Genomic DNA, 111,535 nt, shown 5'->3' on the forward strand with positions numbered 1-111,535 from the left:
TTGGAGAGTTCATTCCAGGGCGTTTCGAGGGCGAAATCGAAGTGGCTAGCCAGCGCCTGAAGCTGGGTGAAATAGTAGATATTGCGCCGGTCCCAGCCCTTGATCACGCCTTCGGCCAAGGAGAGCTCGTCGTGGCTGATCAGCTTCTCCGGGTCGAAGTACTGCTGAATGCCGAGACCGTCGCAGGTGGGGCAGGCGCCGGCGGGGTTGTTGAAGGAGAACATGCGTGGCTCGAGCTCGGAGAGCGAGTAGCCGCACACCGGGCAGGCGAAGCGCGAGGAGAACGCCAGGTCTTCCCGGTCGCCGTCCATGAAGTGGATCATCGCCGTGCCGTCGGCCAGGTTCAGCGCGGTCTCGAAGGACTCGGCCAGGCGCTGGGCGATATCGTCGCGCACCTTGAAGCGGTCCACGACCACGCTGATATCGTGTTTTTTGCGCTTGTCGAGCGGTGCGATGTCGTCGAGCTCGAGAATCTGGCCGTCGATCTGCACGCGTACGAAGCCCTGGGCGCGAAGCTCGGCCAGAAGCTGCAGATGCTCGCCCTTGCGGCCCTTCACCACCGGCGCGAGCAGCATCAGTTTGGTGCCTTCCTCCAGGTTCATCACCTGGTCGACCATCTGCGAGATGGTCTGCGCTTCCAGGTCTTCGCCGTGCTCCGGGCAGCGCGGCGTGCCAGCGCGGGCGAACAGCAGGCGCAGATAGTCGTAGATCTCGGTGATCGTGCCGACGGTGGAGCGCGGGTTGTGAGAGGTCGACTTCTGCTCGATGGAAATGGCCGGAGAGAGCCCCTCGATGTGGTCGACATCGGGCTTTTCCATCATGGAAAGAAACTGGCGCGCGTAGGTGGAGAGCGACTCCACGTAGCGGCGCTGCCCTTCGGCGTACAGCGTATCGAATGCAAGCGAGGATTTTCCCGAGCCGGAAAGGCCGGTAATCACGATCAGCTTGTCGCGCGGCAGCTCCACATCGATCTGCTTGAGGTTGTGAGTGCGTGCACCTCTGACCAGAATGCTGTCCATCAACACCTCGAATCGCGTGGCAAAAGCGTAATTATACGTTTGCCTGGCCCATTACAGCAAAGCGGGCGAGGCGGTTTGTCGCAAGGCGAGCGTTTCCAGCGCCGGCGCGAAGCGCTAGAATGGAGGGCTTTTCAAAACCGGCATTTCGCCGCCGGTCGTCTCGAAGGCGCGCGCTTTCAAGGCGCCTCGCCGGGCACGCCTCGTTCACCTGGTACTACTTCAAAGGGCACTATGCGCAACCTCTCCACACTGCTGCTGGCTTCCGAGCGCCGCGCAATCAGTGGGCTGGCCGGGCTCTATGCGTCCCGTATGCTCGGGCTTTTCATGGTGCTGCCGGTGCTGGCGCTCTACGCCGACACGCTGTCCGGCGCCACGCCGTTTCTGGTCGGCGTGGCGCTGGGGGTCTACGGGCTCACCCAGGCCACGCTGCAAATCCCCTTCGGCCTGCTGTCGGACCGCTTCGGGCGCAAGCGTATCATCGCCCTCGGGCTTTTGATTTTCGCACTCGGCAGTATGGTGGCGGCCAGTGCCGACTCCATTGGTGGCATCATTGCCGGCCGGGCGCTGCAGGGTGCCGGCGCCGTGGCGGCGGCAATCATGGCGCTGTTGGCGGATCAAACCCGCGAGCAGGTGCGCACCGCCGCCATGGCCACGATCGGGCTGTCGATCGGGGTGTCGTTTGCCATCGCCATGGTGCTCGGCCCTTGGCTTGCAAGCCAGGCCGGGCTTGCCGGGGTGTTCTGGGTCACGGCGGCGCTGACGCTGCTCGGGCTATTCGTGCTATGGCGCTGGGTGCCGCCGGCGCCGCGCCGGCTGCGCCACAAGGACGTGGGCATGGACCGCGCCCAGTTCAAGAGCGTGGCGACCCGGTGGGATCTGTGGCGCTTGAACGCGTCGATCTTCTCGCTGCACCTGATCCTGATGGCAATTTTCGTCGCGGTCCCGTTTCGCCTCGTCGAGGCGGGCGTGGCCATCGAGTACCACGGGCTGGCTTACCTGTCGATCATGGCGCTGTCGTTCGTGGCCATGGTGCCGCTGATGATCCTGGCCGAGAAGCGCCAGCAGATCAAAGCGGTGTGCCTGGTGGCGATCGGCGCGATCGGACTGAGCCTAGTGGCACTTGCGCTACCGGTCTCCCACGGTCACGCGCTGTTCGCCGGGCTTTTCGTCTATTTCACTGGCTTCAATTTGCTCGAGGCAACGCTGCCGTCGATGTTAAGCAAGCTCGCCCCGGCCGGCGCCAAGGGCACCGCCATGGGCGTGTACTCCACCAGCCAGTTTCTCGGCGCCTTTTTGGGCGGCACCCTAGGCGGGGCGCTCTCCAGCGCCTTTGGTCTGGACGCGGTGTTCGTTGGCTGCGCGGTGCTGGCGCTTGGCTGGTGGCTGTTCATGTGGCGCCTGCCCTCGCCGCCGCCGCTTTCAAGCGAAGTGGTGGCGCTGGGCGACACCCATCCGGACACGCTGGAGCTTTTGATGCAGCGCCTCGCCGATGTGGTCGGCGTAGAGGACGTGATGGTGGTACCGGAGGAGCGATTGATGTATCTCAAGGTCAACCGCAAGGCGCTCGATCGCGGGGCGCTGGACAAGCTGATTCCCACGGACAAACCCTGATCGGCACGCACAAACAGTGACATCGTCGCGGCGGGATTGGTGATACCCTTAACGCCTGCGAGTACAACGCGCGATCGCCGATGGGCGGTCGACGGATACGAGAATCGACTTACCAGTACGGACTTGTCAGTACGAACTTATCAGTACGAACTTATTAGATAGGAGCGAGCCATGGCGCGCGGGATTAACAAAGTCATTTTGATCGGTAACCTGGGTCAGGACCCGGAAGTACGTTTCACGCCGTCGGGCACGGCGGTGGCGAACCTGAATCTGGCGACCTCGGACACCTGGACCGACCGTCAAAGCGGCCAGCGCCAGGAGCGCACCGAATGGCACCGCATCGTGCTGTTCAACAAGACCGCCGAGATCGCTCAGCAGTACCTGAAAAAAGGCTCCAAGGTCTACGTCGAAGGGCGCCTGCAAACCCGCAAGTGGCAGGACCAGAACGGCCAGGACCGCTACAGCACCGAGATCGTGGCCAACGACATGCAGATGCTCGATAGCCGCGGCGGCGATTTCCAAGGCGGCGGTGCGCCGCAGCAGAACTATCAAAATAGCGCCCCGCAGGGTGGCCAGAACTATCCCGGCAATCAGCCCAACAACCAGCCCAGCCATCAGAGCGCGCCGCCCCAGGGCAACCAGTATGGCGGCGGTCAGCAGAGTGCTCCCCAGCAGGGTGGGCAGGGCGCCCCGAATCGCGGCGGCCAAAGCGCGCCGAACGATCAAAACGGCCGTTTCGGCGCGCCGGACCCGGGTAACTTCGACGATTTCGACGACGAAATCCCGTTCTGAACCCCGGCGATCGGATGATCCGCGTTTGGCGCAGTGAGAGAGGAGAGCGTCTGCCTTGAAGCTTTTGATACTGGATGCCGGGCACTGCTTGAGCTTGGCGCTGGCCCGTGAGGCCAGCCGCCGGGCGGATACCGAGCTGGTCATCGAGCAGGGCATGGGCGTCGACGCCCAGGAGCTTGGGGCGATTGCGCCCCATGCGGTGATCATTCCGCCGCTGGCCGAGCCTCACACCATGCCACCGGCCGATGTGAAGGCCTACGCCGATGCGGTCGATGCGTGTATGGAGGCGTGCAAGGCGCACGGCGTGGCGCTGGTCTGGTGCGTCTCGGATCAGCTCTACGACGAGGGCTTCGAGATTCCGATCGACGAGCACGTGGTGCCCGCGCCACGCGACGAAAGTCTGCGTCGGCTGGTCGCCACCGGCAATCGGATTCGCGCCGAGTACCACCGCCACTTGATCGTGCGGCTGGGGCCGCTGTTCGCGCTCGACGGCAGCCACGCTTGGCTTGGCGACATCATCGATAGCCTGGTGGCGGGCCAAAGCGTGCGCGCCGCCGAAGACGTGATTTGCTGCCCGACCTCGGCGGACTCCGTCGCCATGGCGCTAATCGGCATGCTCGCTCAGCAGGGCTGCGGCGCCGAGGCCTGGGGGGCGTACCACCTGGCGGGAATCGAGCCGGTCAGCGCGTTCACCTTTACCTCGATGGTGCGCACGCAACTCGTCACGCACCTGGAAGGGCGCGGCGAGGCGGTGGCGTTGGGCGAGGTCACGGCGCTGAATCATCACCACGACGCCAAGCTCAGAAGGGTGTTGAACTGCCGTCGGGTGCTGGACGTGTTCGGCGTTCATCAAAAGCCCTGGCGGCTGGAAGTCGGTCGAATGCTGGACGCCTGGTGTCTAACCCGAGACCAGAGCCGCCCGGAGCAGGGCGCTGAACAAGGCCCCGAACAAGGAGAGTCGGCTTGACCAACGTGTTGCGCAGCCTGGTCTTTTATCTGGGCTACTTTACGGTGATGCTCGCCTGCGGCGTGCTGTTTTTACCGCTCACGCCGTTTCTACCGCTGGCCTGGCGCTACCGGCTGCTCAATCTGTACAACTACTTCGTCATCTTCTGGTTCCAGTTTGTGTGCGATGTGCGCTACGACATCCAGGGGCGCCAAAATATTCCCGACGGGCCCTGCGTCATTCAGGCCAACCACCAGAGCGAATGGGAAACCGTGTTTCTGCAGGTGATGAAGCCGCCGGTCTGCACCGTGCTCAAGCAGGAGCTTTTGCGCATTCCGGTGTTTGGCTGGGCGCTGCGCCTGTTACGCCCGATCGGGCTCGACCGCTCCAAACCCGCGCGGGCGATGAAGCAGGTGCTGACCCAGGGCGTGGCGCGGCTGCAAGGCGGGCTGTCGGTATTGATCTTCCCCGAGGGCACCCGAGTCGACCCGGGACGGCGCAAGCGCTATAACAAAAGCGGCACGGTGGTGGCGTGTCGGGCCGGCGTGCCGGTGCTGCCGGTGGCGCACAACGCCGGCGAGCGCTGGCCCGGGCGGCACTGGGTCAAACAGCCCGGCGAGCTGCGGGTACGCATCGGCGAGCCGATCGAAACCGCTGGCCGCACCCCGGACGAGGTGCTCGTCGAGGTGGAGCGCTGGATCGAGTCCACCCTCGAGGAAATTTCTGACGTGCCCCGCGGCGAACCCGTGGCCATGAGCGTCGCGCCTCGGGCTCGGTAATACACTCGAGCCGAGCTTTTGCGCGGCCCTGGGGCGCTTTAAGTGAGCGGCGGCTGAGGCTGGCGCTGCCGGGTAACCCGTAGCGAGGATCTTTCGCCAGGGAGGGCGAAAGTAGCGTACAGGGAGGTATTCACAGCGCCCTCGCGTAGGGTTGCCCGGCATCCCACAGAACAGACCAACAAAAACGGCGCCCGAAGGCGCCGTTTTTTCATTACTGCGTATCACTAGTCGGCGTAGCGCTGGAACACCAAGCAGGCGTTGGTGCCGCCAAAGCCGAAGCTGTTGGAGAGCGCCCGCTCGATGGCGACGTTATCGCGCCGCTCGGTGACGATGTCGAAGCCGTCGGCCTGCTCGTCGAGCTTGGTGACGTTGGCCGAGGCGGCGACGAAGCCGTGCTGCATCATCAAAAGCGAATAGATCGCTTCCTGCACGCCGGTCGCGCCCAGGGAATGACCGGTCAGCGACTTGGTCGAGCTCATCGCCGGCGTCGAGTCGCCGAAAACTTCGCGAATCGCTTTCAGCTCGGCCACATCGCCGACCGGCGTCGAGGTGCCGTGGGTATTGATGTAGTCGATGTCACCATCCACCGTGGCCATCGCCTGGCGCATGCAGCGCGTGGCGCCTTCGCCGGAGGGCGCGACCATGTCGACGCCATCGGACGTGGCGCCGTAGCCCACGACTTCCCCGTAGATCTTCGCACCGCGCGCCTTGGCGTGCTCAAGCTCCTCGAGCACCACCATGCCGCCGCCGCCGGCGATGACGAAACCGTCGCGGGTCTGGTCATAAGGCCGCGAGGCGGTTTCCGGGGTGTCGTTGTAGTGGGTCGAGAGCGCTCCCATGGCGTCGAACAGGCACGAGAGCGTCCAGTGCTCCTCTTCACCACCGCCGGCGAACACGACATCCTGCTTGCCCAACTGGATCTGCTCCATGGCGCTGCCGATGCAGTGCGCCGAGGTCGCGCAGGCCGAGGAGATCGAGTAGTTCACGCCCTTGATTTGAAAGGGCGTGGCCAGGCACGCGGAGACGGTGCTGCCCATGGTGCGGGTGACGCGGTACGGCCCGACGCGGCGCAGCCCCTTGTCGCGCAGTACATCGGCGGCTTCGACCTGGTTAGCGCTGGAGGCGCCGCCGGAGCCGGCGATCAGCCCGGTACGCTCGTTGGAGACCTGCTCCGGCGTGAGCCCCGCGTCCTCGATGGCCTGCGCCATCGACACGTAGGCGTAGGCCGCGGCATCGCCCATGAAGCGTAGAAGCTTACGGTCGATCAGCGCTTCGAGATCGATATGTACGCTTCCGGCCACGTGGCTACGAAAACCGCGCTCGGCATACTCCTCTTTAAAGCGAATGCCGCTGCGCCCGTTTTTTAGCGCGTCCAGAACCTGGTGCTGGTCATTGCCCAAACAAGATACGATGCCCAGGCCGGTGACTACCACTCGTCGCATGGGAGCCTCCTGTTAAAAATTCGCAGTGGAGGTGAATAGGCCAACGCGCAAGTCGTTCGCCTGATAGATGTCGCGTCCGTCCACGGACACCGTGCCATCGGCGATGCCGAGAATCAGCCGGCGCGTGATGACCCGCTTGATATTGATACGGTACGTGACCAGTTTCGCATCGGGCAGGATCTGCCCGCTGAACTTCACTTCGCCGCAGCCCAGCGCCCGACCGCGCCCGGGATGACCCAGCCAGCCCAGATGAAAGCCGACCAGCTGCCACATGGCGTCGAGCCCCAGACAGCCCGGCATGACCGGATCACCCGGGAAGTGGCAGTCGAAAAACCAGAGATCCGGGGTGATGTCGAGCTCGGCGATCAGCTCGCCCTTGCCATGCTCACCGCCTTCTTCGTGAATGTGCGTGATGCGGTCGAGCATCAGCATGTTGGGTGCCGGCAGCTGCGCATTGCCGGGGCCGAACAGCTCGCCGCGCGAGCACGCCAGCAGTTCTTCGCGATCAAAGGAATGTTGCTTGGTCACTGAATCGTTCCGAGGTTCAAGGTGGACGTTGGCCGTCCGTCGCACCGGCGTTACGCGCCGGGGTCGCCACGAACGGCGGGCAAGGCCACGCCTAGTCTACTTCCGGAAACCGCTGAATGCACGCCATCGTCGATCTATCGTTGAGTTGGCGCGGGGTTAGTGCGCGCTCAAAGCGCCTTGAACGCCTCCAGTGCCCGCTGGCGCGCCGCCTTGTGATCGACGATCGGCTCGGGGTAGTCGAGCTTCGTCAGCATGTCGTTTGGCGGGGCGTGACGCGCCTTGGCGGGCAGCTCGGAAAGTTCCGGTAGCCACTCGGCGATGAACTCGCCGTCCGGGTCGAAGCGTGTGGATTGGGTGGTGGGGTTGAAGATACGAAAGTAGGGCGCGGCGTCGGTGCCGGTGGAGGCCGCCCACTGCCAGCCGCCGTTGTTGGAGCAGAACTCGCCATCCACCAGGTGTTCGAGGAAAAACCGCTCGCCCCGGCGCCAGTCAATCAATAGATGCTTGCTCAGAAACATCGCGGTGACCATGCGCAGGCGGTTGTGCATCCAGCCGGTATTGACCAGTTGGCGCATGGCGGCATCGACGATCGGGTAGCCGGTGCGCCCTTCACACCAGGCCTTGAAGCCCTCGTCATCGTCACGCCACTCAAGTGCTTTGGTGTGTTCCTGAAACGGCTCGTGGCGCGACACCCGGGGGAAGCCGAAGACCACGTGCTGGTAGAACTCGCGCCACACCAGCTCGTTGACCCAAGTGGTCAGGCCCTTGTCGCCGTCGGCGAGGTGGCCGCTGTTGTGGCTCATGACCGCCTGCATGCACTGGCGGTACGACAGCACACCGAGGGCGAGGTAGGGCGAGAGCTCGCTGGTGCCGGCGACGGCGGGGAAGTCGCGCTGCTCGTTGTAGCGCTTGGCGCGCTTTTGCAAAAAGCGCGCGAGCGCGTCGCTCGCCGCGTCCTCGCCGGCAGGCCACGCCTTCTGGTTCACCGGCGTTTGGTCGAGCTCGGGCAGCGCCGCAATGGAGTTGTTGCCAATCGAAAGTTCGGCCTGCTTTTTCGGCGCGTCCAGCACGTGCAGCTGCGAATCCTTTAAATTCTTGTGCCAGGCCTTCGAGAACGGTGTGAACACGCTGTAGTACTCGTTCTTGCCGGTCAACAGCGTGCCCGGCGCAAACGCGACGGCGTCGTGATAGCCGTGAGCGGGAATGCCTTCGTGCTTGAACGCCTCGAGCACTTGGGCGTCGCGGCGATGCTCGTTGAGCGGGTACTGGCGATTGAAGTGCAGCCGCTCGATACCGTGCTCGCGCGCGATCTCCAAAAGCGCCTCGGCCGCCTGGTCGTAGCGGCCGATATCGCGGTGCAGAAGCGGAATGTTGAGTGCGTTCAGGCTCTCTTTCAGCGCGCGAACGCTTCTGTGCCAAAAGTCGATCTTGTTGGCGCCGTGGCCGTGTTCACGCCACTGCTCGACGCTGCGCAAAAACACGGCCACCACCGGGCCCTTTTCGGCGGCGGCCGCTAGTGCCGAGTGATCGAAGGTGCGAAGGTCGGTTCGAAACCAGACTAGCTGAAGCGCCATGACTCCCTCCCTGGAGTGTCAAAAACGCCGGCGATAAGAAGCCGGCGTCGGTAGAGTAGTGAACCCCTTAAATGAGTGAATCCGGCGCCGGCGCGTTACAGGATGCCGGATTCGCGCAGCAACGGGCGCAGCCTGGCGATCGCCTGGGGCAGGTCGTCACCGAGCATGTGGACATCGCTGTCGCGCAGATCGGCATCGCGCTGGCGGGCGACTTCGCCGCACACGCCGATCGGCACGCCAAGCGCCGTCGCGGCGCGCGGCAGTGCCTGGCGAATGAAGTCATCGCTTTCGCGCTGGCCGCTGGTCAGAAGCACCATCGAACAGTGCAACCGTGCCACTGCCTGGGGCAGGTCCTCGAGCGCAAGCGAGTGGTCGAGAAGCTGGACACGGTAGCCCTGTTCGCTCGCCATCAGGGCCGTCATCAGCACCCACAGCGGGCCCGGGTCGTCGGGCATGGCGTTGAGCAGAATCAGCGGGCCGCGGGTGGCCTGGTTGGCGTAGTGCAGGCGAATGCCAACCTGGCTGCGCAAAAACGCCTCCAGCGAGCGGCGCACCAGATCATCGGGTTCGATTGCCCACTTCGCTTCCAGCGTCGAGATCACCGGCTGCCACAGCTCGTTGACCGCGGTGCTCAGCGGATAGAGCGCCAGGCTTTGCTGATAGAGCGACTCGAGCTTGGTCAGGTCAATCGCCTCAATGGTGGCCAGAAGCTGCTGACGTTGACTCGCCCAGTCGCCGGCGTCCGGCGCCGGGGCCTCGACGGTTTCCGGCTGGTCGAGCAGATCCGCCACTTGGCTGACCGGCACCCCGCGATTGAGCCACTGCAAGATCCGCTCGATGCGGATGATGTCATCCTGGGCGTAAAGCCTGTGGCCCTTGGGCGTGCGCTGCGGGCAGATCAGCCCGTAGCGGCGCTCCCAGGCGCGCAGGGTGACCGAGTTCACCCCCGTCAATCGGGAAACTTCCCGAATCGGGTAAAGTGGCGTATCGGGTGGGTGGGTCGCCTTCTTGCTCATGGGCGCCATTGCCTCTTGGTTGCCTCGGGCCAGTGCCCCAGGGATCTTTCATGAATGGCGGCGGCGCGCAGCCATCATTACGCTGCTCGCCGTCTGGTATAACGTTCAAAGCCTTTTTTTGGTAGCGTACTTTGTACAACTTTTTGACGTTGGGTACAACCTTGCGCAGGCTAACGTTATACGGCCGTTTGATTTTGGTAACTCTCTGGTAGCTCTAACAATGCATTTCCAAGCTCCCGCCCGGAGAGCCAGGCATCCTCGACGCGGCTGCCGCGAAAGCTTTCGCCACACAGGGCAAGGCCCTGTTCGCTGTACAAGTATGACTCGCTGCCGGGTGCGCTTGCCTGGGCGTAGCGCCAGCGGTGGGCGCCTAGCTCGACTATGTCGGGCAGCACGACATTACGCGGCAGCAGCGAACGAAAGGCGGCGTAAAGCGCACAGGCGACTTCGTCCGCCGGGCGCTCGAGCATCTGCTCGCTCCAGTCGAGCTGGGCGAGCAGGCTAAGGCTTTCCGGCTGGTGCCCGCGGCCGGGCTTGGTGTGATTGCGCGATACCAGCCGAAGCGCCGGATGGCGCGCGTGCAGCGTGTCCCAGCGGGTAACGTTTTCGATTGGCGGCAGCGGCGTTTCAAATACCACGTAACCGGCCCAGCAGCTTCGCTGGGCGCGCGCGCTGCACGCCCTGGCAAGCGTCAAATCCCACTCGCCCATCAGCGCCTCGGCCTGGGGCGGCGGGGCGGTGATCACGACCGTATCGAAGGCGCCAAGCGGCTGATGTTGATCGCCGCAAAGCGCCCAGTCGCGCTCGCCGCCGGTTAGCTTTGTCAGCGTCTGAACGCGGGTGTCGAAGTGGGTCTTTACGTGGTCAAAGCGAGTAAGGCGATTGGCGAGTTCGCGGGTGATCGCGCTCATGCGGGGGGCGCCTGCGTAGCGGCGCTGGTCGTCATCGAGCTTCGCCCAGCCGGCGTCGCTGACCTCGAAACTGGCGCCGGGCCAGCAGGCGACCACGCCCTGGTTTTCGAGTGATTCGATCAACTGCGAAAACCGCGCGTCGCGCACGGTGAAGCTCTGAGCGCCGAGATCCAGCGTGGCGGTGGGGCGGCGTTTGCTAGCCATGCGCCCGCCCGGGCCGCGTGCCTTATCGAACAGGGTCACGTGAATACCCTGTTCGGCCAGCGTTTGAGCGCAGGCTAGGCCTGACATGCCGGCGCCGATTACGGCAACGCGTTCAGGGCGAGCAGCTCGGCGCGCTTTTTCGGGCATAAGTCCTCGCGTGAATGGATGACACTCAATATACTTATCGTACCATTTTAGTACAGCATTTGTGCAACTAATCGCCTGCGGGCTGAAGGAGGTTCTCGATGCGAATACTCGTAACCGGCGGCACGGGCTTTGTCGGCAAGCGTCTGTGTGAAAAGCTGATCGACGGTGGCCACCAGGTCGACGTCGTTTCACGCTCGCCCTCCCAGGCGGCTCGCGGGCTGCCCCGGGCGTGCAACACTGGAAAGAGCGCCATGGCGTTCATCGACACCCCGCCGGACGCCATCGTCAATCTGGCCGGCGAGCCGATTGCCGGTAAGCGCTGGAGCGATGCGCAGAAAAAACGCCTGATCAGCTCGCGGGTCGAGGCCACTACGGCGCTGGTCGAGTTCTGCAAGGCGCTGAAAAAAGCCGGCAAGCCGCTGCCCGCGGTGATGGTCAGCGGCTCGGCCATGGGGTATTACGGCGATCAGGGCCATAAAAAGGTAGACGAAGAGACCCCGCCTCACCCCGAGTTCGCCCATCGACTGTGCGCCCAGTGGGAGGCCGCCGCCGAGCCCATCAAGGCGCTCGGCGTGCGGCTGGCGATTGTGCGAATCGGTTTGGTGCTCGGTGAAGGCGGCGGTACGCTCGCTAAAATGCTGCCGCCGTTCAAGCTGGGTCTGGGCGGGCGCTTTGGCGACGGGCGCCAGTTCATGCCCTGGGTGCACCGGGAAGACCTCGTCGAGGCGATTCTGTACCTGATCAACAAGTCCGGGCTCGAAGGGCCGTTCAACGCTGGCGCCCCACACCCGGTCACCAATAGGGAGTTCACCCAAACCTTGGCGCGCCACCTCAACCGCCCGGCGATCTTCCCGGTGCCCGCCTTCGTGCTGAAAGCGGGGCTCGGCGAGATGTCGCGGCTCTTGCTGACCGGGGCCGACATGCGCCCGGAGCGCCTGCACGCGGCGGGCTTCAACTTCGGCTACCCGACCCTCGACAAGGCGCTTGACGACATTCTCGGCGACGACTGACCCACCTCACCTTCATCTTTCACGCCTTACCCTGGCGCCGGCATAAGCGTCAGGCGTTGGGGTCGACGGTAATCACCACCCGCACCGCGTCCAGACGCAGGCGAGTGGCGTTGATCGCCTCCAGCAGCGCGCCGCGCTCGCGTTCGAGCGCCGCTAGCTCCTCGTCGCGCACCGCCGGGTTGTGCTTTGCAAGCGAGCGCAGTCGGTCGAGCTCACCGTCGAGCTGAGCGCGCATCTTCTCGCGCGCCTGCTCTAGTAGCCCCGGTAACGCTTTTTCCGCTTCCTCCTCGCCTTGACTCAACAGCGTGCGCAGCTCGCTCACCCGGCTCTTGATCAGGTCGCGGGCCATCGACTTGTTGACCTTCTGGACGTTTTTTGAGAGCCCGGTGAAGGAGATGTTGGCGGTCAGATTGGCGCCGGATTCGTCCATCAGCACGCGCACCGCCGTGGGCGGCAAAAAGCGGTTGAGGTGCAGCGCTTTAGGCGCCGGGCAGTGGGTGCAGAACACCAGCTCCGCCATCAGCCGCCCGCTCGGAATAGACGGGTGGCGCAGCAGCGCAAGCGCGGTGTTGCCCATGGTGCCGTCGATCACCCGGCCCATCATTTCGCGCACCAGCGGGTGCTCCCAGCCAAGCCGGTGCACGTCGTCGCGGGCCAGCGCCACGTCGCGGCGGTAGGTGGCGGTAAAGCCCTCTTCGCCTTTCACCAGCCCCGGCAGGCCGTCGAGCATGTGTGAACCCGGCGCGAGATAGATCAGGTCGTTACCGACCTCCTGGCTGTCGACACCGAACACGTCCAGCGCCCGCTCGACATAGCGCGGCAGGGCGGTATCCTCGTCGAGCTCGCGCACCGCCTCGACCACCTGCTCGGCGCGCTCACTCCGGCAGGCGTTGAGCTCCAGCAAGCGGTTACGCCCGGCTTCGCGCTCGGCCATTTTCTCGGTGAAGAAGGCGCGCGTGTCAGCGATGATCTCGTCGAGCGCTTCGTCGTCCAAAAGCGCGTCGGCCAGCGCGTCGCCGAAGGTCTCGAACAGCTCGCTTCCGACGCCGTGGGGGGCAGCGAAGGCGCTCATGCCTTCGTGGTACCAGCGCAAAAGCCGCTCGCCGGGCGAGGCGCTAAAGGCGGGTACGTGCAGCTCGATGGCGTGGCGCTGGCCGATCCGGTCGAGGCGCCCGATACGCTGTTCGAGCTGGTCCGGGTGCTGGGGCATGTCGAACATCACCAGATGCCGGCAGAACTGGAAGTTGCGCCCCTCGGAGCCGATCTCCGAGCACACCAGCACCTGGCAGCCCTCTTCTTCATCGGCGAAGGCCGCTGCGGCGCGGTCGCGCTCGATCAGCGAGAGATCCTCGTGGAACACTGGGGCCTGGTAGCCGCCAAGCACGCGCAGCGCCTCGGAAAGGCCTTCGGCGGTTTCGCGGTGGTGCGCGATCACCAGCACCTTGTCGCCGGCAAGGCCTTCCTCGCTGGTATCGGCGAGCTTCTCGAGTAGCCAGTTCACCCGCGGGTCGATCTGCCACCAGGGCTCGCCGTTGAGCGGGTCATCCGAGAGCGCGCGGTAGGTGGCGTCCGGGTAGATCAGCACGTCCGGGTGATCCATGCCGGTTTCGATCAAAAGCTCGTCGAAGTAGTCCTCGTCGCGCTCGACCCGGCGCAGCACGCGTCGATAGGCTGAGGGCAGCTCCAGCGTGCTCTGGTGCAGGCGCCGCTCGGGAAAGCCGCCCACGTGGCGGCGGCTGTTGCGAAACATCACCCGGCCGGTGCCGTGACGATCGAGTAGCGCGTCGCGAAGCCGAGTTTTGGCCTTCGCCTTATCGTCGTCGCTGGCGCTTTCGCTGCACAGCGTGTCCAGCAGCGCTTGGCCGTCGGCGTCATCGACCACCGCCGCCACCCGCTCGCGATCAGACGGCAGCGCGTCGAGCGCTTCGATGGCACAGGCCACCTCGACGTAGTGCGCCTCCTCCTGCTTGAAGCGCGCGATATCATGATAGCGCTCCGGGTCCAACAGGCGCAGGCGGGCGAAGTGGCTCTCCAGACCCATCTGCTCGGGCGTTGCGGTCAACAGTAGAAGGCCGGGGATTTGGCCGGCGAGTTGCTCGACGCAGCGATAACCCGGGCCGCTTTCACCGTCGGCGTGCCAATCCAGGTGGTGCGCTTCGTCGACGATCAACAGATCGAAGTCGCTCTCAAGCGCCTGGGCCTGGCGCGCTTCGTTGGCGAATAGCCACCCCTGACTTGCCAGAATCAACTGGGCGCTCTCGAACGGGTTGGCGCCGGCCTGGGCCTGGCTTTGGGTTTCGTCGAGCAGCGTGACGCTTAACGAGAAGCGGCGCAGAAGCTCCACCAGCCACTGGTGGGTGAGGCTATCGGGCACCAGCACCAGTGCGCGGGAAACGCGCCCGGCCAATAGTAGTCGGTGCAGAATCAACCCGGCCTCGATGGTCTTGCCAAGGCCCACCTCGTCGGCGAGCAGTACCCGCGGGGCGTGGCGGCGCGCGACTTCGTCGGCGATATAGAGCTGGTGAGGGATCAGGTCGATGCGCGGGCCGCTAAAGCCGAGCGCTTCGTGCTGCTCGATGCGCTGGTGGTGGTGCAGCGTGCGAAAGCGCAGGTCGAACCAGTCGTTGCGATCCACCTGGCCGGTCAAAAGACGGTCGCGGGCCTGGTTGAACTGCATGGTGTCGGCCAGGCGCGTTTCGGGAAGCTCGCGGGCGACGCCGTCGTCGTCCAGGCCTTGGTAGATGATCAACCCCTGACGCTCGCTGCTTTCGCTGACGGTGATCTGCCAGCCGTCGGCGGCGATCACCCGGTCACCGCTGCCGAACACCACGCGGGTCAGCGGCGCCTGACGGGTGTTGTAGGTGCGGGTTTCCTGACTGGCACTGAACAAGATGGTCACGCTGCGGGCGTCGCAGTTGAGTACGGTGCCCAGCCCAAGCTCGGCCTCACCGTCGCTGATAAAGCGCTGGCCGGGGGTAAAATCGCTCATGATGCCTCAAGGAAGTTCAAAACGGGGCGAGCCGCCTGCGTTCAGGCGGCGATAGGGCGGGGGATTCTAACGCAAAGGCGGGGCGGTATTAAGCGCCGAGTCGCTTAATTATCGAGCCAGCGGTCGAGCTGCGAGCGGGTCAGCTCGCCGACGTGGACTTCCTGAGTGCGGCCATCGGCGTCGAACAGCACGGTGGTGGGTAGGCCCGGGGCGTCAAAACGCGCCATCAGGGTCTGGCTCGGGTCGCGCAGCGCCACCTCGAAGGAGAGCGCCTGATCATCGAGATAGCGCACCACCGGCAGCAGGTCCTCGCCCTGATTGACGATGACGACGCTCACTCCCTCCAGGCCGTCGGCCTGCTCGAGTAGCGGCATTTCGCGCCGGCACGGCGGGCACCAGGTCGCCCACAGGTTGACGATCAGCCGGTCGCCGCGCGCGGCCAGGTCCGGCAGGTAAACCGGTTCGCCGTCGAGGTTTTCAAGCGTCACCTCCGGCAGCGCGCTCACCGCAAAGCGCTGCTCGTCCACGCTCACCATGACTGCGACCAGCCAAAGCGCCGAGCTGAGAATCAGCAGGATAACGGCGATGCCTAGCGCCTTCAGGTTTTTACGCAGCGACCAGGCGCACCACAAAAGCCCCGCCATCAAACCGCCCAGCGGATGATAGCCCGGCTGCCAGAGCTTCAGCGCTTCGAGTGGGGCATCGGCGAAGCTTCCCATATTGAGCAGCACGTAGCCCACCCGCGCGCCTACCAGCCAGCAAAGGATTAGCCCGCTGAACCAGCGGCTTTTTTGCCGCGCATTAAGCGGCAGGCAGTAGTGGCTCGTTAGCAGCAGCAGAAGCGCGGCGCCCAGGGCGAACAGGCGAGGCAGCGAAAGAAGGAGCGGGCCTAGGGCAATCGCGTTCATGGTTTTTCCGTTGAGCAGTTACACTGGGGCACCATATCATGCACGCCACTGTTTACGGAGAACTCCATGACCTCGTCCGGCATCGACGTACTGCGAGCGCTGGCGATCGGCTCCCAGGCGCTGGGGCTTGCGCTGATCATCGCGCTGGAAACCGTGATGGGCAACGCCGCCCGTCCTTGGCAGGGCGTGGTGCTCGCCATCATGCTCGTCACCGCGCTGCTGATCGCGCTGGCCAGGCTCTACCGGCGCAACCGCCAGCGCAAGGAGGCGGATGCGCGCCGCGCGCACCTAAAGACGGGCGCCGACGATGGCTAGCCGCCGGCCGTGGCTGGCCGCGCTGTTGGTGGCGGCGCTGGCGCTTGCCGGCTGCGTCGACGAGGACGCTCCCCGCGAGGCGCAGGTGGCGATCGACCGCGCCCAGGCCGAGGATACCTGGCTTGGTGAGCGGGTCGCCCGCGCGCTGGAGAGGCAGAGCGCGCCGGACGGCTTTGCGCTTTTGGCCAACGGCCAGCAGGCGTTCGAGACCCGGGTGGAACTCATCCACCGCGCCGAGCGCTCGCTGGATATCCAGACCTACCTGTTCGGCGACGGCCAGACCACGCGGCTGGTCATGGAGGAGTTGATCGAGGCCGCCGAGCGCGGCGTGCGGGTGCGCCTGCTGCTCGACGACATGGGCGCCATCGGCCAGGGCGAGCGGCTGGCGGCGCTGTCGAGCCACCCTGGTATCGAGGTGCGGGTATTCAACCCGGTGGCCTTCGGCCGCGGCCATCTCGCCACCCGCGTGCTGGCCTCGTTCACCGCGCCCAAAACCCAGCACCGGCGCATGCACAACAAGCTCTGGATCGCCGACAACACCGTTGGCATCGTCGGCGGGCGCAACCTGGGCGATGAATACTTCGATGCCAACGAGTCGCTCAATTTCGCCGACCTGGACCTGGTCACGATCGGTGAGGTCGTGCCCGAGCTTTCGCAAAGCTTCGACGACTACTGGAATCACGATCTCGCCCAGCCGATCGCCCGCTACCATTCGGTCGAGGCGAGCGCCTGGCAGCCCTTCGCCGATGAGCTCGACTGCTGGCTCGACGATAACGCCGAGGCCGACTACCTCGTTCGGCTGCGCGAGTCGCCCTCCGAGGCGCCGCCCTGGCGTACGCTTTTCTGGGGCAGCGCCCAAACGTTCTGGGACAGTCCGGACAAGATCCACTCCGACGGCGCACCCCACTGGCAGGCCACGCTTCTAGGCGAGCTTTTACGCAACGCCGAGAGCCGAGAGCGGCTGGTGATGATCTCGGCCTACTTCGTCCCCACTCAAGCCGGCGTCGAGCGGCTGGAGGCGCTGGCAGCCCAGGGCGTGGCCATCGACATCATCACCAACTCGCTCGAATCCACCGACGCGGCGGTGGTGCACGGCGCCTATATGCCTTGGCGGGCGCGGCTCATCGAGAGTGGCGTGCGCCTTTATGAGCTGCGCCCGGAGCAGGAGGCGAGCGATGACGACGCCATCGAGGAGATGCGCGTACCCGGCGCCTCCACCTCGGCGCTGCACATCAAGGCGCTGGGCTTCGATGATCAGGTGTTCATCGGCTCGTTCAACGTCGACCCGCGCTCGGTGTTCTGGAATACCGAGGTGGGCGTGCTGGTCGAAAGCGACGGGCTACGCGAGGCGTTTGAGGCGCTGGTCGAAGTCGGCCAGCGGCCAACGATCAGCTACCACGTTACCCTCGAAGACGGCGTGCTGGGGTGGGAGTACGAGCACGAAAGCGAACGCCGGCGCGTGGTCGAGGAGCCCGGCAGCTGGTGGCGTCATGTCAACGCCTGGTTTAGCCAAACCGTTCATCTGGAACCCTTGCTGTAGCGCGCGCTGCGTTAAGAAGCGTTAGAAAAGAGGCTTGTATTTTCGTCCCGGCAGTTTCAAATTGATACCAGCGCTAGCGACAGCCTGCGCGACTCAAATACCGGGAGCGACGAATAACATGATCAAAAAACGCACACTCGTGGCCGCCATCGCGGCTTCCTCTCTTGCCTTGACCGCCACCGCCCAGGCTGAAGTTAAAATCGGCTTTCTGGGGGGCTTTACCGGCGGTATCGAAAGCCTGACGCCGCCGATCTTCGAAGGCGCACAGCTGGCCGTGGCCCAGATCAACGAGCAGGGCGGCATTCTGGACGGTGAAACGCTCTCCATGCCGTCTGGCGACACCACCTGTTCTGACGCCTCGGCGGCCTCCAACGCCGCCGACCGCATGGTCAACTCCGAAAACGTCACGGCGATCGTCGGCGCGCTTTGCACCGGCGCGACCATTGCCGCGGCCAACAACGCCGCGATTCCCGGCGGCGTGGTGATGGTGTCACCGGCCTCCACCGCGCCGGCGGTCACCGAGCTCGACGACAACGACCTGGTCTTCCGCACCGTGCCCTCGGACGCCTTCCAGGGCGAAATGCTCGCCAAGCTGCTGCTCGACAAGGGCATCGACGTCGTGGCGGTCACCTTCGTCAACAACGACTACGGCCAGGGACTGTCCGACGCTTTCAGCGCGGCGTTCGAAGCCGGCGGCGGCGAGATCACCGACAACCTCGCCCACGAGGACAACCGCGCCGACTACCGCTCGGAACTCGGTTCACTCTCCGCCGGCGGCGCCGATACGCTGGTGGTGCTGGCCTACGCCGACACCTCGGGGCAAACCGTGCTGCGTCAGGCTTACGAGAGCGGCATGTTCACCCAGTACGTGGGCGCCGACGGCATGGTCGGCGATAGCCTGGTCGAGGCGATCGGCGCCGACGTGCTCGACGGCATGATCGCCACCCGCCCGGGAAGCCCGGATCTCCCCGGCACCGACATTTTCGAAAGCGCCGCGAATGATGCCGGCTTCGACCCCAGCGCCGTGTTTGCCGCTCAAGCCTATGACGCCGCCTTCCTGCTGGCGCTGGCCATCGAGCAAAACGGCAGTGCCGAGCGCGAAGGCCTGGCTGAGGCGCTGCGCAGCGTGTCGAGCGAGCCCGGCGAGGTGATTCTGCCCGGCGAGTGGGAAAAGGCCGTGGGGCTGATTGCCGAGGGCACCGAGATCAACTACGAAGGCGCCTCCGGCTCGCATGAGTTCGACGACAACGGCGACGTGCCCGGCGTGGTCGTCGAGATGGCGGTGGAAGACGGCAGCTTCGTAACCAAGGGCCAGCTCGATTTGTAAGCCGTAAAGCGTAGAACCCGCGTAAAAAAACGCCCCGGGCCGAAAGCCCGGGGCGTTTTTCGTAGCGACCGGCGTTTAGCCGTGGGTCTTGATGTTCTCCGGCAACAGCCCCTTGGGCGCGAAGCGCAGCACGATCGTAATCAGCATGCCGATCACCAGTACACGGGCCTGCAGCGCGCGGCTGTCCAGGTTGTTGGGCATCTCCCAGCCGGCGCCTTCGCCGATGCTCGTCACCAGATCCATGACGTAAAGCGCCAGTGGCTCGGACATGATCCAGATAATGTACACCGCCACGGCGCCGAAGATCGTGCCCAGGTTGTTGCCGGGCCCGCCGAGAATCACCATCACCAGCACCAGAAAGGTGTGATTGAGCGGCAGATACCCCTGGGGGTCGAAGAGACTGTTGAAGGTGCCCAGCACGCCGCCGCCCAGGCCCATCAAAATGCAGCCCAGCACGAAAATCTCGAGGCGTCGCCGGTTGATGTCCTTGCCCATGGCCGCCGCCGAGACTTCGTTGTCGCGAATGGCGCGGATCATCCGCCCCCAAGGGGCGTGGTAGGCGCGGTGCAGCAAAAAGAAGATCGCCGCGATGATTACCGCGGTCAGCGACAGGTAGATCGCCCGCGACAGCGTAAAGCCGAGCTCGGCAGGCCCGGGCGTCGGCCAGGGCAGCGGCGACACCGTGGCGGTACCGCGGGTCAGCCAGTCGGAGTTTTTCAGAAACGCCTTGATGATCTCGGCGATACCGAGGGTGGCGATCGCCAGGTAGTCGCTTCGAAGCCCCAAGCAAATATGGCCGATGAAGTAGCCCACGCCGCCGGCCAGCGCCCCGCCGACGATCCAGCCGACCCAGGGCGGCAGCCCAAAGCCGCCGACGAAGCCCGCGCGGCTTTGAATCTCGCCGGTCACCTCGCGAAGCAGGCTAATCACGGTGAGATAGAGCACCACCGCCAGCACCACGGTGACCACGGTGCGCAGCCGTTTGGGCATGCCCAAGCGGTCGAGCCGGCTCACGCCGACCACCACCAGCACCGCGGCGATGCCATAAAGCAGCACGCGGCCGAGCTCGAAGGGAAGCTCTGTGCCCCAGAAGGCGTCGTTGACTGGCACGCTAAAGAGCATGGCGCTAAAGCCGCCAAGGGCCACGAAGCCCATGACGCCGGCGTTGAACTGCCCGGCGTAGCCCCACTGAATGGTCAGGCCGAGAGCCAGAATGGCGTAGCAGGCCGCCTCGACCAGCATGCGCGTGCTGTAGGCCGCGCCCATCAGCGCGTAGACGCCGAGCACCGCAATCAAAAGCGCGGCGAACAGCACCATCTCGCGCAGCGGGAAGCGCCGCGTGACGGTGGCATCGCGGGGCGTATAGGATGAGGTTTTATCGTTCATTAGATCACCTTGCCCTTGAAGAGCCCCGTGGGGCGCCAGATCAGAATTGCCACGAGAATGAAAAACGGCACCACGATCTTGTATTCGGTACCCACGAAGGCCAGATTCGACGGAAGCTCGAGCCACTCGGGCAAGCGCTCCTGGAACGGGCGCAGCAGCACGTTCCAGTTGAACACTGCCAGGGTCTCGGCAAAGCCCACCACGAAGCCACCGGCGATCGCCCCGTAGGGGTGGCCGACGCCGCCGACGATGGCCGCGGCAAAGATCGGCAGCAGCAGAAAGAAGCTCAGATCCGGCTTGAAGGTGACGTCAAGCGACAACAGCGTGCCGGCAATGGCGGCGAGCCCGCCGGCGATCACCCAGGTGACGGCGACGATGGTGTTGGTGTTGATGCCCGAGGCCTGGGCGAGCTCCGGGTTGTCCGACATGGCGCGCATCGCCTTGCCCAGCCGCGAGCGGTTCAGGAACACCGCCAGCGCCACGACCGCCACCACCGTAATCACGAACAGGTAGAGCTGCGGCTCGGTCACCACGATTGGCGCTCGGGCGCCCTCGAAAGGTAGCCCCAGGCGGAAGATCTCCTTGCGGTCATCGACGTAGAGACTCTGGCCGCCGGTGCCGGCGAACAGGCGAATCAACCCTTGCAGCATCAGCGTCACCCCGAGTGAGCCGATCACCATGACGATGGGCTTGACCCCGTGAGCGCGCAGCGGCTTGTAGAACGCCTTGTCGATACCGACGGCGAGCAGGGCGGTCAACGCCATGGCCAGCGGCAGCATGATCAGCGCGGTAGGCACGCCGATGCTGGCGCCCGCGGCGGGAAAGGCCGACGCGAGCAGCAGCACCATGAAGGCGCCGAAGGTCATCATGTCGGCGTGGGCGAAATGGGCGAAGCGCATGATGCTGAAAATCAGCGTCACGCCGATCGCCCCGATGGCGTAGATCGAGCCGGTAACGCTGCCGGCGATCAGGACGTTATTGATGAAAAAGACCAGTTCGTTCACGAGTATCTCCCCCGGGCTAGCCGCCCAAAAAGCTCTTGGCGACATCCGGGTCGGCGAGCAGCGCCGCTCCCGTATCGGTAAAGCGGTTCTGGCCGGCGGCCAGCACGAAGCCCTTGTCGGCGATGGCTAGCGCCTGCTTGGCGTTCTGCTCGACCATCAAAATGCCGACGCCGGCGGCGTTGATCTTCTTCACCCGGTCGAAGATCTCGTTCATGTAAAGCGGCGAGAGCCCGGCGGTGGGTTCATCGAGCAGCAAAAGCGTCGGCTCGGCCATCAGCGCGCGGCCCATGGCGACCATCTGGCGCTGACCGCCGGAGAGCTCGCCGGCACTCTGGCGGCGCTTCTCCTTGAGCGGCGGAAAGAACTCATACACCTGCTCGAGCATGCGCTTGACGTTGTGCGGCTTCAAATACGCGCCCATCTCCAGGTTCTCCTGCACCGAGAGGCTCGGGAAGACGTTCTTCTCCTGGGGGACGAAGCCCATGCCGCGCTTGACCAGCTGGTTCGGTGCAAGGTTCTGAATCGGCTCGCCGTCGAGCAAGATCTCGCCCTGATTGACGTTCAAAAGGCCGAACACCGCCTTCAACATGGTGGACTTGCCGGCGCCGTTGGGGCCGACGATCACGCCGACCTCATCGGCGTAGAGGGTCATGTCGACCCCGTTCAAAATGTTCATGCTGCCGTAGCCGCCGTGCACGTCGCGCGCGTCCAGAAGCGGCGCGGCGCTGACGGCCGGCGAGGGGGGTGACGCATCGTTGGACATGATCGAAAAGTCTCGAAAGAGTGTGTTGTTGTTGGCACCGCGCTAAGCGGCATCGCTGCCGAAATAGGCCTCGATCACCTCGGGGTTTTGCTGGATCTCCTCGATCGACCCCTCGACCATGACGCTGCCCTGGGCCAGCACGATGACCGGGTCGCACAGGCGGCTGATCATTTCCATGTCGTGCTCGATGACCAAAAAGGTGTAGCCCATTTCGCGATTCAGCCGCTCGATATTGCCCATCAGATCGCCCAGCAGCGTGCGGTTGACCCCGGCGGCGATTTCGTCGAGCAGCACCACTTTCGCGTCGGTCATCATGGTGCGACCAAGCTCTAAAAGCTTCTTCTGCCCGCCGGAAAGGTTGCCCGCCAGCTCGTTTCGCACGTGGTGCAGGCCCACGAACTCGATCACCTCCAGCGCCCGGCGGCGCACCTCGTCCTCCTCGCGGCGTACGAGCCCCGGCTTGAACCAGGTATTGAACAGGCGCTCGCCGGCCTGGTGCGGTGGCACCATCATCAGGTTCTCGAGCGCGCTCATCTGGCTGAACTCGTGGGCGATCTGGAAGGTGCGCAGTAATCCCTTGTGAAAGCGGGCGTCGGCGGGAAGCCGGGTGATCTCTTCGCCGTCGAGCAGGATATGGCCGCTGTCCGGGACGAGAGAGCCGGCGATCAGGTTGAAAAGCGTCGATTTGCCTGCCCCGTTGGGGCCGATCATGCCGGTGATGGAGCCTTTCTCGACCTTGATCGAACAGTCGTTAATGACGTGTAGCCCGCCGAAGGCCTTGTTGACGTGTTGTACTTCGATAATCGGGGTCATGGTGTCCTCTTGCCAGGGAAGGCAGCTGCCCGGCCATCGCCTGGCCCTTAAAAGGGCGGCGCCGGCGCGGCGACACGGCTCATGTGCGGGAGCGTCCCTGTGGGTGTCGGCTCGGATCGCGATCCAAACACCTGTATGAATTGTAGGATAGCCGCGTTCTTGGGCGCGGTTCGAGATCTACTTTGCGACAGAACGGAGCCGCTTTCCAGCCCCCTTGCGTTTAGGCTGCGTTAACCAGCGCGTTAAATGCGCGCGAGCCTAAACGCCGGGCACAAAAAAGCCCGCGCGGTGGCGGGCTTTCGGGGCGAGCGGCGGGCTTATTTCTTGCCGGCGCGCTTACGCTCGTTTTCGGTCAGGTGCTTCTTGCGCAGACGGATGTGCGACGGGGTCACTTCCACCAGCTCGTCGGAGTCGAGGAACTCGATCGCCTGCTCCAGAGTGAACTTGATCGGCGGCGTCAGCACGATGTTTTCATCGTTACCGGTGGAGCGCATGTTGTCGAGCTTCTTACCCTTGGTCGGGTTCACGACCATGTCGTTGGCACGGTTGTTGATACCGATCAGCATGCCTTCGTACACTTCGGTGGCGTGATCGATGATCAACTTGCCGCGCTCCTGCAGGGTGTAAAGCGCGTAGGAGAGCGCCTTACCGCCGACCATGGAGACCAGCACGCCGTTGCGACGCTCGATAGAGGCGTCGGGCTTGAGCGGGCCGTAGTGATCGAAGCGGCTGGTCAGGATGCCGGTGCCGGAAGTCAGCGTGAGGAACTGACCACGGAAACCGATCAAGCCGCGCGCCGGGATGATGAAGTCCAGGCGCACGCGGCCCTTGCCATCCGGGTTCATGTTGGAGAGCTCGCCCTTGCGGTAGCCGAGCTCTTCCATGATCGCGCCCTGGTGCTGCTCTTCGCAGTCGATGATGACTTCTTCGTAGGGCTCCTGCTTCTCGCCGTCGATCTCCTTGATGATGACCTCGGGGCGGCCAACGGCAAGCTCGAAGCCTTCACGGCGCATGGACTCGATCAGTACCGACAGGTGCAGCTCACCACGACCGGAGACCTTGAACTTCTCCGGGGTTTCGCCCTGCTCGACACGCAGCGCCACGTTGTGGATCAGCTCCTGCTCGAGGCGGTCACGAATGTTGCGGCTGGTAACGTACTTGCCATCTTTACCCGCAAACGGCGAGTCGTTGACCTGGAAGGTCATGGAAACGGTCGGCTCGTCGACGGTCAGCGGCGGCAGCGCTTCGACAGTGTTGACGTCGCACAGCGTATCGGAGATCGCCAGATTTTCGATACCGGTGACACAAACGATGTCGCCGGCGGTGGCTTCGTCGGTCTGCACACGCTCGAGACCCATGTGGGTCATCACCTGGCCGATCTTGCCCTTACGGGTATTGCCTTCCTTGGTGATCACGCTGATCTGCTGGCCGGGCTTGACGCTACCACGCTTGATGCGGCCAAGACCGATGACGCCGACGTAGCTGTTGTAGTCGAGCGCGGAGATCTGCATCTGGAACGGACCGTCGATTTCGACTTTGGGCGGCTCGACGATGTTGACGATCGACTTGAACATCGGGTCCATGCTCTCTTCGAGCGCGTCCGGTTCCATGCCAGCGATGCCGTTGAGCGCCGAGCAGTAGATGATCGGGAAGTCGAGCTGCTCGTCAGAAGCGCCGAGGTTGTCGAACAGATCGAAGATCTGGTCGATGACCCAGTCCGGGCGCGCGCCGGGGCGGTCGATCTTGTTGACCACGACGATCGGCTTCAGGCCCTGGGCGAACGCCTTCTGGGTGACGAAGCGGGTTTGCGGCATCGGGCCGTCGACGGCGTCGACCAGCAGCAGGACCGAGTCCACCATCGACATGACGCGCTCGACTTCGCCACCGAAGTCGGCGTGCCCGGGGGTGTCGACGATGTTGATGTGGTAGTCCGTACCCTTGTCATCCTGCCACTTGATAGCGGTGTTCTTGGCCAGGATGGTGATACCGCGCTCCTTCTCCTGGTCGTTCGAATCCATGATGCGCTCCTGGCCTTCGGCCTTACGATCAAGCGTACCGGATTGACTCAACAGCTTGTCGACCAGGGTAGTCTTACCGTGGTCAACGTGGGCGATAATGGCAATGTTACGAAGATTCTCGATCACGACGCGATCCTGCTGGAAAAATAGGGCGGCATTATAGGGTCTGGGGTGGGGCGACTACCAGCGCTGTCTTAAATAAAGAGGCAAGTCAATAACCCAATGGCGGCAGTTTTCGCCGCTTGGGCGCATCCGGTAAGATAGGCGTTTTCCCAACTGGGGCAAGGACATGACCATCGGCAACCTGATGCGTTTGTTAAGCGATGGCGACGTCCATTCCGGCGAGGCGCTCGGCCAGGCGCTGGGCGTTTCCCGCGCCGCGGTGTGGAAACAGCTCAAGAAGCTCGATGCCATGGGTGTGGAGCTGGTCGCGGTGAAAGGCCGCGGGTACCGCCTGGCCCAGCCGCTTGAGCCGCTGGACGGCAAGCGGGTCGTATCGGAGCTTCCCGCCGAGGCGCGCCATCTGCTGACGCGGCTGTTCGTGGAGGACCAGCTCCCCTCGAGCAACGAGTATCTGCGCGCGCGCTTCGATCAGGGCGCCGGCCACGGCGAAGTGTGCCTGGTCGAGCTGCAAACCGCCGGGCGCGGGCGGCGTGGGCGGGTGTGGTCCACGCCCTGGGGGCAGAGCCTGATGCTCTCGCTCGGCTGGCGCTTCGAGGCCGGGGTGGCCTCGCTTGAAGGGCTGAGTCTGGCGGTGGGCGTGGTGGTGGCTCAGGTGCTTGAGCGCCACGGGGTGGCGCCAAAGCTTAAGTGGCCCAACGACGTGTTGCTTTCTGACAAGAACGGCGAGCTCGGTAAGCTCGCCGGTATCCTGATCGAGGTGACCGGCGACGCCGCCGGCCCCTGCGAGGCAGTGATCGGTATGGGCATGAATCTCTTTTTGCCCCAGAGCCTGCGTGAGACGATCGACCAGCCGGTGGCCGCCCTTTTCGATGAGGTGCCGGCGCTTTCGCGCAATCAGCTCGCCGCCGAGGTGATCGCAGAGCTTCTGGCCATGCTCGCCGGCTTCGAGGAGCGCGGCTTTGGCGTCTGGCGCGACGAGTGGAACGCGCGCCACGCCTACAAGGGGCTCAATGTGCGCGTCATTCAGGGCGCCCGGGAAAGCGAAGCAGTCGCCGGCGACGTCAACGACAGCGGCAATCTCTGGGTGAGCGAAAACGGCCAGACGCGACGTTTGTCCGGCGGTGAGATCAGCGTACGCAGGCGCTTATGATTCTGGATCTTGATATCGGTAATACGCTTTCCAAGTGGCGCCTGAAGGACGCCGCGAGCAGCGAGATTCGCTCGCGCGGGGCGGTATGGACGCGGGAAGAGTGGCGCCCTGGCGCTGACATCCCGGATCTCGACGTGGTCGAGGCGGTGCGTATTTCAAGCGTCGCCCGCGCCGCGGTGCTCGACGACACGGTCAAGCTGTTGCGCCGCCAGGTGCGCCACGTCTTCGTCGCCAAATCGCTGCCCGAATCGCTTGGGGTGATCAACGGCTACGACGAGCCGGGCAAGCTCGGGGTGGATCGCTGGATGGGGGCGCTGGCGGGCTACCAACTCGCCGGCGGCTGCTGCGCGGTGGACTGCGGTAGCGCCATCACCGTCGACTTCGTGCTTCCCGGCGGCACACACCTGGGTGGCTTCATCATTCCCGGGCTCAGGCTGATGAAGGAGAGCCTGCAGCTTGGCACGCGCAACGTGGCGATCGACCCGGACAGCGAAGCCGAGGCGCTGCTGGAGCCTGGTCGGCGCACGGTGGACGCGGTCAATCACGGCATCTATATGGCGGCGGTCAGCGCGATCAATCGGGTGTACAGCGAGGTGTGCGACCAGCAGGGCGTCACGCTGCCGATGCTGTTGACCGGTGGCGACGCGCGGGTAATCTCCCGCGGAGTGCGTGTACCCCACGCGGTGTGGCCGGATATGGTGTATGGCGGGCTGGAGGCGAGTTTTCCGCTCACCTTCGCCGAGCGCGCCGGGCGCATGGCAGGCGCCCCGCGAGTGCCCGAGCCGGTGGCGCTGGAAAAAATTCGCGCAGCGCTTGCTTTTTCCATGCTGCTTTGACAGAATGCAGCGCGTTCCAAGGCAGTGCGGCCCGTGAAAGCGGTGTGCGCTGAGTCAAAAGCTTTGATAAATTAAGTAGCTATCTGGCTTGACACTGTTTTGGAGGCTGGCATAATGTGCCGCCACAGCTGGAGAGGTTCCCGAGTGGCCAAAGGGAGCAGACTGTAAATCTGCCGCGAAAGCTTCGAAGGTTCGAATCCTTCCCTCTCCACCAGTTTTACGGCAGCGTTGGTTTTTGCTGCTGGAGTTGAAAGCCGCAAGGCGTGTTTTTCGGTTGAGCTTGCCGGTTTTTGATTCATGTTTGATCAAGCGGGCGTAGTTCAATGGTAGAACCTCAGCCTTCCAAGCTGATGGTGCGGGTTCGATTCCCGCCGCCCGCTCCAGTCAAGCGTTTGTCGATTTGTAGCGTAAGTTAAGCTCATGTAGCTCAGGGGTAGAGCACACCCTTGGTAAGGGTGAGGTCGACGGTTCAATTCCGTCCATGAGCTCCATATTTCGAAAAAAGCGGGCATTGCTCGCTTTTTTTGTCTTGTCGCCGCGCGATGCGGTAGACGATGTGTAAGGGTTGTCAAGATGGCGGTTCTTCGCTATCATGTCGCCCGCTGTAGCGCAGGTGTGCAAACGCACACGATGATACAGGCCAGTGGCTCAATTGGCAGAGCAGCGGTCTCCAAAACCGCAGGTTGGGGGTTCGAGTCCCTCCTGGCCTGCCAACCTTCCCCAGGTTGGTATGTCTTTTTCAAGAATTCCAAGTCGCTTGCTGCACCCTGAGGAGTCTCGTTTTCATGAAGCCTAGTTCCGTAAAACCTGGCGCCGAGGTGCAACAATCACGTCACGATGGCCTCAAGTGGGTAGCCGTCGCGGCGCTGCTTGTCGTTGCCGTTGTGGGTAACACGTATTTTGCCGATGTCGCCTTGCTCTACCGGGTGTTAGGCGTTGTGCTTTTGTGTGTCGGTGCCGGTCTCATTGCGCTGACCACGACCAAGGGTCGCGCTCTGGTCGAGCTTGCGGTTAGCGCCAAGAAAGAGATTCAACGGGTCGTTTGGCCCACGCGCGCCGAAACCATTCAGACCACCGCCATCGTGCTGGTGGCCGTCATGGTGGTCGGCCTGATGCTCTGGTTGATCGACACGCTTCTTGGCTGGGCAATGTCCGGCGTCATTGGTTAGGAGTTTTCATGTCCAAACGTTGGTATGTCGTCCACGCCTATTCCGGCTTTGAAAAGCACGTGATGCGCTCGCTCATCGAGCGGGTAAAGATGTATGGCATGGAAGACCGCTTCGGCGAAATTTTAGTGCCAACGGAAGAGGTGGTCGAAATGCGCGACGGCAAGCGCCGCAAGAGTGAGCGCAAATTCTATCCGGGCTACGTGCTGGTCGAGATGGAAATGGTCGACGAAACCTGGCACCTGGTCAACGAGACGCCCCGCGTAATGGGATTCATCGGTGGCACCAAGGAGAAGCCGGCGCCGATCACTACCCGCGAAGCGGACGCTATTCTTCATCGCGTCAAGGATGGCACCGACAAGCCGCGGCCGAAGACCATGTTCGAGCCGGGCCAGTCAGTGCGCGTCACCGACGGGCCGTTCGCCGACTTCAACGGTGTCGTCGAAGAAGTGAACTACGAAAAGAGCCGTCTGCAGGTCAGCGTGCTGATCTTTGGTCGCGCCACGCCGGTAGAGCTCGAGTTCTCCCAGGTCGAGAAGGACTAGGTCGAGAAAGAGCGAGCCGGAAAAGAGCAGGGCAGGATAGGCCGGTCGAACGAGACCGCGCAATAAAACGATTTTCATGTAAAGCGGCACTGGCCGTTTTACGTACACCGGGGAGCCGTCAGGCGTTATCACCCAACTGGAGTAATCACCATGGCCAAGAAAGTACAGGCTTATATCAAACTGCAGGTCGCTGCAGGTAAAGCCAATCCGAGTCCGCCCGTCGGCCCCGCGCTGGGTCAGCACGGCGTCAACATCATGGAGTTCTGCAAGGCGTTCAACGCTGCAACCCAGGATATTGAAGCCGGTCTGCCGACGCCTGTCGTGATCACCGTTTATTCCGACCGTAGCTTCACGTTCGTCACCAAAACCGCGCCTGCTGCCGTGCTGCTGAAAAAAGCCGCTGGCATCAAGTCCGGTTCTGGCGTACCGAACAAGCAAAAAGTCGGTACCGTGACCCGCGAGCAGCTCGAAGAGATCGCCCGCACTAAAGAGCCGGACATGACGGCCGCCGATCTTGACGCCGCCGTACGCACGATCGCTGGTAGCGCTCGTAGCATGGGCCTAAACGTGGAGGGTCTCTGATCATGGCTAAACTGTCCAAGCGCGCGCAGAACATTCGCGCCAAAGTAGACACCAAGAAAGCGTACTCTCTGGAAGAAGCGGTCAACCTGCTCTCCGAGCTCTCCACCGTGAAGTTCAAGGAGTCCGTGGACGTGGCGATCAACCTGGGCGTTGATCCGCGTAAATCCGACCAGGTCGTTCGTGGCGCTACCGTCATGCCTAACGGTACTGGCAAGGACGTACGCGTTGCCGTGTTCACCCAGGGTGCCAACGCCGACGCCGCTAAAGAAGCCGGCGCCGATATCGTGGGCATGGACGAGCTGGCCGAGCAGGTCAAAAAGGGCGTGATGGACTTTGACGTCGTCATCGCCTCGCCGGACGCCATGCGCGTTGTGGGCCAGCTGGGTCAGATCCTCGGCCCGCGCGGCCTGATGCCGAACCCGAAAGTTGGTACCGTGACGCCGGACGTCGCCACCGCGGTGAAAAACGCCAAGGCCGGTCAGGTACGTTTCCGCACCGACAAAAACGGTATTATCCACACCACGCTGGGTAAAATCGATTTTGAAGCGAGCGCCGTTGCCGGCAACCTGGAAGCGCTGGTCGCTGACCTGAAGCGTCTCAAGCCGAGCACGTCCAAGGGTATCTACTTTAAGAAAATGACCCTGTCCACTACCATGGGCCCGGGTATCACCATCGACCACTCCGCTTACGTCTAAACGTCGTCGGAACTCGATGGAGGCGCGCCGGGCACTGCCCGGCGCGCCTGACAGAAGTAAGGCAAGAACTTTGCGGTCCTCCACGCATGCGTGGAGCGCCGTCAAAGACCGCAGGTGCCAGCCGAGGCAACGTCTCGATGGCTTAATCGCTCAAAGCGCCTGCGCAGATGGTGTGGCCGCCAGTTGGTTGATGCTTTTAAGCAGCGCTTGTCTGGTGAGCACCATCCCTACGGCTTTCGGGGAGCGGTTGGCTCCGAAAGAGATGGTAACCACCGGGCCTTGAAGGTCCGGCACGAAGGAGTGATCACTGTGCCACTAGCACTTGAAGGCAAGAAAGCGATTGTTGCCGAGGTGAGTGAAGCGGCCAAGGACGCACTCTCCGTCGTAGTTGCCGATTCTCGCGGCGTGACGGTTGGCAAAATGACCGACCTGCGCAAGCAAGCGCGCGAGAATGGCGTCCAGATTCGTGTTGTCCGCAACACCCTGGCACGCCGCGCCCTCGAGGGCACTCAGTGGGAGTGTCTGACCGAGAGCTTCGTTGGCCCGACTCTGTTGGCCTTCTCCACCGATCATCCGGGCGCTGCCGCTCGTTTGTTCAAGGAGTTCGCCAAGACCGAGCAGAACTTCGAAGTAAAAGCGCTGGCCTACGAAGGTGAGCTGATTCCGGCTGCCGACATCGACCGTCTGGCAACCCTGCCGACTTACGACGAGGCTATCGCCAAGTTGATGTCGGTCATGAAAGAAGCCTCCGCTGGCAAGCTGGTTCGTACCCTGGCCGCCCTGCGCGACCAGAAGCAGGAAGCCGAAGCGGCGTAAACCGCTTCCCCTGCTGGCGGCGTGAAAACGCTGCCTGAACCGAGCAACGAATCCCGAGTCGTAAGACTCCCGCAAAGTTAGGAATGAAACAATGGCACTGTCCAAAGACGATATCATCAATGCTGTAGCCGACATGTCCGTAATGGAAGTTGTCGAGCTGATCGAAGCAATGGAAGAGAAATTCGGCGTATCTGCAGCCGCCGCTGTTGTCGCTGGCCCGGGCGCTGGTGGCGACGCCGCTGCCGCTGAAGAGCAGACCGAGTTCGACCTGGTTCTGACCTCTGCTGGCGACAAGAAAGTCAACGTCATCAAGGCCGTTCGCGAAATCACCGGTCTTGGCCTGAAAGAAGCCAAGGGTGCCGTCGACGGCGCGCCGGCGACGCTGAAAGAAGGCATGTCCAAGGACGACGCAGAAGCTGCGAAGACCAAGCTGGAAGAAGCAGGCGCATCCGTCGAGCTCAAGTAATTCTTGTGCCGGTGGCTTTACGCGCGGCGTAAGCTTCCACGGCTGGCGGCGGGCCCTCCCGCTGCCGGCCTTTTTCTGTTGTAGCTGGCATCAAACGCGCTGCCGTGTTATGCAGAAAGGCTGCCAATAGGGCAGCCACACAGTAAGACCGGTGTTTGGTATCGTCGTTAAAGGGTTTTATACCCGAATGAGCGTCGGATAACACTGTTATCTATCAAGATTTTTGACGGCGAGCTACCGATTTAGGAGCTTGCTGTCTGCGTCTGAAACGCCCGCGGGGCAGATGACCACGCATCGGCCACCCATGGTGAACAAGCTGGGGAATACAGATGGCTTACTCATATACTGAGAAAAAACGCATCCGCAAGGATTTCGGCAAACTGCCCCAAGTGATGGATGTGCCTTACTTGCTGGCGATCCAGCTTGATTCCTACTACGACTTTCTCCAGCAGGACCGTTCGCCTGACGAGCGTCACGAGGTCGGTCTGCATGCGGCGTTTAAGTCCGTCTTTCCGATCGAGAGCTTTTCCGGCAACGCCGCGCTCGAGTATGTCAGCTACCGCTTCGGCACGCCGGCGTTCGACGTAAAAGAGTGCCAGCTGCGCGGTGTCACCTACTCGGCACCGCTGCGCGTGAAGGTTCGCTTGATCATTTATGATCGCGACTCTTCCAATAAAGCCATTAAAGATATCAAAGAGCAAGAAGTCTACATGGGGGAAATCCCCCTGATGACCGAGAACGGTACCTTCGTCATCAACGGTACCGAGCGGGTAATCGTTTCCCAGCTCCACCGCTCACCCGGTGTGTTCTTCGATCACGACAAGGGCAAGAGCCACTCGTCCGGCAAGCTTTTGTACTCTGCTCGCGTGATTCCTTACCGCGGCTCCTGGCTCGACTTCGAATTCGACCCGAAAGACAACGTGTTCGTGCGTATCGACCGTCGCCGCAAACTGCCGGCCTCGGTACTGATGCGTGCGCTGGGTATGAGCACCGAAGAGATCCTCGACGAATTCTTCGAGACCAGCAAGTTCCACATCGAGAAGTCCGGCTTCTCTGTGGAGCTCGTGCCGTCGCGCCTGCGCGGTGACACCGCCACCTTCGATATCAAGGATGGTAACGGCGAGCTGATCGTCGAGGAAGGCCGTCGTATCACCCAGAAGCACATCCGCCAGCTGGAAAAGGCCGGACTCGAGCGTCTGGAAGTGCCGATGGAGTACCTCTACGGCAAGACTCTGGCCAAGGATCAGATCGACGCCAAGACCGGCGAGCTGATCGTCAACTGCAACACCGAGATCACCCCGGAAGTGCTCGAGCGCATGGCCCAGGGCGGCATCACGCAAATCGAGACGCTTTACACCAACGATCTCGACTGCGGTTCGTTCATCTCCGACACCCTAAAGCTCGACACCACCGGGTCGCAGCTCGAGGCGCTCGTCGAGATCTATCGTATGATGCGCCCCGGCGAGCCGCCCACCAAGGAAGCCGCCGAGACGCTGTTCCACAACCTGTTCTTCACCGAAGATCGCTACGATCTGTCCGGTGTGGGCCGAATGAAGTTCAACCGTCGCCTGCGTCGTGAATCCGACACCGGCTCCGGCGTGCTGGATCGCACCGACATCCTCGACGTGCTGCGCGAGCTGATCAACATCCGTAACGGCTTCGGCGACGTCGATGACATCGATCACTTGGGTAACCGCCGTATTCGCTGCGTCGGCGAAATGGCCGAGAACCAGTTCCGTGTAGGCCTGGTGCGCGTCGAGCGCGCGGTGAAAGAGCGTCTGTCCATGGCCGAAAGCGAAGGCCTGATGCCGCAGGATCTCATCAACGCCAAGCCGGTCGCGGCGGCGGTGAAAGAGTTCTTCGGTTCCAGCCAGCTTTCCCAGTTCATGGACCAGAACAACCCGCTGTCCGAGGTCACGCACAAGCGTCGTGTCTCCGCGCTCGGCCCGGGCGGTCTGACCCGCGAGCGCGCCGGCTTCGAGGTGCGCGACGTACACGCCACGCACTACGGCCGTCTGTGCCCGATCGAAACGCCGGAAGGCCCGAACATCGGTCTGATCAACTCGCTGGCGACCTACAGCCATACCAACAGCTACGGTTTCCTCGAGACGCCGTACCGCAAGGTGAACGCGGGTCAGGTCACCGACGATATCGTTCACCTCTCGGCGATCGAAGAGGGTGACTTCGTCATCGCTCAGGCCTCGGCGGCGGTCAACGAAGCCGGCCAGCTCTCTGATGATCTGGTGCAGGTGCGTCACCGTGGCGAGACCACGTTCATGCGTCCCGAGCAGGTCACGCTGATGGACGTGTCGCCGCGTCAGGTCGTCTCCGTGGCTGCGGCGCTGATTCCGTTCCTCGAGCACGATGACGCCAACCGCGCATTGATGGGCGCGAACATGCAGCGTCAGGCGGTGCCGACGCTGCGCGCCGACAAGCCGCTCGTGGGTACCGGTATGGAGCGCTTCGTGGCGCGCGACTCCGGCGTGTGCGCCGTGGCGCGCCGCGGCGGCGTAATCGACTCCGTCGACGCGCGTCGCGTGGTAGTACGGGTCAACGAAGATGAGATCATCGGCGGTGAAGCCGGGGTCGACATCTACAACCTGACCAAGTACACCCGTTCGAACCAGAACACCTGCATGAACCAGCGCCCGATCGTGCGCCCCGGCGACAACGTCGCCCGCGGCGACATCCTCGCCGATGGCCCGTCCGTCGACATGGGTGATCTGGCACTCGGTCAGAACATGCGCATCGCGTTCATGCCCTGGAACGGTTACAACTTCGAGGACTCCATCCTGCTCTCCGAGCGGGCGGTCCAGGAAGACCGTTTCACTACGATCCACATCCAGGAGCTGACCTGCGTGTCCCGCGACACCAAGCTCGGCCCGGAAGAGATCACCTCGGACATTCCCAACGTTGGCGAGTCGGCGCTGGGCAAGCTGGACGAGGCGGGTGTCGTCTACATCGGTGCCGAAGTCGGCCCCGGCGACATTCTGGTCGGTAAGGTCACGCCGAAGGGCGAAACCCAGCTGACGCCGGAAGAAAAGCTGCTGCGTGCCATCTTCGGTGAGAAGGCAAGCGACGTTAAAGATACGTCGCTGCGTGCGCCGACCGGCATGAAGGGCACCGTCATCGACGTGCAGGTCTTCACCCGCGACGGCGTCGAGAAGGACTCCCGCGCGCTCTCCATCGAGCAGATGCAGCTCGACGAAGTTCGCAAGGATCTTCAGGAGACCTACCGGATCGCCGAAGACGCCACGTTCGAGCGTCTCAAGCGTACCCTGGACGGTCAGGCGGTCAACGGCGGCCCGCAGCTCAAGAAGGGCGATGTGCTCGACGAAGCCTACCTGGAAGAACTTCCGCGTCAGCAGTGGTTCAAGCTGCGCATGCAGGACGAGTCGTTCAACGAACTCCTCGCCCAGGCCGACGAACAGCTCGAAAACCGTCGTAAAGAGATGGACGAGCGTTTCGAAGACAAGAAGCGCAAGCTCACCCAGGGCGACGACCTCGCACCGGGCGTGCTTAAGATCGTCAAGGTCTACATGGCGGTCAAGCGTCGCATCCAGCCGGGCGACAAGATGGCCGGCCGTCACGGTAACAAGGGTGTCATCTCGGCGATCATGCCGATCGAGGACATGCCGTTCGACGATAAGGGCGAGCCGGTCGACGTGGTGCTGAACCCCTTGGGTGTTCCGTCGCGTATGAACGTGGGTCAGATTCTCGAAACCCACCTGGGCATGGCCGCTCGTGGTTTGGGCGTGAAGATCGATGCCATGCTGCGCGACGCCCGTGGCCAGCAGCTGGCGGAAATCCGCGACTTCCTCGGTCAGGTATACAACACCCCGGGTACGCGCCTTGAAGACATCGATTCGCTCAGTGACGACGAAGTCATTGCGCTGGCGAAGAACCTCAAGGGCGGTGTGCCGATGGCAACGCCGGTGTTCGACGGTGCCAAGGAGCACGAGATCAAGCACCTGCTGAAGCTTGCGGACATTCCCGAGTCCGGCCAGATGAAGCTGTACGACGGGCGTACCGGCGACATGTTCGATCGCCCGGTGACCGTTGGCTACATGTACATGCTGAAGCTCAACCACCTGGTCGACGACAAGATGCACGCCCGTTCTACCGGCTCGTACTCGCTGGTGACCCAGCAGCCGCTGGGCGGTAAAGCGCAGTTCGGTGGCCAGCGCTTCGGTGAAATGGAAGTGTGGGCGCTGGAAGCCTACGGCGCGGCGTACACGCTACAAGAGATGCTCACCGTCAAGTCGGACGACGTCGAAGGCCGCACCAAGATGTACAAGAACATCGTGGATGGCGACCACACCATGCAGGCAGGCATGCCGGAGTCCTTCAACGTACTGGTGAAGGAAATCCGCTCGCTGGGCATCGATATCGAGTTAGAGAGCTAGGAGCTGTCCAATGAAAGATTTGGTGAAAGTACTCAAATCGCAGTCTCAGTCCGAAGAGTTTGATGCGATCAAGATTACCCTTGCGTCGCCGGACATGATTCGCTCCTGGTCGTTTGGCGAGGTGAAAAAGCCCGAGACCATCAACTACCGGACGTTCAAGCCCGAGCGTGATGGTCTGTTCTGCGCCAAGATCTTTGGCCCAGTGAAGGACTACGAGTGCCTGTGCGGCAAGTACAAGCGCATGAAGCACCGCGGCATCATCTGTGAGAAGTGCGGCGTCGAAGTGACCAAGGCCGCCGTGCGCCGCGAGCGCATGGGCCACATCGAGCTTGCGAGCCCGGTTGCCCACATCTGGTTCTTGAAGTCGCTGCCCTCGCGCATCGGCATGTTCCTGGACATGACCCTGCGTGACATCGAGCGCGTGCTCTACTTCGAATCGTTTGTGGTGATCGACCCGGGCATGACCACGCTCGAGCGTGGTCAGCTGTTGAACGACGAGCAGTACTTTGAGGCCCTCGAAGAGTTCGGCGACGACTTCGATGCCCGTATGGGCGCCGAAGCGGTGCAGGAGCTTCTGAAAGACATTGATCTGGAAGAAGAGATCAACACGCTGCGCGAAGAGATTCCGCAGACCAACTCCGAAACCAAGATCAAGAAGCTCTCCAAGCGCTTGAAGCTTCTGGAAGCGTTCTACCACTCCGGCAACGCGCCGGCGTGGATGGTTATGGAAGTGCTGCCGGTGCTGCCGCCGGATCTGCGCCCGCTCGTCCCGCTGGACGGCGGCCGCTTCGCGACGTCGGATTTGAACGACCTGTATCGCCGCGTGATCAACCGCAACAACCGTCTGAAGCGTCTGCTCGATCTGAACGCGCCGGACATCATCGTGCGCAACGAAAAGCGTATGCTTCAGGAGGCGGTCGACGCGCTGCTGGATAACGGCCGCCGCGGCCGTGCGATCACCGGCTCCAACAAGCGCCCGCTGAAATCCCTGGCCGACATGATCAAGGGTAAGCAGGGTCGTTTCCGTCAGAACCTGCTGGGCAAACGCGTCGACTACTCCGGTCGTTCGGTCATCACCGTCGGCCCGACCCTGCGTCTGCACCAGTGCGGTCTGCCGAAGAAAATGGCGCTCGAACTGTTCAAGCCGTTCATCTACTCCAAGCTTCAGTCGCTGGGGCACGCCTCCACGATCAAGGCCGCGAAGAAGATGGTCGAGCGCGAGCTGCCGGAAGTATGGGATATCCTCGCTGACGTCATCCGCGAGCACCCGGTACTCTTGAACCGCGCACCGACCCTGCACCGTCTCGGTATCCAGGCGTTCGAGCCGCTTCTGATCGAAGGTAAGGCGATCCAGCTGCACCCGCTGGTGTGTGCGGCCTACAACGCCGACTTCGACGGCGACCAGATGGCGGTCCACGTACCGCTGACCCTGGAAGCCCAGCTCGAAGCCCGTGCGCTGATGATGGCTACCAACAACGTGCTGTCACCGGCCAACGGCGAGCCGATCATCGTACCGTCTCAGGACGTGGTACTGGGTCTTTACTACATGACCCGCGAGAAGATCAACGCCAAGGGCGAGGGCATGGTGTTCTCTGGCCTGAACGAGGTCGAGCGCGCCTTCGGTACGCAAACCGTCTCGCTGCACGCCCGCATCAAGGTACGCCTTGACGAAGTCGTGATCGACGAAGAGACCGGCGAGCGTAGCGACAAGCGCTCCATTTACGACACCACCGTCGGTCGTGCGCTGCTGTTCCGCATTCTGCCGGAAGGCGTGCCCTTCGAGCTCATCGACAAGCCGATGAAGAAGAAGGCGATCTCCGGGCTGATCAACGAGGTGTACCGCCGCTCCGGGCTCAAGCCCACGGTCATCTTCGCTGACCAGCTGATGTACACCGGTTTCCGCCTGGCGACCTGGTCGGGTGCGTCCATCGGCGTCAACGACTTCGTCATTCCGGACGCCAAGACCGAGATCGTCGACGCGGCGGAAGCCGAAGTCAAAGAGATCGAAGACCAGTTCTCCTCCGGTCTTGTGACCGCGGGTGAGAAGTACAACAAGGTCATCGACATCTGGTCCAAGGCCAACGATAAAGTGGCCAAGGCGATGATGACCGGTATCTCGAAAGAGACCGTGATCGACCGTGATGGCAACGAAGTCGAGCAGGACTCGTTCAACAGCGTCTTCATCATGGCCGACTCCGGCGCCCGGGGTAGCGCGGCTCAGATCCGTCAGCTGGCCGGTATGCGTGGTCTGATGGCCAAGCCGGATGGCTCGATCATCGAAACGCCGATCGTCGCCAACTTCCGTGAAGGCCTGAACGTACTGCAGTACTTCATCTCGACGCACGGTGCGCGTAAAGGTCTGGCGGATACGGCCCTGAAAACGGCCAACTCCGGTTACCTGACGCGTCGTTTGGTCGACGTGGCCCAGGATCTGGTCATCACCGAGACCGATTGCGGCACCGAAAACGGCTTGACGCTGCACCCGATCATCGAGGGTGGCGACATCATCGTACCGCTGTCCCAGCGTGTACTCGGCCGCGTCGTGGCGCTCGACGTCATCGACCCGAGCACCGAGGAAGTGCTGATCGCGCGCAACACGCTGCTCGACGAGAAGTGGTGCGCCGCCCTCGACACCATGGGTGTCGACGAAATCGTGGTGCGCTCGACCATTACCTGTGACACGCCGCACGGTGTGTGCTCGTCCTGCTACGGGCGCGATCTGGCCCGCGGTCACCAGGTCAACATCGGTGAGTCCGTGGGCGTCATCGCCGCGCAGTCCATCGGTGAGCCGGGTACCCAGCTGACCATGCGTACGTTCCACATCGGCGGCGCGGCCTCGCGTTCTTCGGCGGTGGACAGCGTGCAGGTCAAGCACGGCGGTAAGGTCCGCCTGCACAACATCAAGCACGTCGAGCGCGCCGACGGCAAACTGGTCGTGGTGTCACGCTCCAGCGCCCTGGCCGTCGCCGACGACCACGGCCGTGAGCGCGAGTACTACAAGCTGCCCTACGGTGCCGAACTGTCGGTACGCGACGGCGACGTCGTCGATGCCGGTGCGACCGTGGCCAAGTGGGACCCGCACACGCATCCGATCGTGGCCGAGGTGGAAGGTAAAGCGCAGTTCATCGACCTTGACGAGGGTGTCACCATGCACCGCTCCGTCGATGAGATGACCGGCCTCTCTTCCATCGAGGTAATCGAGTCCGCGGCGCGCCCGATGGCTGGCCGCGACAAGCGCCCGATGGTCATGCTGCAGGACGCTGCCGGCGAGTACGTGTCGGTCTCCGGTTCCAACACGCCGGTACAGTACCTGCTGCCGGGTAACTCGATCATCTCCGTCGACGATGGTACCGCCATCGGCGTGGGTGAAGTCGTCGCCCGTATTCCGGTCGAGGCGTCCGGTAACAAGGACATCACCGGTGGTCTGCCGCGCGTGGCGGATCTGTTCGAGGCGCGCAAGCCCAAGGAATCGTCGATTCTTGCCGAGATCAGCGGCGTGGTGAGCTTCGGTAAGGAGACCAAGGGCAAGCGTCGTCTGACGATCACCCCGGAATCCGGCGATCCCTTCGAGGCGCTGATTCCCAAGTGGCGCCAGATCGCCGTGTTCGAAGGCGAGACCGTCGAGAAGGGTGAGGTCATCTCCGATGGCCCGAGCAACCCGCACGACATTCTGCGTCTTCTGGGCGTGGCGGAGCTGGCCAAGTACATCACCGCCGAGGTGCAGGACGTTTACCGTCTGCAGGGCGTAGGCATCAACGACAAGCACATCGAAGTCATCGTGCGTCAGATGCTGCGCAAGGTCGAAATCACCGATTCCGGTGACTCCGACTTCATCACCGGTGACCAGGCAGAGCTTGTGCGCGTACTCGAGCAGAACGAGCGTCTCGAGAAAGAAGGCAAGTTCCCGGCCAAGTACACGCGTCTGCTGTTGGGTATCACCAAGGCGAGCCTGGCGACCGAGTCGTTCATTTCGGCGGCCTCGTTCCAGGAGACCACGCGGGTACTGACCGAAGCGGCAGTCACCGGCAAGCGTGACTACTTGCGCGGTTTGAAAGAAAACGTCGTGGTGGGACGTCTTATTCCGGCTGGTACCGGTTTGACTCACCACGCCGAGCGTCGTCGCAAGCGCGAAGACGTCGAGCGTCTGTTCAATCCCTCGGCGACCGAGGTCGAACAGGAGCTGGGTGCTCAGCTCACCGCTCTCGACACCGACGACGAGCTGTAATCAGCTCGAAGGTGTCGAGTCACGCGGTCGAGTGATTCACCAGGCGGCTGGCCCCAGGGGCGCGGTTCCGCCGGCAAAACGCCGGCGGGGCTTGACGAAACCCGGGGTGAGCCATTAGAATGCGCAGCCTTTAACAGTGGGGTGGGTGCGCCCGCACCGCTAAAAAGGCCAAGGCAACCATTGGAGTCAGCTAAACACCATGGCAACGATTAATCAGCTAGTGCGCAAGCCGCGCAAGCGCCCCGTCACGAAAAGTGACGTGCCCGCGCTTCAGGCCTGCCCGCAAAAGCGCGGCGTTTGTACCCGCGTTTACACCACCACCCCGAAGAAGCCGAACTCGGCCCTGCGTAAGGTTTGCCGTGTGCGCCTGACCAACGGGTTCGAAGTCTCTTCCTACATCGGTGGTGAAGGTCACAACCTGCAGGAACACTCCGTTGTTCTGATCCGTGGCGGTCGTGTAAAAGACTTGCCCGGTGTGCGTTATCACACCGTTCGCGGCGCGCTCGACACCTCCGGCGTACAGAACCGTCGTCAGGGTCGTTCCAAGTACGGTACCAAGAAGCCGAAGTCCTAAGACTCGCGGTCTCTTTAATACGAATTTGCTGGTCTGATAAGAGTAAGGTCGGGCAACGCCATAAGGCGACCGTAAGCCCCGGGTTTACCTGAAGGATCCTTAATTGAGGGCTTATCATGCCTAGAAGAAGAGTTGTAGCCAAACGCGAAATCCTGCCGGATCCGAAGTTCGGAAGTGACCGCCTGGCGAAGTTCATGAACCACCTGATGGTCAGCGGCAAAAAGTCCGTAGCTGAGCGCATCGTATACGGTGCGTTGGACAGGGTTGCCGAGCGTAGTAATGAAGAGCCGCTGGAAATCTTCGACAAAGCGCTGGAAACCATTCAGCCGATGGTCGAAGTGAAATCGCGCCGCGTTGGCGGTGCGACCTATCAGGTGCCGGTTGAAGTTCGTCCGTCTCGCCGCCAGGCGCTGGCTATGCGCTGGCTGGTAGACGCTGCGCGTCGCCGCGGTGAAAAAACGATGGTTCAGCGCCTTGCAGGCGAAATGCTGGACGCCGCCGAAGGCAAGGGCTCCGCTGTCAAGAAGCGTGAAGACGTGCATCGTATGGCTGAAGCCAACAAGGCCTTCTCTCACTATCGTTTCTAAGCTCGGCGTTGCTGAGTGGGTTTCTTTTAACCCGTTGCGTGCGTCGCGCTCGAGCCTCGCCGCAACCCACCGCCGCTATCCGCTGATGGCGGCGGTGGCATAAAAGAAGTCGCAGGATCCAATAGCATCGCCAACTAACGGGAGTTTCACCGTGGCACGCAAGACTCCACTAAAGCGTTATCGCAATATCGGCATCGTCGCTCACGTTGACGCGGGTAAAACCACGACAACTGAGCGCGTACTGTTTTACACCGGCCTTTCCCACAAAGTGGGCGAAGTGCACGACGGTGCGGCGACCATGGACTGGATGGAGCAGGAGCAGGAGCGTGGTATCACTATCACCTCAGCTGCGACCACCTGTTTCTGGCAGGGCATGAACAAGCAGTTCGACGAGCACCGCATTAACATCATCGATACCCCCGGACACGTTGACTTCACCATCGAAGTCGAGCGTTCTCTGCGTGTTCTCGATGGTGCGGTCGTCGTTCTGTGTGGCTCCTCCGGTGTTCAGCCGCAGACCGAAACCGTATGGCGTCAGGCCAACAAGTACGAAGTTCCGCGCATGGTGTTCGTCAACAAGATGGACCGTACCGGCGCTGACTTCTTCATGGTCGTCGACCAGCTGAAAGATCGTCTAGGCGCCAACGCCGTGCCGATCCAGATCAACTGGGGCACCGAGGAAGACTTCAAGGGCGTTATCGACCTGCTGCAGATGAAAGCGATTCTGTGGGACGAGGCGAGCCTTGGCATGAACTACGACCTCGTGGACATTCCGGACGAGCTCAAAGAGACCGCCGAGAAGTACCGCGAAGAGATGGTCGAGTGTGCTGCGGAAGCGTCTGAAGAGCTGATGGACAAGTACCTCGAAGAGGGTGACTTGACCATCGAAGAGATCAAGGCCGGCCTTCGTGCGCGTACCCTCGCCAACGAAGTCGTCCTGGTCACCTGTGGCTCCGCGTTCAAGAACAAGGGCGTACAGGCGGTTCTCGACGGCGTTATCGAGTACATGCCGTCTCCGACCGAAGTTAAAGCGATCGAAGGTGAGCTGGACGATAAAGACGGTACCATCGCCACCCGCGAAGCCGACGACAACCAGCCCTTCGCGGCGCTGGCGTTCAAGATCGCGACCGACCCCTTCGTCGGTACCCTGACCTTCATCCGCGTCTACTCGGGCGTTCTGAAGTCTGGCGACGGTGTGTACAACTCCGTCAAGGGCAAGAAAGAGCGTGTGGGTCGTATCGTACAGATGCACTCCAACTCGCGTGAAGAGATCAAAGAAATCCTGGCCGGCGATATCGCCGCCTGTATCGGTCTGAAGGACGTCACCACCGGTGACACCCTGTGCGACATCGATAACAAGATTATCCTTGAGCGCATGGAGTTCCCGGATCCGGTTATCTCGGTCGCGGTCGAGCCGAAGTCGAAAGCCGACCAGGAAAAAATGGGCGTGGCACTGGGCAAACTGGCCCAGGAAGATCCCTCTTTCCAAGTGAAAACCGACGAAGAGACCGGCCAGACCATCATTTCCGGTATGGGTGAGCTTCACCTGGACATCATCGTTGACCGCATGCGTCGCGAGTTCAAGGTTGATGCCAATATCGGTAAGCCGCAGGTCGCCTACCGCGAAACCATTCGCGGCAGCGTCGAGCAGGAAGGCAAGTTCGTACGTCAGTCCGGTGGTCGTGGTCAGTTCGGTCACGTTTACCTGCGTATCGAGCCGCTGACCGCTGAAGAGAAGGGTGAAGGCGAAGACGAAATCTTCTTCAAGTTCAACTCTGAAATCGTGGGCGGCGTGGTTCCGAAGGAATACGTGCCGGCGGTAGAAAAGGGTGCTTACGAGCAGCTGAAAAACGGTGTCATCGCGGGTTACCCGATGATCGACGTTAAAGTAACGCTGTACGATGGTTCCTACCACGACGTGGACTCGAACGAGACCGCGTTCAAGATTGCTTCTTCCATGGCCGTGAAAGAAGGTGCCAGGAAGGCCAAGGCCGTGCTGCTGGAGCCGGTGATGAAGGTCGAGGTCGTGACTCCCGAAGACTTTATGGGTGACGTCATGGGCGACCTGAACCGTCGTCGCGGCTTGGTGCAGGGCATGGATGACTCCTCTGCAGGTAAGGTCATCCGTGCAACGGTGCCGCTGGGTGAGATGTTCGGTTATGCAACCGATCTACGCTCTCAGACCCAGGGCCGTGCGAGCTACTCCATGGAGTTCGCGAAGTACGATGAGGCGCCCTCCAGCGTCGTTGAAGCCGTCATCAACCAAAACGGTTAACCGTTAGCTAACGTAAAGAGGTTATAGCAGTGGCTAAGGAAAAATTCGAACGTTCCAAACCGCATATCAACGTCGGCACCATCGGTCACGTCGACCACGGTAAAACGACTCTGACTGCGGCCCTGACTCGCGTGTCTGCCGAAGTATTCGGTGGCGACTGGCGTGAATTCGATACCATCGATAACGCTCCGGAAGAGCGCGAGCGCGGTATCACCATCGCAACGTCTCACGTTGAGTACCAGTCTGAAGTGCGTCACTACGCACACGTTGACTGCCCGGGACACGCTGACTACGTCAAGAACATGATCACCGGTGCTGCGCAGATGGACGGCGCGATCCTGGTATGTTCTGCCGCTGACGGCCCGATGCCGCAGACCCGCGAGCACATCCTGCTGTCTCGTCAGGTTGGCGTACCGTTCATCGTTGTCTTCCTGAACAAGGCGGACATGGTCGATGACGAAGAGCTCCTCGAGCTGGTCGAAATGGAAGTTCGTGAACTTCTGTCTCAGTACGACTTCCCGGGCGACGACACACCGATCATCACTGGCTCCGCTCTGATGGCGCTGGAAGGCAAGGACGACAACGGCATGGGTACTACCGCCGTTGCCAACCTGATCAAGGCGCTGGATGACTACATCCCTGAGCCGGAGCGTGCGATCGACCAGCCGTTCCTGATGCCGATCGAAGACGTATTCTCTATCTCTGGCCGCGGTACTGTTGTTACCGGTCGTGTAGAGCGCGGTATCGTTAAAGCTGGCGAAGAAGTTGAAATCGTCGGTATGAAGGACACCACCAAGACCACCGTTACCGGTGTCGAAATGTTCCGTAAGCTGCTCGACGAAGGTCGTGCCGGTGAGAACGTTGGTGCCCTTCTGCGTGGTACCAAGCGTGATGACGTCGAGCGTGGTCAGGTTCTGGCCAAGCCGGGTACCATCAAGCCGCACACTGTCTTCGAAGCCGAAGTCTACGTTCTGTCCAAGGAAGAGGGTGGTCGTCACACGCCGTTCTTCAAGGGCTACCGTCCGCAGTTCTACTTCCGTACCACCGACGTAACCGGTACTTGTGAACTGCCGGAAGGCGTTGAAATGGTTATGCCGGGCGACAACATCCAAATGGTTGTTACCCTGATCGCGCCGATCGCCATGGAAGACGGCCTACGCTTCGCGATTCGCGAAGGCGGCCGTACCGTTGGTGCTGGCGTCGTAGCCAAAATCGTTCAGTAAGTTAGTCGCTGAATGACGAAGGGGGCTCCAAGGAGCCCCCTTTTCTGCGCATCATGAGCAAATGTTTGACACGTGCTTTTGACGTGCATATAATGCGCATCCTTTGAATGCGTGGGTAGACGGCTCGCGCCGTCGACATCCATTGGAGTTTAGGGCAAATGCAGAACCAAAAGATTCGCATTCGGTTGAAAGCGTTCGACCATCGCCTGATCGATCAGTCCACAGCGGAAATCGTTGAAACCGCTAAGCGTACTGGTGCTCAGGTTCGTGGACCGATCCCGCTGCCGACCAACCGCGAGCGCTACACCATCCTGATTTCTCCGCACGTCAATAAGGACGCGCGCGATCAGTATGAGATTCGTACGCACAAGCGTGTGCTCGATATCGTCGAGCCGACCGAGAAAACCGTTGATGCGCTGATGAAGCTCGACCTCGCCGCTGGCGTAGACGTGCAAATCAAGCTCGACTAATCACACTAGACACTTGCGGCCCAGCGTTCATTAACGTTTTTTGATCAGCAGCCGCCGCGTCGTGAGACGCCACACAATGTGCTAGTGGAATGCTCTGGAAAGGGCAGCCATAGCGGGTGATAGCCCCGTACACTATAGGAGACTGAGTATGACTATCGGTTTAGTCGGTAAAAAGGCCGGGATGACCCGTGTCTTTACCGAAGACGGCTCGTCCGTTCCCGTAACCGTTATTGAAGTGGATCCTAACCGTGTCACGCGCGTTAAAACCGTCGAATCCGACGGCTACGCAGCGGTACAGGTCACCACAGGCTCTCGCAAAGCCAAGCACCTCACCAAAGCGCAAGCTGGACAGTTTGCCAAGGCGGGTGTTGAGGCTGGTCGTTCACTGATGGAATTCCGTCTTGCAGAAGGCGAAGAAGCTCCTGAAGTGGGTGGCGAACTCACCGTATCCCTCTTCGAAGCTGGTCAAATGATCGACGTGACCGGCACCTCCAAGGGTAAAGGCTTCCAGGGTGCTGTTAAGCGCTGGAACTTCCGTACCCAAGACAACAGCCATGGTAACTCCCTGTCGCACCGCGCGCCGGGTTCTATCGGCATGTGTCAGACCCCGGGTCGCGTATTCAAAGGCAAGAAAATGGCCGGTCAGATGGGCAACGTCCGCTGCACCGTGCAAAGCCTTGAAATCGTCCGTGTCGATGCCGAGCGTAACCTGCTGCTAATCAAGGGTGCTGTTCCGGGTGCAACCGGTAGCGACGTCATCGTTCGCAGCGCCGTGAAAGCTGGCTGAAGGGGATAATTACCAATGAATCTGAATCTTGCTGCAGGCACGGGTACCGTTGAAGTAGCCGACGCCACTTTTGGCAAAGAATTCAACGAAGCGCTCGTTCACCAGGTCGTCACCGCCTATTTGGCCGGTGCGCGTCAGGGTACTCGCGCTCAAAAGAACCGTTCTGAAGTTCGCGGTGGTGGTAAGAAGCCGTGGCGTCAGAAGGGCACTGGTCGCGCACGTGCCGGCACCATCCGCTCGCCGCTATGGCGCAGCGGCGGCGTAACCTTCGCGGCTCGCCCGCAGGATCACTCCCAGAAGGTTAACCGCAAGATGTACCGTGCGGCGATGCGCTCCATTCTGTCCGAGCTCGTTCGCCAGGAACGTCTGGTGGCGGTTGAAGAGTTCACCGTGGACGCGCCCAAGACCAAGCAGGTCGCTGCCAAGCTGAAAGAGCTCAACCTTGAGAAAGTGTTGATCGTCACCGAAGAGATCGACGAGACGCTCTATCTAGCCGCTCGCAACCTTCCCCACGTCAACGTGGTGGATGTCACGGCAGCCGATCCGGTGAGCCTGGTGGCCTTCGATAAGGTCCTGATCACCGTCTCCGCCCTGCGTAAATTCGAGGAGAAGCTGGCATGAACCAGGAACGCGTATTTAAGGTTCTGCTTGGACCGCACGTGACCGAAAAGGCCGCGATGGCCGCCGAGCGCAACCAGTACGTCTTCAAGGTAGCGAGTGACGCTACCAAGCCCGAGATCAAGAAAGCCGTCGAAGCACTGTTCGGCAAGAAGGTCGGCAGCGTTCAGACACTGAACGTCAAGGGCAAGACCAAGCGTACTGCTCATGGCGTTGGCCTGCGTAAGGGTTACCGCAAAGCGTATGTGACCCTGGCTGCGGGTGAAACGCTCGAAGACTTCTCTGGCGCCGAATAAGGGCAGGAGTACGGATAATGGCAATCGTCAAGACCAAACCCACATCCGCCGGTCGTCGCCACGTCGTCAAGATCGTTGGTGAGGAACTGTACAAGGGCCGTGCTTACGCGCCGCTTTTGGAAAAACAGTCCAAGTCCGGTGGCCGTAACAACTACGGTCGCATCACCACCCGCCACGTGGGCGGTGGTCACCGTCAGCACTACCGTCTGATCGACTTCAAGCGCACCAAGGATGGCATTCCGGCCACCGTTGAGCGCCTCGAGCACGATCCGAACCGCAGCGCGCACATTGCGCTGCTGAAGTACGCCGATGGCGAACGTCGTTACATCATCGCACCGAAAGGTGTCAGCGCGGGTGACGTGCTGGAATCCGGTGTCAACGCCGCCATCAAGAAAGGCAATGCCTTGCCGCTGCGCAACATCCCGCTGGGTTCGACCGTTCACGCGATCGAGCTGAAGCCGGGTAAAGGCGCGCAGATTGCTCGCAGTGCCGGTACTAGCGCACAGCTGGTTGCGCGTGAAGGCAACTACGCCACCTTGCGTCTTCGCTCTGGCGAAATGCGCAAGATCCTGGCCGAGTGCCGCGCGACTCTGGGCGAAGTGAGCAACTCCGAGCACAGCCTGCGTCAACTTGGCAAGGCCGGTGCGAAGCGCTGGAGAGGCGTGCGCCCGACTGTTCGCGGTGTCGCGATGAACCCGGTGGATCACCCGCACGGTGGTGGTGAAGGCCGCACCAGCGGTGGCCGTCATCCGGTATCCCCGTGGGGTATGCCGACCAAGGGTCATAAGACGCGTAAGAACAAGCGCACCGACAAGCTGATCATCCGTCGTCGTAACAAGACGCGTTGATCGAAATTGCCAAGACATTAAGAGGTAACGGCTGTGCCACGTTCACTAAAGAAAGGTCCCTTCATTGACCTTCATCTTTTGAAGAAGGTTGAGGCTGCAGTGGAAAAGAACGACCGCAAACCGATCAAGACCTGGTCGCGTCGTTCGATGATTCTGCCCAACATGGTAGGTCTCACCATCGCAGTCCATAACGGACGCCAGCATGTCCCGGTGCACGTCTCCGAGGAAATGGTGGGTCATAAACTGGGCGAATTCGCTGCCACTCGCACGTATCGCGGGCATGTGGCGGACAAGAAAGCCAAACGGTAAGCCAGAGAGGATTGAGAGATGGAAGTCACAGCTAAGCTGCGTGGCGCTCGTTTATCCGCCCAGAAGGCCCGTTTGGTGGCTGACCAGGTGCGCGGTAAACCGGTCGCCGAAGCTATTGACCTGCTGACCTTCTCACCGAAGAAGGCTGCCAAACTGGTCAAGAAAACGCTTCAGTCCGCCATCGCGAATGCGGAAGAAAATAACGGCATGGACATCGACGAGCTGCGTGTCTCGACCATCTGCGTCGATGAGGGCATGACGCTCAAGCGTATCAAGCCGCGCGCCAAAGGCCGCGCAGATCGTATCTTGAAGCGCACCTGCCACATCACCGTCAAGGTAGCCGAGAAGTAGGAGTCGACCAGATGGGTCAGAAAGTCAATCCAATAGGCATTCGACTGGGCATTGTCAAAGACCATGCTTCTGTCTGGTATGCCGAGCGCGGCGCTTACGCCGATAAGCTCAACAACGATCTCGCAGTGCGCAGCTTCCTGGAAGAGCGCCTGAAAAACGCCTCCGTGAGCCATATTCACATCGAGCGCCCTGCGAACAATGCCCGCATCACCATTCACACTGCCCGTCCGGGTATCGTGATTGGCAAGAAAGGTGAAGACGTCGACCGCCTGCGTCGCGACCTCACCGAGATGATGGGCGTTCCGGTTCACGTGAACATCGAAGAAGTTCGCAAGCCGGAACTCGACGCCAAGCTCGTCGCCGCGAACGTTGCGGGTCAGCTGGAGCGTCGCGTGATGTTCCGTCGTGCGATGAAGCGCGCGGTACAAAACGCAATGCGTTTGGGCGCTGGCGGTATCAAGATCCAGCTGTCCGGTCGTCTGGGTGGCGCCGAAATCGCCCGTACCGAATGGTACCGTGAAGGTCGCGTTCCGCTGCATACCCTGCGTGCGGACATTGACTACGCCACCTTCGAAGCTCACACCACCTACGGCGTCATCGGCGTCAAAGTGTGGATCTTCAAGGGCGAAATCCTCGGCGGTATCGAGGAAGTACGTGCCAAGGCGAAGCAGCAACAGCCTTCCGGCAACGCGCCCAAGAAGAAAGGTTCCAGGTAAGGGGAGAGCGAGTCGATGTTACAGCCCAAGCGTATGAAATTCCGCAAGATGCAGAAAGGCCGCAACCGTGGTCTGGCGCATCGCGGAAGCAAGATCAGCTTCGGGGAGTACGGCCTGAAAGCTACCGGTCGCGGCCGCATCACGGCCCGTCAGATCGAAGCTGGCCGTCGTGCGATCACACGTCACGTCAAGCGTGGCGGTAAGATCTGGATCCGCGTATTCCCGGACAAGCCGATCTCCAAGAAACCACTCGAAGTTCGTATGGGTAAAGGTAAGGGTTCCGTTGAGTACTGGGTAGCCCAGATCCAGCCGGGTCGGGTCCTGTATGAAATTGAAGGCGTATCTGAAGAGCTGGCCCGTGAAGCGTTTGACCTGGCCGCACAGAAGATGCCCTTGTCCACCACCTTTGCAAAACGGACGGTGATGTGATGAAAGCCCAAGAAATTCGTGAAAAGTCCGCAGGAGAGCTCCAAGAGCAGCTCCTCGAGCTCCTCCGCGAGCAGTTTAACCTGCGCATGCAGAAGGCCTCCGGCCAACTGAGCCAGACTCATCTGCTCAAGCAGGTCCGTCGGGATATCGCCCGCGTGAAGACTTTGCTCAACGAGAAGGCAGGTGATTGAGATGGCCGAAGAGAAAAAAGCCCGTACGCTCACCGGTAAGGTGGTGAGCGACAAGATGGAGAAATCCATCGTCGTCATGATCGAGCGTCGTGAGCGTCACCCGATCTACGGAAAATACGTTAAGCGCTCCACCAAGCTGCACGCCCATGATGAGGCGAACCAGGCGAAGGCAGGCGACACGGTTTCCATTCAGGAGTGCCGTCCGCTTTCCAAGAAGAAAGCCTGGACGCTGGTCGAGGTGGTCGAGCAGGCCAAGGGTTAATTCCCTCGGTCTTCCAACCAGTGCAGTCAGATTAGGTTTGGAGAAAACCGATGATTCAGACTCAGACAATGCTGGATGTCGCCGACAACAGCGGAGCGCGCCGGGTGCAGTGCATCAAGGTGCTAGGCGGTTCACACCGTCGCTACGCTCGCGTAGGTGATGTCATCAAGGTAACGGTGAAAGAAGCCATTCCGCGGGGCAAGGTCAAAAAAGGCCAGGTCCTGAAAGCGGTGGTCGTTCGCACCCGTAGCGGTGTCCGTCGTAACGACGGGTCGCTTATTCGTTTCGATGGAAATGCGGCGGTTTTGTTGAACAACACCAACGAACAGCCGATCGGCACCCGTATTTTCGGTCCGGTCACTCGTGAACTGCGTAATGAGCGGTTCATGAAGATCATTTCCTTAGCGCCTGAAGTGCTGTAAGGAGCGAGGCGAATATGCAAAAGATCAAACGTGACGATGAAGTCATCGTCATCGCCGGGAAGGATAAAGGCAAGCGCGGCACTGTTAAGCGGGTAATGGAAAACCGCTTCGTGGTGTCCGGTGTGAACATGATCAAGCGTCACACCAAAGCCAATCCCATGGCGGGAAATCAGGGCGGTATCGTCGAGCGTGAGGCTCCGATTCACGCGTCCAACGTAGCCATCTTCAATTCGGAGACCGGTAAGGCGGATCGCGTCGGCTTCCAGGTGAAGGAAGACGGTACCAAGGTACGTATCTACAAGTCGACGCAGACGCAGATCGACGCCTAACGCGAGTCGGGTAGCACAATGGCGAACTTGAAAGAACGTTATCAAAACGAGGTGGTGGCTCAACTCAAAGAGCAGTTTAGCTACGCCAACGTAATGCAGGTACCCCGGATCACGAAAGTGACTCTGAACATGGGTATCGGCGAAGCGGTCAGCGATAAAAAGCTGATCGACAATGCCGTCGGCGACCTGGAGAAGCTTTCCGGTCAAAAGCCGCTGGTGACCAAGGCACGTAAGTCCATCGCGGGCTTCAAGGTGCGCGAAGGCTGGCCAATCGGTATCAAGGTAACGCTGCGCGCTGAGCGCATGTGGGACTTTTTGGACCGTCTGGTGAACATCGCGATTCCTCGCGTGCGTGACTTCCGTGGTCTCAACCCGAAGTCCTTCGACGGTCGTGGCAACTACTCCATGGGTGTGCGTGAGCAGATCATCTTCCCGGAGATCGAGTATGATAAAATCGATCGTATCCGCGGGTTGGACGTCACCATCACCACTACCGCCAACACCGACGAGGAAGGTCGTGCGCTGCTAGCTGCACTGAACTTCCCGTTCAAGAAATAAGGGTTGGATCATGGCTAAGAAAAGCATGGTAGAGCGTGAACAAAAGCGTGCAGAGCTGGTCGAGAAGTACGCGGCCAAGCGCGCTGAGCTCAAGAAGATCATCTCGGACGTGAACACGACCGATGAAGACCGCTTCGAGGCGACGCTGAAACTGCAGCAACTGCCGCGTGACTCGAGCCCGGTGCGTCGGACTAACCGCTGCCGCATCACTGGCCGTCCGCACGGTTTTTACAACAAGTTCGGCCTTGGCCGTAACAAGCTGCGTGAAGCCGCCATGCGTGGCGACGTCCCTGGGCTCAAAAAGTCCAGCTGGTAACGCCACGTAGATTCATCAGGAGCGCACATTAAATGAGCATGCAAGATACTCTGGCGGATATGTTTACCCGTATCCGTAATGCGCAGATGGCCACCAAGGAGACGGCAGTCATGCCGTCTTCCAAGTTGAAAGTGGAAGTGGCCCGCGTGCTAAAAGAAGAAGGCTATATCGCCGACTTCACGGTTGCTGAAGGCGTCAAGCCCGAGCTCACCGTTACCCTGAAATACTTCGAGGGTAAGCCGGTCATCGAGCACATTCAGCGGGTTTCCAAGCCGTCTCTGCGTCAATACAAGGGCAAGAGCAATCTGCCCAAGGTCGCCGATGGTCTGGGTATCGCGATTGTCACCACCTCTAATGGTGTCATGACCGATCGTGCCGCGCGCCAGGCTGGCGTCGGTGGCGAAGTCATCTGCACCGTATTCTAGGAGGCTGGAATGTCCCGCATAGCGAAATATCCGGTTAAAGTGCCTGCCGGCGTTGACGTTAAAATCAACGACGATCAGCTGACCGCCAAAGGTGGTTTGGGCACGCTGTCCATGCCGATTCACCAGGACGTGGTGGTCGGTCAGGAAGACGGCCAGCTGACCTTCGCCCCGAGCGAATCTGCCAAGAGCTGGGCAATGGCCGGTACTACCCGCGCCCTGGTTCAGAACCTGGTCACGGGCGTATCCGAGGGTTTTACACGAACTCTCGAAATTGTTGGCGTCGGTTATCGCGCGCAAGCGAAAGGCCAGACGCTCAATCTTTCACTGGGCTTCTCGCACCCGGTCGACTACGAACTGCCTGAAGGTGTTACAGCGGAAACGCCGAAAAACACCACTATCGTGCTGAAAAGCGCGGACAAGCAGAAGCTCGGTCAGTGCGCCGCGGAAATCCGCGCCTTCCGTCCGCCCGAGCCGTACAAAGGCAAGGGTGTTCGTTATGGCGACGAGCAGGTCCGCCGTAAAGAAGCCAAGAAGAAGTAAGGCAGGGTTATGAACGCGAAGAAAGAATCTCGTCTCCGTCGTGCCCGCCGCGCTCGCGCCAAGATCCGCGAGCTGGGCGTGTATCGCCTGTGCGTCAACCGTACCCCGCGTCACATCTATGCGCAGATTATCTCGCCGGATGGTGGCAAAGTGTTGGCCAGCGCTTCCACGCTGGACAAGGCACTGCGCGAGGGTGCGACCGGTAACTCGGACGCCGCCTCCAAGGTGGGCGCTCTGATCGCCGAACGCGCTAAAGAAGCAGGCATCACCCAGGTGGCCTTCGATCGTGCTGGCTTTAAATATCACGGTCGCGTCAAGGCTCTGGCCGACGCCGCTCGTGAAGGCGGCCTGGAATTCTAAAGGGTTTTTACGATGGCGAAGAACGAACAGCAAAGCGGTGATCTGCAAGAGAAATTGGTGCAGGTCAACCGCGTCGCCAAGGTGGTCAAGGGTGGTCGTATTTTCGGCTTCACCGCGCTGACCGTCGTTGGTGATGGTAAAGGTCGTGTCGGTTTCGGTCGTGGCAAGGCGCGTGAAGTGCCGGTCGCGATCCAGAAGGCGATGGATCAGGCGCGTCGCAACATGGTCAAGGTCAACCTGGCAGGCCAAACGCTGCAGTACCCGGTCAAGGCCCGTCACGGTGCCTCCAAGGTGTACATGCAGCCGGCTTCCGAAGGTACCGGCATCATCGCCGGTGGCGCCATGCGCTCCGTACTGGAGCTTGCCGGTGTCCACGACGTACTGGCCAAGTGCTACGGTTCCACCAACCCGGTAAACGTGGTGCGTGCGACCGTTAACGGTCTCGCCTCCATGCAATCACCGGACGACGTGGCCGCCAAGCGCGGTCTGTCTGTCGAAGCGATTACGGGGTAAGACACCATGGCAGCTTTGATCAAGGTTACCCAGGTCCGCAGCACCATCGGCGTTTTGCCCAAGCATAAGGCGACCATGAAAGGTCTGGGCCTGCGTCGCATCGGTCATACGGTTGAACTGGAAGACACCCCGGCCGTACGCGGCATGATCCACAAGGTGACCTACCTTGTGCGCGTTGAGGGAGAGTAATCCATGAAACTTAATACCTTAAGCCCGGCTCCGGGCTCAAAACACGCTGAAAAGCGCGTGGGTCGTGGTATCGGTTCCGGTCTGGGTAAGACCGGTGGCCGTGGCCACAAAGGTCAGAAATCGCGCAGTGGCGGCAGCGTCAAGCCCGGTTTCGAAGGCGGTCAGATGCCGCTGCAACGCCGTCTGCCGAAGTTCGGCTTCACGTCGGCGAAGTCGCTGGTCTCTGAAGAAGTACGCCTGGCCGAGCTTGCCAAGGTCGCGGGTGACGAAGTCACTCTCGAGACCTTGAAGCAGGCCAACGTGCTGAAGGACTCGACGCAGTTTGCGAAGATCATCCTTTCCGGCGATTTGAACAAGGCGGTTACCGTTCGCGGTCTCAAGGTCACCAAGGGTGCCCGTGACGCGATCGCAGCCGCTGGCGGCAAGGTAGAGGACTAAATGGCCAAGTCAGGAAACATGCCGGCGACGGGCAGCGGTCTGAGTGAACTGTGGGCGCGTTTGCGCTTCGTGCTCCTCGCCATCGTGGTGTACCGTATCGGTGCCCATATCCCCGTTCCCGGTATCAATCCTGACCAGCTTGCTGCCTTGTTTAGGGAGCAGCAGGGCACCATCCTGGGCATGTTCAACATGTTCTCGGGTGGTGCGCTGGAGCGCATGAGTGTTCTCGCCTTGGGCATCATGCCCTACATCTCGGCGTCGATCATCATGCAGCTCATGACCGCGGTCTCCCCTCAGCTTGAGCAGCTCAAGAAAGAGGGCGAGTCCGGCCGCCGAAAGATCAGTCAGTACACCCGCTACGGCACGGTGATACTGGCGTTTGTCCAGGCCACCGGTATGTCCGTGGGCCTGGCTAGCCAAGGCATCGCTTACAGCGCTGACTTTAGCTTCTACTTCACCGCCGTGGTGACCTTCGTCTCCGGTGCGGTGTTTATGATGTGGCTAGGTGAGCAGATCACCGAGAAGGGGATCGGCAACGGTATTTCGCTGCTGATCTTCGCCGGGATCGTCGCCGGGCTACCCAGCGCCGTGGGTCAGGCTTTCGAGCTTGCCCGCAACGAAGGGGCCTGGAATGTTCTTCCGCTGTTAGCGCTGTCAGTGCTAGGGATCGCCACCGTGGCGTTCGTGGTGTTCATCGAGCGCGGCCAACGCCGCCTCAAGGTGAACTACCCGCGGCGTCAGGTTGGTAACAAGATGTATGCGGGTCAAAGCAGCTATCTGCCCCTGAAGGTGAATATGGCCGGGGTCATCCCGGCGATCTTCGCCTCCAGTATCCTCCTCTTTCCGGCGTCGATCGGTCAGTGGGTGGGTGCCGGAGAAGGGATGGAGTGGCTGCAGCGAGCCTCGCAGGCGCTCGGCCCCGGCCAGCCGCTCTACATCTTGCTTTTTGCGGCGGCAGTGGTATTCTTCTGCTTCTTTTACACAGCGCTGGTCTTCAACCCCAAGGATGTGGCTGACAATCTGAAAAAGTCAGGCGCGTTTTTGCCGGGTATTCGCCCCGGCGAGCAGACCGCTCGCTATATCGACAAGGTGATGACACGTCTCACGTTGTTCGGTGCCCTGTATATCACTGCAGTTTCCCTGATGCCCCAGTTCCTGATCGTTGCATGGAACGTTCCGTTCTTCTTTGGCGGCACGTCCCTTCTGATCGTGGTAGTGGTCATCATGGACTTCATGGCCCAGGTGCAGTCGCATCTCATGTCGCATCAATATGACTCGGTGATGAAGAAGTCCAACCTGAAAGGCTACGGTAGCGGCGGTATAGCGCGTTAAGCGCTGCCTCCCAAATGTCTGGCCAACACGTGTGTGCCAGGCGCCGGGCGTGCCGCGAGCCGTTTTTGGAGAAAGAACGATGAAAGTTCGAGCTTCCGTAAAGAAGATGTGCCGTAACTGCAAAATCATTCGTCGCAATGGCGCCGTGCGCGTTATTTGCACCGAACCGCGGCACAAGCAGCGTCAGGGCTAATACCCCGCGCTGTATTAAAGCGGGCGCCGGCATACCCCTTGTCTTCGGGCAATGAAAGGGGTATGCTGTTGCGCCTTTTAAAGATGAACAAACGAGCAAGCCGCTCAAATTTCGGAGTAAGCTGATGGCCCGTATTGCAGGCGTCAATATCCCGGACAACAAGCATGCGGCGATCTCGCTGACCTATATCTTCGGGATTGGCCGTACCCGCGCCGCTCACATCTGTGACGCTGCCGGCATCGCCCATAATGCCAAGATCCAGGACCTGTCTGCTGAAGAAGTCGACACCCTGCGTTCTGAAGTTGGCAAATACACCGTAGAAGGCGACCTTCGTCGTGATGTCACGCTTAACATTAAGCGTCTCATGGACTTGGGTTGCTACCGTGGTCTGCGTCATCGTCGTAGTCTTCCGCTGCGTGGTCAGCGGACCAAGACTAATGCGCGTACCCGTAAGGGCCCGCGTAAGCCGATCCGCAAATAACACGCAGGCTCTCTTATAGATAGAGAGTCAGCGTTAAGACAGGAATAGACATCAACATGGCTAACCCGCGTAGTAACCGTAAAAAGGTTAAAAAGCAGGTAGTGGACGCCGTTGCGCATATCCACGCTTCTTTTAACAACACGATCGTGACGATCACAGACCGCCAGGGCAATGCTCTTTCCTGGGCAACTGCCGGTGGTTCGGGTTTTCGTGGTTCTCGCAAGAGCACCCCGTTCGCTGCTCAAGTGGCAAGTGAACGTGCAGCAACTGCTGCAGCCGAGTATGGTGTGAAAAACGTAGACGTGCTGGTCAAGGGCCCCGGTCCCGGCCGTGAATCCGCCGTGCGTGCACTCAACGCCGCCGGCTTCCGCGTGCAAAGCATCGTAGACGCGACGCCCATTCCCCATAATGGCTGCCGTCCGCCTAAGAAACGCCGCGTTTAAGGAGAAAGATTCATGGCTCGTTATATTGGACCGAAGTGCAAACTTTCTCGTCGTGAAGGTACCGACCTCTTTTTGAAGAGCGGCGTTACCCCCTTCGAGAAAAAGTGTAAATCCGAGCAGATCCCGGGTGTACACGGCCAGCGTCGTCAGCGTCTTTCCGACTACGGCTTGCAGCTTCGCGAGAAGCAGAAAGTACGCCGTATGTATGGCGTACTCGAAAAGCAGTTCCGCAACTACTACAAGGAAGCCGCTCGCCTGAAAGGCGCGACCGGCGAAGTCCTTCTGCAGTTGCTCGAATCCCGACTGGACAACGTCGTCTACCGCATGGGCTTTGGCTCGACTCGCTCTGAAGCGCGTCAGCTGGTGAGCCACAAGGCGATCGCCGTTAACGGTCGTAGCGTCAACGTGGCTTCCTATAAAGTGAAGCCGGGTGACGTCATCACCGTCCGTGAAAAGGCGAAGAACCAGGCGCGTATTCAACACTCGTTGACCATTGCGGCCAACCGTGGCGACATCGCCTGGATCGATATCGACGCCAAGAAGATGGAAGGCACTTTCAAGGCTCTGCCTGAACGCGGTGACCTGACTGCCGACATCAACGAAAACCTGATCGTCGAGCTGTACTCCAAGTAAGCCGTTTGCTTGGCAAATCTGCTTCTTGAAGCCCGGGCGGGCGGTCATCCGCTTCGCCCGGATGCTCTTGAGTACACGCTCTAGAGTACTCAGTATCCGTTTGGCAGCCTGAAAGGTGTTCATATGCAGCGTTCAGTGACAGAGTTTCTTCGCCCGCGCGACATCAAGGTCGAAGAAATCAGCGCACATCATGCCAGAATCGTTCTCGAACCGTTCGAGCGCGGCTTTGGCCACACCCTGGGGAATGCACTGCGTCGCATTCTGCTTTCGTCCATGCCCGGCGCCGCCGTGGTAGAGGCCGAGATCGCAGGTGTCGAGCACGAATACAGTGCCCTCGAAGGGGTGCAGGAAGATGTCATTGAGATCCTCCTGAACTTGAAAGATGTTGCGATCAAGATGCACAGCCGCGATGAGGCGGTGCTCTCGCTGAACAAGCAGGGCCCGGCCGTCGTCACCGCTGGCGACATTGCGCTTGATCATAGCGTCGAAATCGTCAACCCGGATCACGTCATTGCTCACGTCAATGAAGGTGCCGAGCTGAAAATTCAGCTCAAGGTGGCGCTGGGTCGTGGTTACGAACCGGCTGACGCTCGTGGCTCCGATGAAGAGACCCGCGCGATCGGTCGCCTGCAGCTGGATGCCACCTTCAGCCCTGTCCGCCGCGTTTCCTACTCGGTCGAAGCCGCTCGTGTCGAGCAGCGCACCGACCTCGATAAGCTGATTATCGATCTGGAAACCGACGGTACTCTGGATCCGGAAGAGGCTATCCGCCGCAGTGCGACCATCCTGCAAGAGCAGCTGGCCGCCTTCGTCGACCTGGAAGCCGATAAGGAACAGGAAGTCGAAGAGGAAGAGGATCATATCGATCCGATCCTGTTGCGCCCCGTAGACGATCTTGAGTTGACCGTTCGCAGCGCGAACTGCCTGAAAGCCGAGAATATTTACTATATCGGTGATCTGATCCAGCGCACGGAAGTGGAGCTGTTGAAGACCCCGAACCTCGGTAAAAAGTCCTTGAATGAAATCAAGGATGTTTTGGCAGCGCGCGGTCTTTCCCTTGGCATGCGGCTGGAGAACTGGCCACCCGCGAGCCTGAAGGACGACAAGGCCTCCGCGTAAGCGTCGACTTGAGTCCCAGTTTGGTAAGGAATCACAACCATGCGTCATCGTAAGAGTGGTCGTCAATTAAACCGCAATAGCTCGCACCGCCATGCCATGTTCAAGAACATGTCCGTGTCGCTGGTCGAGCACGAAGTAATCAAGACAACCCTGCCCAAAGCCAAAGAGCTGCGTCGCGTCATCGAGCCGCTGATCACTCTGGCCAAGCAGGACAGCGTCGCGAACCGTCGTCTGGCGTTTGCCCGCACCCGTTCCAAAGACGCGGTCGGCAAACTGTTCAACGAACTGGGTCCGCGTTACGCCGAGCGTCCGGGTGGCTACATCCGTATTCTCAAGTGTGGCTTCCGTCCCGGTGACAACGCGCCCATGGCGTACGTTGAGCTGGTCGACCGCCCGGCGATCGAAGACGCCGCCGCGGAAGAGTAAGACGCCCATACAGGCTACGCCGCGTTTGAAAGCCAGACGTCAAGGCAATCCTTGGCGCACTGGCTCTCAAGACACAGCGAAAACCGACCCTCCGGGGTCGGTTTTTTTATATTTGAACCTGGGAAAACGCGTTTTTCCGGTTTTAGAAGTCGTTTACTGCGGCCCTCGACGTGCTAACCTGAGCGCTTGGGGCGAAGGCCGCGTAAGGTGGTTTCTGGACAACTCAAGGCGATTGAAAGGGGCAAGTATGGCAGCGAGGGACGTGACTTCACACACCGCCCTGCGGTGGTGGCTTGTGTGCGCCGTGACCATCATGGTGCTGGTACTGGGAAGCAGTGCACAGGCCGACGGCAATCCCCGCTACGCGGGCATCGTGGTCGACCTGGAAAACGGCGAAGTGCTTTACTCGGAAAATGCCGATGCCCCGCGCTATCCCGCCTCACTCACCAAGATGATGACCATTTACCTCGCGCTGGAAGCGGTCGAGCGCGGTGAGCTGAGCTTCAACCAGCCGCTGGCGGTTTCCGCCCAGGCCTCCGCCATGCCCGCCACCAAGCTTTGGCTCTCGGCAGGTAGCACCATCGACCTGGATACGGCCATTCGTGCATTGACCGTGCGTTCGGCTAACGACGTGGCCGTGGTGGTGGCCGAAGCGCTCGGCGGCAGCGAGCAGCGCTTTGCCAGCCTGATGACGGCCAAGGCGCGCGAGCTGGGCATGAACAACACCACCTTTCGCAACGCCTCGGGCCTGCCGGACAGCGGCCAGATCACGACCGCCCGCGACATGTTGATCCTGTCGACCCGCGTGATGCAGGATTTTCCCCAGTACTATCACTATTTCGGCCTACAGGAGTTCAGCTACAAGGGGACACGCCATACCAGCCATAACCGACTGGTGCGCGACTACCCCGGCGCCGACGGTCTGAAAACCGGCTTCATTCGCGCTTCCGGCTTTAACGTAGCGACCACCGCGGTGCACGACGGCCGTCGGATGATCGCCGTAGTGATGGGCGGTTTCAGCTCCTCGTCTCGCGATGAGCACATGGCGGATCTGCTTGATCGCAGCTTCGCCCGCGCCCGGCTGCGCGACAATACCAGCTGGATGGCTGATACCAACTTCTCTCGCGAGTTCATGACCTTTGGCCAGGCGCCGGTGCCCTTGAGTTCCCCGCCGCCGAGCACGCCGCCTTCGCCGATTCTGGCCAATATCGATACCACCACGATGTCACCTTCGGCTACCGCTGGGGCCAACAGGGCGCCTACCGCGGCACCGGTTGCCCAACCCGCCCGTCCCTCGCCGGAAGCCGCACCGCGCGACCCGCTACGCGCGCTGATCAACGAGCAACAAGGCATTAGCGCCCCGGCACTGGCCGTGGCAGGAAGCGGCGGCTGGGGTATCCAGGTCGGCGCGTTCAGCCAGGCAAGCCATGCCGAGCAGCTTGCCCGTCAGGCCGCCCAGCATCTGCCCAATAACGTCGGCGGTCGCGTTGCGGTGGATACCATCGACGGCCAAACGCCAGTGTTTCGCGCCCGCGTGGTCGCGCTCGACGAAGCGCGCGCCATCGCTGCCTGTCAGACGCTCCATGCCCGCGGCATGGACTGCATGGTGGTCAACGCGAGCCTTTAGAACGGTTAGAAAAGTGGCCCCGCTGACGTCGGTCGGCGGGGCCTTTTTTGTTTGCGCGGCCAGAACCGCGTGGGAGGGCAAATTGCCGTGTCGACGTCGCTGAAAGGGATATTGAGCATGTGTATCGGGGTGCTATTTCTGGCACTCGGCGACGCCGTCTCCAAATGGCTGGGCGAAACCCACTCACCGTTTCAGATCATCTTTTTTCGCACGCTGGTGTCACTGCCGCTCATCGCGCTGCTCGCCCATTTCGCCGGCGGGCTGAGAAAGCTCGCCACGCGTCGCCCGGGGGTGCATCTGCTGCGCGGGCTGTTCCACACCGCCACCATGACCTGTTTCATCATCGGCCTGATTCTCATGCCATTGGCGGAAGCCACGGCGATTGCTTTTATCGCGCCGCTGTTCGTCACGCTCTTGTCGGTGCCACTGTTGGGCGAGCGCATCGACCGCCCGGTGCTCGCCGCATCGCTACTGGGCTTTGCCGGCGTGCTGGTCGTGGTGCGTCCTGGCGGCGATGCCTTCCACCTCGGCGCGTTGGTATTGATCGGTGCCGCGCTGTTCTACGCTCTGACGATGATCACCGCGCGGCGCTATGGCTCGCGGGAGTCCTTTTGGGCGCTGGTGTTCTACATGACGCTGGTACCGATGGTGCTCACCGGCGCCACGGTGCCCTTTGTGTGGACGACGCCAGAGCCGCTTCACTGGCTGGGCTTTTTGGCCTCCGGCGTGCTGGGGGTCGCGGCGACCGCGTTCATTACGCTGGCGTTTCGAAGTGCCCCGGCGGCGATTGCCGCCCCCTTCGACTATACGGCGCTTTTGTGGGCGGTGCTGTTGGGGTGGTGGTTCTGGGGCGAGCTTCCGGATCGCTGGGTATGGATCGGCAGCGCGCTGATCATGGCGAGCGGGCTCTGGATCGCTTATCACGACCGCCGCACGACGCTTAAGCGCCGTCCGACGGCGTGAGCCCTATCATGAAATGGGACGAAGAAGGTTTGCTCAAAACCTGACGGCGATTGGGGCGAGCGTTTAGTCGAAGGCGTAAACGTCCATCGCCAGCACGCCGTGCTCCACGCTGTGGTGAAGCTGCTTGGCATCGCCGCCGGCCCCCATGGCCACCAGCAGGGGAAGGAAATGTTCCGGTGTAGGGTGATTGCGCTGCGCTTGCGGGGCGCTTTGCCACGCCAGCAGCGCGTCGCGATTGTTCGCTTCGAACTGGGTGTTCACCCAGTCGGAAAACTCGCCAACCCAAGGCGGCATTTTGCTGCCCATCGGCAGGGTTTCGTAAAGATTGTGAGTCAGACTGCCCGAGCCCACGATCAATACGCCCTCTTCGCGCAGCGGGGCGAGCTGTTCACCCAGCGCTGTCAGCTTTTCGCTCGACCAGCGAAGCGGCAGCGACATCGAGACGACCGGAACGTCGGCGTTTGGGAACATCAGTGACAGCGGCACCCAAGCGCCGTGATCCAAGCCCCGATCGACGATATCCGCACCCAGTAGGGCACCCAGCCGCTTGGCCAGTGCCGGCTCGCCTGGGGCAGGATACTGGCAATCGAACAGCTCGCGGGGAAAGCCGCCGAAGTCGTGAATGGTTTCCGGCCAGGCACTCTGGCTGACCTTGAGCGTTAGACTCTCCCAGTGGGCGGAGATGACGATGACCGCTTTGGGCGTCAGCGTTTGCCCGAGCCCGCGCAGAAAGCGGTGCGCGGGCGTGGCGTTAAGCGCAAGCATCGGAGAGCCGTGGGAAATAAACAGGCTAGGTAGCATGGTCGATCTCCTTTCAAAGGCCCCACCAATGAGGGGCCGGCAGGAACGCTGTGAAATGAAATGGATGTCGTGACGTAATCAGCGAGTGCGTTCGGTCAGGCTGAAACGTCCGCCGCCCAGCCCTGCCTGTACCAGCAGCGCGACGGCCCAGAAGACCGGGAATTCCCAGCCGCCGCCAGCGTTGGAGAACATCCAGCCGTTACCCAGGTGAACCGAGGCCGCTCCCAGCAGCAGCGGAATCATTGCCAGGCTCACCCAGCGGGTATAAGCGCCCAGGATCAGCGCCAGGCCGCCGCCGATTTCACCGGCGATGGTGAGGTAGGCCAGAAAGCCGGGCAGCCCCAGCGATTCGAAGTAGGCCACCGTGCCGGGAAGGGTGAATACCAGCACTTTCAAAAGGCCGTGGGCCAGCGCCATGACGCCGAGCGATACGCGCAGCAGCGTTGTGGCGTGGGGTTGGAAGGTATTGGTGGCTGTCGGTTGAGCGGTGTTCATGAGTGTCTCTCCAAAGGGGCAGGAAGTTGCCGATGGAGATACTTTAGCGCGGTCGAAATAGAAGATAATCTGCGCGTTTTTCACTTCACTGTTGCGTCACTCGCGACAATCCCATGGCCTCTTCCCAGCAGGGCGGGTCGCCCCAGGCCTGCTGCAGCCGGGCGACGAAGCGCTCGACCTTGGCCGGAAGATAGCGCCTTGCCATATAAAGGGCGTGAATATCGAGCGTGACCGGCGGCTGGTCGGTCAGAAGCGGCACCAGCCGGCCCGCCAGAATGCTCTCGGTGACCAGAAAGCTTGGCTGCTGGGCGATACCGAGCCCGGCCTCTGCCATGTGGGTCAGGACGTCGCCGTTGTTGCTTTCAAGCGGGCCCTGTGGGGTCAGCGTGGTCGCGTTACCCAGCACCCAGTCGGCGCTGGCCTGGCCGCTTCGATAGCGAAGGCAGTGATGATTTGCCAGGTCTGCCAGGCTTTCAGGCGTGCCCCAGCGCTCGAGATAGTCCGGCGAGGCGCAAAACAGCATCCGACACCGAGTGAGGCGCCGCGCGATCAGGTTCGAATCCGCCAGCTGGCCGATGCGGATCGCCACGTCGTACCCCTCTTCGATGAGATCCACCCGGCGGTCGTTGAGATCCAGACGCACCTCGAGCTCGGGATGCTCGGTCATGAAGTTCGCCACCAGCGGCGCCAGATAGCGCACGCCGAAGCTCATCGGCGCGTTGATGCGCATTTCACCGCGCACTGCTTGGGTGGTGCTGCCCACGTCGCTTGCCGCATCATCCAGCGCGCGCAGTATCGATTGGGCGTGGGCCAGGTAGCGCTCGCCTTCCGGCGTCAGGTGAATGCGGCGGGTGGTGCGCTGTAGAAGCCGTACGCCGAGCGTCTCTTCCAGCGCCATCACCTGACGCGAGAGCCGGGTACGGGAGAGATCCAGCGCCTCGGCGGCGCGGGTGTAGCTGCCAAGCTCCGCCACCTTCACAAAGGCGCTGATATGCTCGAGCTGATGCTTCACCGCTTGAACACCTTCGCGGCAAGGCAAGGGTCCGGCGTGCCGCAAATCGCGGATATCACCGCCAATCCGTTGGCGCCGGCGGCGAGCACGTCGTCAACGTGTTCCGCCTTGAGCCCGCCGATCGCCACCGTCGGCAGGCGGCTGGCGCGGGCAAGTTCTGCCAGCCCATTCCAGCCCAACGGGGCGGCGTGATCGCTCTTGCTGGCGGTGGCAAACACCGGGCCGAGGCCGAAGTAGCTTAGCGCTTCGAGCGGCGCGCGCTCGAGCTCCGTGAGGGTATTGATCGAAAGCCCGATGATCGCCTCAGGGCCCAGCATCTGGCGGGCCTCTAGCGCGGCGGCGTCGCTTTGGCCCACGTGCAGGCCGTCGGCACCGCTTTCGAGCGCTACGGTAAGTCGGTCGTTGATGATCAGCGGCACGCCGGTGCCGGCCAGCAGCGCCTTCAGGCGCTTGGCTTCGTCGATCATGGCGGCGTCACTGGCGTGCTTGTCGCGAAGCTGCACCACGCTCACCCCGCCGCGCACCGCGGCCTCGACGGTACGCTCGAGCCCGTAGTCACGACAAAGCACGGCGTCGGTCACCAGATAAAGCGAAAGATCGAGCGTCACGGTTGGCCTCCTTCGCTGCCCTTGAGCGTCACGCACGTCGATGCCGCCCGGGAGAGCGCCTCTGGCGTGAGCCGGTAGAGCGCGTCGATCAGCTCAACCTGAAAGCTGCCCGGGCCTCGAGCCCGCTCGCCGGCCTCCCGCCCGGCCTCGGCGAAGGCGGCAAGGGCTGCCGTGCTCGCCTCAAGCGCGGCGTTTGGGCTGGTCGCGAGGAAGCCTGCCACGATGGCGCTAAGCCCGCAGCCCAGGGTGGTAACGCGCGGCATCAGGGCGTGGCCGCCATCGATATGGAGCAGGCGCGTCCCGTCGGTGACGACATCGCGCTCGCCGGTCATCGCCACCACGCAGCGCTGGCGTTGGGCGAGCGCCACGGCAGCCGCCTCAGCGTCGTGAGCAGTGACGGCGGCGTCCACGCCGCGCCCTTGGCTTTCAAGCCCGGCAAGCGCCAGTACTTCCGAGGCGTTGGCACGAATCACCGTGGGCTCGAGCGCCAGCAGCTGTTCGCAAAGCGCGCGGCGGTAGGCGGTCGCGCCCACCGCCACCGGGTCCAGCACCCAAGGGATCGAACGGCGTTTCGCTACGTCGGCGCAGGCCAGCATCGCCTCGGCCCAGCTCGGTGAAATGGTGCCGATGTTGATCGACAGTGCCCCGGCAAGTTCGGTGAACGCCGGCGCCTCTTCGATCGCGTGAATCATCGCCGGCGACGCGCCAACGGCCAGTACCAGGTTCGCGCTGGAGTTCATGGCGACAAAGTTGGTCATGCAGTGAACGAGCGGGGTACTTTCGCGCAGCGCGCCAAGGTAGTTACCAAGAGGGGGTAGGGTCATCACATCCTCCCGGCGAGAGAGGTGGTGCGGGCACCACGACTCCCTACGCCGGTACTATCCGGTTCAGGTTCAAAGGGTGCATCTCAGCCCAATCGGGCGCCCCTGTCGTAAGTGTTACTATCCGGATACGGCGGCGGCTTGTAAAGCCGCCGAGCCTGATCGAATCGGTTAGTGGACCGCGTCCATGGCGTGCTGCTGGAGTGTGACCAGCGGAATGATATCGAGCGTTTTCTGGTTGGTGCCGGAAAGTATCACCGGCGGCGCCAGGCCCACTTCTGATGCCTCCAGCCAGCGCTTGGCGCACAAACACCAGCGATCACCGGGAGCGAGTCCTGGAAAGCCGAACTCCGGGCGCGGCGTCACCAGGTCGTTACCCTGGGCCTGGGAGAAAGCGAGAAACTCTTCGGTGACGATGGCGCACACGGAGTGCACACTGGCATCGTCAGGGCCGACACGGCAAAAACCGTCGCGATAGAAACCGGTTTTAGGGCTGTGGCAGCAGGGCGTCAAGGGCTCACCTAAAACGTTACGGTCACGAGACATGATGCCTCCGGAAGCCGGGGCTGGAATTATCAAACCACCGACCTCATTGTTAAGTATGGATGTGGTTGATAGGGGTAAATGCGCGTCATACCTGTATCAAGTAGAGTACATACTTGTACACGGCATCGGTTTCGTCAAAGTTTATCGGCCCTAAAGGAGCATTTCATGAGTTTTAAAGGTGAGCAGCATCCCGGCGTAGTCGCCCCCCCGGCCAACACCCAAGGGTTTCGTTTGAACCACACCATGCTGCGCGTTAAGGACCCGGAAACGGCGCTGGCGTTCTACTCACGCGTGTTCGGCATGCGCGTGCTGCGCCGGCTCGATTTCGAGGAGATGCAGTTTTCGCTCTACTTTCTCGCCAACGTCGAGCAGGGCGAGCAAGTCCCGGAGGATACCCGCGAGCGCACCGCCTGGACCTTCGCTCAGAAAGGGCTGTTGGAGCTGACCCACAACTGGGGCACAGAAGAGCAGGCGGATTTCGCCTACCACGACGGCAACGCCGAGCCCCAGGGGTTCGGGCATATCTGCTTTAGCGTGCCGGATCTCAACGCCGCCCAAGCCTGGTTTGATGTGTGCGAGGTCACCTTCGTCAAGCGCGCCGATCAGGGCAAAATGAAGGACGTCATCTTCGTCAAGGACCCGGACGGCTACTGGATCGAGGTGGTGCAGGCCGATCTGTTGGCCGGTATGGGCGACTAGGGTGGCGCACCTGCTGTTTCGCCTGCGCCACGTCACCGATGAAGAGGCGCTGGAGGTGCGAGAGCTGCTACAAGAGCACGGCTTCGACGTTTACGAGACCAATGCCGGCTTTTTCCGTCTTGGGGTCGATGCGATCTGGCTGCGCGATGCGAGCCAGCGCGAGGCCGCCGAGGCGACACTGGCCGAGTATCAGCAACGGCGCCAGCAGCGCGAACGCGCGGCGTTCGAGAGTGCCAAAGCCCGGGGCGAGGCGCCCACGCTCTGGCGGCGCTTTCTGGCCCACCCGATTCAGGTGGTGCTGACTATCGTCGCAGTGCTGCTGATTGCGCTGCTGACCCTGCTGCCGTTTGCAGGGCTTGGCGCGCCTTGAGCGCTACGCCGCCGAGAGATGCCCGCGCTTGAGATAGAGCCGAACGCCGCTGGCGCCGGCTTCGAGCGTGGGCAGGGCGCCATAAGGATAGCGACACCAGCTCCCCGTCGGGTACTCGGTGTCGCCTTCCCACAGCGAGCCTTCCAGCACGAAAATCTCCAGCCCCTTGCTGAGCTGCGGGTAGCGGGAGACGACGCCCGCGTCCCACTTCTCCAGGCTCACCCGCTCCTGGCCGTGGGTGTGCAGCATCTTGTAGACCACGCCTTCGCGCTGGTCCGGCTGCCAAGGCAGGCGGTGAGCGGGCACCGCGATCTTGAGCGTATCGGTATGCTCGAACTGGTGGAGCTTGACCAGAATCAGCGCGCCCTCTTCGCCGATTTGCGGCGCGTGGTCGGTACCGATCGGGTTGCGCAGATAGCTGCCCGCCGGGTAGCGGCCGTGTTCGTCGCCAAATACCCCCTCCAGCACCAGAATCTCCTCACCGCCGCCGTGCACGTGGCGCTCGAACTGGCTATGAGGCGCGTAGCGCACCAGGCTCGTGGCCCGGGCGACCTCGTCACCGATACGATCCAGCATCATGCGCTGTACCCCGGCGCTGGGGGAGTCGACCCAGGCATACGCCGTAGGTGTCACACAGGCAAATTGAGAGAAATCGGCGTTCAGACGCATGGAAAAACTCTTTACAGGGGCAGGAGGCGTCAGTCTCCTCATACCCCGGCCAAAATGCAACGCCCCAGCGCATGGACGAGCGTGCAGGGGGCGACAATCCGGTTGCTGGGAGGGGATCACGAAAAGACCGCCATAAGGCGGTCGAAAGGGGGCAACTGGCGCGAGAGATTAAGCGATGGCTTTTTCTTCATGGTTTTGCAAACGGTAGGTGCATGCATTGAAGTGCACCATCGGCTCTTTTTCCTTCACGGTCGATTTGCGAATCTTGCCAACGAATAGGCGATGGGTGCCCAAAATCGTTGTGTTGACGATGTCGCACTCGATACTGGCCAGGGCGTCGGTCAGCACCGGCGGGCGTTCGCTTCCCAACTGCCAGTCGCCGTGTTTAAAGCGCGCCGGACCCTGCTGTTCGGACAGGAAGGAGGCCATCAATGAGGTGTGACAAGACCCCAATACATTAGCAACGAAGGTGCCGTTGGCCAGCAGGTGCTCCATCATCGAGGAGTTCTCGTGGACGAAGAAACCGATCAGCGGGGGCTCGGCAGAGATCGACGTCAGACTCGAGACGATCATGCCTGCTACGTCGTCACCACGGCCGGTCGAGATGGCGCTAACGCCGGCCGGCAGCGCACGCATGGCCGCCTTGAACTCGTCCTGGGTCACGACCTCGTCAGAGTCGCTGTAAACCAGGTGGGCGCGGACGTTGCCTTCCGCGTTGACCCAGTCGTGCTCGTCGGCGTAGGCCAGCATTTTAGCAAAGCCGGCTTCCCAAGCGGGTTCGCCCCCGTGGTCGGACATAAACCGCATGACGGAAGGGGAGAGCCAGATGTGATCGTCTTCCCCCCAAGTGCCGATTCGAGCCACCGCCTGATGGAGCTGCTCTTCTGGCTGCGGGTCGATGAGCACGTCGAGCTGGCGAAAATTATTAGGCTCCAGCAGGGTAACGGCACCGAGATTGGTCAGGTGAATACGCATGATCTAGCCCTCCGCAAGGATGCTTAAGCGACGGTTGTCTGTTCGTTTCGTTCCAGCTCTTTACGCACTGCGGGAATGATGTGCTCGCCCCACACCTCGATCTGCTTGAGCATGGTCTTCTGATCGCAGTCACCCAGCTGGGTCTGCAGCGCGAAGTGCTTGGGCTTGAGGATGGTCACTTCTTCGAGCAGTTTGTCGATGACCTGATTGACCGAGCCGACGGGCAGGTTTTTGCGCATCTGATCGAAGCTCAGATCGGTTTCCGACGGTACTTCCTTGATCATGTAGCCGTCATCGGATTGGGCGCGGCGGTATTTCAGGCTCTCGGAAATACGGCGCTGGAAACGCGCGTTGCTCAGGTAGGCCTCGATGTCGGCGTTGTTGTCGGAGGCGAAGCCGCAGCGCAGAAAGCCGAACTTGACGTCGTCGTCCAGATCCTTGTTCTCTTTTTCGGCGATGCCCTCGAGCTTGCTGCGCAATCCCTGGATGGCGTCGGTGCCGTTGAGCAGCGACGTCGTGAACAGGTTATGACCTTCTCGTACCGCGCGGCCCAGGGTGTTGGGGTTGCCCGAGGTGATCCAAAGCGGCGGCATCGGATCCTGCTTACAGCGTACTGCAATCGAGCTCGGCGGAATCTTTAAAAATTCGCCTTCGTACTCGAAGATATCCTGCGTCAGACCCTTGGGAATGATGTCCAGGAATTCGTTGTAGATCTTGCCGGCATCCTCGAGCTCGACATCGAAACGCTCGAACTCGAACTGCTGATACCCGGAGCCGATGCCCAGTTCCAGCCGGCCGTTGGAAACCGAGTCAACGAAGCCTACCTCGGCCAGAAAGCGCGACGGATGATAAAGCGGCAGGATGCAGACGGCAGAGCCCAGCCGAATCCGCTCGGTCTTCGCCGCGCAGTGGGCGATAGTCATCAGCGGCGAGGGTGAAAGTGAGTAGTTGTTGAAATGGTGCTCTGCATACCAGGCCGTGTTGAAGCCGGCCTGTTCCGCGGCGACCGTCTGCTCAACGGAGTTCTGAATCACCTCATGGGAGGTCTGGTGATAGCCACGCTGTTGTGCGAGTAGAAAAACGCCAAATTCCATGGTGTGTTAACCTATTTGTTATATGCATGAACCTGGAATCGTAAGGGCTCTCGCCGGTACTTTAGAATATCGATAAAGATTGTTTCTGTTTTGCGTTTTTTGGAGTAATCATGGATCGTTTGCGAGCGATGGAGCTTTTCCTTTCAATTTCTCGAACGCACAGCTTCACAGAAACTGCCCGTCTTTTCGGGGTGTCGGCCACCTCGGTCTCGCGCATGATCACCAATTTCGAGAGCAGTCTGGGCGTGACGCTTCTGCAGCGCTCTACTCGGCAAGTCGTGCTGACGGAAGCCGGCAAGGAGTACGCTCAGCAGCTCGACGGACTGCTCTGGATGCTGGAGGAGGCGCAAAACAGTATCACCGCCATCAGCTCGTCACCTCGCGGGGTACTGAAGGTGCATTCCCGCACGATGTTCGGCATCGGCGTACTGACGCCATTGATCGCCAGGTTTCGAAGTGAATACCCGGACATCACGGTCGAGCTGACGTTGGGCGAGGCTAAAATCGATCTTCGCGAGCAGCAGATCGATATCGATTTTCGGGTCTCGCCGCCAGCGGAGGCCAGCGTCAAGCGGCGAATCCTGTTCATCAGTCAGCAGCATCTGGTGGCCTCACCCGCCTATCTCGAAAGCCGCCATCTCGACCACAAGGCGCCTCTGGAAAGGCCCGAGCAGATAACGGACCATCAGTGTCTGGTCTATCGTTTGCCTGGGCATCGCCACACTTGGCACTTCAAAAAAGGCGATTACAACGAAGAGATCGAGATATCGCCGCGCTACCTGATCAACAACGGTATCGCCCTGCGCGAGCTGGCGGTGAGAGGAGAGGGGGTGGCGCTACTCGAGGACTATACGGTTTATAACGATATCGAGAGCGGCAGGCTCGTGCGCCTGCTGCCCGATTATCAGGTCACGAACACGGATTTCGACAAGGGCATCTATGCCACGATTCTGGATACGCCGGTCATTCCCAAGAAAACACGTTTGTTTCTCGATTTCGTCGCTTCGAAGGTTTCCACCAAGGATGGCCGCTTTTCGCTGATCCGCCGCGAGAAGCAGTAGCGCATCAAATATCGATGCGACACCTCGGGCGGGGAAGGCCGGTAAAACCTACTCCTTTTATCTGCAGTACCTTGCCATCCAACGGGCCATCGCCCGTTATACGTTCGCTGTTACGGATGGAGGTCACGAACAGATCATCGCCATCGGGCCCGCCGAAACAGAGTGAAGAGGGGTGTGATACGGGCAGGTCGATTCGGTGGCTGACGTCGCCTCTTTGATCGAAGCGCACGACCGCCCCGGCACGTACTAGGGCGCTCCAGAGCCCGCCTTGGCTGTCGAAGCAGCAGCCGTCGGGCGCTGAGCCCAGCGTATCGGTGTCAACGAACAGGCGCTGATCAGTCAATTCAAACCGGTCGCTGACGGCAAAGCTATCGATGCGTCGACAGGCGCTGTCAGCGATGTAAAGACGCTGATCGAACGGGCCAAGGTTCGGGCCGTTGGCAACGCCACAGGCGGGACCGACCTTCGAGAACGTGCCATCGCAGTCAAGACGGAAGATCCCGCCTTTGGGAGGTTCGTGTTCTTTACGATGAATGTGCATCGTGCCCACCAGAAAACCGCCGTCGTCCAAGGCAACGCCATCGTTGAACCGCAGGTGTTTATGGCTTTCGGGTAGCTTTGCCAACGTTTTCAAACCACCCGACGTTCGTTCGAGAAGCACAAGTTGCTCCTTCAGCGCCACCAGAAGCTTGCCGTCTTCATTGATCGCGAAGGCGCCCGCGGGTGCGGGAACCGACCAGGACATGCACGTGTCCGCGCATGTGTCGATTTCGAAGATGCGCCCCTTTCGGCAGTCCATCATCCACAGATGCTGCGATCGGGCGTCCCAGATTGGGCATTCGCCCAGATCCGCCGATACACATTCGAAAGCTTTAATCTCAAGCGTGTGGGTCATGTTGTTCATCTGGCAATAAAGTGGCGCCCCTCTGAGTCGTGGCGCCACACCCCCGATCGCTTGGCTTAATTGAGAACGATGTTGTTCGTTTCGATGATGCTGCCCCAGGTCTGACGATCCGTTTCCAGCTGATTCGCCATGCCTTCCGAGCCCTCGGCGCTAAGGTTATTGCCCTGGTTTTCGATGAGCGTTGCGAACTCTTCGGAATGGGCCGCCTCGACGGCCGCCTCGGCCAGCTCGTCGACGACATCCTGCGGCGTGCCGCTGGGTGCTAAAAAGCCGCCCCAGTAAGAGAGCACTAGCTCAGGATAGCCAAGCTCCACAACGCTTGGCGTATCCGGAAAACGCTCGTCGCGCTCGCTGGTGCTCAACGCCAACATTTTCACCTCACCGCTCTTTTCGTACTCCTGAATACCTTGAGGCGCCGAGAACGTCAGCTCGGCCTGGCCTGCGATCAGATCGATGATCGAAGCAGGCATACCGTTATAGGCCACTCCTACTCCTTCGATACCGAGTTCTTCCATCAGCAGGCGCCCGTACAGGTCGGTCGCACTACCCGGCCCCATCGTGCCGTAGCGAATGGGCGAATTTGATGCATTGGCGAACTCCACTAGCTCATCAATGCTCTCGATACCCGCAACGGTCGGCACCGTGATACTCATGGGGCCACTGAAGAGCAGCGATACGGGTTCGAAACTATCGAAGCTGTAGGGCAGCGCAGGGCGCAGCATGATGTTGAGCGATATCGGGCCCGTGCCGCCCATCAGTAGGGTGGTGCCGTCAGGGTCGGCGTTGGCGACGTAAGTGGCGGCAATGATGCCGTTGCCACCGGGCTTGTTCTCGACGAGCACTTGGCGATCAAGGCTTTCGGACATCCCGGTGGCCAGTGTGCGGGCGTACGCATCATAAGATCCGCCGGCTGTGTAGGGCACGATGATGCGAATGGAGTCGTCGTCGGCGTGAGCGGTAGATACGAATAGGGCTGGCAGTGTGGCGATCGTCATCGTGGCGGCGATGCTACCCAAAAACGTTTTGCCGATGGTTTTTATCATGAAAATTCTCCTGGCATTGGCGTCTTGTTTTTTTTGGAAAAGGGGGCCACCGCGCCCGGTCGAGGCGGTGACGTTTGCAGTGTAACGTACTGAATCGAGCTGGATTGCTGGCGCCGCATGCAGAACTGTATTAACCAAATCGTTCACTATCAGGCGCTTAGTGCACTATTTTGATGCCCAGCCAATATTTAAAAAATAATTTTAATATCAACATCTTGATATTTGTAACTTAATTTTAACTCGCGCACTTTTCGAAAAATCGATCACTTCCACGACGGTCGTGCACGCTGCTGGTGCGGTTGTACCGGTACCAAAGAAACGTACTAGTATCCGGAGCTATTAGAGACGGGTAAGCAGCCTCTATCCGACAAATATAAAAAGCTGGCCTCTGTCAAAGCTGTGTAGCCCTTACCGTCACGATGCGATATCTGACCCGCGGTTTATCCAGCGCTTTGACCTCAGGTGGCCAGTGTCATCAGGAGGAAATGCCATGGTGGAAGAAGTAGTTAAATTACAGGTGGTTGATCGCGTCGCAGTGGTGACGATGGACCGTCAACCGGTCAATGCCCTCAGCCGCGAAATGCGCCGACAGATCGTTGCCACCTTCGATGAAATATCGGCTCGTGACGACATTCGGTGTGCGGTTCTCACCGGCGCCGGCCGCGTATTCTGTGCCGGCGCCGACCTCAAGGAGCGTCCGGACCAGGACATTCCCGGCGACTTTCTCGAGCACAACCGCATCACTCGCGAAACGACCAATGCCATCCGCGAATGCTCAAAGCCCGTCGTTGCTGCCGTCAACGGCACCGCCTTGGGTGCTGGCATGGGGTTGATGGCGGCCTGCGATATCCTTTACGCCTCCGATAACGCCACCTTCGGTATGCCCGAGATCAACGTTGGGCTTGCCGGCGGCGCGGCCATGCTGCGCACGCTGTTCGGACGCTCGACCATGCGACGTATGTTCTTTACCGGCCAGCGACTGACCGCTCAAGAGCTGCTGCGTAAGGGTGTCATCGAAGACGCTCTGCCCGCCGAAGAGCTGTTACCAGTGGTCATGGAACTTGCCAAAGAGATCGCCTCCAAGGCGCCGCTGGCCACTATCTACGCCAAGCGCGCCGCCAATATGGTGGAGCTCATGCCGCAACGGGATGCGTATCGCTTCGAGCAGGACTTCACCATGGCGCTGGCCAGGACCGACGATGCCCGTGAAGCGCGCATGGCCTTTCTGGAAAAGCGTGAACCCGTCTTCAAAGGACGCTGATCGCCATGTCGAATACTTCCATGCAAACGCCCGGCATGGGCATCGAATCGTTTTTCAACGCGCGCGGCATCGCCATCGTCGGTGCCAGCAACGATATCAACAAGATCGGCGGGCGCCCCGTCCATCTGCTCAGCAAGTACGGCTATGACGGGGCTATTTACCCGGTCAACCCCGGGCGCAGCCAGGTTCAGGGGCTGCCCGCCTATCCCTCTTTAAAAGAACTGCCCGGTGTGCCGGAGCTTGCCGTGCTCGCCGTTTCCTCGGAGCACACGCTGGCGGCGCTCGAGGAGTGTGCCGCTGTCGGCGTGCGCGCCGTCGTGGTGCTGTCCGCGGGGTTCGCGGAAAAGGACGACGCAGGGGCGGCGCTGCAGGAAAGGCTCACTACCCTTGCTCGTGAAAACGGCATCCGTTTGCTGGGGCCTAACTGTCTGGGGGTGGTCAACGTGGTCGACCGGGTCATCGGCTCGTTCACCATCGTACTGGAAGAGAACATGCCGCTGCCGGGCAATGTGGGCATCGTTTCCCAATCCGGAAATGTCGGCAGCTTTCTCATGCAGAACGTGTCGCGCCGGGGGTTGGGCATCAGCCGCTTCATGGCCACCGGTAACGAAGCGGACGTGGATGTAGCCGACGGCATCGCGGCGCTTGCCCAGGACGACGTCACTCAGATCATCCTCTGCTGCATGGAGACCTGCCGCGATGCCGGCCGGCTAACCGAGGCGCTGGACATGGCTCGCCGTCAAGGCAAGCCCGTCATCGTCTTGAAGATCGGCTCGACCGATGTCGGCCAAGCCGCCGCCGCCTCGCATACCGGAGCGCTGGCCGGCTCGGACAGCGTCATCGACGCCGTTTTTCGCCGTCACGGCGTCGTCCGGGTGCACTCGATCGAGGCGCTGCTCGACATGGGCCAATCGGCGTCGCTGCTGGGTACCGCGCGCTTGCCCAAGGGGCCGAGAGTAACGCTGGTCGCTGCCTCGGGCGGCTTTGGCATCATGATGGCGGATGCGGCGACGAAGGCGGGCTTGGTCTTGCCAGCGCTGAGCGAGACCACTCGGGCGCGCATTCAGGAGGCCGTACCCATGGCCGGCACCCATAACCCCGTGGATGCTTCGGCCCAGATGTCGAGCGACCCCGCCATTCTCTTCAAGATGCTCTCAGCGCTGCTGGAAGAACCCAATACCGACGCCACGCTGCTGTTTTTATCGCTGTCGCTCTATAACAGCCGGCTACGTGGCATCTACATGGACGCGCTCAAGCAGATCCGCGAGGCCCACCCCGACAAGCTGCTGATGGTGGTAAGTGAAGGTCCGAGCGACGCGGTGGCCGAGGTCAACGCGCTGGGCATTCCGGTCTTTGGCACGATCGATGCGGCGGCAAGCGGCATCGACGGCCTGGTGCGCTTGGCTCGGGTGGCCGAACTGTCGGCGCCGCCGGTCTATGACGGTCCCATCGAGCCTGTCGATCCGGCCGTGTTCAGAAACGAGGCAGAAGCGAAGAAAGCGCTGAGCCAGCTGGGTATCCCGGTGCTCGAGGAGAAGATAGCGAACTCCAGCGAGCAAGCGGTGGAGCTTGCCCGGGGTATGGGCCTGCCCGTGGTGCTCAAGATCATATCGCCGGACATTACCCACAAGACCGAGGCAGGCGGCGTGGCGCTCGATCTTGCCTCCGAGCAGGCGGTACGCGATGCGTATGCCCAGATGCTCGAGAGCGCGCGCGCTTACGCCCCTTCCGCGCAGATCGACGGCGTGCTGGTGACACCCATGGCCAAACCGGGCACGGAGTTGATCATGGGCGTATCGAAGGACCCAGTCTTCGGCCCGGTGGTGATGGTCGGAACCGGCGGCGTGTTCGCTGAAATCCTCCAGGATGTCGCGGTTCAGGTGGCCCCGGTCTCGTTCGATGAGGCCCGGAGCATGATTCGCTCTCTCAAGCTCTATCCCATCCTGGATGGAGCGCGCGGCAAGCCCAAGGCCGATGTCGATGCTGTCGCCCAAGCGCTTGTGGTGTTGTCGGAGTTTGCCTGCCGGCACGAAGAAACGGTTGCCGAAATCGATATCAATCCTGTCCTCGTGTATCCCCAGGGCGCCGGCATCATCGCGCTGGATACGCTGATGGTACCGGCACAATCACAACGTTAGCCATCTGGAGTCAGTGATGAGTTTCAATACGGATGTGGTCATTCCCGACCCCGCTACCGGGCAGGGAGTCTATCGCCAGCACGCCCGCGAATGGTTGCAGGCGAACCTGCCCGATCACATGCGCAGCGATAGCCTGAACTATCGCACGCCGACCCTTCAGGAAAGTGTCGATTGGGAAACCGCGCTCTACAAGGCAGGGCTTGCAGGCATGACCTGGCCCAAGGAATACGGTGGCTACGGCTTGAGCCTGCGCGAGCATCTAGCCGTCAACAAGGAGATCGGGGCGCTGCCCATGCCCGAAAGCGTTGGGTCGATCGGCAAGGAACTGGCCGGCCCGATCATCATGGCGGTAGGCACCGAAGAGCAGAAGCGCGAGTTTTTGCCGGCAATACTCTCCATGCGTGAACACTGGTGCCAAGGGTTCTCGGAGCCTGAAGCGGGATCGGACCTTGCCAGCCTTCGTACCCGCGCGGTTCAGGAGGGCGATCGCTGGGTCATCAACGGTCAGAAGATATGGACCAGCGGCGCCGCCAAGGCACGCTACTGCCTGCTGCTGACGCGTACCGGCACCGTCGCCGATCGGCATCGCGGTCTGTTGATGTTTGCCGTACCGATGGATACGCCGGGAATCCGGGTCGTGCCGATCAAGTCGATCGACGGTAAGGAATCCTTTGCCGAAGTGTTTTTCGACAACGTCACCGTGCCCGACACCGCCCGGCTCGGAGCGCCGAATGAAGGCTGGAACGCGGCGATCCGCGTGCTCTCCATCGAGCGGGCCACCAACCGCATGTACCGGCCCTGGCGTTTCGAAGGCGAGCTCAAGCAACTGGTTCGCGCCTGCAAGTCGGATCCCGAACTTTCGAAGCTTCTCCAGGAGAGCTACTACCAAAGGCGGATTGGCCAAATCGCCTGCGAAGTTGATGGTTTAAAAGGACTTATTGAAAAAGTCGTCGATCAACTGATGGCCGGCGAGACCATCGGGGCGCAAGGGTCGCTTAATAAACTGTACTGGTCGGAATGCCACCAGGCATTCGCCGGCCTGGCGATGGAGATGGTCTCCCACGTGCACGAAGGATCCAGCGAGCTTGCAAAAAGAGCCAAGGCACATTTCACCAACGCTTATCTCTTCGCCCGGGCGGAAACACTCTACGCCGGCGTTACCGAAGTGCAGTTGGACATCATCGCGCAGCGAATCATGAACTTGCCCAAGGAGTCCCAGTCATGAGTATGGACGAGGATCTACGCCCGGAAGAGTTTGCTGAAGCGGCTTCTGCCGCCGTGGGCGATGTTATCGGCCGCGAGTTTGCCGAGGTGGCCAGCACGCTTGGTGGGGCGGGTTTGCTGGGCGTTTGCGCCGCTGAAGAGGATGGCGGCATGGGGCTGCCCATCGCCTTCGCTGTGCCCATCTGCCAGGTCGCGGGCCGTTTGCGCCTGCGCTTTCCCGTCGTCGAGCAGGCGCTGGTGGCCAAGGCACTGGCCGGCACCCCGCAGGCGGCAGAGCTGATCAATGGCGAGCGCACGGCCACCATCGCGTGGCACGCGGAGCACCAGGGCACGGCTGGTCACGCGCCTTACGCGGCAGACTGTGATTGGATCCTGGTGCCGGATGGCGACGGCGCGGCCCTGGTGGCGTGTGACGCGGTAACGCTGACACCGCACGCCGAACTCGACCCGGAATCGCCCTATTACAGCGTGTCGCTCGAGAGCGCACCGATTCTCCAGCGCATCTCGGTGCAGCGCTATCAGGCGCTTCGCGAAGAGGCTTATCTGCTGACCGGCGCTTATCTCAACGGCGCCGCCCAAGGGGCGCTCGAGTATACCGCCGACTACCTGGCCGGGCGGGTCCAGTTCGGCCGACCGCTGACCGCGAAACAGGCGGTACGCCACCATCTGGCGCGGATGAAGCTGCTCAACGAAGTCTCGCTGTGCGCCATTGCCCGAACGGTCGAGACCGATGAGTTCGACGCGACTCGCAGCTACAAGACGGCCTGGGCCGGGGCGCTTACCAATGCCCTGTTCGTCATCGAAAAGGCGATTCATCTCAACGGCGGCATGGGCTTCACTTGGGAGGTGCCGCTGCATTATGCCCTGCGTGACGCGCGGCGCATCGAGGCGGCGTTGCAAGGTAGCGCCACCATCAATGCGATCGGCCAGAATTTCATCGACGCCGCTTGAAGGAGAACAACATGGACATGAACATGGATAACCGCGCAGTGCTGGTAACCGGCGCCGGCAACGGTATCGGTCGCGAAACCGCGCTGCAGATGGCGGCGCTGGGGGCGGTCGTAGGTGTTAACGACCTGAAGGAAGAGTTTGTCGAAGCCACCGTCAAAGCGATCACCGAGGCCGGCGGTCGCGCCTTTGGCGTTGTCGAGAACGTTTCGACCCAGGAGGGTATCCAAGCCGCCGTGCAGCGGGTCAAGGCGCATTGCGGGCGCTTCGACGTGCTGGTCAATAACGCCGCGTGGGTGCGCTATCAGGCCATTCCCGACATTCGCCCGGACACCGTCGATCGCATGGTCGATGTGGGTTTCAAGGGGGTGATTTGGGGCATCCAGGCCGCCTCCGAGGCCATGGACACTGAACGAGGCGGTGCCATCATCAACGTCGCCTCCACTGCGGCGCTGCGCTCGACCCTCAACTCGGTGGTTTACTCGGGCATCAAATCGGGGGTGCTCGGTATCACGCGCGCGGCCGCAGCGGAGCTCGGCAGTCAGAACATTCGCGTTAATGCCGTCTGCCCCTCGGCGGTGCCCACGGAAGGTACTCAGCGCAACCGCAATGCCGAGCGCGATGCCGCGCGTGCCGCTAAAACCCCTCTCGGCCGGCTAGGGACGGTGACCGACATCGCCAACACGATCTGCTTTCTGGCCAGCGACCGGGCGGGCTTCATGTCCGCACAGGCGCTGGTTGTGGACGGCGGCGTGACCTTCACCAACCTTTGACGTCTACGGGGACTTCGATGACGACTGTCTTGATCACAGGCGCCGCGGCGGGTATCGGTGAAGCGACTGCCCGCCTTTTCGCGGCGAAGGGCTGGCGCTGCTTGCTGGTCGATCGGGCGTGTGATCGGCTCGAGCAACTAATCCGTGAGCTGCCTGCAGGCAGCACGGGTGCGCACCAGGCCCTCGTCATCGATCTCACCGATAAGGCCGACATCGGGCGTCTGGCCGGCCTCGATCTTACTCTCGACGTGGTCATCAACAACGCTGGGATATCAAGCGACCGACCAGATGCCCTGGTCCACCAGCCGTGGGAGGCGCTGCGCCCAGTCGAGGAGTTGAACCTGCTCGCTCCGATGAGCGTCGTCGAGGCGCTGGATGCCTCGCTGGCCGCCGATGCCCGCGTTATTCACATCGCCTCGGGGGCCGGGCTTCGGGCGCTGCCCCAGCGTGGCCTCTACAGCGCCAGCAAGGCGGGCGTCATTGCGCTAGCCAACGCTCAGGCACACGAGGCGCCAGGACGGTCAACCTACGCGCTGTGCCCCGGCTTCGTGCGTACGGCACTGGTAGAGGGGCTGCTCGAGCAGGGACGTCTCAAGCTTGAGGACGCCATCGGCAAAATCCCCATGGCTTACATGGGGCGCCCCGAAGATATCGCACAGGGGCTGTTTTTTCTGGCCACGCTGACGAAAGCTCGTCTGGAAGCGCCGGCGCTGGTGATCGACGGAGGCTCGTCGGTGTTTGGTGGCGGCCAACGCCTCAACGACACGGCGGCCACGCCGGTGGACATGGATGCCGAGTGCGATTTTCGGCTCGTCGGCGAGAGCGAGACGAGCCTCGAGGCGACGGGGGCGCTCGGGCCCACCCCGTTGGCGCCGGTGGGCTACACCGCGGTGATCGACTTCACCGCCCGGCACGTTGCTGCAGAGCACCTGCTGGAAAGCCTTCACCGCATTGCGCGGGCGTTCACCGCCGCGCACACGGCGCCTGCCAGCCTCACGGTGGTCCTGCCGTTCGTCGACGCCGAGCGCTCCGCCCCCGAGCAGGCCTTCGCGGCGGCGGCATCGATGCTCGTTGCCACGCTCGCCTGCGAGCTGGGGCCTGTCGGCTATCGGGTCAATGCCGTGGCATGGGCACCGGATATGGCCCCGGACGCTCTTTGTCAGATCTTGCGCTATGTCTCGGGCCCCACAGGACGGTTTCTCGCCGGCCAGACCCTGCGCTTCACGAACCGATACTAGATCCAAAATGACTTCATACAACGACAATAAGGCCCCCGCTGACATCAAGGCGATGTTTATCCAGCGACGTGGCTACTGGCGCCCCTGGACCCAGACCCTGCTGGAAGAGCATCCAGCGTTTCTGGAGGCCTATGCACGCTATGCAAGCTATCCCGCCAGTGCTGGCCCGCTCGACGCGCGCATGGTCGAGCTGATCTACGTCGCGCTGGACGCCTCGGCGACCCATCTGTTCGAAGCTGGCGTCCAGACGCACCTCGAACTGGCTCGCCAAGCTGGTGCCACTACCGGCGACGTTCTGGATGTGCTGCATCTGGTGGCACTTCAAGGCGTGAACCGCGTCTATGAAGCCATCGCGATTCTGGAAAGCGAACTCGGTCAAGGGGCATCGTTTGAGCGCGGCGCGACGAGCCGTGATGCCGAATTGCCCGAGGCATTGAGACGTGAAGTGGAACGGCATTTTCCCGGGAGTGCCGAGGAGCTTGGCGCGCTGGCGCGCTTCGATGCCGAGTACTTGCGCCAGGTAATGGCGTTCATGGATGTTAGCGCGCCAGGCAGCCGGCTGGTTGAAAAAGAAAAGCGTCTTGTCGAGGCCGCCTTGCACTCGAGTTTCACGGGCTTCGACGAAAAGGCATTGCGGCGCTCCATCCGCGCGGCAGTGAGGGCCGACGCCACGGCCGATGAAATCGCCCAAGCTATCCAGCTCGGGTCTCACCTGTCCGTCCATGGAACAGCACTAGGGGTGAAGTGCCTTGGTGCCGACAAGAACAATCGAACGCACGCCACTTGATGAGGTGTAAAATGCTATCAAGAGCTTTAACCAAAAACGTCCCCGACATGATAGGCGCCTTGTTCACGATCGCCGTGGGTGTCTTTGTGCTGTCCGAATCATCGAGCTATCGATTTGGCAGTCTCAGCAGCATGGGGCCTGGCTACTTTCCCCAGATTCTCGCGTGGCTACTGGTGGCGATGGGTGTCTTCCTGTTCGTCATCACCTTTATAAGTAAACCTTCGGAGTCCAGGCTTCATCTTCCTGACGTCATCCCCGTTTTGGTCATCGGCGCCTCGATTCTATCCTTCGGGCTTTTGATCGAAGCGGCAGGCATGGGGCCGGCCATTTTTGCATCGGTCTTCATCTCGACCTTCGCCTCGACGAACATCAATATTCTTCGTTCGCTGCTGCTGGCGTTACTGACCACGCTCGCCTGTGTAGTGGTCTTTGTTTATCTGCTGGGGCTGCCCGTTGAGGTGTTAGCACTATGAATACGTCACAACTGGATAACATTCTGCTGGGGTTTTCTGTTGCCCTCTCCGTAGAGGGAATTTTCTACTGTGCGGCCGGTGTGCTGCTTGGCACGATCGTAGGCGTGCTTCCGGGCTTGGGTACCATGGCGACGCTCGCCGTGCTGATGCCGATCACGTTTCATATCGAGCCCTCCTACTCCATCATCATGCTCGCGGGCATCTACTACGGCGCCGCCTATGGCGGCTCGACCGCGTCGATTCTCATGAATCTGCCGGGTACCGTCACGAGCGTGGTGACCGGGCTCGACGGCTTCCCCATGGCGCAGAACGGCAAGGCGGGGCTGGCGCTGTTCATCACCGCGATCGCCTCCTTCATGGGCTCCATGATCGGCGCCTTGCTGCTGGCGCTGTTTACCATTCCGCTGGCGGCGGTGGCGAAGAGTTTCGGCCCGCAAGAGTATTTCATGCTTATGGTATTCGGTCTGATCGCCGCGTCCCTGTTCTCGACCGGGCGTCCCGTCAAGTCGTTGATCACCGTAACGCTCGGCGTGGCGTTTGGTCTGGTCGGGTTGGATTTGAATAGTGGGGCGGCCAGGTTCACGTTTGGTATGCCGGAGCTTTACGACGGCCTTTCTCTAGTGGCCGTAGCGCTGGGGCTGTTCGGTTTGCCGGAGATCATCGCTACCGCAAAACGCGGGCCACTGGGCAACATGCGTGACAACGATGTCTCGTTCAAGGCGATGATGCCGACGCGTTCGGAGCTCAAGGAAGCGACCTTCCCCTCGCTTAGGGGGACCGGGGTCGGCGCCTTTTTCGGCGCGCTTCCCGGCACCGGCGGCACCATTGCCACCTTCCTCTCTTACGCGCTCGAAAAGCGCCTTTCCAAAACGCCGGAGAAGTTCGGAAAAGGGGCGATCGCGGGCGTTGCCGCGCCGGAAAGCGCTAACAACGCGGCGATCCAGACCGCCTTCATTCCCACCATGAGCTTAGGCATTCCGGGGGATGCGGTGATGGCGCTGATGCTGGGGGTACTGATGGTGCACGGCATCATTCCAGGGCCTGGCGTGATCAACGATCACCCCGACATCTTCTGGGGGCTGGTGGCCTCGTTCATCGTGGGTAATATCCTGCTGGTGATCCTCAATATCCCGCTGGTCGGGCTGTGGGTTCGGCTGCTGCGTATACCGTACCACTTGCTCTTTCCCGTTATGGTGGCTTGCGTATGCATCGGTGTGTACTCGGTCCAGAACTCGGTGTTCGATATTTATGTCCTGATGGGCTTCGGTGCGCTGGGCATCATCCTGAAGTCGCTGAAGTTCGACAGTGCACCGCTGCTGCTGGGCTTCATTCTGGGGCCGATGATGGAAGAGCACTTCCGGCGCGCGATGGTGATAACCCAGGGCGATTTCTCGACGTTTATCAACCGTCCAGTATCAGCCTCCTTAATGGCCATTTTGATGCTACTGCTGGTCGGGGCAGCCCTGAAGCTTGCCTATCTCAGCGCAAAGAGAAAAGGGTTCTTCAAAGCGGCAACAGGCAAGGCACGTAGTTGATACGTATGCGGTGCTGTAGACGCGATGTTTGAACAATCGCGGCCTTGTTCTTTGGTCCTGCCATAAAGTATCTGGATTTTGGCCGCCGTGTTATGGGTTTTAACCGTGAGCTGGACAGGATCATCCTCCAGCTCACCGGGCTCATGCCAACGTTCGCGTTGATGATAAATAACGAGAGGTAGGTGCGCTGTCATTGACAAGTCACCATGACGCTACCATGACGCGCACACCGTTTTGGATTTACGTTAAATAAAAAAAAAGGCTCATAAGCAACGTATGCTTAATTACATCTCATTAAATAATAGTGTCTTTATAAAGCATATGAAGATCGCTGCGAATGAATGTGTAGAACGATTCTTGAATGCCTGGTTTGAGTTTTCAAGATATGAGTTCGTTAAAAGACATCATATTGCTGCACGGTGGCAATCTAAATATCTTGGTTCATAACTTTAAGTATAAAGATATTCCTTAATCAAATATTTGTTTGAACGTTCTGGTTAGAATCAGGGCCTGTTGGCGCCTGCAATAAATTCAACTGCCTAATAACAACGGACCAATGTGTCCTGCAAGTTTCAGCGCACGCTGGAAATGAGTGCCACTCATTAGTGGCGAATGTAGATCTAATGCAAACGGCATGAGTCAAGACGAGCTTTTAACGTCCGGGCTATAGGTCAACCGTGCATTAAACAAGGGTGCTACTTCGGAGCATAAAAACGACAATGAAAAATAGTCTTAAAACTGCAGTGCTGGTTTCAGCGACGGCTCTCTCCTCTTATTCCGCCAGTCAGACTTACGCGTATGAATTCGAAGTGGGTGAAACGACAGCCAGCATATATGGTTATGCCAAGCTGGATATCATCTATGACGTAGACGATGAGTTGGGGCTTACCTCTTTAAGAGGCAAAGCCGCGCGCCTGGATATCGACAAGGATGAAGGCTCGGACGGCCATTTCTCCATGCAGGCTATCGAAAGCCGGATCGGTTTCAAGACGTCGTCTCCGGTACAAGGCAGCGATTTGATTACGGTGGTTGAAGGCGATTTTTATGGGGACAATGGTAATGGAGGGTTCAGGCTCCGGCACGCTTACGGTGAATGGAACGATATTCTGGCAGGCCAAACCTGGACGAACTTTGGTAGTGGATTATCGGCCACTCCTCTTATCGATTTTGCAGGTACCTCGGGCCGTGCGCTTACACACCGCCAGCCTCAGTTGAGATATACGCAGGATAATTTTTCCTTTTCCATCGAAGACCCTGATGACAAGGGGGGAGTGGTAGATGACGCTGGAGCAAAAAGCAGCCTCCCTGACATGATCGTTCGATATACAGATCGCTCGGAGTTCTTCAACTATTCATTGGCGGCCGTTGGACGTTACCTCGAGTACGATAACGCTGGTTTAACAACGCCTGCTTCAAGCGACAGTGCTTTTGGCTGGGGAACCACCTTTGAAACGGCCGTGAATTTTACGCCAGATTTGACGGTCAGGGCGGGTGTCACCTATGGCGATGGTATCGGTGGTTATACCAGTGGAAACACCTCGCCTATCCCCGGCTATGTCGACGAAAATGGCTCTCTCCAGACGGTTCGCACGGTAGGCGCAAGCCTTGGGGCGAGTCTGACAGTCGGCCCGGGCGCCATCAATGCGGCCTATTCGCGCGTGGAAAACGACTTCGAAGACAACCCGGACTATGTCGTAACCAACGAAAATACGACCGAGGCTTGGCTCAACTATATTTGGGCGCCGGCTGGGCGTATTCAATACGGTGTCGAAGCCGGTTGGCACCAGCGTGAGCAGGTGGATGGCAATAAGGGAGACGCGTTACGCCTTCAGGGCATGGTCAAATATAGCTTTTGATTCATAGTCACGCCTATTACGACAAGGTCTTAACAGCCTGATAAACATGACCTGATGAAACTCGATCATTGCCTTGTTCATTAACAAGGCTTTTTTATTTTTAGGCGTGAGAACAACAAGACTGGGAATGTCGGCGTATCGATCCGGGGGTGTAAACGTTACAAGACGCGGTAGAAAACACATCCGTTTCATGTATCTCACGAGCTCGCAACCATCGACTCTTGTATGAAGCAGCTGTGTAGAGGCGTCAGAAAAAAGCGATACCCTCATCACCTGGCGGTAAAGGTCATGAGGGTATTTTCGAATCGGGCTTAAGCCAGTGCCGTTGGTTTAACCGGCGAGCTTAATGGCTCGCCGGTTTGCGTTTTCAAAACACGGGTATGGTCAGCGGCATTCGTTTTTAGTGGCTGTGCTCGTGCTCGTGCTCGTGCTCGTGCTCATGAGCATGGTCGTGGCTGTGATCATGGGCCAGCTCGGCATCGCCCGCTTGAGCCAAAGCGTCGTGCAGCAGCTCGGCGTTGTGGCGCATCATGCCAAGGTAGGTGCTGGCGGGGCCCTCGCTTGCGAGAGCATCGGCGTAAAGCGTGCCCTTGATCTCAAGGCCAGTCTCTTCGGCGAGCTGCTCGATGACCGAGGGGTTGGTCATGTTCTCGTGAAACAGCGCCTGCACGTTTTCGTCGTTGATCACGTCGACCAGTGACGCCATGCTGGCGCCGCTCGGTTCGACTTCCGTCGACAGCCCATAGGGTGACAAAAAGCGCACGCCGTAGGCGTTGGCGAAGTAGCCAAAGGAGTCGTGGCCAGTGATCACGGTGGCTGAGGCCGGCACGTCCTCGAGCAGCGTACGAAGCTCACCGTCGAGCTCGGCCATCTCTGCCAGGTAGCGCTCGGCGTTGGCGCGGTAGTCATCGGCGTTCGCTTCGTCGGCGTCGATCAGGCCATCACGAATGTTGGTTATATAGACTTCGGCCTGGGCCATGTCCTGCCATGCGTGCGGGTCCTGGTCGCCGTGTACGTGGTCATGCTCATGGGCCTCGTCGCTGTCGCTATCGTGGGCGTGTTCGTGGCTATGATCGTGAGCTTCGCCGCTGTCGTGGGCGTGCTCGTGGCTGTGATCGTGGGCCTCGTCGCTGCCGTGAGCGTGTTCGTGGCTGTGATCGTGAGCCTCGTCGCTGTCGTGAGCGTGCTCGCCGCTATGATCGTGCGGGTGGTAATCCAGCGCTTCGATACCGTCGGTGGCGGTGACCAGTTGGCCCTGGTAGTCGCTGGCGTCCAGCAGGCGATCCATCCAGCCTTCGAGCAGCAGGCCGTTGAACACGACCAGATCCGCCTCGGCCAGCGCGCGAGCGTCGCCCGGGCGCGGCGAGTAAACGTGGGTGTCGCCGTCGGGGCCGACCAGCGAGTTCACCTCGACGTGCTCGCCGCCGACGTTTTCGACCATGTCGGCCAGAATGGAGAAGCTCGTGACCACCTGAACGCGCTCGGCGGCCATGGCGGCGGGCAGTGCCAGCAGCGTGGATACGCCGACCAGTAGCGGGGTGAAACGTAGTGACATGACGACTCCAGATGCGTGGTTGATGAGTGACGAATCCCGGCTAAGGCAGCTCGGACGCCGCCTCGAGCGGCGCCGTTTTACGCCGTAGCCTAGCGGCCAGGCTGTGGTAGCGGCCAAACAGCGCCGAGAAAAAGTACGCTGAGCCTGCCAGCAAAATGATGCTCGGCCCCGATGGAATATCCAGGTGATAGGAGAGCAAAAGCCCGCCGGTACTGGCGAGCATGGCCAGCACCACCGCGATACCCATCAGCCCTTCCAGGCGCTTACTCCAAAAGCGTGCGGCGGTGGCGGGCAGCATCATCAGGCCTACCGCCATCAGCGTGCCCAATGTTTGGAAACCGGCGGTGAGGTTGAGCACCAAAAGCCCCAGAAACACGCTGTGCACCCAGCCGTTTCGCCGGCTTTGGCCGCGCAGAAAGAGCGGGTCCAGGCACTCGACCACCAGCGCGCGGAAAATCCAGGCAAGCGTTACAACGATCAGCGTGCTGATGCCGGCGATCAGCAGAAGGGCCGTCGAGTTGATCGCCAGAATCGAGCCGAACAGCACGTGGGTGAGATCCACGCTGCTGCCGCCAATCGAGATCAGCATGACCCCGGCGGCCAGTGAAATGATGAAGAAGCTCGCCATGGCGGCGTCTTCGCGCTGGCCGCCCATCTTCGATACCGCCCCGGCCAACAGCGCCACCATCAGCCCGAACAGCACGCCGCCGATACTCATCACCGGCAGCGAAAAACCGGCCAGCAGAAAGCCGAGCGCCACGCCCGGCAGGATGGCGTGGGCCATGGCGTCGCCGATCAGGCTCATGCCGCGCAGCACCAGAAAGACCCCCAGCGGCGGCGCGGCGATCGAAAGTGCCAGCCCGCCCACCACCGCGCGGCGCATGAAACCGTAGTCGAACGGGGCGATCAGCCAGGCATTAAGCAGTTCCAGCATGCTGACCTCCTGCAACGAAGGGCACGATATGAGCGGGCAGGGGCGGCTCGGCAAGCGCTTCCGGCGCCACCCAGCGGCCATGCCCCTGGCTTATGATCAGCACTTCATCGGCCAGGCGCTTGAGGTGATCCATATCGTGCAGCACAACGATCAGCGTCACGCCGCTTTCTGCCATCTGACGAAAAATCGTGATCAGAATATCGACCGTTTCGCGGTCCACGTTGGCAAACGGCTCGTCAAGCAGCAAAAGCTCCGCTTCCTGCATCAGCGTGCGGCCGATCAACGCGCGCTGGCGCTGGCCGCCGGAAAGCTCGCCAAGCGGCCGGTGAGCCAGGTGTGAAATACCGAGCCGCCTCATGATGTCGCGCCCCTTGCGGTAGTGGGCCGCGCAGTAGCCCTTGAGCGCACCGTGGCTCGGCCAGGTGCCGGTCATCACCAGCTCCTCGACGCTCATCGGAAAGGTCAAGTCCAGCGCCAGCTGCTGAGGGAGCCAGGCGCGCCGCTCGGGAGCGATATCGCACTGCACGTGGCCGGACACCGGGCGCAGCTCGCCCATGATGGCCTGAATCAGCGTGCTCTTGCCCGCCCCGTTAGCGCCGACCAGCGCGGTGATCGCGCCGGGCAGAAAATCGCCGTGTAAATTCTCGAGCACCATGCGCCGGCCCTGGGCCAGGTGCAGGTCGTCAAGCTTTAACCGCGTGTGATCGCGATGGCTCATTGCGCCCACCCGCCGGCCCAGAAAACCAGCAGCCACAGCGCCAACAGCGGTACGGCGACCAGCAGCAGGCGTTTAGTGGCGGATAACGACATCAGTGAGAAGTGGCAGGGCCCTTCGCGATTGTGGCGGTGCGGATGGTGGCTCAACGTCTCTCTCCTCGGCGACCAATTAGGTTATAACATAACATTAAAAAATGCCAAAAAATTGCCGAGTATTTTACTCGCTTGCCGGGGCGTGGCAATCACTGCGTGCTTCAAACGATAGTCGAGCGACGGTGCGTTATAAACCTCACAGATGGGGGCTAGCGGGGGCGCGTCAGACGAACGAGACAATAGCGCTTTAGGACCCTCACCATCGAAAAGCCGATCGGCACTGCGCCACAGACGCTTTACAGGCAGTGGCGCTGCGCTAATAGCAACAAGTGCAGATCCTGGGCGTCCCCTTCAAGCGAGGCGACAGTGGATGAGGTGGGGCGACGCCGTTTATCCAGGCGCTCGAACATCTAGTAGCGCCAGGTCGCGCCGACCTGATTCGGCGCCAGCGTAATGGCGTACTCGCCTTCCAACGTGACCGGGCCCATCGACACCCGCGCCGGCTGAAAGCGGTTGATGGCGGAAGACGCCTGGTTCGGCTGGGTCCAGATCTGCAGCTCGTTGACCAGCATGCCGGTGGCAAAGTTGAGCGCCGCATCGTCACCGCGCCCATCGGCGGCAATGACCCCGGCCGCTATCCCGTTGACCACCAGCGACCCTACCCGTGCCCCCCAGCCACGCCGCTCGCGCTCGGCCTGCGCAAGCTCGAGGCCCAACGCCTGCACGCCGCTCAAGTCACCGCTCGCCTTCAAGCGCTCGTAGCGCGCCAGCGCCGCCGGGTGCGGCTGGCGGTCGGTGAACATGCCGCCCAGCGCCAGCGCGGATTTCACCGCCCCCACCCGCGCATCGAACCGGTCGTCGGAATCGCTCGCCTCGCTCGACTGGTAGACGTTCACCGCCAGGCTCGTGGCGTAGATGCCGCTCCACCCCCACTGCCACAGGTTGGCCTGGCGCGCGCCGTTTTCGAACACGTCGTCATAGGCCGCCCAGTCACCGGAAGACTGCGCAAAAGCGGGAAGAGTGAACGCGCACGCAAACGCGCAGAGCCAGAGACGTAGCCGCATGATCGAAAACCTTTAGGAAGGAAAAGTCACGCTAAGCGTAGCACGCCCTACCCAGCGCGAAGGTTGAAACGCTTCTTTTCCAGGCTTAAGTATGACGAGGATTGATGGCGTTCACGCATCGCGGATGGTTAGATGATCAAAAAGACTTAGGGGGCGCCCCATGGATGACGTTTCGTCGAGTGACCTAAAGACCATCCTGCACTCGAAGCGGGCTAATCTTTACTACCTGCAGCACTGCCGCGTACTAGTCAACGGCGGCCGGGTCGAATACGTCACCGATGAAGGTACCAGGTCGCGCTACTGGAACATTCCCATCGCCAATACCACCTCGCTTTTGCTAGGTACGGGCACCTCGATCACCCAAGCGGCAATGCGCGAGCTGGCCAAGGCCGGCGTGCTGGTGGGGTTCTGCGGCGGGGGCGGCACGCCCTTGTTCGCCGCCAATGAGGTCGATGTCGACGTCGCCTGGCTCACCCCACAAAGCGAATATCGACCCACCGAGTACCTGCAGTACTGGGTGCGCTTTTGGTTCGACGATGCCAGGCGCCTCGAGGCGGCTCGCGCCTTTCAACTCGCAAGGCTTGCGCGCATCGACGTGCTCTGGACCAGCCGAGCGATGCGAGAGGCCGGTTTCGACATCGACAAGGCGCGCTTGCAAGGCGCTCTGACTCATCATGTTGAAGCGATTCGTCACGCGCCCAGCACCGTCGAGCTGCTGACTTTGGAAGCGCGGCTCACCAAAACACTCTTCAAGCTGGCCGTGGAGGCCACCGGCTATGGCGAGTTTACCCGCGCCAAACGCGGCGCAGGCGCTGATCCCGCCAACCGCTTTCTCGACCACGGCAACTACCTGGCCTACGGGCTGGGGGCTACCGCCACGTGGGTGCTGGGTATTCCGCACGGGTTGGCCGTGCTGCACGGCAAGACGCGCCGCGGCGGTCTGGTGTTCGACGTGGCGGATCTGGTCAAGGACGCTGTGATTCTACCCCAGGCGTTTATTTCCGCCATGCGCGGCGACGAAGAGCAGGAGTTTCGCCAAGCGTGTATCGAACGATTAACGCGCACCGAATCCCTCGATTTTATGATTGATACGCTCAAGGACGTCGCCCAGATGCTGGGGAGCGGCGAGCCATGAACGTGCTGCTGATCTCTCAGTGCAACAAGAATGCGCTGAAAGAAACCCGGCGGATTCTCGATCAGTTTGCCGAGCGCCGAGGGAACCGCACTTGGCAAACCCCGATCACCCAGGCCGGGCTTGATACCTTGCGCAAATTGCTGCGCAAAACCGCCCGTAAAAACACCGCCGTGGCCTGCCACTGGATACGTGGCCACGACCACAGCGAGCTTGTGTGGATCGTTGGCGACGCTTCGCAGTTCAACATGAAGGGCGCCACGCCGACCAATACCACCCGGCGCAATATTCTGCGTCGTGAGGACGAGAACGACTGGCACAGCGGGCGGCTGATTCATCTGCTCGCTTCCATGGCTGCCCTTATGCATGACCTGGGCAAGGCCAGCGACGCGTTTCAGCGCCGCCTGCAGGGCACCCTCGAAGGGCGTAATCGCTACCGTCATGAGTGGGTATCGCTGCGTTTATTCGAAGCCTTCGTGGGCGAGGATAGCGACGCGGGCTGGCTCGCGCGGCTTGCAAACCTGGAGGAGTGCGATCACGCCGCTTGGCTCGACAGGCTCAAACGCGATGGTCTGGATGACGCCGCGCGGGCGCGGCCCTTCGATCACTTGCCGCCGTTGGCGGCCGCCATCGGCTGGCTAATCGTCAGCCATCACCGCTTGCCTGCCTTGCCCGCGTTCGATGACAGTGGCCAACAGAAATGGCTCGGTGCCAGGGCGCACCTCAACGCCGACACCGTGCCTGTGTTGCCTCACGCCATCACCGCCGCCTGGAACGAACGCGTCGAGCCAGCCGAGGAAAAAGACATTGCGCCTTACTGGCACTTTCCCCATGGACTGCCAGTGACGGAAAAAGCCTGGCGCGAGCGGGCTCAGCGACTGGCGCGCCAGCTGGGAGAGGTGCGCATCGACTGGCCGCCCGGCGAATCGCCCTACGTGATGCATCTGGCACGGCTTTCGCTGATGCTGGCGGATCACCACTACTCCAGCCTGACCGGCCCCGGGCGGCTGGACGGGGCATGGAGCAAGACGCTCTACGCCAACACCGCCAAACTCAACGGCAAGCGGCAGATGAGCCAGCCGCTGGTCGAGCACCTGCTGGGCGTGACACGGGCCACCGGCGAGATTACTCACCGCCTGCCGGACATGCTTGGGGCGATGGGCGGTATCACCCACCACAAGGGCTTCAAGGCGCGCAGCAAACACCCGCGTTTTCGTTGGCAGGACAAGGCGTATGACCTGGCGGTCGGCCTGCGCGACAAAAGCCGCGCCCAGGGGTTTTTCGGCATCAACATGGCCTCCACCGGCTGCGGCAAGACGATTGCCAACGGACGCATCTGCTACGGGCTGAGCGAACCGGAAAAGGGCGCGCGCTTTTCGATTGCGCTGGGGTTGCGCACCCTGACGCTGCAGACCGGGCAGGCCTACCGTGAACGGCTGGGCCTGGGTAGCGACGACCTTGCCGTGCGCGTGGGCGGAGCGGCCAGCAGTGAGCTTTACGAGCATCAGCAGGCGCAGGGTGGCTCGGATTCGCGCGCCGAACTGCTCGACGAGCAGAGCCATGTTCATTTCGAGGGCAGCCTCGACGACCACCCGGTGCTGTCCCGCGTCATCACCGACCCGCGCGCTCGCGCCCTGATCGGTGCGCCGATTCTCGTTACCACCATCGACCACCTGATGCCCGCCACCGAGAGCCTGCGCGGCGGCCATCAGATCGCGCCCATGCTGCGCCTGATGAGCAGCGATCTGGTGCTCGACGAGCCCGACGACTTCGATATCGATGACCTGCCCGCGCTCACCCGGCTGGTGTACTGGGCGGGCCTGCTGGGCCCGCGGGTGCTGCTCTCCTCCGCCACCTTGCCGCCCGCGCTGGTGCGCGGCCTGTTCGACGCCTACCGGCAAGGCCGTGCCGAGTATCAGCGCCACCGCGGCGTGCCCGGCGCGCCCATCGAGCCGGTGTGCGCCTGGTTCGACGAGCACGGCTGCACCCACGCAAACTGCGCCGACGGTGAGCGCTTCGACGCCGCGCACGCCGCCTTCGCCCACAAGCGTGCGGCCAAGCTCGCCACCCTCGAACCGCTGCGGCGCGGCTATATCGTGCCGTTCACTGCGCCTTCAACGCTTGAGGCAATCAGCGAGACGCTGGCGCAGACGATTCTCGAACAGGCACGTGCGCTGCACGACACGCATCACACCAAAGACCCGCAAAGCGGCAAGCGGGTGAGCTTTGGGCTGGTGCGCATGGCCAACATTGCGCCCTTGGTGGCCGTGGCGCAGGCGCTTTACCGCGCTGATGTGCCTGACGGCACGCATGTGCATCTGTGCGTCTACCACTCCCAGTTTCCCTTGATTCTGCGCTCGCGGCTGGAGGCGCGGCTCGACCAAACGCTTGACCGCCGCGAGGAATTTGCCGTGTTCGATCTGCCGGATATCCGCGCGCGCTTGAAGAATGAGGCGAAGGATCATCTGTTTATCGTGCTCGGCTCGCCGGTGACCGAAGTGGGGCGCGATCACGATTACGACTGGGCAATTGTGGAACCTTCCTCCATGCGCTCGATCATCCAGCTTGCCGGGCGAGTGCGCCGCCACCGCGACGCGCCCGTCAGCGCTCCCAATATCGCGCTGCTCGATACCAACGTAAAACACCTGGAAGGCAAACGGTCCGCGTTCAGTCACCCTGGTTTTGAAACCGAACAGTTCTGGCCGTTGACGACGCACCGACTCACGACACTCCTGCGCGACGACGATCTCAATCCCATTGACTCCCGCCCACGCCTGACGCCCGTTGAACCGCTTGCGCCAAACGCCAGGCTGGTCGATCTGGAACACGCGCGGCTGGCCTCGTTGATGGTCGAGGGTAGCGAGCCACCCATACCCGCAAGAAGGCGCAGGCGCCGAGGCGAGGCGCCAAAGCGCGACCTGGGCGCTTACCTGTTCTACCGGCCCGCGACGCTGACGCTAGCCGCCGTTGCCCTGCAGTACGCACCGTTTCGCGAGGACAACGCGCAGGAAAGCGAATTTGTGCTGATGCCGGACGAGGCCGAAGAGGATTACTGCTTTTACCGCGTGGAAAGGGAGCGGCGTGAAGAGCGCTGGGTCGCGGTGGAGCGCGAGCTGGATCGGCTGCCGGATGCGCTGCTTGCCAACCCGCGCATCACGCCCTGGAACGAACCCGACTACATGGCCGCGCTTGGCGAGCAGGCCGACGCCATGGACATGAGCCTGGAACGCTGCGCACGCCGCTTCGGCCGCATCCGACTCAAGACCGACTACGCCCCGTACGGCTGGCATTTTCATCCGGCGTTGGGGTTTGTGAGGAAGAAATAACTGAAGGCGACATCACAGGCAATAAAAAGGGAGCGCTATGACTGAACCACCTAATCCGCCGTTGTCACTCAGCGGTCTGATTCATGAATTTATCCACAACCGCTTTGCCACCAAAACCGAAAAGCTGGCGGAGGACGATCCCGCCTACCTCAAGTTGCAGGCGCAGTTCGACCCGCCAACGTGGCTGGCCGATGCCGCGCGGCGCGTCAGTCAGTTGCAAGTCGTCACCCACTCGCTCAAGGCGGTCCACCCGGATGCCAAAGGCACCAATCTCTACGTCGACCCCGGTCAGCTTGATCGCGGAACCCTGGTGGGCAGCCACTGCCTGCCGAACGATTTTCAGGGCGATGTGGTCGGCAATGCCGCCGCTCTCGATGTTTACAAGTTCCTGAAGCTCGAATGGCGAGGGCGTTCACTTCTGGAACGGGCGCTGGCAAACGATGATGAGTTGATCGAAGCGCTCAGCAAGGATCGCAATGAGGCAGTAGCGTGGGTCAGCGCCTTTGCGCAGATCGTCGAGCCAAAAGGTGAGCCCAGTTCCCACGCGCGCGGCAAGCAGGTGTACTGGCTGACCGGTGATGAGCCGACCAGCAACGATAGTTATCGATTGCTGGCGCCGCTTTACGCTACCGCCCTGACGCATCCGCTTCATGCCCGGCTTAGTGAGGCGCGCTTTGGCGAGCACGCCAAGGCCGGCCGCAAGGCGCGCCGGGACGGTGCGGCGTTTGACGGCGAGTACAGTGATTATCTCAATCTGGCCGTACAAAAGCTTGGCGGCACCAAACCGCAGAATATTTCCCAGCTCAATAGTGAACGCGGCGGGCAGAATTATCTGCTGGCCTCGCTGCCGCCACACTGGCAGTCGCGTGAAATCTATCCACCCATGCGTGAGGCATTTCGCACCTTCAAACGTCGCCCCGAGGTGTGGAAAACGCTTGCCGAGTTAAAGCGTTTTCTGGAAACCGATCCCGACCGAAACATGCACACCCGTGACCTGCGTGACGACTTCACCGCCATGCTGGTCGATGAGCTGATGCTGTTCTCCTTCGACATGTATACGCTTGCCCCCGGCTGGACGGCCGATGAAAAGTGCGAGCTGGTGGTAGAGGAGCAGTTCTGGCTCGACCCTGGGCGAGCCCACCGAGACGCCGACTTCGATCAGGCGCGGCGGCACTCGGACTGGCATGAGGTCATCGCGGATCGCGCGGCGGGCTGGCTCAACCGTGAGCTGAGTTATAAAAGCTCGCTGAGCATGGGCGACCCCGAGCACGCCTACTGGGAACAGCAGATCGGCAAGGTCGTTCAGGCATTCAAGCGCCAAATGGATGACCTGCAAGACGCCCTGCGCGACGATGAGCAGTTGGAAGGAGAACCCGCATGATCGATCACCTTCTTTTGCTTCCCCGGCTGCGCATCCAGAACGCCAACGCCATTTCCAGCCCGATGACTTGGGGCTTTCCCGCCATGAGCGCCTTTGTGGGCGTGCAGCAGGTGCTCGAACGCAACCTGCCCGACGACATCAAGCTGGTGTTCAATGAGATCGGCGTGGTGTGCCATCACATCGAGCCGCAGGTGACCGAGGGCGGCTTCATCAAGGCGTTTCATCTGACACGTAACCCGGTGGACAAGAGCGGCAACACCGCCGCCATCGTCGAGGAAGGCCGAGCGCATCTGGAGATCAGCCTGCTGATTGGCGTCGAATCGGATGGCGAGGAGCTGGGCAGCCCCGAGCGCCGCCGGGAAATCGCCGACCGTTTGTTCGAGCAGGTGCAGGGCATGCGAATTGCCGGCGGTAGCGTTATGCCTTCGCTCGACACGCACACGCGGGGCCGTCCCGAGCTGATCAGCTTCGATGCCAACGAAGACAAGCGCGCCGGGCAGTGGCGACGCCTCAAACGCCGCCTGCTCCCGGGCTTTGCGTTGGTGTTGCGCGACGACCTGCTCACCGCGCATACCGCCACCCTCAAGGCGCAGAACGAGCACGCCACCGCGCTGGACGCTTGGCTCGATTTTTCCCGGCTCAATCACGCCTGCCACGTCGAGCAGGTAGAGGATGAACAGAGCGGCACGATCAAAGAGGTCGCCCACTGGCACGTGCGCCGCCCTTATCCCGGCTGGCTGGTGCCGATTCCGGTCGGTTATGGCGCCATCTCCGAGCTGTATTCGCCCGGCGAGGTCGCCAACGCCCGCGATCCCGAGGTGCCGTTTCAGTTCGTGGAAAGCCTCTATTCGCTCGGCGAGTGGGTCAGCCCGCACCGCTTCCAAACGCCCGACGATCTGATGTGGTTCGTGGAAAACGATCTGGGTTGCGGGATTTACCGCCTTCAAAACGACTACGCCAAGACGCTGCTACAAGACTAATTCAAGGGGAAATGACATGGCCAAGAACGATACTCTCAAAACCGCTTCCGTCCTCGCCTTCGAGCGCAAACTCGACCCGTCCGACGCGCTATTCAGCGCCGGAAGCTGGGACGCGCGCAGCGATAGCGCACAATGGGCGGCGGTCCCCGTTCGCGAAAAATCGGTGCGCGGCACCATCTCCAACCGCCTTAAAGCCAAGGATCAGGATCCACTCAAGCTCGATGCCGCCATCGAGAACCCCAACCTACAGACCGTCGATGTAGCCGCGCTGCCCCATGATACCGATACGCTCGCCGTGCGCTTCACGCTACGCGTGCTGGCGGGCGCCGGTGTGCCCTCGGCCTGCAACAACGCCGAGTACCAGCAAAAGCTCAAGCAGACGGTCCAGGGCTACGTTAGCGAGCACGGCTTTCATGAGCTGGCCCACCGCTACGCCTGCAACCTGGCCAACGGTCGCTTTTTGTGGCGCAACCGCATGGGTGCCGAAACGGTCGAGGTGGTCGTCAGCCAGATGAAAGCCGGGCAGCCGGACAAGAGCTGGACGTTCGATGCGCTTGCCCAGCCCACCCGCGATTTCCAAGGCGACGCCCAGACAAAAGAGCTGGGCACAGCCATTGCCCAGGCGCTGGCCGGCGAGCAGTATCTGCTGCTCGATGTGGTCGCTTTTGCGCGCATTGGCGCCGGGCAAGAGGTGTTCCCCTCGCAGGAGCTGATTCTGGATCGCGCCCGCGGCGACAAGAGCAAGACGCTTTATAGCGTCGAGATTAACGACAAAAAAAATGACGTCAAAAAGCAGGCGGCGATCCACTCACAAAAGCTGGGTAACGCCCTGCGTACCATCGATACCTGGTACCCGGCGCCGGAGAACGGTAGTGACCTTGGCCCCATCGCCGTCGAACCTTACGGCTCGGTTACCACCCAAGGCACGGCCTATCGCCAGCCCAAACAGAAAGTGGATTTCTACAACCTGCTGGATAACTGGCTGCTGAAAGACCAGGTGCCGAGCGTCGAAAATCAACACTTCGTGATGGCCACCCTGATCCGCGGCGGCGTCTTCGGCGATGCGGGGTAAGCCATGGACCACTACATCGACCTCCGGCTAAGGCCGGACCCGGACTTTCCCGAGCCGATGCTGATGGGCGCGCTTTACAGCAAGCTGCACCGGGCGCTTTGCGACCTGGACGCCAACGATATCGGCGTGAGCTTTCCCCAATACAAGGTGGGCGTGAAAGCGCGCACATTGGGCGACCACCTTCGCCTGCACGGTGGCCAGGAGCGGCTCGAGCGGCTGATGGCCTTGGGCTGGCTGACCGGCATGCGCGATCATGTAAGCGTTAGCGACGTTTGCGAGGTGCCTGCCGACGCGACGCATCTCATGGTGACGCGCAGGCAATTCAATACCGGCAGCCCTAGCCGCGCGAAGCGCTATGCCAAACGGCATGATGTTTCAGAAAGCGAGGCGCGTGAGATATACGCTGAAGTGGCAACAAAGCGCATCGAGCTACCGTTCGTGCAAATCACTAGCCGCTCGACGCAGCAGCGCTTCGCTCTGTTCATTGAACACGGGAAGCCTCAGGCAGTACCGATCGCCGGAGCGTTCAACCATTACGGTTTGAGCCCTACCGCCACTGTGCCCTGGTTTTGACCCTTTTTCTGCGTATGAAAAAGGAGAGCCATTAATCAATCACTTAGCGGTATCACTTTAAAAAAGGGTGATACCGCTTTTTTGGCTAAAGCTCTTTAACAATCAGACCATTATTTTTGATAATCTCTAGTTCGCTGCCGCCCAGGCAGCTCAGAAAACCGGGACCACCAGGCATACCAGAGGTATCGAGTTCGCTGCCGCCCAGGCAGCTCAGAAAAAAAGGAAGGGAATTAAGATGCTGGTCCAGTAGTTCGCTGCCGCCCAGGCAGCTCAGAAAGACAGATCAAGATCGTCGCAGGGGTTATCAAAGTTCGCTGCCGCCCAGGCAGCTCAGAAAATTGGGCAGCTCAGGAACCGCTACCAATGGAGGTTCGCTGCCGCCCAGGCAGCTCAGAAAATAATCTCTTTTTCCAGCCTTACCTTTATGGCGTTCGCTGCCGCCCAGGCAGCTCAGAAAATCCTGTTGCCACGACGCTACACACGACGCGCGTTCGCTGCCGCCCAGGCAGCTCAGAAAACATAATGCGTAGGCGCATCCCCGTTCAGTGCGTTCGCTGCCGCCCAGGCAGCTCAGAAAGCTTTACTGATTCCTCTGCCCGCTGCTCTACCGTTCGCTGCCGCCCAGGCAGCTCAGAAATATATCGCAAATATCAGAACCGGAGGAGTATGGTTCGCTGCCGCCCAGGCAGCTCAGAAAATAGTAAGTAGCCTTTCATTATATAGGATCGAGTTCGCTGCCGCCCAGGCAGCTCAGAAATTGAAGATGTTAAGGTCTGGATGGTGTCACCCGTTCGCTGCCGCCCAGGCAGCTCAGAAAAGCTAAACACGACAATCGAAAAAGTCCTAAACGTTCGCTGCCGCCCAGGCAGCTCAGAAAAAAAAGAATCGGACGATCAGCGCGTAACGACCGTTCGCTGCCGCCCAGGCAGCTCAGAAATGCTGGGCAGCGTAGGCGGCGGCCTCGGCAGCGTTCGCTGCCGCCCAGGCAGCTCAGAAAATACGCACCTTTCAGGTGCCAATAAGTCATTGGTTCGCTGCCGCCCAGGCAGCTCAGAAAACGCGCTGGTATGGCGTGATTGACCGCCTGGCGTTCGCTGCCGCCCAGGCAGCTCAGAAACAGCGCTTGTGTGAGCAGGTCCTGGCCGGTAGGTTCGCTGCCGCCCAGGCAGCTCAGAAAACCACCACCAAGTCGTCGTGCGCGATGCTGCGGTTCGCTGCCGCCCACAGGCAGCTCAGAAAGACTTGGTGCCGTCATCGTAAGCCACGGTCAGGTTCGCTGCCGCCCAGGCAGCTCAGAAACGGGGGCCTTCATCGAGGGTGCAGGGGTAGATGTTCGCTGCCGCCCAGGCAGCTCAGAAATAATTGAGGTATTCGATACTTCAATCGAGTATGTTCGCTGCCGCCTAGGCAGCTCAGAAAAATGCCGGAGGCAGTTACGAGATCCGCAACGGGTTCGCTGCCGCCCAGGCAGCTCAGAAAAGGAATGCGTGCTCGACCTCTTTAACGCCGCCGTTCGCTGCCGCCCAGGCAGCTCAGAAACATAGATGCCCACCTCGTGCGGCGCGTTTAACGTTCGCTGCCGCCCGGGCAGCTCAGAAATAGAGCAACAACGGCGATCAAGGTCATGCCACGTTCGCTGCCGCCCAGGCAGCTCAGAAAATGCGCGAAACCCAAGGCCAGCTCAAGGAGCTGTTCGCTGCCGCCCAGGCAGCTCAGAAAGATCAGTACGCGTATCAATAAGCCGGCGGGCGGTTCGCTGCCGCCTTGGCAGCTCAGAAAACTACGACTGGTTGAAGAAAACAGGGCTGAGCGTTCGCTGCCGCCCAGACAGCTCAGAAAACGATGCACGCGCTTCATTTCGAACCGATCGAGTTCGCTGCCGCCCAAGCAGCTCAGAAAGCGAGGTAGTCGAGAATTGGCTGTTCCTGATTGTTCGCTGCCGCCTAGGCAGCTCAGAAAGGCAAAAACGATGCTTTGAACTCATACGGATCGTTCGTTGCCGCCCAGGCAGCTTCAAACCATGAAGCGAAGCAGATGGGGAGACTCGAAGTTGCACAATGGATGTGAAAGAGAAGGGAAGGCCGGTGGGCGATCGCTCCATCGCTTGGCGCATGGGTCCAAGGCGATGGAGCGTATCAATCGTTTAGTGACGCAGTGATTCTATTTCTCGTCTTCGTCCCAGTGCTCCATTGCGCGCTTGTCATCCGGCAGGCGGACGATGTCGTCGATGTTGAGTTTGCCGTGGGCTTTGGTGCGGTGGCCGTGGGCGTCGAGGATGGCGGCGACACTGCCAACGCTGACCCCTTCGTCTTCCCGGTAGGTTTCCACTTTCACCCGCACTATGCGGTTTTGATAGCGGGCAGAGAGGATGTCGCCGCGGCGGGGGGCGTCATGGTCCGGGTCGTTCTTGAAGTACTCCGATACGCTGGCGCGGCCGGGATCGTCCCATTCGATGTGTTGATGCATTCTGCGTGTCCTTTTGCCGAGTGAATGATGAGCTTAGTGTAGTTTGTAATGTCGGCAATCGGCCACCCGCGACCTTTTTCATGAGAGGCCGGGTGGAATCGCGGTATCCAAAGATGGCGGAACGCATCATTTTTAAGCGTCAAAGCTTTTGATGGTTCCAATCTGGCTATTGTTGCAATGCCAGCGCACCATTTTGGTTCAGTTTTTAGCCGATTGATCTTTTGTGGTGCGTTTTTCATGGTGTGGGCGCAGGTTCGAAACGATCAAAATGCGCTATGCGTGGTAAGTGCGCGGCAAAAGAATTGAAAATACTTTTCAAAACAGTGTCTTGTTAAAGGGTATGCCATATTGGTGCAAAGTTGGCACACTACATGCTTAGTAAATGGCAACGGCTGGCGTCGTAGGCAAACGCTTTAGGGCGTGCTACAACGAGAGCCGGTTTACCTTGAATCGCTGGTGACAGGGCGGGAGTCAACGCTCTTCATGCGAACAAACAACGAAGGCGTGGCTTACGCACGTTGCGTACGACGGCTTTGTTCAACAATACGTTTAATCGATCGCTTACAGTACACGCTTTAAGCCACGCTCATACCGGAGACGGAGAACAGTATGTCAGCCAAGACGCTCGCGCTAATCGAAGAAAATGAAGTCAAGTGGGTAGACCTGCGTTTCACCGATACGCGCGGTAAAGAGCAGCACGTCACCGTACCGGCACGGGACGTCGACGAAGAGTTTTTCGAAAACGGCCAAATGTTCGATGGCTCCTCCATCGAAGGCTGGAAGGGCATCAACGAATCCGACATGATTCTGCGTCCCGAAGACGGCACCGCCTTCCTCGACCCCTTCACCGAAGACGCGACTATCATCCTGCGTTGCGACATCATCGAGCCGGCCACCATGCAGGGCTACGATCGCGACCCGCGCTCCATCGCCAAGCGCGCTGAAGCCTACCTCGAGTCCACTGGCCTTGGCGACACCGCCTTCTTCGGCCCGGAACCCGAGTTCTTCATCTTCGATCAGGTGCACTGGAAAACCGATATCCAGGGCTCCATGTTCAAGATCAGCTCTGAAGAGGGTGCTTGGGCGACCGATAGCGACGTCGAAGGCGGCAACCTTGGCCACCGTCCGCGCGTTAAAGGCGGCTACTTCCCGGTGCCCCCGGTCGACAGCTTCCACGACATTCGTGGCGCGATGTGTAACACCCTGGAAGCGATCGGCCAGTCCGTCGAAGTGCATCACCACGAAGTAGCGAACGCCGGCCAAAACGAAATCGGCGTGAAGTTCAATACGCTGGTGAAGAAGGCTGACGAAGTTCAGGAAATGAAGTACGTGATCCACAACGTGGCGCACGCCTACGGCAAAACCGCCACCTTCATGCCGAAGCCGCTGGTGGGCGATAACGGCTCGGGCATGCACGTGCACCAGTCGTTCTGGAAGGATGGTGAAAACCAGTTCGCCGGCGACGAGTACGCGGGCCTTTCCGAAATGGCGCTTTACTACATCGGCGGTGTGATCAAGCACGCTCGCGCCCTGAACGCGTTCACCAACGCCTCGACCAACTCCTACAAGCGTCTGGTACCGGGTTTCGAAGCGCCGGTCATGCTCGCCTACAGCGCGCGTAACCGCTCGGCGTCCATCCGTATTCCGTACACCGCGAGCCCGAAAGGCAAGCGTGTCGAAACCCGCTTCCCCGACCCGACCGCCAACCCGTACCTGTCGTTCGCGGCGCTTTTGATGGCCGGTATCGACGGCATCAAGAACAAGATCCACCCGGGCGATGCGATGGACAAGAACCTGTACGACCTGCCGCCGGAAGAAGGCAAGTCCGTACCGACCGTTGCCACTAGCCTGGATCAGGCGCTGGAAGCGCTCGACGCCGACCGCGCGTTCCTGACCGAAGGTGGCGTGTTCACCGACGACATGATCGATGCCTACATCGAGCTCAAGATGGAAGAAGTCACGCGCATGCGCATGGCGACACACCCGATCGAGTTCGACATGTACTACAGCTGCTAAGCAGCAGCCTACCTCACCTTCGAGGTGTATTGGCTCCAAACCCCGCCTCGGCGGGGTTTTTTTATGGGGAATCGCCATGCAAGCGACAATCAATCGGTGGGCGCGCCGGACCAACGCGCTGATGCTCTGCGCCCTTGCTGGGAGCCTGGCGCTGTGGCTGGTGCAAAGCCCGGCCCAGGCGCAAACGGTGTACCGCGTGGTCGACGAGAGCGGCCGGGTGACCTACACCGACAACCCGGACAGCGGCGGCGAAGCCGTGACGCTGGCGCCGCTGCCGAGCGTGCAAGCCGCGCCGCCGCCCACAGCGCCACGCAGTCAGGCGCGGCCCGGCCAGCCCTTCATGCCTTACGATCGGTTCGCGATCGAAAGCCCGGCGCCCGGTACACGCCTCGATGACACGATGACGCCGGTAGACGTGCGCGTTCAGCCGCCGCTGCGCGAGGATCACCAGATCCGGCTGCTGGTGAACGGCGAGATCAGCCAGTCGGCGCTGCACAGCGATGCCTTCTGGCTGACTGGGCTCACTCAGGGCTCGCATCGGCTGGAAGCCGAGCTGCTCGACAGCCAAGGGCGGGTACAGCACCGCACCGAAGCGGTGAGTATCCTGGTTGCTCCGCGATAATATGCACTAAAATAGTGCATCGTCGGCGTACGCATTTCGCACCGCGTTGCAATGGCGCATGGTTTTGCGCCGCCTTGATGCGATAAACCCGTTAGGGGCGCGCTCAATGTGCGATTGGCGCGCTTTTTGCAGTTTCTCTGCATGCGCTTGCGACCCAACGATCGAACCTCGCAGCGTCACGCGACTTACCCAAGGCCCTTCAGGACACGCCATGTATCAGCGTTTACTCGAACATCTCACCACCGCCGTGCTGCTGCTGGATGGTGAACTGCGCGTTGGCTGGATGAATCCCGCCGCCGAAGCGCTTCTGGCCGTGAGTATCAGCCGCGTGAAGGGCATGAGTCTGGATACCCTTTTAGGCTGCGGTGAAAGCGTCGATAGCGTGCTGGCCAAGGCGCGCGATGCCTTTCATCCCTATACCCAGCGCGAGGCGCGCATTACGCCGCTCAACGGCGAGCCGCTCACGGTGGACTATACGGTCACGCCGCTTTCGGCGGATGAGCTACTGCTGGAAGTCGAACCCCGCGATCGCCTGATGCAGATTTCCCGCGAGGAGGCGCTGACCACCCGCCAAGAGACCATCAAGGTGCTGGCACGCGGCCTGGCCCACGAGGTGAAAAACCCGCTGGGCGGGATTCGCGGCGCCGCCCAGTTGCTGGAGCGCGACCTGGATGATCCGGCGCTTCGTGAGTACACCCGTATCATCGTCGAAGAGGTCGACCGCCTAAAAGACCTGGTGGATTCGATGCTCGGCCCGAACCGTATGCCTCGCCACGAGCCGGTCAATATCCACAAGATTCTGGAGCGCGTGCGGGCGTTGCTGCTGGCCGAACACCCCACGATTACCATTACCCGCGACTACGACCCGAGCCTGCCTGAGCTTTCCGGCGACGAGTCGCAGATGATTCAGGCGGTGCTGAACGTGGCGCGCAACGCCGTGCAGGCGATGACCGAAGCCCAGGTCGAGGCGCCGGAGCTGGTGCTGCGCACCCGCGCCAAGCGCCAGTTCACTCTGGGCGCTGAGCGCCACCGGCTGGTCAGCGAGGTCGGCCTGATCGACAACGGCCCCGGCATCCCCGACGCCCTGCGCGCCACGCTGTTCTACCCCATGGTCTCCGGGCGCGCCGAAGGCAGCGGCCTGGGCCTCTCGATCGCTCAGTCGATTCTGCATCAGCATCACGGATTGATCGAATGCGACTCACACCCGGGACGGACTGAATTTCGTCTTTTAATTCCGCTGGTTAATCATCTTACCGGAGACGCGTCATGACTGAGACGACACACGCCGATGTTTCACGGGTCATCATCGTCGACGACGACCGCGCCATTCGCTGGGTGCTGGAGCGCGCCCTAGCGCAGCCGGACCTGGACGTTGAGTGTATCGAACGCGCCGACACCGCCCTCGAGCGGCTTTTAAGCGACCCGCCGGACGTGCTGGTCACCGATATCCGCATGCCGGGCATCGACGGGCTGGATTTGATGTCGCGCGTACGTGAGGCCCATCCGGATTTGCCGGTCATCGTCATGACCGCCCACTCGGATCTCGATAGCGCCGTGGCCTCCTACCAGGGCGGGGCGTTCGAGTACCTGCCCAAGCCTTTCGATGTGGACGAGGCGCTGGCGCTGGTGCGCCGCGCCGTGGCCCACGCTCGTGAGCGCCAGCGCCCGGTGAGCGTGCCGGAAGGCCTCAACGCCGAGATCATCGGCGAAGCGCCCGCCATGCAGGAGGTGTTTCGCGCCATCGGCCGGCTATCGCACTCGCATATTACCGTGCTTATCAACGGCGAATCCGGCACCGGCAAGGAGCGGGTCGCCCAGGCGCTTCACCAGCACAGCCCGCGCGCCGGCAAGCCGTTCATCGCGCTGAACATGGCGGCGATTCCCAAGGACCTGATCGAATCCGAGCTGTTCGGTCACGAAAAGGGCGCCTTTACTGGCGCCGGCGCCCAGCGCCAGGGGCGCTTCGAGCAGGCCAATGGCGGCACGCTGTTTCTCGACGAGATCGGCGACATGCCCGCGGAAACCCAGACGCGGCTTCTGCGTGTGCTGGCCGACGGCGAGTTCTACCGCGTAGGCGGTCACACCTCGGTGAAGGTGGATGTGCGCATCATCGCCGCGACGCACCAGAACCTGGAGTCGCTGGTCGACGAAGGGCGCTTTCGCGAGGATCTGTTTCACCGCCTGAACGTCATCCGTGTGCACCTGCCAAGGCTCGCCGAGCGCCGCGAAGACATCCCCAGGCTTACGCGGCACTTTCTCGCCGAGGCTGCCAAGGAACTCTCCACGGATATCAAGGTTCTGACCACGGACGCCGAAACGCACCTGACCAAACTGGATTGGCCGGGTAACGTGCGCCAGCTCGAGAATATCTGCCGGTGGCTAACGGTCATGGCCTCGGGCCGTGAAATTCTGATCGAGGATTTACCGCCGGAACTTCGCACCGTGGGCGCGTCATCGGCCGGTGCGCAGGGCGACTGGCGCAGCGCGTTTCGCGGCTGGGCGGATCACGCGCTGGCCCAAGGTCATACGCACCTGCTGGAGGAGGCGGTGCCGGATTTCGAGCGGATCCTGATCGAAACCGCGCTCAAGCATACCGGCGGGCGCAAGGGCGAAGCCGCCGAGCTTTTGGGGTGGGGGCGCAATACGCTTACTCGCAAGCTGAAAACGCTGCTGCCGGCGCTGGCCGACGAGGCCTGAAGCGAGCCATTGGGCACGCCGTCAGGCCAGGCAACGAGTGCGACGGGGCGGGCTTACGCTGTTTGGCAAAGCGCCAAAAACTGCTCGAAATCGCGCAGAATCAGCGGAAGGCTCGCGTGCAGGCGGTGGTCGTCGTCCACCATGCGCAGCGACAGCCGCTGGCGGCGTGCGTGCTCGATGACCGGCTCGCAAGGCACCACGTTGTCGCGCCAGCCGTGAATGATGTGGGTGTGGCGGGCGCCAAGCGTTAGCGTGGTTTCTGGGTAGTCCGGCATGCCGAGCGCCGGCGCCAGTAAAAAGCACCCAAGCACCGGATGGCGCTGGCTAACGGCGGCGCTCAAAAACCCGCCCAGACTCGACCCGGCCATGATGCAGTGAGCCGGGTCGTCGCCGCGGTTTTCAAGGGTTGCCAGCAGATGAGCGAAGCGCGCCTGATGGTTTGGCTGGTCGCGGTAGTCCATCACGACCGCCTCGCAATCCTCAAAGGCTTCCACCACGCCCTTGAGCGCCTGTACCTTCAGCGCCTCGGGCCCGCTTTCGAGCCCGTGGGATAAATACACGTGGGTCAGCATCACTCTTCCGCCGCGTCCTGAACGACCTTGCCTCCCTGCTCGATATCGCGGCCCATTCCCTGGAACGTATTGCAGCCGCTTACCATCAGAAGCGTCATCAACAGCGCAAGACCCGAAGCGATAGGGCGTTTCATTGGCGTGTACCCGTGGTGAGAAATCATCGTTGAGTGAAAAACCGTCGTTGAGTAAGAAGCCCTTATTGGCTGGCGCTAAACGCAGGGCAAAGGCAGTCTCATGGTGGGACTGCCTTGGCTAACTTTAGCCAGCAACGCGCGCTTTGGTAAGCAAAATTTGCCGCGTCAATGCCTCGAAAAGCGCCGTTAAAAGCGGTGCTTTTCGAGTCTCGCCAGCGAAGCTAGGGATGTCTGGATGACTCGTGAGCGTACTGGCGACGTTAAGATCACGATGGAACCCGAATAAATTGTACTGACCCCGAATAAAGTGAAAAGGGCCGCGTGGCACTGAGCCAACTTGTCGTATCAAATCGTCGTTATTGTCGCATGTGCCACATCGACACAGATTAAAGGCCGTAATAGACACCATCGAATCGGACAATGAAATGTCGGTATATATTTCAAGTATTTGATATATAAGTATTTTATTTAATTATAGGCAGTGTTGGCCCGCTCCCTGCAGTATTAGGGGAAGAGCCACCGCAATGAGTTCGTGAAGCTTAATCGGTTTGAGCAGGCTACAGAAGAGACAGGATGGCATGGAGCCAAAGGGATATGGATTTTTACGGACACTAGCCTGCTCACTCTTATCGGCGCAAGGTGGCGCCGACATCACGGCCAGGGAGCGGCGGCGATGCAAACTGGCCATTTCGTTTTTACGAGATGGCTTTTTTGCGTTCATGGGAAAGTGCTAATGACCTGATATTTAGACGTATTTGTTCATTGAGTGGCGGTAGGGAAGCCTCTGTATAAAATTTTATACGGATGCGTATCCCGTTTTGGTCTATCCTCAGGGATAAACCAACCTAGCGGCTAGAAAACGTCAACGTTCAGCTGCCTACTCAGGGACAAGCGTCATGGCAATGGCTCTCATGTTCGTCATGTTTATATTGTTTTTAGGGTTTTCCGGAGTGGGTGTTTACGTCATGGTCAAGACCTCGTCTAGAACGGCCCAGGAAAAGCTCGACGACCTTCCGCCAGATCTCAAGTAAGCCTGCATTCTCTTTTATTCTTAACTACCCGCTTTCAACGACCGGCGCCCGCTTTTGCGGGCGCCGGTCGTTTCGCTGAGCGCTTTTCAGCGCTGATCGCCTTGCCAGCGGCCTTTGCCGCGATTGGGCACCATGCGCCCGAAGTACAAGAGCCCAAACGCCAGCCAGCCAAGCGTTAGCACGGTAGTGAAAATCAAAACGGCGAGCGCGCCAAACTCGGCGATCAACGGCAGGGCGGCGGCGGTGAAAAGCCCCCCACCGACGATCGGCTCGAACATCAGCTGCTTGTAGCCAAAGCTTTCGAAGGCGCCGGACTCGTTTTTCGGGTCGGCCATACGCATGAGCAGAAGCCCCGTCACCGTGACCCCCATGGACTGGCCGAAGTCGCCGATGCCACGCTCGAACCAGTGGTGGGGAATGATGCGCGGCGCCAGTACGATCAGCACGAAAAGCCCCCAGGCGATGCCGGCAAAGGCCAGCAGCAAAAAGGGAATCAGGTACTCGCTGAGCGTGGTCAGCGAAAGCGTGGCGAGCGCGGCCACGATGGTGAAATCAAGCGCGGTACCCGCGATGCGCGACATGGTGCGGGTGGAAACATGGCGCTCCAGATTAAAGCGCATGACGATCAGCTGTACGATCACCCCGCCGATCATGGCGATGGGAAACAGCGGTACGTGGGCGAGAATTTCGAGCCCGCCGTTTCGCGCCCAGGTCACCTGCTCGATCCATTGAAGCCCGGACAGCAGCAGCCAGCCGATCACGATCGCCACTCCGACCAGTCCGATATGCAGGCTGAGCGGGTCGGTGGTGCCGGCTTCCTGAGTCAGGTCCTTTTTGAATTCGCTGAACTCACCGGCCGACGGGCGCTCCTCGTCGCGCAGGGTTTCGTCCGGCGCTCCCTCCTCTTGCTGTTTTTCCGGCGTCACGACTCCTCGGCGCGCGGCGATATTGATCATGAGCGTGCCGATCAGCACGCCGGAGACGATCCCGACCGTGGCAAGCCCGAGCGCGAGATCCGCGCCCTCTTCGAAACCCAGCTCCGCGAAGGTGTTGCCCATACCGGCAGCGGTGCCGTGGCCGCCCTCGAAGCCGATTTCGATCAGCGCCCCGGCCATGGGGTTCATGCCAAACACCGGCGCCAGCACCAAAAGCGCAAGCGACAGCCCCACCACGTACTGACCCCAGGCCATGGTCTGGCCCACCACGACCTGCGGGCCGGCGCGCATCCAGATCGTTTTAATGCCGGGAATGGTCTTGCCGATGAATAGCGCCGCGAACACCACGTTGATCAAAAGCCCGGGCAGCGATGCCCAACTCTCCTGCACGTAAGCCGGAAAAAGCCCCGCGCTCTCTTCGAACACTTCGGGCATGAAGCGGCCGAGCACGTCCGGGCCCATCAGCAGTAGCAGCAGGCCAGCGATGACAGAACTTGGCAGGAACAGGCGTCTGAGCCAGCCGATTTTCAGGCGAAGGGCATTGCTGAGTAGAAGGGCCAGGCCAATGAGGACCAGCGCAACGAAGAGGTCACCGACGGTCATGGTCATGTCATCACTCCCTGATGAGCAGGATAGGCGCCGACGTCGCTAAAGAATACGTAGGCACCCCGAGTGAGTTAACCGTAGTGGTTTTTTAATCAAAGCGCTATCAGGGCACCAGATAAAGGCTGAGCAGCGCAAAGCCGTAGCCGATAAGCGCCCCCGCCAGCACATCGCTTGCGTAGTGAAGCCCAAGCCCTACCCGCGAAATCGCGATCAGCGCGCTAAGCGGCAGCACGACGACCAAAAGCCAGGGCGTGTGGGCGGCCACCATCACGCTGAACATCACCGCGTGCATGGTGTGCCCGCTTGGAAAACTGTAGCGGTCGCGGGCAGGCTCGCCGCAGTGAACGCCGCCCAGATAGGTAATGAACGGGCGCTCGCGGCAAAGCCGGGTCTTGATCAGCCGGTAGACCGTCAGCGCCAGCAGCGCGATGGCGCTGTACTGCAGCATCCGCCGGCTGCCGTTCGGGGTAAGCCAAGGCTGGGCCGCAATGAGCGCCACCCATACCGGCCAATCGCCCAGCCGGCTGGCGGTTTGCAGTACGCGCCGCCACACCGGATTCAGCGAAAGCCGGGTGACGCGCTGGCAAAAGCGCCACTCCCACGTATCAAGACGATCGAATGCGACAAGCGGGCGAGAGCGCATGATGGGCCTCCTGGGCGGTATGCAAGTAACGCTTGAACTGTTCGGCGATGCCGCTCCAGCCGTGCTCCAGTACGCTGAGCCGGGCCGCTCGGCCAAGGCGCGCGTAGTCCGCCGGATGCTGGCAGAGTTTGGCGGCGGCCTGATGAAACCCCCTGGGGTCGTCGGGGGCGATACTCAGGCCGTTATGGCCGTGCTGAATCAGCTCGGCGCTGGCGGCGTGATCGAAGGCCACCACCGCCAAACCGCTGGCCATGGCCTCGGTGATGACGTTGCCCCAGGTTTCGGATAGCGAAGGAAACACGAAGATATCGGCGCTGGCGTAGTGGCGGGCGAGGCTCGGCTGATCCAGAAAGCCGGTGAAGTGGGCCTGGGGCAGCGCTTTTTGCAGCTGCGCCCGCGCCGGGCCGTCGCCGACGATCACCTGCGCCATGTCCGGGCGCACCTCGCGCATGGCCTGGAACGTCTCGACCAGCAGCGTCAGGTTTTTCTCTGCCGCCAGCCGCCCGGCGTAGAGCGCCACGCTCTGGTGCTCGGTTACGCCCCACTGATCGCGCAGGGCGTCGTCGTGGTGGGCCGGCGAGAAGTGCTCGCCGTCGATCCCGCGGGAGAGCACGCTGACATCGCGAATGCCCGCCCCGCGCAGGGTGCTGGCCTGGGCGTGGGTGGGCACCAGCGTCAGCGCGCAGCCGTTGTGGAAGTGGCGCAAATAGCGAAGGGTCGCCGCGCTCAGCCAGCCGATACCGTAGTCGTGGCAGTAGTGGTCGAAGTTGGTGTGCCAGCCCGCCACGCACACGATGCCGAGCTTGCGTGCCGCCCGGCGCGCGGCCAGCCCCAGCGGGCCCTGGGTCGCAAGGTAGACGGCATCCGGCGGATGCGTTTGCCAAAAACGCGTGAGCATCCCAGGCGTTGCCAGGCCCACCTGAACCTCGGCGTAGCCGGGTAGCGGCAGCCGGTAGACCTGAAGCTCTTCGCCCGGCGTCGAGCGCGGCTTGTTGGAGCGCGGGGCGGGGCGCACGACATCGACCTGAACGTCCAAACGGTCGAGTTCGCAGGCCAAGCGGTTGAGCGTATGGGCCACGCCGTTGATATCCGGTGCCCAGGTTTCACTCACTATACAAAGCCGCATCGCTGTCGTCCCTTGCCCAAGGTGTGAGCCAAGTGTGGCAAGAGACGATGACAGCGGCAGGACAATCGAGTGAACAACTCGTGACAGACAGGCGCTGCGTGCCTAAAGCGCTATCAAAGCGCGGGTGTTGGTGCGGCGCCGAAAACGGTCATGAAGTGAAGCACGGTGATGACGACGCCGAAGACCCCGACCAGCCAGACCCCGGCGACGCCCCCCGGGGCGATAAACCCTGCCCTGGCGTCAGGGCGCTGGCGCGATTTCCAGATCAGCAGGGCCGGGATGATGCACGTCCAGAAGGCGGCGGCAGCGCCGGCATAGCCGATCGCCAGCACGAAGCCGAAGGGCACGAACAGCGAGGCGAGCAGTGGCGGCACAAAGGTCGCGATCGAGGTCTTGGCGCGGCCGGGTCGATCATCGGAGAAGCCGAGCAGATCGGCCATGAAATCGAAAAGCCCCAGCCCGACCCCGATGAAGGAGGAGAAGATGGCCGCCGCCGAGAAGACGCTGAGCATCTTCAGCGCTAAAGGCGTCGTGCCGATGTCGGCGAGGGTGGCGAGCAGCACATCCACATTGCCGCCTTCGGCCAGCACCGGGGCGAACGCCGGGCGGGGAACGTTGCCGAAGACGCTGGACATCCAGATCAGATAGAACACCAGCGCGACCAGCGTGCCGCCGAGAATTGCCTTCTGGGCCTGGGTCTCGCCGCCGTAGTATTTGCGCAGCGAGAAGACCGACATGTGGTAGCCGAAGGAGGTCAGCGCCACCGGCAGCAGGGCGAGGGCGTAGGGAAACCAGCCGAGCTGGCGGTCGATATCCACGAAGGCCAGCGACAGGTCGATATGCGAGAAAAGGCTGAAAATGCCGCCCGCGAAGCTCGCGATCATGAAGACGACCAGCACGACCGAGATCCGGTCGACGGCCCGCGTGGAGTGGAAGACGGCGTAGGCGAAAATCGCCACGAACGCGATCGAGGCCGAGTGACGGCCAATGGGCGTGATCCCGGCAAGAATCAGACCGGCACTGGTGATGTAGGCGTAAAGAAGGATCGCGCCCACGAAGTAAACGGCCAGGTTATTGATGCCATTGACGTGTTTTCCCAGAAGGTCCCGGGTGATGGTGCTGAAGGAGGCATCAATATCGTAGTGTTTGAGCACTTCCAACAGCAGCCAGCCGGAGATCGTCATGACCAGCATGGTCAGCAGCAGGGCCAGCGTGGACCAGAGCAGCCAGCCAC

The 111,535-nt window shown here is 61.2% G+C and carries 112 protein-coding genes, 4 tRNA genes, 1 CRISPR repeat array and 1 riboswitch (2 of these 118 running past the window's edge); of the genes, 80 read left to right on the forward strand and 36 right to left on the reverse strand.

The window, feature by feature from the left end:
- Positions 1–1,019, reverse strand: the 5' end (the start) of a protein-coding gene (uvrA, locus tag ACGLWX_RS12495; protein ID WP_396240128.1) for an excinuclease ABC subunit UvrA. It extends 1,813 nt beyond the left edge of the window; 1,019 of the gene's 2,832 nt are visible here — the first part of the coding sequence; the start codon lies at positions 1,017–1,019; its stop codon lies beyond the left edge, outside the window.
- Between the two features lie 231 nt (positions 1,020–1,250).
- Here uvrA and ACGLWX_RS12500 point away from each other — a divergent pair, with 231 nt between their 5' ends.
- The 4 genes from ACGLWX_RS12500 to ACGLWX_RS12515 all read left to right on the forward strand — a co-directional run bounded on the left by ACGLWX_RS12500 (position 1,251) and on the right by ACGLWX_RS12515 (position 5,147).
- Positions 1,251–2,630: an MFS transporter gene (locus ACGLWX_RS12500; protein WP_396240633.1), complete on the forward strand. Its 1,380-nt coding sequence runs from the start codon at positions 1,251–1,253 to the stop codon at positions 2,628–2,630.
- Positions 2,631–2,801: 171 nt separating this feature from the next.
- The gene (locus ACGLWX_RS12505; protein ID WP_396240130.1) at positions 2,802–3,422 is read left to right on the forward strand and encodes a single-stranded DNA-binding protein; all 621 of its coding nucleotides are present in this window, start codon (positions 2,802–2,804) and stop codon (positions 3,420–3,422) included.
- Between the two features lie 55 nt (positions 3,423–3,477).
- The gene (locus tag ACGLWX_RS12510; protein WP_396240132.1) at positions 3,478–4,389 is read left to right on the forward strand and encodes a sugar nucleotide-binding protein; all 912 of its coding nucleotides are present in this window, start codon (positions 3,478–3,480) and stop codon (positions 4,387–4,389) included.
- Positions 4,386–5,147, forward strand: coding sequence for a lysophospholipid acyltransferase family protein (locus tag ACGLWX_RS12515; protein ID WP_396240133.1), 762 nt, complete (start codon positions 4,386–4,388; stop codon positions 5,145–5,147). Before ACGLWX_RS12510 ends, ACGLWX_RS12515 begins: the two co-directional genes overlap by 4 nt.
- 224 nt (positions 5,148–5,371) lie before the next feature.
- Here the strand turns inward: ACGLWX_RS12515 and fabB are convergent, their stop codons facing one another.
- From fabB to ACGLWX_RS12540, 5 genes are all read right to left on the reverse strand, one after another.
- Complete coding sequence (gene fabB / locus ACGLWX_RS12520; protein WP_396240135.1) at positions 5,372–6,589, reverse strand: beta-ketoacyl-ACP synthase I; 1,218 nt, start codon at positions 6,587–6,589, stop codon at positions 5,372–5,374.
- A gap of 12 nt (positions 6,590–6,601) precedes the next feature.
- The gene (gene fabA / locus ACGLWX_RS12525) at positions 6,602–7,117 is read right to left on the reverse strand and encodes a 3-hydroxyacyl-[acyl-carrier-protein] dehydratase FabA (RefSeq protein ID WP_252105831.1); all 516 of its coding nucleotides are present in this window, start codon (positions 7,115–7,117) and stop codon (positions 6,602–6,604) included.
- A 167-nt stretch (positions 7,118–7,284) separates the two neighbouring features.
- Positions 7,285–8,691 (reverse strand): deoxyribodipyrimidine photo-lyase, encoded by a 1,407-nt coding sequence (gene phrB / locus ACGLWX_RS12530; RefSeq protein WP_396240137.1) that lies wholly within the window; start codon positions 8,689–8,691, stop codon positions 7,285–7,287.
- A 95-nt stretch (positions 8,692–8,786) separates the two neighbouring features.
- Positions 8,787–9,707, reverse strand: coding sequence for a MerR family transcriptional regulator (locus tag ACGLWX_RS12535; protein WP_252105833.1), 921 nt, complete (start codon positions 9,705–9,707; stop codon positions 8,787–8,789).
- 176 nt (positions 9,708–9,883) lie between these two features.
- Positions 9,884–10,969, reverse strand: a complete 1,086-nt coding sequence (locus tag ACGLWX_RS12540; protein WP_396240139.1) for an NAD(P)/FAD-dependent oxidoreductase — start codon at positions 10,967–10,969, stop codon at positions 9,884–9,886.
- Between the two features lie 98 nt (positions 10,970–11,067).
- On the opposite strand from ACGLWX_RS12540, the gene ACGLWX_RS12545 reads away from it, so the two are divergent.
- Positions 11,068–11,979, forward strand: a complete 912-nt coding sequence (locus ACGLWX_RS12545; RefSeq protein WP_396240141.1) for a TIGR01777 family oxidoreductase — start codon at positions 11,068–11,070, stop codon at positions 11,977–11,979.
- Between the two features lie 49 nt (positions 11,980–12,028).
- Here ACGLWX_RS12545 and rapA read toward each other — a convergent pair whose 3' ends face one another.
- Together rapA and ACGLWX_RS12555 are read right to left on the reverse strand one after the other, a co-directional pair.
- A complete protein-coding gene (gene rapA / locus ACGLWX_RS12550) occupies positions 12,029–14,968 on the reverse strand; it encodes an RNA polymerase-associated protein RapA (RefSeq protein ID WP_396240143.1) in 2,940 nt (979 codons plus the stop codon).
- 104 nt (positions 14,969–15,072) lie between these two features.
- Positions 15,073–15,876 carry a prolipoprotein diacylglyceryl transferase family protein gene (locus tag ACGLWX_RS12555; RefSeq protein WP_396240145.1) on the reverse strand — a complete coding sequence of 268 codons (804 nt, stop codon included), beginning with the start codon at positions 15,874–15,876 and terminating at the stop codon, positions 15,073–15,075.
- Between the two features lie 66 nt (positions 15,877–15,942).
- Between ACGLWX_RS12555 and ACGLWX_RS12560 the strand changes: the two genes are divergently transcribed.
- From ACGLWX_RS12560 to ACGLWX_RS12570, 3 genes are all read left to right on the forward strand, one after another.
- On the forward strand, positions 15,943–16,191 hold the full coding sequence (locus ACGLWX_RS12560) for a hypothetical protein (protein WP_396240147.1): 249 nt from the start codon (positions 15,943–15,945) through the stop codon (positions 16,189–16,191).
- Complete coding sequence (locus ACGLWX_RS12565; RefSeq protein ID WP_396240149.1) at positions 16,184–17,731, forward strand: phospholipase D family protein; 1,548 nt, start codon at positions 16,184–16,186, stop codon at positions 17,729–17,731. Before ACGLWX_RS12560 ends, ACGLWX_RS12565 begins: the two co-directional genes overlap by 8 nt.
- A gap of 118 nt (positions 17,732–17,849) precedes the next feature.
- Positions 17,850–19,058 carry an ABC transporter substrate-binding protein gene (locus ACGLWX_RS12570; RefSeq protein WP_396240151.1) on the forward strand — a complete coding sequence of 403 codons (1,209 nt, stop codon included), beginning with the start codon at positions 17,850–17,852 and terminating at the stop codon, positions 19,056–19,058.
- Positions 19,059–19,133: 75 nt separating this feature from the next.
- Here ACGLWX_RS12570 and ACGLWX_RS12575 read toward each other — a convergent pair whose 3' ends face one another.
- The 5 genes from ACGLWX_RS12575 to typA all read right to left on the reverse strand — a co-directional run bounded on the left by ACGLWX_RS12575 (position 19,134) and on the right by typA (position 25,168).
- Positions 19,134–20,444 (reverse strand): branched-chain amino acid ABC transporter permease, encoded by a 1,311-nt coding sequence (locus ACGLWX_RS12575; protein ID WP_396240153.1) that lies wholly within the window; start codon positions 20,442–20,444, stop codon positions 19,134–19,136.
- The gene (locus tag ACGLWX_RS12580) at positions 20,444–21,448 is read right to left on the reverse strand and encodes a branched-chain amino acid ABC transporter permease (protein ID WP_263585824.1); all 1,005 of its coding nucleotides are present in this window, start codon (positions 21,446–21,448) and stop codon (positions 20,444–20,446) included. The genes ACGLWX_RS12575 and ACGLWX_RS12580 overlap by 1 nt, the downstream gene beginning before the upstream one ends.
- Before the next feature lie 16 nt (positions 21,449–21,464).
- The gene (locus ACGLWX_RS12585; RefSeq protein ID WP_396240155.1) at positions 21,465–22,211 is read right to left on the reverse strand and encodes an ABC transporter ATP-binding protein; all 747 of its coding nucleotides are present in this window, start codon (positions 22,209–22,211) and stop codon (positions 21,465–21,467) included.
- A gap of 42 nt (positions 22,212–22,253) precedes the next feature.
- A complete protein-coding gene (locus tag ACGLWX_RS12590; protein WP_396240157.1) occupies positions 22,254–23,024 on the reverse strand; it encodes an ABC transporter ATP-binding protein in 771 nt (256 codons plus the stop codon).
- Between the two features lie 317 nt (positions 23,025–23,341).
- The gene (gene typA / locus ACGLWX_RS12595; RefSeq protein WP_252105845.1) at positions 23,342–25,168 is read right to left on the reverse strand and encodes a translational GTPase TypA; all 1,827 of its coding nucleotides are present in this window, start codon (positions 25,166–25,168) and stop codon (positions 23,342–23,344) included.
- A gap of 163 nt (positions 25,169–25,331) precedes the next feature.
- On the opposite strand from typA, the gene ACGLWX_RS12600 reads away from it, so the two are divergent.
- The 48 genes from ACGLWX_RS12600 (at position 25,332) to ACGLWX_RS12835 (ending at position 61,295) form a co-directional block, all read left to right on the forward strand.
- Positions 25,332–26,315 carry a biotin--[acetyl-CoA-carboxylase] ligase gene (locus ACGLWX_RS12600; RefSeq protein WP_396240159.1) on the forward strand — a complete coding sequence of 328 codons (984 nt, stop codon included), beginning with the start codon at positions 25,332–25,334 and terminating at the stop codon, positions 26,313–26,315.
- Positions 26,312–27,151, forward strand: coding sequence for a type III pantothenate kinase (locus ACGLWX_RS12605; RefSeq protein ID WP_252105847.1), 840 nt, complete (start codon positions 26,312–26,314; stop codon positions 27,149–27,151). Before ACGLWX_RS12600 ends, ACGLWX_RS12605 begins: the two co-directional genes overlap by 4 nt.
- Before the next feature lie 130 nt (positions 27,152–27,281).
- Positions 27,282–27,365, forward strand: a tRNA-Tyr gene (locus ACGLWX_RS12610).
- Between the two features lie 95 nt (positions 27,366–27,460).
- A tRNA-Gly gene (locus tag ACGLWX_RS12615) sits at positions 27,461–27,534 on the forward strand.
- A gap of 33 nt (positions 27,535–27,567) precedes the next feature.
- Positions 27,568–27,642, forward strand: a tRNA-Thr gene (locus ACGLWX_RS12620).
- 146 nt (positions 27,643–27,788) lie between these two features.
- Positions 27,789–27,864: transfer RNA gene (locus ACGLWX_RS12625), tRNA-Trp, on the forward strand.
- A gap of 72 nt (positions 27,865–27,936) precedes the next feature.
- The gene (gene secE / locus ACGLWX_RS12630; protein ID WP_252105848.1) at positions 27,937–28,320 is read left to right on the forward strand and encodes a preprotein translocase subunit SecE; all 384 of its coding nucleotides are present in this window, start codon (positions 27,937–27,939) and stop codon (positions 28,318–28,320) included.
- A gap of 8 nt (positions 28,321–28,328) precedes the next feature.
- On the forward strand, positions 28,329–28,862 hold the full coding sequence (nusG, locus tag ACGLWX_RS12635; protein WP_252105849.1) for a transcription termination/antitermination protein NusG: 534 nt from the start codon (positions 28,329–28,331) through the stop codon (positions 28,860–28,862).
- A gap of 150 nt (positions 28,863–29,012) precedes the next feature.
- Positions 29,013–29,444 (forward strand): 50S ribosomal protein L11, encoded by a 432-nt coding sequence (gene rplK, locus ACGLWX_RS12640; RefSeq protein ID WP_252105850.1) that lies wholly within the window; start codon positions 29,013–29,015, stop codon positions 29,442–29,444.
- A gap of 2 nt (positions 29,445–29,446) precedes the next feature.
- Positions 29,447–30,139 carry a 50S ribosomal protein L1 gene (gene rplA / locus ACGLWX_RS12645; protein WP_252105851.1) on the forward strand — a complete coding sequence of 231 codons (693 nt, stop codon included), beginning with the start codon at positions 29,447–29,449 and terminating at the stop codon, positions 30,137–30,139.
- A 309-nt stretch (positions 30,140–30,448) separates the two neighbouring features.
- Positions 30,449–30,955 (forward strand): 50S ribosomal protein L10, encoded by a 507-nt coding sequence (rplJ, locus tag ACGLWX_RS12650; RefSeq protein ID WP_263585833.1) that lies wholly within the window; start codon positions 30,449–30,451, stop codon positions 30,953–30,955.
- A gap of 91 nt (positions 30,956–31,046) precedes the next feature.
- A complete protein-coding gene (rplL, locus tag ACGLWX_RS12655) occupies positions 31,047–31,421 on the forward strand; it encodes a 50S ribosomal protein L7/L12 (RefSeq protein ID WP_252105853.1) in 375 nt (124 codons plus the stop codon).
- Positions 31,422–31,750: 329 nt separating this feature from the next.
- Entirely contained in the window at positions 31,751–35,827 is a 4,077-nt protein-coding gene (rpoB, locus tag ACGLWX_RS12660; protein WP_396240161.1) for a DNA-directed RNA polymerase subunit beta, read from the forward strand.
- Between the two features lie 10 nt (positions 35,828–35,837).
- On the forward strand, positions 35,838–40,052 hold the full coding sequence (gene rpoC, locus ACGLWX_RS12665) for a DNA-directed RNA polymerase subunit beta' (protein WP_252105855.1): 4,215 nt from the start codon (positions 35,838–35,840) through the stop codon (positions 40,050–40,052).
- Positions 40,053–40,251: 199 nt separating this feature from the next.
- On the forward strand, positions 40,252–40,626 hold the full coding sequence (gene rpsL / locus ACGLWX_RS12670) for a 30S ribosomal protein S12 (RefSeq protein WP_252105856.1): 375 nt from the start codon (positions 40,252–40,254) through the stop codon (positions 40,624–40,626).
- A 116-nt stretch (positions 40,627–40,742) separates the two neighbouring features.
- Positions 40,743–41,213: a 30S ribosomal protein S7 gene (gene rpsG, locus ACGLWX_RS12675; protein ID WP_252105857.1), complete on the forward strand. Its 471-nt coding sequence runs from the start codon at positions 40,743–40,745 to the stop codon at positions 41,211–41,213.
- Positions 41,214–41,364: 151 nt separating this feature from the next.
- Positions 41,365–43,488 (forward strand): elongation factor G, encoded by a 2,124-nt coding sequence (fusA, locus tag ACGLWX_RS12680; protein ID WP_252105858.1) that lies wholly within the window; start codon positions 41,365–41,367, stop codon positions 43,486–43,488.
- A 29-nt stretch (positions 43,489–43,517) separates the two neighbouring features.
- Entirely contained in the window at positions 43,518–44,711 is a 1,194-nt protein-coding gene (gene tuf, locus ACGLWX_RS12685; protein ID WP_252105859.1) for an elongation factor Tu, read from the forward strand.
- Between the two features lie 158 nt (positions 44,712–44,869).
- Positions 44,870–45,181 carry a 30S ribosomal protein S10 gene (gene rpsJ, locus ACGLWX_RS12690; RefSeq protein ID WP_009098983.1) on the forward strand — a complete coding sequence of 104 codons (312 nt, stop codon included), beginning with the start codon at positions 44,870–44,872 and terminating at the stop codon, positions 45,179–45,181.
- Between the two features lie 148 nt (positions 45,182–45,329).
- A complete protein-coding gene (gene rplC / locus ACGLWX_RS12695) occupies positions 45,330–45,968 on the forward strand; it encodes a 50S ribosomal protein L3 (protein ID WP_252105860.1) in 639 nt (212 codons plus the stop codon).
- A 15-nt stretch (positions 45,969–45,983) separates the two neighbouring features.
- Entirely contained in the window at positions 45,984–46,589 is a 606-nt protein-coding gene (rplD, locus tag ACGLWX_RS12700; protein WP_396240163.1) for a 50S ribosomal protein L4, read from the forward strand.
- Positions 46,586–46,882, forward strand: coding sequence for a 50S ribosomal protein L23 (gene rplW, locus ACGLWX_RS12705; RefSeq protein WP_252105862.1), 297 nt, complete (start codon positions 46,586–46,588; stop codon positions 46,880–46,882). Before rplD ends, rplW begins: the two co-directional genes overlap by 4 nt.
- A 17-nt stretch (positions 46,883–46,899) precedes the next feature.
- Complete coding sequence (rplB, locus tag ACGLWX_RS12710) at positions 46,900–47,730, forward strand: 50S ribosomal protein L2 (RefSeq protein WP_252105863.1); 831 nt, start codon at positions 46,900–46,902, stop codon at positions 47,728–47,730.
- Between the two features lie 33 nt (positions 47,731–47,763).
- Positions 47,764–48,039, forward strand: coding sequence for a 30S ribosomal protein S19 (rpsS, locus tag ACGLWX_RS12715; RefSeq protein ID WP_027337511.1), 276 nt, complete (start codon positions 47,764–47,766; stop codon positions 48,037–48,039).
- Between the two features lie 18 nt (positions 48,040–48,057).
- A complete protein-coding gene (gene rplV / locus ACGLWX_RS12720; protein WP_252105864.1) occupies positions 48,058–48,390 on the forward strand; it encodes a 50S ribosomal protein L22 in 333 nt (110 codons plus the stop codon).
- 11 nt (positions 48,391–48,401) lie between these two features.
- A complete protein-coding gene (gene rpsC / locus ACGLWX_RS12725) occupies positions 48,402–49,106 on the forward strand; it encodes a 30S ribosomal protein S3 (RefSeq protein WP_252105865.1) in 705 nt (234 codons plus the stop codon).
- 15 nt (positions 49,107–49,121) lie between these two features.
- A complete protein-coding gene (gene rplP / locus ACGLWX_RS12730) occupies positions 49,122–49,535 on the forward strand; it encodes a 50S ribosomal protein L16 (protein WP_252105866.1) in 414 nt (137 codons plus the stop codon).
- Positions 49,535–49,726, forward strand: a complete 192-nt coding sequence (rpmC, locus tag ACGLWX_RS12735; protein WP_252105867.1) for a 50S ribosomal protein L29 — start codon at positions 49,535–49,537, stop codon at positions 49,724–49,726. The genes rplP and rpmC overlap by 1 nt, the downstream gene beginning before the upstream one ends.
- Before the next feature lies 1 nt (position 49,727).
- Positions 49,728–49,988 (forward strand): 30S ribosomal protein S17, encoded by a 261-nt coding sequence (gene rpsQ / locus ACGLWX_RS12740; RefSeq protein WP_027337515.1) that lies wholly within the window; start codon positions 49,728–49,730, stop codon positions 49,986–49,988.
- A 50-nt stretch (positions 49,989–50,038) separates the two neighbouring features.
- Complete coding sequence (rplN, locus tag ACGLWX_RS12745) at positions 50,039–50,410, forward strand: 50S ribosomal protein L14 (protein WP_252105868.1); 372 nt, start codon at positions 50,039–50,041, stop codon at positions 50,408–50,410.
- A 14-nt stretch (positions 50,411–50,424) separates the two neighbouring features.
- A complete protein-coding gene (rplX, locus tag ACGLWX_RS12750) occupies positions 50,425–50,739 on the forward strand; it encodes a 50S ribosomal protein L24 (RefSeq protein ID WP_252105869.1) in 315 nt (104 codons plus the stop codon).
- Between the two features lie 18 nt (positions 50,740–50,757).
- The gene (rplE, locus tag ACGLWX_RS12755; RefSeq protein ID WP_252105870.1) at positions 50,758–51,297 is read left to right on the forward strand and encodes a 50S ribosomal protein L5; all 540 of its coding nucleotides are present in this window, start codon (positions 50,758–50,760) and stop codon (positions 51,295–51,297) included.
- Positions 51,298–51,307: 10 nt separating this feature from the next.
- Positions 51,308–51,613 (forward strand): 30S ribosomal protein S14, encoded by a 306-nt coding sequence (gene rpsN / locus ACGLWX_RS12760; RefSeq protein WP_252105871.1) that lies wholly within the window; start codon positions 51,308–51,310, stop codon positions 51,611–51,613.
- 32 nt (positions 51,614–51,645) lie between these two features.
- A complete protein-coding gene (rpsH, locus tag ACGLWX_RS12765) occupies positions 51,646–52,038 on the forward strand; it encodes a 30S ribosomal protein S8 (RefSeq protein ID WP_252105872.1) in 393 nt (130 codons plus the stop codon).
- A 9-nt stretch (positions 52,039–52,047) separates the two neighbouring features.
- Positions 52,048–52,578: a 50S ribosomal protein L6 gene (gene rplF / locus ACGLWX_RS12770; RefSeq protein WP_252105873.1), complete on the forward strand. Its 531-nt coding sequence runs from the start codon at positions 52,048–52,050 to the stop codon at positions 52,576–52,578.
- A 9-nt stretch (positions 52,579–52,587) separates the two neighbouring features.
- Positions 52,588–52,938: a 50S ribosomal protein L18 gene (rplR, locus tag ACGLWX_RS12775; RefSeq protein WP_008959159.1), complete on the forward strand. Its 351-nt coding sequence runs from the start codon at positions 52,588–52,590 to the stop codon at positions 52,936–52,938.
- Between the two features lie 12 nt (positions 52,939–52,950).
- Entirely contained in the window at positions 52,951–53,451 is a 501-nt protein-coding gene (gene rpsE, locus ACGLWX_RS12780) for a 30S ribosomal protein S5 (RefSeq protein WP_252105874.1), read from the forward strand.
- Positions 53,452–53,457: 6 nt separating this feature from the next.
- Positions 53,458–53,640, forward strand: coding sequence for a 50S ribosomal protein L30 (rpmD, locus tag ACGLWX_RS12785; protein WP_252105875.1), 183 nt, complete (start codon positions 53,458–53,460; stop codon positions 53,638–53,640).
- A 3-nt stretch (positions 53,641–53,643) separates the two neighbouring features.
- Positions 53,644–54,078 (forward strand): 50S ribosomal protein L15, encoded by a 435-nt coding sequence (rplO, locus tag ACGLWX_RS12790; RefSeq protein WP_252105876.1) that lies wholly within the window; start codon positions 53,644–53,646, stop codon positions 54,076–54,078.
- Complete coding sequence (gene secY / locus ACGLWX_RS12795) at positions 54,079–55,410, forward strand: preprotein translocase subunit SecY (protein WP_252105877.1); 1,332 nt, start codon at positions 54,079–54,081, stop codon at positions 55,408–55,410. It begins immediately after the preceding gene.
- Between the two features lie 79 nt (positions 55,411–55,489).
- Positions 55,490–55,603: a 50S ribosomal protein L36 gene (rpmJ, locus tag ACGLWX_RS12800; RefSeq protein WP_031384759.1), complete on the forward strand. Its 114-nt coding sequence runs from the start codon at positions 55,490–55,492 to the stop codon at positions 55,601–55,603.
- 124 nt (positions 55,604–55,727) lie between these two features.
- Positions 55,728–56,084 (forward strand): 30S ribosomal protein S13, encoded by a 357-nt coding sequence (gene rpsM, locus ACGLWX_RS12805; protein WP_252105878.1) that lies wholly within the window; start codon positions 55,728–55,730, stop codon positions 56,082–56,084.
- A 56-nt stretch (positions 56,085–56,140) separates the two neighbouring features.
- Positions 56,141–56,527, forward strand: a complete 387-nt coding sequence (gene rpsK / locus ACGLWX_RS12810) for a 30S ribosomal protein S11 (RefSeq protein ID WP_009099028.1) — start codon at positions 56,141–56,143, stop codon at positions 56,525–56,527.
- Positions 56,528–56,539: 12 nt separating this feature from the next.
- Complete coding sequence (gene rpsD / locus ACGLWX_RS12815; RefSeq protein ID WP_396240165.1) at positions 56,540–57,160, forward strand: 30S ribosomal protein S4; 621 nt, start codon at positions 56,540–56,542, stop codon at positions 57,158–57,160.
- 123 nt (positions 57,161–57,283) lie between these two features.
- Positions 57,284–58,279 carry a DNA-directed RNA polymerase subunit alpha gene (locus ACGLWX_RS12820; RefSeq protein ID WP_252105880.1) on the forward strand — a complete coding sequence of 332 codons (996 nt, stop codon included), beginning with the start codon at positions 57,284–57,286 and terminating at the stop codon, positions 58,277–58,279.
- Between the two features lie 39 nt (positions 58,280–58,318).
- Positions 58,319–58,705 carry a 50S ribosomal protein L17 gene (gene rplQ / locus ACGLWX_RS12825; RefSeq protein ID WP_252105881.1) on the forward strand — a complete coding sequence of 129 codons (387 nt, stop codon included), beginning with the start codon at positions 58,319–58,321 and terminating at the stop codon, positions 58,703–58,705.
- Positions 58,706–58,952: 247 nt separating this feature from the next.
- On the forward strand, positions 58,953–60,332 hold the full coding sequence (locus tag ACGLWX_RS12830; RefSeq protein WP_396240167.1) for a serine hydrolase: 1,380 nt from the start codon (positions 58,953–58,955) through the stop codon (positions 60,330–60,332).
- An 87-nt stretch (positions 60,333–60,419) separates the two neighbouring features.
- Positions 60,420–61,295 (forward strand): DMT family transporter, encoded by an 876-nt coding sequence (locus ACGLWX_RS12835; RefSeq protein ID WP_396240169.1) that lies wholly within the window; start codon positions 60,420–60,422, stop codon positions 61,293–61,295.
- Positions 61,296–61,358: 63 nt separating this feature from the next.
- Here the strand turns inward: ACGLWX_RS12835 and ACGLWX_RS12840 are convergent, their stop codons facing one another.
- The 6 genes from ACGLWX_RS12840 to ACGLWX_RS12865 all read right to left on the reverse strand — a co-directional run bounded on the left by ACGLWX_RS12840 (position 61,359) and on the right by ACGLWX_RS12865 (position 65,578).
- Positions 61,359–62,096 carry a DODA-type extradiol aromatic ring-opening family dioxygenase gene (locus ACGLWX_RS12840; protein WP_396240171.1) on the reverse strand — a complete coding sequence of 246 codons (738 nt, stop codon included), beginning with the start codon at positions 62,094–62,096 and terminating at the stop codon, positions 61,359–61,361.
- Positions 62,097–62,174: 78 nt separating this feature from the next.
- The gene (locus ACGLWX_RS12845) at positions 62,175–62,591 is read right to left on the reverse strand and encodes a DoxX family protein (protein ID WP_396240173.1); all 417 of its coding nucleotides are present in this window, start codon (positions 62,589–62,591) and stop codon (positions 62,175–62,177) included.
- 85 nt (positions 62,592–62,676) lie between these two features.
- Positions 62,677–63,603 carry a LysR substrate-binding domain-containing protein gene (locus ACGLWX_RS12850; protein WP_396240175.1) on the reverse strand — a complete coding sequence of 309 codons (927 nt, stop codon included), beginning with the start codon at positions 63,601–63,603 and terminating at the stop codon, positions 62,677–62,679.
- Positions 63,600–64,211 (reverse strand): thiamine phosphate synthase, encoded by a 612-nt coding sequence (thiE, locus tag ACGLWX_RS12855; protein WP_396240177.1) that lies wholly within the window; start codon positions 64,209–64,211, stop codon positions 63,600–63,602. Before thiE ends, ACGLWX_RS12850 begins: the two co-directional genes overlap by 4 nt.
- Positions 64,208–65,035: a hydroxyethylthiazole kinase gene (thiM, locus tag ACGLWX_RS12860; protein WP_396240179.1), complete on the reverse strand. Its 828-nt coding sequence runs from the start codon at positions 65,033–65,035 to the stop codon at positions 64,208–64,210. Before thiM ends, thiE begins: the two co-directional genes overlap by 4 nt.
- A gap of 23 nt (positions 65,036–65,058) precedes the next feature.
- Positions 65,059–65,149, reverse strand: a riboswitch (TPP riboswitch).
- Positions 65,150–65,203: 54 nt separating this feature from the next.
- Positions 65,204–65,578 (reverse strand): DUF2237 family protein, encoded by a 375-nt coding sequence (locus ACGLWX_RS12865; RefSeq protein ID WP_396240181.1) that lies wholly within the window; start codon positions 65,576–65,578, stop codon positions 65,204–65,206.
- A 165-nt stretch (positions 65,579–65,743) separates the two neighbouring features.
- On the opposite strand from ACGLWX_RS12865, the gene gloA reads away from it, so the two are divergent.
- Together gloA and ACGLWX_RS12875 are read left to right on the forward strand one after the other, a co-directional pair.
- Positions 65,744–66,277 (forward strand): lactoylglutathione lyase, encoded by a 534-nt coding sequence (gene gloA / locus ACGLWX_RS12870; RefSeq protein ID WP_396240183.1) that lies wholly within the window; start codon positions 65,744–65,746, stop codon positions 66,275–66,277.
- Position 66,278: 1 nt separating this feature from the next.
- Entirely contained in the window at positions 66,279–66,647 is a 369-nt protein-coding gene (locus ACGLWX_RS12875) for a DUF6164 family protein (RefSeq protein WP_396240185.1), read from the forward strand.
- A 3-nt stretch (positions 66,648–66,650) separates the two neighbouring features.
- On the opposite strand, the gene ACGLWX_RS12880 is transcribed toward ACGLWX_RS12875, so the two are convergent.
- The 3 genes from ACGLWX_RS12880 to ACGLWX_RS12890 form a co-directional block, all read right to left on the reverse strand.
- Positions 66,651–67,316, reverse strand: a complete 666-nt coding sequence (locus ACGLWX_RS12880; protein ID WP_396240187.1) for a cupin domain-containing protein — start codon at positions 67,314–67,316, stop codon at positions 66,651–66,653.
- A gap of 168 nt (positions 67,317–67,484) precedes the next feature.
- Positions 67,485–68,291 (reverse strand): flavin reductase family protein, encoded by an 807-nt coding sequence (locus ACGLWX_RS12885; RefSeq protein WP_252105893.1) that lies wholly within the window; start codon positions 68,289–68,291, stop codon positions 67,485–67,487.
- 23 nt (positions 68,292–68,314) lie between these two features.
- A complete protein-coding gene (locus ACGLWX_RS12890) occupies positions 68,315–69,385 on the reverse strand; it encodes an LLM class flavin-dependent oxidoreductase (RefSeq protein WP_252105894.1) in 1,071 nt (356 codons plus the stop codon).
- Positions 69,386–69,495: 110 nt separating this feature from the next.
- On the opposite strand from ACGLWX_RS12890, the gene ACGLWX_RS12895 reads away from it, so the two are divergent.
- Positions 69,496–70,446, forward strand: a complete 951-nt coding sequence (locus ACGLWX_RS12895; protein ID WP_252105895.1) for a LysR family transcriptional regulator — start codon at positions 69,496–69,498, stop codon at positions 70,444–70,446.
- Between the two features lie 4 nt (positions 70,447–70,450).
- Here the strand turns inward: ACGLWX_RS12895 and ACGLWX_RS12900 are convergent, their stop codons facing one another.
- Positions 70,451–71,341, reverse strand: a complete 891-nt coding sequence (locus ACGLWX_RS12900; protein ID WP_396240189.1) for an SMP-30/gluconolactonase/LRE family protein — start codon at positions 71,339–71,341, stop codon at positions 70,451–70,453.
- A gap of 65 nt (positions 71,342–71,406) precedes the next feature.
- Complete coding sequence (locus ACGLWX_RS12905; RefSeq protein ID WP_396240191.1) at positions 71,407–72,393, reverse strand: tripartite tricarboxylate transporter substrate binding protein; 987 nt, start codon at positions 72,391–72,393, stop codon at positions 71,407–71,409.
- 490 nt (positions 72,394–72,883) lie between these two features.
- On the opposite strand from ACGLWX_RS12905, the gene ACGLWX_RS12910 reads away from it, so the two are divergent.
- From ACGLWX_RS12910 to ACGLWX_RS12955, 10 genes are all read left to right on the forward strand, one after another.
- Positions 72,884–73,654, forward strand: a complete 771-nt coding sequence (locus tag ACGLWX_RS12910) for an enoyl-CoA hydratase/isomerase family protein (protein WP_396240193.1) — start codon at positions 72,884–72,886, stop codon at positions 73,652–73,654.
- Between the two features lie 5 nt (positions 73,655–73,659).
- Positions 73,660–75,792 carry an acetate--CoA ligase family protein gene (locus ACGLWX_RS12915; RefSeq protein ID WP_396240195.1) on the forward strand — a complete coding sequence of 711 codons (2,133 nt, stop codon included), beginning with the start codon at positions 73,660–73,662 and terminating at the stop codon, positions 75,790–75,792.
- A gap of 16 nt (positions 75,793–75,808) precedes the next feature.
- Positions 75,809–77,017, forward strand: a complete 1,209-nt coding sequence (locus ACGLWX_RS12920; RefSeq protein WP_396240197.1) for an acyl-CoA dehydrogenase family protein — start codon at positions 75,809–75,811, stop codon at positions 77,015–77,017.
- The gene (locus ACGLWX_RS12925) at positions 77,014–77,967 is read left to right on the forward strand and encodes an acyl-CoA dehydrogenase family protein (RefSeq protein WP_396240199.1); all 954 of its coding nucleotides are present in this window, start codon (positions 77,014–77,016) and stop codon (positions 77,965–77,967) included. Before ACGLWX_RS12920 ends, ACGLWX_RS12925 begins: the two co-directional genes overlap by 4 nt.
- Positions 77,968–77,978: 11 nt before the next feature.
- Complete coding sequence (locus ACGLWX_RS12930; protein ID WP_252105902.1) at positions 77,979–78,737, forward strand: SDR family NAD(P)-dependent oxidoreductase; 759 nt, start codon at positions 77,979–77,981, stop codon at positions 78,735–78,737.
- Positions 78,738–78,754: 17 nt separating this feature from the next.
- On the forward strand, positions 78,755–79,975 hold the full coding sequence (locus ACGLWX_RS12935) for an SDR family oxidoreductase (protein ID WP_396240201.1): 1,221 nt from the start codon (positions 78,755–78,757) through the stop codon (positions 79,973–79,975).
- Positions 79,976–79,982: 7 nt separating this feature from the next.
- Entirely contained in the window at positions 79,983–80,762 is a 780-nt protein-coding gene (locus tag ACGLWX_RS12940; RefSeq protein ID WP_396240203.1) for a carboxymuconolactone decarboxylase family protein, read from the forward strand.
- A gap of 59 nt (positions 80,763–80,821) precedes the next feature.
- Entirely contained in the window at positions 80,822–81,235 is a 414-nt protein-coding gene (locus ACGLWX_RS12945; protein ID WP_396240205.1) for a tripartite tricarboxylate transporter TctB family protein, read from the forward strand.
- Positions 81,232–82,770 (forward strand): tripartite tricarboxylate transporter permease, encoded by a 1,539-nt coding sequence (locus tag ACGLWX_RS12950; RefSeq protein WP_396240207.1) that lies wholly within the window; start codon positions 81,232–81,234, stop codon positions 82,768–82,770. Before ACGLWX_RS12945 ends, ACGLWX_RS12950 begins: the two co-directional genes overlap by 4 nt.
- A gap of 719 nt (positions 82,771–83,489) precedes the next feature.
- Entirely contained in the window at positions 83,490–84,626 is a 1,137-nt protein-coding gene (locus ACGLWX_RS12955; protein ID WP_252105907.1) for a DcaP family trimeric outer membrane transporter, read from the forward strand.
- A 400-nt stretch (positions 84,627–85,026) separates the two neighbouring features.
- Here the strand turns inward: ACGLWX_RS12955 and ACGLWX_RS12960 are convergent, their stop codons facing one another.
- From ACGLWX_RS12960 to ACGLWX_RS12980, 5 genes are all read right to left on the reverse strand, one after another.
- Positions 85,027–86,181 carry a metal ABC transporter solute-binding protein, Zn/Mn family gene (locus ACGLWX_RS12960; protein ID WP_396240209.1) on the reverse strand — a complete coding sequence of 385 codons (1,155 nt, stop codon included), beginning with the start codon at positions 86,179–86,181 and terminating at the stop codon, positions 85,027–85,029.
- A 40-nt stretch (positions 86,182–86,221) separates the two neighbouring features.
- Positions 86,222–87,115 (reverse strand): metal ABC transporter permease, encoded by an 894-nt coding sequence (locus ACGLWX_RS12965; protein WP_252105909.1) that lies wholly within the window; start codon positions 87,113–87,115, stop codon positions 86,222–86,224.
- A complete protein-coding gene (locus tag ACGLWX_RS12970) occupies positions 87,099–87,833 on the reverse strand; it encodes a metal ABC transporter ATP-binding protein (RefSeq protein ID WP_396240211.1) in 735 nt (244 codons plus the stop codon). The genes ACGLWX_RS12965 and ACGLWX_RS12970 overlap by 17 nt, the downstream gene beginning before the upstream one ends.
- A complete protein-coding gene (locus ACGLWX_RS12975) occupies positions 87,830–87,979 on the reverse strand; it encodes a hypothetical protein (RefSeq protein ID WP_252105911.1) in 150 nt (49 codons plus the stop codon). The genes ACGLWX_RS12970 and ACGLWX_RS12975 overlap by 4 nt, the downstream gene beginning before the upstream one ends.
- A 356-nt stretch (positions 87,980–88,335) precedes the next feature.
- The gene (locus ACGLWX_RS12980; RefSeq protein ID WP_396240213.1) at positions 88,336–88,989 is read right to left on the reverse strand and encodes a hypothetical protein; all 654 of its coding nucleotides are present in this window, start codon (positions 88,987–88,989) and stop codon (positions 88,336–88,338) included.
- Positions 88,990–89,149: 160 nt separating this feature from the next.
- Between ACGLWX_RS12980 and cas1f the strand changes: the two genes are divergently transcribed.
- Genes cas1f through cas6f form a run of 6 tightly spaced genes read left to right on the forward strand, consistent with a single transcriptional unit; the run spans position 89,150 to position 97,453 of the window.
- Positions 89,150–90,124, forward strand: a complete 975-nt coding sequence (gene cas1f / locus ACGLWX_RS12985; protein WP_396240215.1) for a type I-F CRISPR-associated endonuclease Cas1f — start codon at positions 89,150–89,152, stop codon at positions 90,122–90,124.
- Positions 90,121–93,447, forward strand: coding sequence for a type I-F CRISPR-associated helicase Cas3f (gene cas3f / locus ACGLWX_RS12990; protein WP_396240216.1), 3,327 nt, complete (start codon positions 90,121–90,123; stop codon positions 93,445–93,447). Before cas1f ends, cas3f begins: the two co-directional genes overlap by 4 nt.
- Positions 93,448–93,484: 37 nt before the next feature.
- A complete protein-coding gene (gene csy1 / locus ACGLWX_RS12995; RefSeq protein ID WP_396240218.1) occupies positions 93,485–94,828 on the forward strand; it encodes a type I-F CRISPR-associated protein Csy1 in 1,344 nt (447 codons plus the stop codon).
- Positions 94,825–95,808, forward strand: coding sequence for a type I-F CRISPR-associated protein Csy2 (gene csy2 / locus ACGLWX_RS13000; protein ID WP_396240220.1), 984 nt, complete (start codon positions 94,825–94,827; stop codon positions 95,806–95,808). The genes csy1 and csy2 overlap by 4 nt, the downstream gene beginning before the upstream one ends.
- Positions 95,809–95,824: 16 nt before the next feature.
- Positions 95,825–96,880, forward strand: a complete 1,056-nt coding sequence (gene csy3, locus ACGLWX_RS13005; protein WP_396240222.1) for a type I-F CRISPR-associated protein Csy3 — start codon at positions 95,825–95,827, stop codon at positions 96,878–96,880.
- Positions 96,881–96,883: 3 nt separating this feature from the next.
- Entirely contained in the window at positions 96,884–97,453 is a 570-nt protein-coding gene (gene cas6f, locus ACGLWX_RS13010; RefSeq protein WP_396240224.1) for a type I-F CRISPR-associated endoribonuclease Cas6/Csy4, read from the forward strand.
- A gap of 129 nt (positions 97,454–97,582) precedes the next feature.
- Positions 97,583–99,472: a CRISPR direct-repeat array (repeat unit 28 nt; unit sequence GTTCGCTGCCGCCCAGGCAGCTCAGAAA).
- Positions 99,473–99,613: 141 nt separating this feature from the next.
- Here cas6f and ACGLWX_RS13015 read toward each other — a convergent pair.
- Complete coding sequence (locus ACGLWX_RS13015; protein ID WP_252105913.1) at positions 99,614–99,919, reverse strand: hypothetical protein; 306 nt, start codon at positions 99,917–99,919, stop codon at positions 99,614–99,616.
- A gap of 609 nt (positions 99,920–100,528) precedes the next feature.
- On the opposite strand from ACGLWX_RS13015, the gene glnA reads away from it, so the two are divergent.
- The 4 genes from glnA to ntrC all read left to right on the forward strand — a co-directional run bounded on the left by glnA (position 100,529) and on the right by ntrC (position 105,254).
- Complete coding sequence (glnA, locus tag ACGLWX_RS13020) at positions 100,529–101,935, forward strand: glutamate--ammonia ligase (protein ID WP_396240225.1); 1,407 nt, start codon at positions 100,529–100,531, stop codon at positions 101,933–101,935.
- 76 nt (positions 101,936–102,011) lie between these two features.
- Positions 102,012–102,557 (forward strand): DUF4124 domain-containing protein, encoded by a 546-nt coding sequence (locus tag ACGLWX_RS13025; RefSeq protein WP_396240227.1) that lies wholly within the window; start codon positions 102,012–102,014, stop codon positions 102,555–102,557.
- A gap of 211 nt (positions 102,558–102,768) precedes the next feature.
- Positions 102,769–103,827: a nitrogen regulation protein NR(II) gene (gene glnL / locus ACGLWX_RS13030; RefSeq protein ID WP_252105916.1), complete on the forward strand. Its 1,059-nt coding sequence runs from the start codon at positions 102,769–102,771 to the stop codon at positions 103,825–103,827.
- The gene (gene ntrC, locus ACGLWX_RS13035) at positions 103,824–105,254 is read left to right on the forward strand and encodes a nitrogen regulation protein NR(I) (protein WP_396240229.1); all 1,431 of its coding nucleotides are present in this window, start codon (positions 103,824–103,826) and stop codon (positions 105,252–105,254) included. Before glnL ends, ntrC begins: the two co-directional genes overlap by 4 nt.
- A gap of 53 nt (positions 105,255–105,307) precedes the next feature.
- Here ntrC and ACGLWX_RS13040 read toward each other — a convergent pair whose 3' ends face one another.
- Together ACGLWX_RS13040 and ACGLWX_RS13045 are read right to left on the reverse strand one after the other, a co-directional pair.
- Positions 105,308–105,823: a YqiA/YcfP family alpha/beta fold hydrolase gene (locus ACGLWX_RS13040; protein WP_396240635.1), complete on the reverse strand. Its 516-nt coding sequence runs from the start codon at positions 105,821–105,823 to the stop codon at positions 105,308–105,310.
- A 2-nt stretch (positions 105,824–105,825) separates the two neighbouring features.
- Positions 105,826–105,960, reverse strand: a complete 135-nt coding sequence (locus ACGLWX_RS13045) for an entericidin A/B family lipoprotein (protein ID WP_396240231.1) — start codon at positions 105,958–105,960, stop codon at positions 105,826–105,828.
- An 896-nt stretch (positions 105,961–106,856) separates the two neighbouring features.
- On the opposite strand from ACGLWX_RS13045, the gene ACGLWX_RS13050 reads away from it, so the two are divergent.
- A complete protein-coding gene (locus ACGLWX_RS13050) occupies positions 106,857–106,991 on the forward strand; it encodes a hypothetical protein (RefSeq protein ID WP_263585869.1) in 135 nt (44 codons plus the stop codon).
- Between the two features lie 86 nt (positions 106,992–107,077).
- Here the strand turns inward: ACGLWX_RS13050 and ACGLWX_RS13055 are convergent, their stop codons facing one another.
- From ACGLWX_RS13055 to ACGLWX_RS13070, 4 genes are all read right to left on the reverse strand, one after another.
- Entirely contained in the window at positions 107,078–108,535 is a 1,458-nt protein-coding gene (locus ACGLWX_RS13055; protein WP_396240233.1) for a sodium/glutamate symporter, read from the reverse strand.
- Between the two features lie 100 nt (positions 108,536–108,635).
- A complete protein-coding gene (locus tag ACGLWX_RS13060) occupies positions 108,636–109,175 on the reverse strand; it encodes a phosphatase PAP2 family protein (RefSeq protein ID WP_396240235.1) in 540 nt (179 codons plus the stop codon).
- Positions 109,138–110,301 (reverse strand): glycosyltransferase family 4 protein, encoded by a 1,164-nt coding sequence (locus tag ACGLWX_RS13065; RefSeq protein ID WP_396240237.1) that lies wholly within the window; start codon positions 110,299–110,301, stop codon positions 109,138–109,140. The genes ACGLWX_RS13060 and ACGLWX_RS13065 overlap by 38 nt, the downstream gene beginning before the upstream one ends.
- 113 nt (positions 110,302–110,414) lie before the next feature.
- A protein-coding gene (locus ACGLWX_RS13070) for an aromatic amino acid transport family protein (protein ID WP_396240239.1) crosses the window boundary here: on the reverse strand, positions 110,415–111,535 show its 3' portion. The gene runs 94 nt beyond the window's last position; the window shows 1,121 of its 1,215 coding nt (coding positions 95–1,215); its start codon lies off the right edge, out of view — the gene reads right to left on this strand; its stop codon occupies positions 110,415–110,417.

The organism is Halomonas sp. HMF6819 (assembly GCF_044335525.1).
Lineage (GTDB): Bacteria > Pseudomonadota > Gammaproteobacteria > Pseudomonadales > Halomonadaceae > Vreelandella.

What these genes read in the sequence shown, in the direction of transcription:
- ACGLWX_RS12500 (WP_396240633.1), top strand. Translation starts at nt 1,251, where the DNA reads ATGCGCAACCTCTCCACACTGCTGCTGGCTTCCGAGCGCCGCGCAATC.
- ACGLWX_RS12505 (WP_396240130.1), top strand. Translation starts at nt 2,802, where the DNA reads ATGGCGCGCGGGATTAACAAAGTCATTTTGATCGGTAACCTGGGTCAG.
- fabB (WP_396240135.1), bottom strand. Translation starts at nt 6,589, where the DNA reads ATGCGACGAGTGGTAGTCACCGGCCTGGGCATCGTATCTTGTTTGGGC.
- phrB (WP_396240137.1), bottom strand. Translation starts at nt 8,691, where the DNA reads ATGGCGCTTCAGCTAGTCTGGTTTCGAACCGACCTTCGCACCTTCGAT.
- ACGLWX_RS12535 (WP_252105833.1), bottom strand. Translation starts at nt 9,707, where the DNA reads ATGAGCAAGAAGGCGACCCACCCACCCGATACGCCACTTTACCCGATT.
- ACGLWX_RS12540 (WP_396240139.1), bottom strand. Translation starts at nt 10,969, where the DNA reads ATGCCCGAAAAAGCGCGCCGAGCTGCTCGCCCTGAACGCGTTGCCGTA.
- ACGLWX_RS12545 (WP_396240141.1), top strand. Translation starts at nt 11,068, where the DNA reads ATGCGAATACTCGTAACCGGCGGCACGGGCTTTGTCGGCAAGCGTCTG.
- rapA (WP_396240143.1), bottom strand. Translation starts at nt 14,968, where the DNA reads ATGAGCGATTTTACCCCCGGCCAGCGCTTTATCAGCGACGGTGAGGCC.
- ACGLWX_RS12555 (WP_396240145.1), bottom strand. Translation starts at nt 15,876, where the DNA reads ATGAACGCGATTGCCCTAGGCCCGCTCCTTCTTTCGCTGCCTCGCCTG.
- ACGLWX_RS12560 (WP_396240147.1), top strand. Translation starts at nt 15,943, where the DNA reads ATGACCTCGTCCGGCATCGACGTACTGCGAGCGCTGGCGATCGGCTCC.
- ACGLWX_RS12565 (WP_396240149.1), top strand. Translation starts at nt 16,184, where the DNA reads ATGGCTAGCCGCCGGCCGTGGCTGGCCGCGCTGTTGGTGGCGGCGCTG.
- ACGLWX_RS12570 (WP_396240151.1), top strand. Translation starts at nt 17,850, where the DNA reads ATGATCAAAAAACGCACACTCGTGGCCGCCATCGCGGCTTCCTCTCTT.
- ACGLWX_RS12575 (WP_396240153.1), bottom strand. Translation starts at nt 20,444, where the DNA reads ATGAACGATAAAACCTCATCCTATACGCCCCGCGATGCCACCGTCACG.
- ACGLWX_RS12585 (WP_396240155.1), bottom strand. Translation starts at nt 22,211, where the DNA reads ATGTCCAACGATGCGTCACCCCCCTCGCCGGCCGTCAGCGCCGCGCCG.
- ACGLWX_RS12590 (WP_396240157.1), bottom strand. Translation starts at nt 23,024, where the DNA reads ATGACCCCGATTATCGAAGTACAACACGTCAACAAGGCCTTCGGCGGG.
- ACGLWX_RS12600 (WP_396240159.1), top strand. Translation starts at nt 25,332, where the DNA reads ATGACCATCGGCAACCTGATGCGTTTGTTAAGCGATGGCGACGTCCAT.
- ACGLWX_RS12605 (WP_252105847.1), top strand. Translation starts at nt 26,312, where the DNA reads ATGATTCTGGATCTTGATATCGGTAATACGCTTTCCAAGTGGCGCCTG.
- secE (WP_252105848.1), top strand. Translation starts at nt 27,937, where the DNA reads ATGAAGCCTAGTTCCGTAAAACCTGGCGCCGAGGTGCAACAATCACGT.
- nusG (WP_252105849.1), top strand. Translation starts at nt 28,329, where the DNA reads ATGTCCAAACGTTGGTATGTCGTCCACGCCTATTCCGGCTTTGAAAAG.
- rplK (WP_252105850.1), top strand. Translation starts at nt 29,013, where the DNA reads ATGGCCAAGAAAGTACAGGCTTATATCAAACTGCAGGTCGCTGCAGGT.
- rplA (WP_252105851.1), top strand. Translation starts at nt 29,447, where the DNA reads ATGGCTAAACTGTCCAAGCGCGCGCAGAACATTCGCGCCAAAGTAGAC.
- rplL (WP_252105853.1), top strand. Translation starts at nt 31,047, where the DNA reads ATGGCACTGTCCAAAGACGATATCATCAATGCTGTAGCCGACATGTCC.
- rpoB (WP_396240161.1), top strand. Translation starts at nt 31,751, where the DNA reads ATGGCTTACTCATATACTGAGAAAAAACGCATCCGCAAGGATTTCGGC.
- rpoC (WP_252105855.1), top strand. Translation starts at nt 35,838, where the DNA reads ATGAAAGATTTGGTGAAAGTACTCAAATCGCAGTCTCAGTCCGAAGAG.
- rpsL (WP_252105856.1), top strand. Translation starts at nt 40,252, where the DNA reads ATGGCAACGATTAATCAGCTAGTGCGCAAGCCGCGCAAGCGCCCCGTC.
- rpsG (WP_252105857.1), top strand. Translation starts at nt 40,743, where the DNA reads ATGCCTAGAAGAAGAGTTGTAGCCAAACGCGAAATCCTGCCGGATCCG.
- rpsJ (WP_009098983.1), top strand. Translation starts at nt 44,870, where the DNA reads ATGCAGAACCAAAAGATTCGCATTCGGTTGAAAGCGTTCGACCATCGC.
- rplC (WP_252105860.1), top strand. Translation starts at nt 45,330, where the DNA reads ATGACTATCGGTTTAGTCGGTAAAAAGGCCGGGATGACCCGTGTCTTT.
- rplD (WP_396240163.1), top strand. Translation starts at nt 45,984, where the DNA reads ATGAATCTGAATCTTGCTGCAGGCACGGGTACCGTTGAAGTAGCCGAC.
- rplW (WP_252105862.1), top strand. Translation starts at nt 46,586, where the DNA reads ATGAACCAGGAACGCGTATTTAAGGTTCTGCTTGGACCGCACGTGACC.
- rplB (WP_252105863.1), top strand. Translation starts at nt 46,900, where the DNA reads ATGGCAATCGTCAAGACCAAACCCACATCCGCCGGTCGTCGCCACGTC.
- rplV (WP_252105864.1), top strand. Translation starts at nt 48,058, where the DNA reads ATGGAAGTCACAGCTAAGCTGCGTGGCGCTCGTTTATCCGCCCAGAAG.
- rpsC (WP_252105865.1), top strand. Translation starts at nt 48,402, where the DNA reads ATGGGTCAGAAAGTCAATCCAATAGGCATTCGACTGGGCATTGTCAAA.
- rplP (WP_252105866.1), top strand. Translation starts at nt 49,122, where the DNA reads ATGTTACAGCCCAAGCGTATGAAATTCCGCAAGATGCAGAAAGGCCGC.
- rpmC (WP_252105867.1), top strand. Translation starts at nt 49,535, where the DNA reads ATGAAAGCCCAAGAAATTCGTGAAAAGTCCGCAGGAGAGCTCCAAGAG.
- rpsQ (WP_027337515.1), top strand. Translation starts at nt 49,728, where the DNA reads ATGGCCGAAGAGAAAAAAGCCCGTACGCTCACCGGTAAGGTGGTGAGC.
- rplN (WP_252105868.1), top strand. Translation starts at nt 50,039, where the DNA reads ATGATTCAGACTCAGACAATGCTGGATGTCGCCGACAACAGCGGAGCG.
- rplX (WP_252105869.1), top strand. Translation starts at nt 50,425, where the DNA reads ATGCAAAAGATCAAACGTGACGATGAAGTCATCGTCATCGCCGGGAAG.
- rplE (WP_252105870.1), top strand. Translation starts at nt 50,758, where the DNA reads ATGGCGAACTTGAAAGAACGTTATCAAAACGAGGTGGTGGCTCAACTC.
- rpsN (WP_252105871.1), top strand. Translation starts at nt 51,308, where the DNA reads ATGGCTAAGAAAAGCATGGTAGAGCGTGAACAAAAGCGTGCAGAGCTG.
- rpsH (WP_252105872.1), top strand. Translation starts at nt 51,646, where the DNA reads ATGAGCATGCAAGATACTCTGGCGGATATGTTTACCCGTATCCGTAAT.
- rplF (WP_252105873.1), top strand. Translation starts at nt 52,048, where the DNA reads ATGTCCCGCATAGCGAAATATCCGGTTAAAGTGCCTGCCGGCGTTGAC.
- rplR (WP_008959159.1), top strand. Translation starts at nt 52,588, where the DNA reads ATGAACGCGAAGAAAGAATCTCGTCTCCGTCGTGCCCGCCGCGCTCGC.
- rpsE (WP_252105874.1), top strand. Translation starts at nt 52,951, where the DNA reads ATGGCGAAGAACGAACAGCAAAGCGGTGATCTGCAAGAGAAATTGGTG.
- rpmD (WP_252105875.1), top strand. Translation starts at nt 53,458, where the DNA reads ATGGCAGCTTTGATCAAGGTTACCCAGGTCCGCAGCACCATCGGCGTT.
- rplO (WP_252105876.1), top strand. Translation starts at nt 53,644, where the DNA reads ATGAAACTTAATACCTTAAGCCCGGCTCCGGGCTCAAAACACGCTGAA.
- secY (WP_252105877.1), top strand. Translation starts at nt 54,079, where the DNA reads ATGGCCAAGTCAGGAAACATGCCGGCGACGGGCAGCGGTCTGAGTGAA.
- rpmJ (WP_031384759.1), top strand. Translation starts at nt 55,490, where the DNA reads ATGAAAGTTCGAGCTTCCGTAAAGAAGATGTGCCGTAACTGCAAAATC.
- rpsM (WP_252105878.1), top strand. Translation starts at nt 55,728, where the DNA reads ATGGCCCGTATTGCAGGCGTCAATATCCCGGACAACAAGCATGCGGCG.
- rpsK (WP_009099028.1), top strand. Translation starts at nt 56,141, where the DNA reads ATGGCTAACCCGCGTAGTAACCGTAAAAAGGTTAAAAAGCAGGTAGTG.
- rpsD (WP_396240165.1), top strand. Translation starts at nt 56,540, where the DNA reads ATGGCTCGTTATATTGGACCGAAGTGCAAACTTTCTCGTCGTGAAGGT.
- ACGLWX_RS12820 (WP_252105880.1), top strand. Translation starts at nt 57,284, where the DNA reads ATGCAGCGTTCAGTGACAGAGTTTCTTCGCCCGCGCGACATCAAGGTC.
- rplQ (WP_252105881.1), top strand. Translation starts at nt 58,319, where the DNA reads ATGCGTCATCGTAAGAGTGGTCGTCAATTAAACCGCAATAGCTCGCAC.
- ACGLWX_RS12830 (WP_396240167.1), top strand. Translation starts at nt 58,953, where the DNA reads ATGGCAGCGAGGGACGTGACTTCACACACCGCCCTGCGGTGGTGGCTT.
- ACGLWX_RS12840 (WP_396240171.1), bottom strand. Translation starts at nt 62,096, where the DNA reads ATGCTACCTAGCCTGTTTATTTCCCACGGCTCTCCGATGCTTGCGCTT.
- ACGLWX_RS12845 (WP_396240173.1), bottom strand. Translation starts at nt 62,591, where the DNA reads ATGAACACCGCTCAACCGACAGCCACCAATACCTTCCAACCCCACGCC.
- thiM (WP_396240179.1), bottom strand. Translation starts at nt 65,035, where the DNA reads ATGACCCTACCCCCTCTTGGTAACTACCTTGGCGCGCTGCGCGAAAGT.
- ACGLWX_RS12865 (WP_396240181.1), bottom strand. Translation starts at nt 65,578, where the DNA reads ATGTCTCGTGACCGTAACGTTTTAGGTGAGCCCTTGACGCCCTGCTGC.
- gloA (WP_396240183.1), top strand. Translation starts at nt 65,744, where the DNA reads ATGAGTTTTAAAGGTGAGCAGCATCCCGGCGTAGTCGCCCCCCCGGCC.
- ACGLWX_RS12880 (WP_396240187.1), bottom strand. Translation starts at nt 67,316, where the DNA reads ATGCGTCTGAACGCCGATTTCTCTCAATTTGCCTGTGTGACACCTACG.
- ACGLWX_RS12885 (WP_252105893.1), bottom strand. Translation starts at nt 68,291, where the DNA reads ATGCGTATTCACCTGACCAATCTCGGTGCCGTTACCCTGCTGGAGCCT.
- ACGLWX_RS12890 (WP_252105894.1), bottom strand. Translation starts at nt 69,385, where the DNA reads ATGGAATTTGGCGTTTTTCTACTCGCACAACAGCGTGGCTATCACCAG.
- ACGLWX_RS12895 (WP_252105895.1), top strand. Translation starts at nt 69,496, where the DNA reads ATGGATCGTTTGCGAGCGATGGAGCTTTTCCTTTCAATTTCTCGAACG.
- ACGLWX_RS12900 (WP_396240189.1), bottom strand. Translation starts at nt 71,341, where the DNA reads ATGACCCACACGCTTGAGATTAAAGCTTTCGAATGTGTATCGGCGGAT.
- ACGLWX_RS12905 (WP_396240191.1), bottom strand. Translation starts at nt 72,393, where the DNA reads ATGATAAAAACCATCGGCAAAACGTTTTTGGGTAGCATCGCCGCCACG.
- ACGLWX_RS12910 (WP_396240193.1), top strand. Translation starts at nt 72,884, where the DNA reads ATGGTGGAAGAAGTAGTTAAATTACAGGTGGTTGATCGCGTCGCAGTG.
- ACGLWX_RS12915 (WP_396240195.1), top strand. Translation starts at nt 73,660, where the DNA reads ATGTCGAATACTTCCATGCAAACGCCCGGCATGGGCATCGAATCGTTT.
- ACGLWX_RS12920 (WP_396240197.1), top strand. Translation starts at nt 75,809, where the DNA reads ATGAGTTTCAATACGGATGTGGTCATTCCCGACCCCGCTACCGGGCAG.
- ACGLWX_RS12925 (WP_396240199.1), top strand. Translation starts at nt 77,014, where the DNA reads ATGAGTATGGACGAGGATCTACGCCCGGAAGAGTTTGCTGAAGCGGCT.
- ACGLWX_RS12930 (WP_252105902.1), top strand. Translation starts at nt 77,979, where the DNA reads ATGGACATGAACATGGATAACCGCGCAGTGCTGGTAACCGGCGCCGGC.
- ACGLWX_RS12935 (WP_396240201.1), top strand. Translation starts at nt 78,755, where the DNA reads ATGACGACTGTCTTGATCACAGGCGCCGCGGCGGGTATCGGTGAAGCG.
- ACGLWX_RS12940 (WP_396240203.1), top strand. Translation starts at nt 79,983, where the DNA reads ATGACTTCATACAACGACAATAAGGCCCCCGCTGACATCAAGGCGATG.
- ACGLWX_RS12950 (WP_396240207.1), top strand. Translation starts at nt 81,232, where the DNA reads ATGAATACGTCACAACTGGATAACATTCTGCTGGGGTTTTCTGTTGCC.
- ACGLWX_RS12955 (WP_252105907.1), top strand. Translation starts at nt 83,490, where the DNA reads ATGAAAAATAGTCTTAAAACTGCAGTGCTGGTTTCAGCGACGGCTCTC.
- ACGLWX_RS12960 (WP_396240209.1), bottom strand. Translation starts at nt 86,181, where the DNA reads ATGTCACTACGTTTCACCCCGCTACTGGTCGGCGTATCCACGCTGCTG.
- ACGLWX_RS12965 (WP_252105909.1), bottom strand. Translation starts at nt 87,115, where the DNA reads ATGCTGGAACTGCTTAATGCCTGGCTGATCGCCCCGTTCGACTACGGT.
- ACGLWX_RS12970 (WP_396240211.1), bottom strand. Translation starts at nt 87,833, where the DNA reads ATGAGCCATCGCGATCACACGCGGTTAAAGCTTGACGACCTGCACCTG.
- ACGLWX_RS12980 (WP_396240213.1), bottom strand. Translation starts at nt 88,989, where the DNA reads ATGCGGCTACGTCTCTGGCTCTGCGCGTTTGCGTGCGCGTTCACTCTT.
- cas1f (WP_396240215.1), top strand. Translation starts at nt 89,150, where the DNA reads ATGGATGACGTTTCGTCGAGTGACCTAAAGACCATCCTGCACTCGAAG.
- cas3f (WP_396240216.1), top strand. Translation starts at nt 90,121, where the DNA reads ATGAACGTGCTGCTGATCTCTCAGTGCAACAAGAATGCGCTGAAAGAA.
- csy1 (WP_396240218.1), top strand. Translation starts at nt 93,485, where the DNA reads ATGACTGAACCACCTAATCCGCCGTTGTCACTCAGCGGTCTGATTCAT.
- csy2 (WP_396240220.1), top strand. Translation starts at nt 94,825, where the DNA reads ATGATCGATCACCTTCTTTTGCTTCCCCGGCTGCGCATCCAGAACGCC.
- csy3 (WP_396240222.1), top strand. Translation starts at nt 95,825, where the DNA reads ATGGCCAAGAACGATACTCTCAAAACCGCTTCCGTCCTCGCCTTCGAG.
- cas6f (WP_396240224.1), top strand. Translation starts at nt 96,884, where the DNA reads ATGGACCACTACATCGACCTCCGGCTAAGGCCGGACCCGGACTTTCCC.
- ACGLWX_RS13015 (WP_252105913.1), bottom strand. Translation starts at nt 99,919, where the DNA reads ATGCATCAACACATCGAATGGGACGATCCCGGCCGCGCCAGCGTATCG.
- glnA (WP_396240225.1), top strand. Translation starts at nt 100,529, where the DNA reads ATGTCAGCCAAGACGCTCGCGCTAATCGAAGAAAATGAAGTCAAGTGG.
- ACGLWX_RS13025 (WP_396240227.1), top strand. Translation starts at nt 102,012, where the DNA reads ATGCAAGCGACAATCAATCGGTGGGCGCGCCGGACCAACGCGCTGATG.
- glnL (WP_252105916.1), top strand. Translation starts at nt 102,769, where the DNA reads ATGTATCAGCGTTTACTCGAACATCTCACCACCGCCGTGCTGCTGCTG.
- ntrC (WP_396240229.1), top strand. Translation starts at nt 103,824, where the DNA reads ATGACTGAGACGACACACGCCGATGTTTCACGGGTCATCATCGTCGAC.
- ACGLWX_RS13045 (WP_396240231.1), bottom strand. Translation starts at nt 105,960, where the DNA reads ATGAAACGCCCTATCGCTTCGGGTCTTGCGCTGTTGATGACGCTTCTG.
- ACGLWX_RS13050 (WP_263585869.1), top strand. Translation starts at nt 106,857, where the DNA reads ATGGCAATGGCTCTCATGTTCGTCATGTTTATATTGTTTTTAGGGTTT.
- ACGLWX_RS13055 (WP_396240233.1), bottom strand. Translation starts at nt 108,535, where the DNA reads ATGACCATGACCGTCGGTGACCTCTTCGTTGCGCTGGTCCTCATTGGC.
- ACGLWX_RS13060 (WP_396240235.1), bottom strand. Translation starts at nt 109,175, where the DNA reads ATGCGCTCTCGCCCGCTTGTCGCATTCGATCGTCTTGATACGTGGGAG.
- ACGLWX_RS13065 (WP_396240237.1), bottom strand. Translation starts at nt 110,301, where the DNA reads ATGCGGCTTTGTATAGTGAGTGAAACCTGGGCACCGGATATCAACGGC.